At 69.5% G+C, this 81,308-nt stretch carries 74 protein-coding genes, 1 rRNA gene and 3 pseudogenes (1 of these 78 only partly in view); 59 read left to right on the top strand and 19 right to left on the bottom strand.

Annotated elements, in window-relative coordinates:
• From rrf to ACFRAQ_RS28235, 3 genes and pseudogenes are all read left to right on the top strand, one after another.
• Positions 1 to 91: ribosomal RNA gene (gene rrf / locus ACFRAQ_RS28245) — 5S ribosomal RNA — on the top strand; the annotation flags it as partial.
• Positions 92 to 1,196: 1,105 nt separating this feature from the next.
• A pseudogene (locus tag ACFRAQ_RS28240) lies at positions 1,197 to 2,150 on the top strand (hypothetical protein); the annotation flags it as partial.
• 263 nt (positions 2,151 to 2,413) lie between these two features.
• A complete protein-coding gene (locus ACFRAQ_RS28235) occupies positions 2,414 to 3,307 on the top strand; it encodes an HAD-IIA family hydrolase (RefSeq protein WP_379104929.1) in 894 nt (297 codons plus the stop codon).
• Between the two features lie 26 nt (positions 3,308 to 3,333).
• Here ACFRAQ_RS28235 and ACFRAQ_RS28230 read toward each other — a convergent pair.
• A pseudogene (locus tag ACFRAQ_RS28230) lies at positions 3,334 to 3,648 on the bottom strand (SAM-dependent methyltransferase); the annotation flags it as partial.
• Positions 3,649 to 3,844: 196 nt separating this feature from the next.
• On the opposite strand from ACFRAQ_RS28230, the gene ACFRAQ_RS28225 reads away from it, so the two are divergent.
• The 4 genes from ACFRAQ_RS28225 to recN are packed head-to-tail and all read left to right on the top strand — an operon-like array spanning position 3,845 to position 7,715.
• On the top strand, positions 3,845 to 4,102 hold the full coding sequence (locus tag ACFRAQ_RS28225; RefSeq protein ID WP_357095750.1) for a hypothetical protein: 258 nt from the start codon (positions 3,845 to 3,847) through the stop codon (positions 4,100 to 4,102).
• 1 nt (position 4,103) lies between these two features.
• Entirely contained in the window at positions 4,104 to 4,994 is an 891-nt protein-coding gene (locus ACFRAQ_RS28220) for a TlyA family RNA methyltransferase (RefSeq protein ID WP_379104927.1), read from the top strand.
• Positions 4,991 to 5,956, top strand: a complete 966-nt coding sequence (locus ACFRAQ_RS28215; RefSeq protein ID WP_379104925.1) for an NAD kinase — start codon at positions 4,991 to 4,993, stop codon at positions 5,954 to 5,956. Before ACFRAQ_RS28220 ends, ACFRAQ_RS28215 begins: the two co-directional genes overlap by 4 nt.
• Positions 5,934 to 7,715, top strand: a complete 1,782-nt coding sequence (recN, locus tag ACFRAQ_RS28210; protein ID WP_379104923.1) for a DNA repair protein RecN — start codon at positions 5,934 to 5,936, stop codon at positions 7,713 to 7,715. Before ACFRAQ_RS28215 ends, recN begins: the two co-directional genes overlap by 23 nt.
• A 74-nt stretch (positions 7,716 to 7,789) precedes the next feature.
• On the opposite strand, the gene ACFRAQ_RS28205 is transcribed toward recN, so the two are convergent.
• Complete coding sequence (locus ACFRAQ_RS28205; RefSeq protein ID WP_357287026.1) at positions 7,790 to 8,209, bottom strand: SRPBCC family protein; 420 nt, start codon at positions 8,207 to 8,209, stop codon at positions 7,790 to 7,792.
• A gap of 182 nt (positions 8,210 to 8,391) precedes the next feature.
• Here ACFRAQ_RS28205 and steA point away from each other — a divergent pair, with 182 nt between their 5' ends.
• From steA to der, 11 genes are all read left to right on the top strand, one after another.
• Complete coding sequence (gene steA, locus ACFRAQ_RS28200) at positions 8,392 to 9,603, top strand: putative cytokinetic ring protein SteA (RefSeq protein ID WP_379104921.1); 1,212 nt, start codon at positions 8,392 to 8,394, stop codon at positions 9,601 to 9,603.
• 8 nt (positions 9,604 to 9,611) lie between these two features.
• Positions 9,612 to 10,535 (top strand): copper transporter, encoded by a 924-nt coding sequence (locus ACFRAQ_RS28195; RefSeq protein ID WP_379104919.1) that lies wholly within the window; start codon positions 9,612 to 9,614, stop codon positions 10,533 to 10,535.
• A gap of 132 nt (positions 10,536 to 10,667) precedes the next feature.
• The gene (locus tag ACFRAQ_RS28190) at positions 10,668 to 12,395 is read left to right on the top strand and encodes a CTP synthase (protein WP_379104917.1); all 1,728 of its coding nucleotides are present in this window, start codon (positions 10,668 to 10,670) and stop codon (positions 12,393 to 12,395) included.
• A gap of 202 nt (positions 12,396 to 12,597) precedes the next feature.
• Positions 12,598 to 13,251, top strand: coding sequence for an NUDIX domain-containing protein (locus tag ACFRAQ_RS28185; protein ID WP_379104915.1), 654 nt, complete (start codon positions 12,598 to 12,600; stop codon positions 13,249 to 13,251).
• Positions 13,252 to 13,330: 79 nt separating this feature from the next.
• Positions 13,331 to 14,251, top strand: a complete 921-nt coding sequence (gene xerD, locus ACFRAQ_RS28180) for a site-specific tyrosine recombinase XerD (RefSeq protein ID WP_357287039.1) — start codon at positions 13,331 to 13,333, stop codon at positions 14,249 to 14,251.
• A gap of 519 nt (positions 14,252 to 14,770) precedes the next feature.
• The gene (locus ACFRAQ_RS28175) at positions 14,771 to 15,667 is read left to right on the top strand and encodes a ParA family protein (RefSeq protein ID WP_379104972.1); all 897 of its coding nucleotides are present in this window, start codon (positions 14,771 to 14,773) and stop codon (positions 15,665 to 15,667) included.
• A gap of 278 nt (positions 15,668 to 15,945) precedes the next feature.
• On the top strand, positions 15,946 to 16,803 hold the full coding sequence (locus tag ACFRAQ_RS28170; RefSeq protein WP_379104970.1) for a segregation and condensation protein A: 858 nt from the start codon (positions 15,946 to 15,948) through the stop codon (positions 16,801 to 16,803).
• A gap of 518 nt (positions 16,804 to 17,321) precedes the next feature.
• A complete protein-coding gene (scpB, locus tag ACFRAQ_RS28165) occupies positions 17,322 to 17,942 on the top strand; it encodes an SMC-Scp complex subunit ScpB (protein WP_357287243.1) in 621 nt (206 codons plus the stop codon).
• A 12-nt stretch (positions 17,943 to 17,954) separates the two neighbouring features.
• Entirely contained in the window at positions 17,955 to 19,466 is a 1,512-nt protein-coding gene (locus ACFRAQ_RS28160) for a pseudouridine synthase (RefSeq protein WP_379104913.1), read from the top strand.
• A gap of 5 nt (positions 19,467 to 19,471) precedes the next feature.
• The gene (cmk, locus tag ACFRAQ_RS28155; protein WP_379104911.1) at positions 19,472 to 20,200 is read left to right on the top strand and encodes a (d)CMP kinase; all 729 of its coding nucleotides are present in this window, start codon (positions 19,472 to 19,474) and stop codon (positions 20,198 to 20,200) included.
• The gene (gene der, locus ACFRAQ_RS28150) at positions 20,197 to 21,612 is read left to right on the top strand and encodes a ribosome biogenesis GTPase Der (protein ID WP_379104909.1); all 1,416 of its coding nucleotides are present in this window, start codon (positions 20,197 to 20,199) and stop codon (positions 21,610 to 21,612) included. Before cmk ends, der begins: the two co-directional genes overlap by 4 nt.
• A 63-nt stretch (positions 21,613 to 21,675) precedes the next feature.
• Here der and ACFRAQ_RS28145 read toward each other — a convergent pair whose 3' ends face one another.
• Both ACFRAQ_RS28145 and ACFRAQ_RS28140 read right to left on the bottom strand, forming a co-directional pair.
• Positions 21,676 to 22,428, bottom strand: coding sequence for an SDR family NAD(P)-dependent oxidoreductase (locus ACFRAQ_RS28145; RefSeq protein WP_379104907.1), 753 nt, complete (start codon positions 22,426 to 22,428; stop codon positions 21,676 to 21,678).
• Positions 22,429 to 22,536: 108 nt separating this feature from the next.
• Complete coding sequence (locus ACFRAQ_RS28140; protein WP_379104905.1) at positions 22,537 to 23,160, bottom strand: hypothetical protein; 624 nt, start codon at positions 23,158 to 23,160, stop codon at positions 22,537 to 22,539.
• 299 nt (positions 23,161 to 23,459) lie between these two features.
• On the opposite strand from ACFRAQ_RS28140, the gene ACFRAQ_RS28135 reads away from it, so the two are divergent.
• Complete coding sequence (locus tag ACFRAQ_RS28135; RefSeq protein ID WP_379104903.1) at positions 23,460 to 25,712, top strand: bifunctional serine/threonine-protein kinase/ABC transporter substrate-binding protein; 2,253 nt, start codon at positions 23,460 to 23,462, stop codon at positions 25,710 to 25,712.
• On the opposite strand, the gene ACFRAQ_RS28130 is transcribed toward ACFRAQ_RS28135, so the two are convergent.
• Both ACFRAQ_RS28130 and ACFRAQ_RS28125 read right to left on the bottom strand, forming a co-directional pair.
• Positions 25,709 to 27,013: a hypothetical protein gene (locus tag ACFRAQ_RS28130; RefSeq protein WP_379104900.1), complete on the bottom strand. Its 1,305-nt coding sequence runs from the start codon at positions 27,011 to 27,013 to the stop codon at positions 25,709 to 25,711. The two genes, ACFRAQ_RS28135 and ACFRAQ_RS28130, sit on opposite strands and share 4 nt — an antisense overlap.
• 86 nt (positions 27,014 to 27,099) lie before the next feature.
• Positions 27,100 to 27,987, bottom strand: coding sequence for a LysR family transcriptional regulator (locus ACFRAQ_RS28125; RefSeq protein WP_357287061.1), 888 nt, complete (start codon positions 27,985 to 27,987; stop codon positions 27,100 to 27,102).
• A 116-nt stretch (positions 27,988 to 28,103) separates the two neighbouring features.
• Between ACFRAQ_RS28125 and ACFRAQ_RS28120 the strand changes: the two genes are divergently transcribed.
• Positions 28,104 to 29,591 carry an MFS transporter gene (locus ACFRAQ_RS28120; RefSeq protein ID WP_379104897.1) on the top strand — a complete coding sequence of 496 codons (1,488 nt, stop codon included), beginning with the start codon at positions 28,104 to 28,106 and terminating at the stop codon, positions 29,589 to 29,591.
• Here the strand turns inward: ACFRAQ_RS28120 and ACFRAQ_RS28115 are convergent.
• Complete coding sequence (locus ACFRAQ_RS28115; protein ID WP_379104895.1) at positions 29,562 to 30,509, bottom strand: alpha/beta hydrolase family esterase; 948 nt, start codon at positions 30,507 to 30,509, stop codon at positions 29,562 to 29,564. The genes ACFRAQ_RS28120 and ACFRAQ_RS28115 overlap by 30 nt on opposite strands.
• Before the next feature lie 118 nt (positions 30,510 to 30,627).
• Positions 30,628 to 31,353, bottom strand: coding sequence for a TetR/AcrR family transcriptional regulator (locus tag ACFRAQ_RS28110; RefSeq protein WP_379104893.1), 726 nt, complete (start codon positions 31,351 to 31,353; stop codon positions 30,628 to 30,630).
• Positions 31,354 to 31,469: 116 nt separating this feature from the next.
• On the opposite strand from ACFRAQ_RS28110, the gene ACFRAQ_RS28105 reads away from it, so the two are divergent.
• The 6 genes from ACFRAQ_RS28105 (at position 31,470) to ACFRAQ_RS28080 (ending at position 37,503) form a co-directional block, all read left to right on the top strand.
• Positions 31,470 to 32,420 carry an ATP-binding cassette domain-containing protein gene (locus tag ACFRAQ_RS28105; RefSeq protein WP_379104891.1) on the top strand — a complete coding sequence of 317 codons (951 nt, stop codon included), beginning with the start codon at positions 31,470 to 31,472 and terminating at the stop codon, positions 32,418 to 32,420.
• A complete protein-coding gene (locus ACFRAQ_RS28100) occupies positions 32,420 to 33,187 on the top strand; it encodes an ABC transporter permease (RefSeq protein ID WP_379104888.1) in 768 nt (255 codons plus the stop codon). The genes ACFRAQ_RS28105 and ACFRAQ_RS28100 overlap by 1 nt, the downstream gene beginning before the upstream one ends.
• Before the next feature lie 354 nt (positions 33,188 to 33,541).
• Entirely contained in the window at positions 33,542 to 34,390 is an 849-nt protein-coding gene (locus ACFRAQ_RS28095) for a lysophospholipid acyltransferase family protein (protein ID WP_379104885.1), read from the top strand.
• A 263-nt stretch (positions 34,391 to 34,653) separates the two neighbouring features.
• A complete protein-coding gene (locus ACFRAQ_RS28090; protein WP_379104882.1) occupies positions 34,654 to 35,223 on the top strand; it encodes a hypothetical protein in 570 nt (189 codons plus the stop codon).
• A gap of 238 nt (positions 35,224 to 35,461) precedes the next feature.
• Entirely contained in the window at positions 35,462 to 36,565 is a 1,104-nt protein-coding gene (locus tag ACFRAQ_RS28085) for a PrsW family glutamic-type intramembrane protease (protein ID WP_379104880.1), read from the top strand.
• A gap of 59 nt (positions 36,566 to 36,624) precedes the next feature.
• Positions 36,625 to 37,503, top strand: coding sequence for a GNAT family N-acetyltransferase (locus ACFRAQ_RS28080; protein WP_379104878.1), 879 nt, complete (start codon positions 36,625 to 36,627; stop codon positions 37,501 to 37,503).
• A gap of 92 nt (positions 37,504 to 37,595) precedes the next feature.
• On the opposite strand, the gene ACFRAQ_RS28075 is transcribed toward ACFRAQ_RS28080, so the two are convergent.
• Positions 37,596 to 38,609 carry an alpha/beta hydrolase gene (locus ACFRAQ_RS28075; protein WP_379104876.1) on the bottom strand — a complete coding sequence of 338 codons (1,014 nt, stop codon included), beginning with the start codon at positions 38,607 to 38,609 and terminating at the stop codon, positions 37,596 to 37,598.
• 197 nt (positions 38,610 to 38,806) lie between these two features.
• On the opposite strand from ACFRAQ_RS28075, the gene ACFRAQ_RS28070 reads away from it, so the two are divergent.
• Genes ACFRAQ_RS28070 through ACFRAQ_RS28060 form a run of 3 tightly spaced genes read left to right on the top strand, consistent with a single transcriptional unit; the run spans position 38,807 to position 42,100 of the window.
• Positions 38,807 to 39,256: a helix-turn-helix transcriptional regulator gene (locus ACFRAQ_RS28070; protein WP_357287092.1), complete on the top strand. Its 450-nt coding sequence runs from the start codon at positions 38,807 to 38,809 to the stop codon at positions 39,254 to 39,256.
• A 5-nt stretch (positions 39,257 to 39,261) separates the two neighbouring features.
• The gene (locus ACFRAQ_RS28065) at positions 39,262 to 39,675 is read left to right on the top strand and encodes a VOC family protein (protein ID WP_357287094.1); all 414 of its coding nucleotides are present in this window, start codon (positions 39,262 to 39,264) and stop codon (positions 39,673 to 39,675) included.
• A gap of 43 nt (positions 39,676 to 39,718) precedes the next feature.
• Complete coding sequence (locus ACFRAQ_RS28060) at positions 39,719 to 42,100, top strand: ATP-binding cassette domain-containing protein (RefSeq protein WP_379104872.1); 2,382 nt, start codon at positions 39,719 to 39,721, stop codon at positions 42,098 to 42,100.
• Here the strand turns inward: ACFRAQ_RS28060 and trpS are convergent.
• Entirely contained in the window at positions 42,097 to 43,149 is a 1,053-nt protein-coding gene (gene trpS, locus ACFRAQ_RS28055) for a tryptophan--tRNA ligase (RefSeq protein ID WP_379104870.1), read from the bottom strand. The genes ACFRAQ_RS28060 and trpS overlap by 4 nt on opposite strands.
• A gap of 538 nt (positions 43,150 to 43,687) precedes the next feature.
• Here trpS and ACFRAQ_RS28050 point away from each other — a divergent pair.
• On the top strand, positions 43,688 to 43,918 hold the full coding sequence (locus ACFRAQ_RS28050; protein WP_379104868.1) for a hypothetical protein: 231 nt from the start codon (positions 43,688 to 43,690) through the stop codon (positions 43,916 to 43,918).
• Here the strand turns inward: ACFRAQ_RS28050 and ACFRAQ_RS28045 are convergent.
• Positions 43,908 to 44,929 (bottom strand): annotated as a pseudogene (locus ACFRAQ_RS28045) (DUF3556 domain-containing protein). The gene ACFRAQ_RS28050 and the pseudogene ACFRAQ_RS28045 sit on opposite strands and share 11 nt — an antisense overlap.
• Positions 44,930 to 45,120: 191 nt before the next feature.
• Here ACFRAQ_RS28045 and ACFRAQ_RS28040 point away from each other — a divergent pair.
• The 5 genes from ACFRAQ_RS28040 to ACFRAQ_RS28020 all read left to right on the top strand — a co-directional run bounded on the left by ACFRAQ_RS28040 (position 45,121) and on the right by ACFRAQ_RS28020 (position 50,125).
• Positions 45,121 to 46,401, top strand: coding sequence for a PucR family transcriptional regulator (locus ACFRAQ_RS28040; RefSeq protein WP_379104866.1), 1,281 nt, complete (start codon positions 45,121 to 45,123; stop codon positions 46,399 to 46,401).
• Between the two features lie 159 nt (positions 46,402 to 46,560).
• On the top strand, positions 46,561 to 48,252 hold the full coding sequence (locus tag ACFRAQ_RS28035) for a PHA/PHB synthase family protein (protein WP_379104864.1): 1,692 nt from the start codon (positions 46,561 to 46,563) through the stop codon (positions 48,250 to 48,252).
• Between the two features lie 45 nt (positions 48,253 to 48,297).
• Positions 48,298 to 48,750, top strand: a complete 453-nt coding sequence (locus ACFRAQ_RS28030) for a MaoC family dehydratase (RefSeq protein ID WP_379104862.1) — start codon at positions 48,298 to 48,300, stop codon at positions 48,748 to 48,750.
• On the top strand, positions 48,747 to 49,568 hold the full coding sequence (locus ACFRAQ_RS28025; RefSeq protein ID WP_379104859.1) for an alpha/beta fold hydrolase: 822 nt from the start codon (positions 48,747 to 48,749) through the stop codon (positions 49,566 to 49,568). Before ACFRAQ_RS28030 ends, ACFRAQ_RS28025 begins: the two co-directional genes overlap by 4 nt.
• A 77-nt stretch (positions 49,569 to 49,645) precedes the next feature.
• On the top strand, positions 49,646 to 50,125 hold the full coding sequence (locus tag ACFRAQ_RS28020; RefSeq protein WP_379104857.1) for a response regulator transcription factor: 480 nt from the start codon (positions 49,646 to 49,648) through the stop codon (positions 50,123 to 50,125).
• A 28-nt stretch (positions 50,126 to 50,153) separates the two neighbouring features.
• Here ACFRAQ_RS28020 and ACFRAQ_RS28015 read toward each other — a convergent pair whose 3' ends face one another.
• On the bottom strand, positions 50,154 to 50,525 hold the full coding sequence (locus ACFRAQ_RS28015) for a nuclear transport factor 2 family protein (RefSeq protein ID WP_379104855.1): 372 nt from the start codon (positions 50,523 to 50,525) through the stop codon (positions 50,154 to 50,156).
• Between ACFRAQ_RS28015 and ACFRAQ_RS28010 the strand changes: the two genes are divergently transcribed.
• The 3 genes from ACFRAQ_RS28010 to ACFRAQ_RS28000 all read left to right on the top strand — a co-directional run bounded on the left by ACFRAQ_RS28010 (position 50,500) and on the right by ACFRAQ_RS28000 (position 52,741).
• A complete protein-coding gene (locus tag ACFRAQ_RS28010; RefSeq protein WP_379104853.1) occupies positions 50,500 to 50,871 on the top strand; it encodes a hypothetical protein in 372 nt (123 codons plus the stop codon). The two genes, ACFRAQ_RS28015 and ACFRAQ_RS28010, sit on opposite strands and share 26 nt — an antisense overlap.
• Before the next feature lie 225 nt (positions 50,872 to 51,096).
• Positions 51,097 to 51,792 carry an alpha/beta hydrolase gene (locus ACFRAQ_RS28005; RefSeq protein ID WP_379104851.1) on the top strand — a complete coding sequence of 232 codons (696 nt, stop codon included), beginning with the start codon at positions 51,097 to 51,099 and terminating at the stop codon, positions 51,790 to 51,792.
• 76 nt (positions 51,793 to 51,868) lie between these two features.
• Positions 51,869 to 52,741: a class II glutamine amidotransferase gene (locus tag ACFRAQ_RS28000; RefSeq protein WP_379104848.1), complete on the top strand. Its 873-nt coding sequence runs from the start codon at positions 51,869 to 51,871 to the stop codon at positions 52,739 to 52,741.
• A gap of 29 nt (positions 52,742 to 52,770) precedes the next feature.
• Here the strand turns inward: ACFRAQ_RS28000 and ACFRAQ_RS27995 are convergent, their stop codons facing one another.
• Entirely contained in the window at positions 52,771 to 53,130 is a 360-nt protein-coding gene (locus ACFRAQ_RS27995; protein ID WP_379104846.1) for a hypothetical protein, read from the bottom strand.
• A gap of 52 nt (positions 53,131 to 53,182) precedes the next feature.
• The gene (locus ACFRAQ_RS27990) at positions 53,183 to 54,094 is read right to left on the bottom strand and encodes a cupin domain-containing protein (RefSeq protein WP_379104844.1); all 912 of its coding nucleotides are present in this window, start codon (positions 54,092 to 54,094) and stop codon (positions 53,183 to 53,185) included.
• A gap of 82 nt (positions 54,095 to 54,176) precedes the next feature.
• Between ACFRAQ_RS27990 and ACFRAQ_RS27985 the strand changes: the two genes are divergently transcribed.
• Both ACFRAQ_RS27985 and car read left to right on the top strand, forming a co-directional pair.
• Positions 54,177 to 54,875, top strand: coding sequence for an alpha/beta hydrolase (locus ACFRAQ_RS27985; RefSeq protein WP_379104842.1), 699 nt, complete (start codon positions 54,177 to 54,179; stop codon positions 54,873 to 54,875).
• A 174-nt stretch (positions 54,876 to 55,049) separates the two neighbouring features.
• A complete protein-coding gene (car, locus tag ACFRAQ_RS27980) occupies positions 55,050 to 58,580 on the top strand; it encodes a carboxylic acid reductase (RefSeq protein WP_379104840.1) in 3,531 nt (1,176 codons plus the stop codon).
• A 7-nt stretch (positions 58,581 to 58,587) separates the two neighbouring features.
• Here car and ACFRAQ_RS27975 read toward each other — a convergent pair whose 3' ends face one another.
• Positions 58,588 to 59,232, bottom strand: coding sequence for a TetR family transcriptional regulator (locus ACFRAQ_RS27975; protein ID WP_379104837.1), 645 nt, complete (start codon positions 59,230 to 59,232; stop codon positions 58,588 to 58,590).
• A 116-nt stretch (positions 59,233 to 59,348) separates the two neighbouring features.
• Here ACFRAQ_RS27975 and ACFRAQ_RS27970 point away from each other — a divergent pair, with 116 nt between their 5' ends.
• Positions 59,349 to 60,530, top strand: a complete 1,182-nt coding sequence (locus tag ACFRAQ_RS27970; protein ID WP_379104835.1) for a lipase family protein — start codon at positions 59,349 to 59,351, stop codon at positions 60,528 to 60,530.
• A gap of 97 nt (positions 60,531 to 60,627) precedes the next feature.
• Here ACFRAQ_RS27970 and ACFRAQ_RS27965 read toward each other — a convergent pair whose 3' ends face one another.
• Both ACFRAQ_RS27965 and ACFRAQ_RS27960 read right to left on the bottom strand, forming a co-directional pair.
• A complete protein-coding gene (locus ACFRAQ_RS27965; RefSeq protein ID WP_379104833.1) occupies positions 60,628 to 61,410 on the bottom strand; it encodes a VOC family protein in 783 nt (260 codons plus the stop codon).
• 98 nt (positions 61,411 to 61,508) lie between these two features.
• On the bottom strand, positions 61,509 to 63,296 hold the full coding sequence (locus ACFRAQ_RS27960; RefSeq protein ID WP_379104831.1) for an ABC transporter ATP-binding protein: 1,788 nt from the start codon (positions 63,294 to 63,296) through the stop codon (positions 61,509 to 61,511).
• Positions 63,297 to 63,380: 84 nt separating this feature from the next.
• On the opposite strand from ACFRAQ_RS27960, the gene ACFRAQ_RS27955 reads away from it, so the two are divergent.
• The 11 genes from ACFRAQ_RS27955 (at position 63,381) to thpD (ending at position 72,793) form a co-directional block, all read left to right on the top strand.
• Positions 63,381 to 63,863, top strand: a complete 483-nt coding sequence (locus ACFRAQ_RS27955) for a MarR family winged helix-turn-helix transcriptional regulator (protein ID WP_379104829.1) — start codon at positions 63,381 to 63,383, stop codon at positions 63,861 to 63,863.
• 64 nt (positions 63,864 to 63,927) lie between these two features.
• Positions 63,928 to 64,572 (top strand): pentapeptide repeat-containing protein, encoded by a 645-nt coding sequence (locus ACFRAQ_RS27950; protein WP_379104827.1) that lies wholly within the window; start codon positions 63,928 to 63,930, stop codon positions 64,570 to 64,572.
• A 41-nt stretch (positions 64,573 to 64,613) separates the two neighbouring features.
• Complete coding sequence (locus ACFRAQ_RS27945; protein WP_379104824.1) at positions 64,614 to 66,866, top strand: molybdopterin-dependent oxidoreductase; 2,253 nt, start codon at positions 64,614 to 64,616, stop codon at positions 66,864 to 66,866.
• A complete protein-coding gene (locus ACFRAQ_RS27940) occupies positions 66,863 to 67,366 on the top strand; it encodes a helix-turn-helix domain-containing protein (protein WP_357095641.1) in 504 nt (167 codons plus the stop codon). Before ACFRAQ_RS27945 ends, ACFRAQ_RS27940 begins: the two co-directional genes overlap by 4 nt.
• Before the next feature lie 28 nt (positions 67,367 to 67,394).
• Complete coding sequence (locus tag ACFRAQ_RS27935) at positions 67,395 to 67,937, top strand: YaeQ family protein (RefSeq protein ID WP_357287133.1); 543 nt, start codon at positions 67,395 to 67,397, stop codon at positions 67,935 to 67,937.
• Complete coding sequence (locus ACFRAQ_RS27930) at positions 67,937 to 68,623, top strand: L,D-transpeptidase (protein WP_379104819.1); 687 nt, start codon at positions 67,937 to 67,939, stop codon at positions 68,621 to 68,623. The genes ACFRAQ_RS27935 and ACFRAQ_RS27930 overlap by 1 nt, the downstream gene beginning before the upstream one ends.
• Positions 68,624 to 68,874: 251 nt before the next feature.
• Positions 68,875 to 69,600: a response regulator transcription factor gene (locus ACFRAQ_RS27925; protein WP_379104817.1), complete on the top strand. Its 726-nt coding sequence runs from the start codon at positions 68,875 to 68,877 to the stop codon at positions 69,598 to 69,600.
• Positions 69,601 to 69,694: 94 nt separating this feature from the next.
• Positions 69,695 to 70,231: a diaminobutyrate acetyltransferase gene (gene ectA / locus ACFRAQ_RS27920; RefSeq protein ID WP_379104814.1), complete on the top strand. Its 537-nt coding sequence runs from the start codon at positions 69,695 to 69,697 to the stop codon at positions 70,229 to 70,231.
• Positions 70,228 to 71,508, top strand: a complete 1,281-nt coding sequence (ectB, locus tag ACFRAQ_RS27915; protein ID WP_379104811.1) for a diaminobutyrate--2-oxoglutarate transaminase — start codon at positions 70,228 to 70,230, stop codon at positions 71,506 to 71,508. Before ectA ends, ectB begins: the two co-directional genes overlap by 4 nt.
• A gap of 1 nt (position 71,509) precedes the next feature.
• Positions 71,510 to 71,899, top strand: coding sequence for an ectoine synthase (locus tag ACFRAQ_RS27910; RefSeq protein ID WP_379104808.1), 390 nt, complete (start codon positions 71,510 to 71,512; stop codon positions 71,897 to 71,899).
• A gap of 9 nt (positions 71,900 to 71,908) precedes the next feature.
• Complete coding sequence (gene thpD, locus ACFRAQ_RS27905) at positions 71,909 to 72,793, top strand: ectoine hydroxylase (protein WP_379104805.1); 885 nt, start codon at positions 71,909 to 71,911, stop codon at positions 72,791 to 72,793.
• A 6-nt stretch (positions 72,794 to 72,799) separates the two neighbouring features.
• Here thpD and ACFRAQ_RS27900 read toward each other — a convergent pair whose 3' ends face one another.
• Positions 72,800 to 73,744, bottom strand: coding sequence for an oxygenase MpaB family protein (locus tag ACFRAQ_RS27900; protein WP_379104803.1), 945 nt, complete (start codon positions 73,742 to 73,744; stop codon positions 72,800 to 72,802).
• A gap of 136 nt (positions 73,745 to 73,880) precedes the next feature.
• Between ACFRAQ_RS27900 and ACFRAQ_RS27895 the strand changes: the two genes are divergently transcribed.
• From ACFRAQ_RS27895 to ACFRAQ_RS27870, 6 genes are all read left to right on the top strand, one after another.
• Entirely contained in the window at positions 73,881 to 74,540 is a 660-nt protein-coding gene (locus tag ACFRAQ_RS27895; RefSeq protein ID WP_379104800.1) for a TetR/AcrR family transcriptional regulator, read from the top strand.
• 114 nt (positions 74,541 to 74,654) lie between these two features.
• A complete protein-coding gene (locus ACFRAQ_RS27890; protein WP_379104796.1) occupies positions 74,655 to 76,070 on the top strand; it encodes a cytochrome P450 in 1,416 nt (471 codons plus the stop codon).
• Entirely contained in the window at positions 76,067 to 76,969 is a 903-nt protein-coding gene (locus tag ACFRAQ_RS27885) for an alpha/beta fold hydrolase (RefSeq protein ID WP_379104793.1), read from the top strand. Before ACFRAQ_RS27890 ends, ACFRAQ_RS27885 begins: the two co-directional genes overlap by 4 nt.
• Positions 76,953 to 77,810: an SDR family NAD(P)-dependent oxidoreductase gene (locus ACFRAQ_RS27880; RefSeq protein WP_379104790.1), complete on the top strand. Its 858-nt coding sequence runs from the start codon at positions 76,953 to 76,955 to the stop codon at positions 77,808 to 77,810. The genes ACFRAQ_RS27885 and ACFRAQ_RS27880 overlap by 17 nt, the downstream gene beginning before the upstream one ends.
• Complete coding sequence (locus tag ACFRAQ_RS27875) at positions 77,807 to 79,300, top strand: flavin-containing monooxygenase (protein ID WP_379104787.1); 1,494 nt, start codon at positions 77,807 to 77,809, stop codon at positions 79,298 to 79,300. Before ACFRAQ_RS27880 ends, ACFRAQ_RS27875 begins: the two co-directional genes overlap by 4 nt.
• 78 nt (positions 79,301 to 79,378) lie before the next feature.
• Positions 79,379 to 79,996 (top strand): TetR/AcrR family transcriptional regulator, encoded by a 618-nt coding sequence (locus ACFRAQ_RS27870; protein ID WP_357287162.1) that lies wholly within the window; start codon positions 79,379 to 79,381, stop codon positions 79,994 to 79,996.
• Positions 79,997 to 80,017: 21 nt separating this feature from the next.
• On the opposite strand, the gene ACFRAQ_RS27865 is transcribed toward ACFRAQ_RS27870, so the two are convergent.
• Positions 80,018 to 80,602, bottom strand: coding sequence for a helix-turn-helix domain-containing protein (locus tag ACFRAQ_RS27865; protein WP_379104784.1), 585 nt, complete (start codon positions 80,600 to 80,602; stop codon positions 80,018 to 80,020).
• A gap of 82 nt (positions 80,603 to 80,684) precedes the next feature.
• On the opposite strand from ACFRAQ_RS27865, the gene ACFRAQ_RS27860 reads away from it, so the two are divergent.
• A protein-coding gene (locus tag ACFRAQ_RS27860) for an NAD(P)/FAD-dependent oxidoreductase (RefSeq protein WP_379104782.1) crosses the window boundary here: on the top strand, positions 80,685 to 81,308 show its 5' portion. The gene runs 342 nt beyond the window's last position; 624 of the gene's 966 nt are visible here — the first part of the coding sequence; the start codon lies at positions 80,685 to 80,687; its stop codon lies beyond the right edge, outside the window.

Below are 81,308 nucleotides of genomic sequence, written 5' to 3'. Positions count from 1 at the left end.
GCCCGGTCCCATTCCGAACCCGGAAGCTAAGGCCACCTGCGCCGATGGTACTGCACTCGACAGGGTGTGGGAGAGTAGGACACCGCCGGAACATCCTTCGCGATAAGGGGACCCTCTTGGGTCCCCTTATCGGCGTTTAAGCACCCGGTGCTGCGTTGACGCTCGAGGCAGCGTGATTGAATTTGGGGTAGGTGGATCGCCCACCCGCCCTCCTCACGCGCTCTCCAGCGCCGTGGCCGGGTACCGCAGGCTACAAAGTACAGAGAGGGATCACCGTGGCGGAGCAGAACGACGGCCGCAAACCCTTCCGCCGCAATGACGGTGGATCCGGACAGGGCGGCTACGGTCGACGCGAGGACGGCGGACGCCGGGACCAGGGCCGGCCGTCGTACGGCGGTGGTCCGCGTCGCGAGGGCGGCGGCGGCCGCGAAGGCGGCTTCAACCGCGGTGGTGGCGGCGGCTTCAACCGCGGCAAGGACAATGAGCGCGGCGGTTTCAACCGCTCCGAGGGCGACCGCGATCGCGGCGGCTATCGGGGCGAGGGCCGGACCGGCTCCGATCGTGACGGCGGGAGCCGGGGCGGTTACAGCCGCGGCGATCGCGACGCTGGATTCAACCGGGACCGCGGCGACCGCCGCGAGGGCGGTTTCAACCGCGGTGGGGAGCGCCGTGAGGGCGGCTTCGATCGCGGTGGCGAACGCCGTGAAGGCGGGTTCAACCGTGGCGGTGGTGACCGTCGCGAAGGTGGCTTCAACCGTGGTGGCGGCAGTGCTCGTCGCGAGGGCGGCTTCGATCGCGGTGGGGAGCGCCGTGAAGGCGGGTTCAACCGCGGCGGAGATCGTCGTGAAGGCGGTTTCGATCGCGGTGGTGACCGTCGTGAGGGCGGTTTCAACCGCGGCGGGGAGCGCCGCGAGGGTGGATTCAGCCGTGGCGGTGGTGATCGTCGCGAAGGTGGCTTCAACCGTGGTGGCGGTGATCGTCGCGAGGGCGGTTTCAACCGTGGTGGCAGTGATCGTCGCGAGGGCGGTTTCAATCGCGGTGGCGAGCGCCGTGAGGGCGGGTTCAGCCGTGGTGGCGGTGACCGTCGTGAGGGCGGTTTCGATCGCGGTGGGGAGCGCCGCGAGGGTGGATTCAACCGTGGTGGTGACCGTCGTGAGGGCGGCTTCAACCGCGGCGAGCGCCGTGAAGGCGGATTCGACCGGGGTCGTGGGGATCGTCGCGAGGGCGGGTTCAGCCGCGGCGGTGAGAACCGTGGTGGCGGACGGGGATTCGATCGCGATCGTGGTCCGCGCGAGGAGAAGAGGAGCTTCGCGCGCGACGACGTCGACGCGACCGGTGGTGAGACCGCCCGCGAGGACAAGGATTTCGAGCAGGCCGGAAACGGTTCGGGCGAGCGGTCGTTCGATCGCGGTGCGGACCGTCGCCGGGGCGGCGAAGGCGCGCGGGCCGGTGGCGGCCGGCCGGGCGAGCGGCGGTCGGGTCGTCCCGACGAGCCGGGCCTGCCGGACGACGTGCAGCCCTCCGATCTCGAGCCGGCGGTGCGGCGCGATCTGCTGAGCCTGGACAAGAGCAATGCCGAGACGGTGGCCCGGCACTTGGTGATGGTGGCGCAGTTGCTGGACGAGGATCCGGAGCTGGCGCTCGAGCATGCGCGGGCGGCCCGGCAGCGGGCCGGCCGGATCGCCGTGGTGCGCGAGACCGCCGGTGTCGCGGCCTATCACGCGGGTGAGTGGGCCGAGGCGCTGTCGGAGCTGCGGACCGCGCGGCGCATGTCGGGTGGTTCCGGCCTGCTGGCCGTCATGGCGGATTGCGAACGGGGCCTGGGCCGTCCAGAGCGCGCCATCGAGCTGGGCCGCAGTGATGAGGCCCGCGCCCTGCAGGGCGACGAGGCGACCGAGCTGCGCATCGTGGTGGCGGGCGCGCGTATGGACCTGGGTCAGTTCGACCAGGCCGTGGTGACGCTGCAGACCGCGGAGCTGGATCCGGCGCGCTCGGGTTCGGCCGCCGCGCGGCTGTTCTACGCCTACGCCGAGGCGCTGCTGGCCGCCGGTCGCGAGGACGAGTCGCTGACCTGGTTCATGAACGCGGCGTCCGCGGACCACGACGGCGAGACCGACGCCGAGGAACGCGCCGCCGAACTCTCCGGCGAGGGTGACGCCGACGGCGCGGACTGGACCGCGGCCTTCGACGAGGATGACGAAGACACCGAAGACGAAGACGGCGAAGACGCCGAGGACGAATCGGATTCGGCTGCGGCGGAGCGGGATTCCGAAGACGATGGACCGGAGAAGTCGGCGAAACCCGCCGAGGGCTCCGAGAACTAGGACCGGCAAGTGAATTCGACCGTGCGGCAGCGCCACAGCGCAGCCGCACGGTCGTTTCTGTTTCTGTGCACAGTGAGAGGGACGGCGTAATGCGATTGCGGGACCGGTTCGAGGCCTTGCTACTGGATCTGGACGGGACGCTGTTCCGCGGCCACGAGCGGATTCCCGGTGCGCCGGAAGCGCTCTCGGCGGGTGCGCCCGCGCAGCGGCTGATGTATGTCACCAACAATGCGAGCCGTTCGGCGGACGCGGTGGCGCTGCATCTGCGCGAACTGGGTTTCGACGCGCACGAGGACGAGGTGGTGACCAGCGCGCAGGCGGCCGCGCGGCTGCTGACGCAGCGGATCCCGCCGGGGTCCACCGTGCTCGTGGTCGGCACCGACGACCTGATGTCGGAGGTGGAGAACGTGGGCCTGCAGGCGATCCGTCGCTTCGACGGCGCGCTGCCGAGCGCGGTGGTGCAGGGCCATTCGCCGCAGACCGGCTGGCCGGATCTGGCCGAGGCCGCCTACGCGCTGCGGCAGGGCGCACTGTGGGTGGCCGCCAATACCGATGCCACGCTGCCCACCGAACGCGGTCTCGCGCCGGGCAACGGGTCCATGGTGGCGGCGTTGCGGCACGCGTCGGGACTGGAGCCGATCGTGGCCGGCAAACCGTACGCGCCGTTGATGGAGGACGCGCTGGAACGCGCGGGCACCCGTGACGCGCTGGTGGTCGGCGACCGCCTCGACACCGATATCGACGGCGCGCACACCACCGGGCTGGAGTCGTTCATGGTTCTCACGGGCGTGAGCACGCTGGAGGATCTGCGCACCCAGCCCGCCGATCGCATGCCGACCTATATCGCCGAATCCCTGGATGCCCTGAACCATCCGGTGGCCGACCTCGACCCGGTGGTGCCGGGGGAGGGCGATATCGCCGAGGCGATCGCCGACTGTCTGGCCAAGGCGCCCGGCCGCGCGATCACCGTTCGCTCCATCTAGCACGCCGCGAGGTATCAAGCCTCACACGGCAGGGGCGGTGCGTCCGGTCGGCGACCACCGCCGCGCGGATGCAGCAGCCCGGCTCGCCCGGGCCAGGTCCGGCGGCCCCGATTCGGTGGCGACCATGGTCGGCGGGAAGGCGGCGGCCTCGGGGAGCACCCAGCCGCCGCCGGTCCGGATATCCAGGGCGGCCCGCGCGGCCGCCAGTCGCGTTGCCTGTTGCCGCCGGTATCCCAGGAAGGCCGCTGTTCGGTGGCGCGCCCGTTGAGCCAGGAGAAATCTCACCCGCCCACCGGGGCCGCGTCGGCCTCGGCGATCAGTTCCTCGAAGTCGCTGTCCATTTGCCTTGTCCTGTCAGCAGCACCCGATGGTGGTCGGCGCGGCCGCCCCGGTCGGCGGTCGGATCGGGATGCGGCGGGGTACGTGTGTTCGAATGCGGGTTCGGGTAGCGTTATCGCCACGATGACTATGCCCATGCCTCGACCGCAGATTCCCGTGCCGGGACAACATCCCGGCACGCCTGGAGCGCACCCCGGCATGCCGGGTCCCCGCCCGGGCGCGCCGCTGCCGGGACAGCATCTGGCGGGCGCGAATCAGGAGTTCGCCGACCCGGATCGGGTCCGGACCGAGGTGGACGCGCTGCTGGCCGAATTGTCGGCGGGCGCGCCGAATCCGGGCTTCCCGGGCGCGCCGAGCGTGCACTCGGAGGGTACCGACATCGTGCGGCGGGCCAAGATTCTGGAGCAGGCGCACGAGGTGCTGGTGCAGGCGCTGGCCACGGTGGACAAGATCTGAGGTGGCCAGGCGCGCGCGGGTGGACGCGGAACTGGTTCGCCGCGGATTGGCGCGGTCGCGGGAACACGCGGTCGAGCTGATCAACGCGGGCCGCGTCCTGATCAATGGGTCGGTCGCCACCAAACCGGCGACCGGAGTCGAAACGAGCACCCCCCTGCTGGTGCGGGAGCAGCCCGACGAGGTGCAGTGGGCCTCGCGGGGTGCGCACAAATTGCTGGGCGCGCTCGAGGCGTTCGAGCCGCAGGGCGTGTCGGTGGACGGCAAGCGCTGTCTGGACGCGGGCGCGTCCACGGGTGGTTTCACCGATGTGCTGCTGTCGAAGGGCGCGAAAGAGGTGGTGGCCGCCGATGTCGGCTACGGCCAGCTGATCTGGCGGCTGCAGAATGACGACCGCGTCCTGGTGCACGATCGCACCAATGTGCGGGCGCTGACTCCCGAACTCATCGGCGGCACCGTCGATCTGGTGGTCGCGGACCTGTCGTTCATCTCCCTGGGGCTGGTGCTGCCCGCGTTGGCCGCCTGCTGCGCGCCGGGCGCGGATCTGCTGCCGATGGTGAAGCCGCAGTTCGAGGTGGGCAAGGAGCGGGTGGGTTCCGGTGGCGTGGTGCGGGATCCGGCGTTGCGCGCCGAGGTGGTGCGCGAAGTCGCCGCCGCGGCAGCGGCTCTCGGGCTGCGCACGCGCGGCGTGACGGCCAGCCCGCTGCCCGGTCCGTCCGGGAACGTCGAGTATTTCCTGTGGCTGCGCAAGGAGTCCGCGCCGGTCGGGCCGGATGCGGCCGAACCGGTGGCGACCGGCGACGCCGCGGGCGTCGGTGCGGCCGCCTACGATGCTGACGAGGCGGCGCGTGTGGCGGCGCTGATCGAGCGTGCGGTGCAGGAGGGTCCACAGTGAACGCGGCGAGCCCGGCCAGGGAAGTGCTGCTGGTCGCACATCCGGGACGCCCGGAGATCACCGATACCGCGCATCGGGTCGCGAAGATCCTGTGCGGGGCCGGGATCGGGCTGCGGGTGCTCGAGGACGAGGCCTACAGCACCCGCTTCGACCTCGACGACGACGGCACCTCCAACGGCTACCCGATGCGGGTGATGACGCACGATCTGGTCGCCGCGGTCGGCACCGAGATGGTGCTCGCGCTCGGCGGTGACGGCACGTTCCTGCGCGCGGCCGAACTCGCGCGCGCCGCGTCGGTGCCCGTGCTCGGAATCAACCTGGGCCGCATCGGCTTTCTCACCGAAGCCGAGGCCGAACACCTCGACGAGGCGCTCTCGCAGGTGGTGCGGCGCGACTACACCGTCGAGGAACGGATGACCATCGACGTCTCCGTGCGCGTCGACGACACGATCGTGGAACGCGGCTGGGCGCTGAACGAGGCCAGCATCGAGAACGCGGCCCGCATGGGCGTGCTCGAAGTGGTGCTCGAGGTCGACGGCCGCCCGGTGTCGGCGTTCGGTTGCGACGGTGTGCTCATCGCCACGCCGACCGGGTCCACCGCCTACGCCTTCTCGGCGGGCGGTCCGGTGGTGTGGCCGGAACTCGAAGCGCTGCTGGTGATTCCCTCCAATGCCCACGCCCTGTTCGCGCGACCCCTGGTGACCAGCCCGGATTCGCTGATCGCGGTGGAAACGGTGGCGACCGGACACGACGCGATTGTTTTTCTCGACGGCCGACGCACCCTCGCATTGCCGCGGGGCGGCCGGGTCGAGACGGTCCGCGGGACCGAACCGGTGCGGTGGGTTCGGCTCGATTCCGCGCCGTTCGCCGATCGGATGGTGCGCAAATTCCAGTTGCCCGTGACAGGCTGGAGAGGCCGACAGCGGACGGAGAGCACGAGTGCTGACAGAGATCAGGATTGACGGGCTGGGCGTAATTTCCACCGCCACCGCACAATTCCACGAAGGTCTGACCGTTTTGACGGGTGAGACCGGTGCGGGCAAGACGATGGTGGTGACGAGCCTGCATTTGCTCAGCGGCGCCCGCGCCGACGCGGGCCGCGTGCGCCTGGGCGCGTCGCGAGCCGTGGTGGAGGGGCGTTTCACCGTCGACGAGGTGCACGACGGCGCAGTCGGCGAGGTGGAGGAGGTGCTGGAATCCACCGGGGCCGAACGCGATGACGATGGCAGCATCATCGCCGTCCGCACCGTCGGCAGCGACGGCCGCTCCCGCGCCCACCTGGGCGGCCGGTCCGTCCCCGCCTCGGTGCTCTCGGATTTCACCGGTCCGCTGCTGACCGTGCACGGCCAGAACGACCAGCTGCGGCTGCAGCGCCCGGACCAGCAGTTGCACGCGCTGGACCAGTTCGCCTCCGATGCGGTGGCCCCGCTGCTGGCCAAGTATCAGAAGGCGCGAAAGGCCTGGCTGGACAAGCGCAATCAGCTGCTGGAACGCACCGCGCGCAGCCGGGAGCTCGCGCTGGAAGCCGATCATCTGACCCAGTCGCTGGCCGAGATCGACGCCATCGCACCCGAACCCGGCGAGGACGAGCATCTCGTCGGCGAGGTGCGGCGGCTCTCGGATCTGGACTCGCTGCGCGAGGCCGGGTCCATCGCCCACGACGCGCTGGCCGGTCCGGCGGATTCGCCGGGCGAGGCGGCGGGCGCGCTGGATCTGCTCGGCACCGCCCGCGCGCGCATCGAATCCTCCGACGACCCGAAGCTGACGGCGCTGGCTCCCCGTCTGGGCGAGGCGATTTCGGTGGTGGTGGACCTGACCACCGAGCTCAGCTCCTATCTCTCGGATCTGCCGTCGGATCCGGGCGCGCTGGAGTCCATGCTGACCCGGCAGGCCGAGCTCAAGACGCTGACCCGCAAGTACGCGCCCGATATCGACGGCGTCATCAAGTGGGCCGACGAGGCGCGCACCCGGCTGTCCTCGCTGGACGTGTCCGAGGAAGCCCTGGCCGCGCTGGCCGCCGATGTCGAGACCGCCGCCGAGAAGGTGCGCGAGACCGCCCGCAAGCTGACCGCCGCGCGCGGCAAGGCCGCCGGCAAGCTGGCCAGCGCGGTGAGCACCGAACTGGGCGGCCTCGCCATGGGCCGCGCGCGGCTCGAGGTCGGCGTCGGTCCGATCCTGGCGGGCGTGCAGGATTCGGCGCCGCTGGTCATCGACGGTCAGGAACTGCACGCCGGATCGACCGGTGTCGACGAGGTGGAGTTCCGGCTGGCCGCGCACTCCGGTGCGCATCCGCTGCCGTTGAGCCGCAGCGCTTCCGGCGGTGAGCTCTCACGCATCATGCTGGCGCTGGAAGTGGTGCTGGCCAGTTCCGAGCACGGCACCACCATGGTGTTCGACGAGGTCGACGCCGGTGTGGGTGGTCGCGCGGCGGTCGAGATCGGTCGTCGCCTGGCGCGTCTGGCGCGCACCCATCAGGTCATCGTCGTGACTCACCTACCGCAGGTGGCGGCCTTCGCCGACACCCACCTGGTGGTCGACAAACTCGATGACGGCCAGGCCGTGAAGTCGGGGGTGAAGGCGCTGACCCAGGACGAACGGGTCGTGGAGCTGGCTCGCATGCTGGCGGGCATGGGCGACACCGAGACCGGTCGCGCGCACGCGTGGGAGCTGCTCACCACCGCGCACTCCGAGAAGGTCGGCGCGGCCGCCTCCGGCGAATAACGCCTCCCCGAACAGAAAACCGGCCGAGACCCGAGCGGGTCCGGCCGGTTTTTCGTGCGTTCGTCGCGCCGGTCCTACTTCACGGCCTTGCGCACGCCGCCGATGAGGGCGTTGGTGAGGGCGCGCAGGCCGGGCTCGAGGATCTGGGCCGGAAGCGGGAGGCTCGGCTCGGATTCCATGGTGTAGACGACCCGGGTGCCGCCGGGAGCGTCGGAGAAGGCGATGGTGCCGACGTGCCGCTTGACCGGAGCGCCCGCGATGACGCGGTAAACCATGCGCTCACCGGGGACGAGCTCGGTGGTCTCCTCGGTCGGGCCGATGCCGGCGATGCCGAGCTGGTACTGGGCGCCGACGCCGGACGGGCTGCCGATGCCCGGCTTCTTCAGCGAGATCTTGATGGGCAGAAAGGGATTGAGGCTGTCGCGCTCGGAGAAGAGTTTGTACACGACGTCGCGGGGGGCGGGAATGACGGTGTCGACCGTGGTGCTGGCCATGACGGCATTGTCTCCTTTCGTGCCGGTGCTCGGAGCATATCCTTACCGGCCGGTAAGAAGATAGCCACGAACCGGACAACCTGCGACCGCCGGGACTCGAGCAACATTTCGGCGATCAAATGGTGATGCTGACCGGCGCGCCTCCACCATGGGTTGAGAGTTTGGGGTGATCATCGGTCGCTATGAAGATGATGGGCCTGCTGTCGCGCAATACCGAAACGCTGCCGGGTCTGACCGGGATGGCCCGGGTGGACCGTAATACCAGGCGTTTGCTGCAGCGCGTGGGCCCGGGGGATGTGGTCGTCCTCGACGAGTGCGACCTCGACCGGCTCACCGCCGACCGCCTGGTCGAGGCCCAGGTCGCGGTGGTAGTCAATGCCTCACCCTCGATCTCCGGGAGATACCCGAACCTGGGACCGGAAGTGCTGGTGGCCAACGGCATTCAGTTGCTGGACGCGGTCAGCTCGGACGTGTTCAAGAAGATCAAGGACGGCACCAAGGTGCGCGTCGAGGGCGGAGTGGTCTACGCCGACAAGCTCGCCAAGAAGGAGCCCGAGGCCCTCGTGGAGGGCATCGAACTCACCGAGGCGACCATCGCCGAGCGCATGATCGAGGCTCGAAACGGGCTCGCCGACCACCTGGAAGCCTTCTCCGGCAACACCATAGAGTTCATTCGCACCGAGTCCTCCTTGCTCATCGACGGCATCGGCGTGCCCGATGTCGAGGTCGAGATGAAGAAGCGGCATGTCGTGGTGGTGGCCGACGGTCCCGAGCACATCGAGGACCTCAAGCGCATCAAGCCGTTCATCAAGGAGTACGCCCCGATCCTGATCGGCGTGGGCCGCGGCGCGGACACCCTGACCCGCCACGGGTATCGCCCCGACCTGATCGTCGGCGATCCGGAGGAGATCACCGCCACCACGCTCAAGTCCGGCGCGGAGGTGATCCTGCCCGCCGACACCGACGGCCACGCCAAGGGGCTCGAGCGCATCCAGGATCTGGGCATCGGCGCGACCACCTTCCCGTCCTCGGGCGCGCCCTCGGATCTGGCGCTGCTGCTGGCCGACCACCACGGCGCGTCGCTGATCGTGACCGTCGGCGCGGCGGCCTCGCTGGACGACTTCTTCGACCGGGGCCGCCGCGACTCCAATCCGGCGACCTTCCTGACCCGTCTCAAGATGGGCACCAAGCTCATGGACGCCAAGGCCGTGGCCTCGCTGTACCGGCACCGGGGTTCCGGCTGGGCGATCGCGCTGGTGGTGCTGGCCGCGCTGGTGGCCCTGGTGGTCGCGGTGCTGGCCACGCACATGGGCGCGGAAGCGGTGACCTGGATTTCCGACACCTGGGATCGCGGATGGCACTGGGTGGAGCGGCTATTGGACCGGCAGAGGTAGAGGACCGAATGATTTCTTTTCGCCACCACGCGATTTCGATCGCCGCGGTATTCCTGGCCCTGGCGGTGGGCGTGGTGCTGGGCACCCGGGCGCAAGGCAACGGGTTGTTCTCCGGCACGGGCGAGCGGCAGCAGGTCGGCGACCTGCGAGCCGAGAACGGACGGCTGACCGAACAGGTGAAGGCGGCCGACGCCTTCCTGTCCGGCGCGTCCGGCAAGCTGCTGACCGGGGCTCTGGCCAAACGGTCGGTTCTGATCTTCACCACGCCCGACGCGGACAGCGGCGATGTCGACGCGGTCAGCGCGGCGCTCACCACCGCCGGGGCCGCGGTCACCGGGCGGGTCGGCCTCTCCGGCGCGTTCACCGACTCCTCCGAGGGCGATCGGCTGCGCACCGCGCTGGTGAACATGGTGCCCGCGGGCGCGCAGCTCAAAGTCGACGCCGTCGACCAGGGCAGCCTCGCGGGCGATCTGCTCGGGCAGGTGCTGCTGGTCGATCCGGGCAGCGGGCAGCCGCGCGGCACCCAGCAGGAGCGCGGCCTCGCCCTGGAGACGCTGCGCGGCGGCGGCTTCCTGACCCCCGCCGGGGACGTGCAGCCCGCCCAGCTGGCCGTGGTGGTCACCGGGGACGGCGCGCGGGCCGAGGAGAACAACCGGGGCACCATCATCGCCCGATTCGCGGGCGGGCTGCGGTCCCACGGCGCCGGTGTGGTGCTGGCGGGTCGCTACGGAGCCGCCGACGGGCCGGGCGCGATCGCGGTGGCCCGTTCCGAGCTCGGGCTGGCTGCCGTCACCACCGTCGACAACGCCGATCGCGAGATCGGGCGGATCACCACCGTGCTCGGGCTCACCGAGCAGCTGAACGGCGGTACCGGTCGTTACGGCACGGGTGCGAAGGCGACCTCGCTCACAGTCGCCGCCATGCCGCATTGACCGCGGTGAACACAAAGCCAACGCCGAGCACCGGAAAGGTTGCCCGCGACACGCGGAACCGAGTCGGTCGCGGGCAGCCGAACACGCGTGGCATGCGATCAGCCTCCGCAATCCGTGTTACCGTGAAGACCCGTGGGTAATTCACGGATTCCGGCGCGCGCGGCCACGAAACACATCTTCGTCAGCGGCGGTGTCGCCTCTTCACTCGGTAAGGGTTTGACCGCCTCCAGCCTCGGTCAGCTGCTGACGTCGCGCGGTCTGCGCGTCACGATGCAGAAGCTGGATCCGTACCTGAACGTCGATCCCGGCACCATGAACCCCTTCCAGCACGGTGAGGTGTTCGTGACCGAGGACGGCGCGGAGACGGACCTCGACGTCGGCCACTACGAACGGTTCCTGGACCGCGATCTGTCCGGGGACGCCAATGTCACCACCGGCCAGGTGTACTCGAAGGTGATCGCCAAGGAGCGTCGCGGCGAGTACCTCGGCGACACCGTGCAGGTGATCCCGCACATCACCGACGAGATCAAGAGCCGCATCCTCGCGATGACCGGTCCCGATCTGCACGGGCAGGCGCCCGATGTGGTGATCACCGAAATCGGTGGCACCGTCGGCGATATCGAGTCGCAGCCGTTCCTCGAGGCGGCGCGCCAGATCCGCCACGAGGTGGGTCGCGACAACTGCTTCTTCCTGCACGTCACGCTGGTGCCCTACCTGGGCCCGTCGGGCGAGCTCAAGACCAAGCCGACCCAGCACTCGGTGGCGGCGCTGCGCAATATCGGTATCCAGCCCGACGCGCTGATCCTGCGCTGCGACCGCGATGTGCCGCAGCCGCTGAAGAACAAGATCGCGCTCATGTGCGACGTGGATGTGGACGCCTGCATCTCGACGCCGGACGCGCCGTCGATCTACGACATTCCGAAGGTGCTGCACCGGGAGGGCTTGGACGCGTACGTGGTCCGCAAGCTCGGGCTGCCCTTCCGCGACGTGGACTGGACGGTCTGGGGCGATCTGCTGGACCGCGTGCACAACCCGCGCGAAGAGGTCACCGTCGCGCTGGTCGGCAAGTACGTGGACCTGCCCGACGCCTACCTGTCGGTCACCGAGGCGCTGCGCGCGGGCGGTTTCGCCGCACGGGCCAAGGTCAACATCCGCTGGGTGCAGTCCGACGAGTGCGAGACCGAAGCCGGTGCGCGCTCGCACCTGGCCGACGTCGACGGCATCCTGATCCCCGGCGGCTTCGGCATCCGCGGCATCGAGGGCAAGGTGGGCGCCATCCGTTTCGCCCGCGAGCACAAGATTCCGCTGCTGGGCCTGTGCCTGGGCCTGCAGTGCGTGGTCATCGAGGCGGCGCGCTCGGTGGGCATGAAGGACGCCAACTCGGCGGAGTTCGAGCCCGACACCAAGTTCCCGGTCATCTCGACCATGGCCGATCAGGAGCAGATCGTGGCCGGCGAGGCCGACCTGGGCGGCACCATGCGGCTCGGCGCGTATCCGGCTGTGCTGCAGAAGGATTCGCTGGTCGCGCAGGCCTACGGTGAGACCGAGGTCTCCGAGCGGCACCGCCACCGCTACGAGGTCAACAACACCTACCGCGACAAGATCGCCAAGAGCGGCCTGAAGTTCAGCGGCACCTCCCCGAACGGCCACCTGGTCGAGTTCGTGGAATACCCGCAGAACCAGCACCCGTTCCTGGTCGCCACCCAGGCGCACCCGGAGCTCAAGTCCCGCCCGACCCGCCCGCACCCGCTGTTCGCGGCGCTCATCTCGGCGGCGCTGGAGTACAAGGCCGCCGAACGCCTCCCGGTCGAGATCCCGGCCGAGGCCACCGCGCCGGAAGGCGAGAAGGTCTCCAAGTAGCCCGCCACCGAGGGTGAAACCCGAAACCGCCCGAGCGCCCTGAGCGCCGGGCGGTTTCGCGTTTCGAGCCCCTGGCTCCACCGGGGGTGCCGCCCGCGCCTCGCGTTCGGCGTACCGGCGTGCCCGTGGCGTGCGCCACGGTCCCGCCGCCGGAGGGTCCGGTGTGTCCTGGCGGCACGGTGATTCGCGCTACGGTTCTCGGATGACGTCCTCCGGTCCGGTTCCCGGTTCACACGAATTCGATGTTCTGTCCAGTCGCACCGTGTACTCGGGGGCGATTGTCGCGCTACGGCTGGACCAGGTGGTCATGCCCGGCGGGAAGGTGGCCGAGCGGGAGGTGATCGAGCACCACGCGGCGGTCGCGGTGGCGGCGCTCGACGAGGACGAGAATCTGGTGCTGATCAATCAGTATCGGCATCCGATCGGGCGGCGGTTGCTGGAATTGCCCGCCGGGTTGCTGGACAAGCAGGGGGAGGATCCGCTGGAGGCGGCCAAGCGGGAGCTGGCCGAGGAGACGGGGCTGGCGGCGCGGGAGTGGGCGGTGCTGGTGGATGTGGCGCTGTCGCCGGGGTTCACCGATGAGGCGCTGCGGGTGTATCTCGCCACCGGGCTATACGAAACCGACCGGCCCGACCCGGAAATGGAGGAGGCCGACCTCCAATTGCTGCGGATGCCCTTGGCGGAGGCGGTGCAGGCCGCGCTGGCGGGGGAGATCACCAATGCCACCGCGGTCGCCGGAGTCACCGCGCTGATGACGGCCCGGGCCACCGGGGCCGTGCTGCGCCCCGCGGACGCGCCGTGGCCCGGCCTGCCGACCGCCTTCCTGGACCGTAAGGCGCGGGGGCACGCCGAGTAGATCCCGATTGGGAAACTTGTTCTGTTTGCCAGGGTTTGGCCGGGGGAGTTCGTCGGTGGCTGCTGCAATGATGTGACCCGTGCTGAAGCGGCAGATCGACGCGTACCTCGACCATCTGGCGGTCGAGCGCGGCGCCGCGCGCAATACGCTCAGCGCCTACCGCCGCGATCTGGGGCGATACCGGCACTTCCTGTCCGAGCGCGGGGTGGAAACGCTTGCGCGCGTGGCCGAATCGGACATTGCCGACTACATGGTGTCGTTGCGGTCCGGCGACGCCGAGCATCCCGCGCTGGCGGCGTCCTCGGCGTCGCGGGCGCTGGTCGCGGTGCGCGGGCTGCACCGGTTCGCGACGGCGGAGGGGATCACCGACGCGGATGTGGCCCATCCGGTGAAACCGCCGACGCCCGCCCGCAGGCTGCCGAAAGCCCTTCCTTACGACCAGATCTCGCGGCTGCTCGACGCGGCCGGCGGCGACATCGCCGACGGCCCGCGCGGGCTGCGGGACCGGGCCCTGCTGGAATTGCTGTACTCCACGGGCGCGCGCATCTCCGAAATCGTCGGCCTGGACGTGGACGACATCGACACCGCCGAGCGCGCGGTCGTACTGCGCGGCAAGGGCGGCAAGCAGCGCATGGTCCCGATCGGCCGGCCCGCCCTGGCCGCCCTGGACAACTACCTGGTCCGCGGCCGCCCCGATCTCTCCGCGCGGGGCCGCGGCAACAGTGCCCTGTTCCTCAACCATCGCGGCGGCCGGCTGTCCCGCCAGACCGCTTGGCAGGTCCTGCAATCCGCGGCCGAACGCGCGGGCATCGCGGCGCAGGTGTCGCCGCACACCCTGCGCCACTCGTTCGCGACCCACCTGCTCGACGGCGGCGCGGATGTCCGGGTCGTGCAGGAACTGCTGGGCCACGCCTCGGTGACCACCACGCAGATCTACACCCTGGTCACGGTCGGCACGCTGCACGAGGTCTGGGCGACCGCGCACCCGCGCGCCCGGTGAGAGTGCCGTGGCGTCCCGAATGGCGCGGGTCTCGAAAAGCATTGTCGCCCCGAGGCTCTCCCACCCGGTCTGCGGTCCGCGGGCGTGGCGCGCACGGGATGTCACTGGAGGAACGCCCACGGGCGCCTGTGAGAGCGCGTTGTCCGCAACCGGACTCCGCCGACCGGGCTCGCGGCGCAGTTGCGCCATACCCGTATCCTCCAATTCCGCCGATTCCGGTTTATCCGGTGCTTCGGGCGCGGAACATGACCCTGAACCCGTAACCTGCTGTGCCACAGTGCAACGAGACGTCCAGGACCGGTCCTCGGCCCGGCTCGGGCGTCTGTACCGGGTCTGAAGTGCAGGTTTAGGGTGCGTGTCCGAACGTTGGTCTCGCGCGAACAGGCGGTAGCGTCTAGGAGGAAACCCGATCGCACACGCGGCCGGGTGCGTCGTCCATTCCAGGCCGGTGGGCGGGGCAAGGGCAGGAACGTCGAAGGAGCAGCGGACGTGACGACTACCGGTGGTGCGGGCCAGCGGATCGAAACCGCCGCGCAAACACTGTGGGAGGCACCCGATGTGGTGTCCGACGGCAAAGAGGTCGGTCCCACCGGACGCCCGCTGCGCGAGATTCCCGAACCGCCCGAACCGGACCACACCGGCCCCGCGCTGATCGTCGCCATGTGCAATCAGAAAGGCGGGGTCGGCAAGACCACCTCGACCATCAATCTCGGTGCGGCGCTGGCGGAATACGGGCGCAAGGTGCTGCTGGTGGACCTGGATCCGCAGGGCGCGCTGTCGGCGGGACTCGGTGTGGCGCATCACGATCTGAACGTGACCGTGCACAACCTGCTCGTCGGCCCCGGCAAGGTGAATCCCGACGACGTGCTGATGAACACCAAGGTCGACGGCATGGATCTGCTGCCCAGCAATATCGACCTCTCGGCCGCGGAGATCCAGCTCGTCAACGAGGTCGGCCGCGAGCAGACCCTGGGGCGCGCCCTGGCGCCGCTGCGCGACCGCTACGACTACATCCTCATCGACTGCCAGCCGTCGCTGGGCCTGCTCACCGTGAACGCCCTGGCCTGTGCCGACGGCGTCATCATCCCGATGGAATGCGAGTACTTCTCGCTGCGCGGACTGGCCCTGCTCAACGACACCGTGGAGAAGGTGCGGGACCGGCTGAACCCGGAGCTGACCCTGTACGGCATCGTGGTCACCATGTTCGATGCCCGCCTATTGCATTCGCGCCAGGTCATGACGCGCGTGGTCGAGGTGTTCGGCGACCTCGTGTACGACACCGTGATCTCGCGGACCGTCCGCTTCCCCGACGCCAGCGTCGCGGGTGAGCCCATCACCACGTGGGCGCCGAAATCCGGTGGCGCGGAAGCCTATCGGGCAATGGCCCGGGAAGTCATCCAGCGGTCGGGCCGTTGAGCGATCCTCTCGACTCGGCGTCCGGCCACGACCTCGCGGACGCGGATTCCAGCATGCCCGGGGATGGGTCGCCGGTAGTGAGCGACATCGTCGGCGCTGGTGAGGACGTTGCCGGTGCGGACATCGGCGATGCGGATGTGGCCGGGCAGGACCCGGCCGGTGTCGTCGCGGACATCGCCGGGGCCGGTGCGGACGAGAACGCCGACAGCGCGACCGCGCCGGGTTCGTCGGTGGTGTCCGATATCGCAGGGTCCGGCGCTGTGGCGAAGCCCCCCGCGATGGACGCTGCTGTGGCATCCGAAAGTTCGGACAATGCGGGCAAATTCCATCTGAAGCTGGCCAACTTCGAGGGCCCCTTCGACCTGCTGCTGCAACTGATCAGTTCGCGACGCCTCGACGTCACCGAGATCGCGCTGCACAAGGTGACCGACGAGTTCATCGCCCACACCAAGGCACTCACCTCCCGCTTGTCCGAGGTGAAGGGCCTGCGGGCGGACAAGGTCCTGGACCAGACCACCGAATTCCTGCTCATCGCCGCCACCCTGCTCGATCTGAAGGCGGCCCGGCTGCTGCCCTCGGGCGAGGTGTCCGACGAGGAAGACCTGGAGTTGCTGGAGGCGCGCGACCTGCTCTTCGCCCGGCTGCTGCAGTACCGCGCGTTCAAGCAGGTCGCGGAACTGCTGGGCGAGCTGGAGGCGGCGGCGCTGCAACGGTATCCGCGCGCGGTGTCGCTCGAGGAGCGGTATCTGGCGCTGTTGCCCGAGGTTACGCTGGGGGTGGACGCCGCGGGATTCGCGGAGGTCGCGGCCACCGTGTTCCGGCCGCGTCCGCGACCGCGGGTGGGGCTGGATCACATCCACGCCCACGCCATCTCGATCGCCGAGCAGGCCGCGCTCGTGCTGGAGATGCTCAAGAACGCGGGCGCGGGTGGCTGGACGACCTTCCATGAACTCTGCGCCGACTGCGAGCTGCCGATCCAGATCGTGGCCCGCTTCCTCGCGCTGCTCGAGCTCTACCGCGGCAAGACCATCGAGTTCGACCAGCCCGACCCGCTGGGCCCGCTGTCCGTCAGTTGGATCGGCGAGCTCGAGGACCAACCCGCCCAACCGGTGACGATTGAAGAGGACTACGGGTGACCGAGGTGCACACCATGGATGACGACGCGCAGGACCAGCCCGCCGGCAGCCAGCCCGCACCCCGGCCGACTCTGGCCGAGCAGATCATCGCCGAAGCGGCCGCGGCCGCCAAGGCCCGCGCGGCGGCCGGACCGGACGCGACCGAGTCCGCGGCCGCCGCCGAGCCCACGCCCGAGGTCGCCGAGCCCGGCGATGGAAGCGTCGAGGCAACCGCCGACGGTGCCGAGGCCCTGGCGGAGCCTGTGGTGCCCGCTGACGAAGCTCTTCCGCTCGAGGTTGCTACCGAGAGCCCGGAGTCCGATGCCGAAATCTCCGGGCGGGCGGCCGACATCACACCGGGCGAGGCCGAAATCACAGCGCTCCGGGACGAGGTCACATCGGCAGCGAACGAAGTCACAGTGCCCGATGCCGAAACGCCCGATGCCGAAGCGGCTCAGGCCGACGCTGCGGACACGGGGGCAGTCGCCGCGCCGCCCGCTCTCGCGGTCGATCCGCAGGAGTTCGACGACGAGGACGAGCTGTCGGAGGCGGAGTTCCGGTCCGCGCTGGAGGCCATGTTGCTGGTGGTCGACGCGCCCGCGCCGACGGAACTGCTGGCCTCGGCATTGCGGGATCACCCGGTCCGGGTGGAGGCGGCGCTGCGGGAGATGTCGGCGGAGTTGACCGCGCGGCGCAGTGGCATGGATCTCAGGTTCGTCGGCGACGGCTGGCGGTACTACACGCGGACGGAATTCGCTCCCTATGTGGAACGTATGCTGTTGGACGGCGCACGATCGAAACTGACTCGCGCGGCTTTGGAAACCATGGCGGTGATCGCGTACCGTCAACCGGTTACCCGAGCACGCGTGAGCGCGGTGCGCGGCGTGAACGTGGATGGCGTGATCAGGACCCTGCTGGCGCGGGGGCTGATCGCGGAGGCCGGAGCGGACCCGGAGACCAACGGCACTCTGTACATCACCACCGAGCTGTTCCTGGAACGGATCGGGCTTGCGTCACTGGCGGATCTGCCGCCGTTGGCCCCGCTGCTCCCGGGCGTCGACCTGATCGACGAGATCAACGAGAGCTTGGAGACCGACCCCCGGTACACCAGGCTGAAGAAACCGGCCGAGGCGGATATCGACCTCGGCACCGAAGACTGAAATTAGGACAACGTGAATACACCCGCTCGCCGAGATGGCACACCGGATCGTAGGAAACGTGGCAGCGAACCGCCCCGTGGCGGTTCCCGCGCCGCCCGAGGCCGGACCGGAGACGACCGGTCCGCTGCCGGCGGCAATTCTTATGGCGGAGCCCGTGGCGGCTCCACGTCGCGCGGCTCGCGCGGCGACTCGCCCTCCTGGGGCGGCAATTCCCGCGGTGACTCCCGCGGCGGCTCGGGTTCGTACGGCCGGGACTCGGATCGTTCGCGCGGTGGCGCGGGGTCCTCTGGCCGTGACTCGGACCGTTCGCGTGGCGGCTCGGGTTCGTACGGCCGGGATTCCGACCGTTCGCGTGGCGGCTCGGGTTCGTTCGGTCGTGACTCGGACCGTTCGCGCGGTGGCGCGGGTTCGTACGGCCGGGATTCCGACCGTTCGCGCGGTGGCGCCGGTTCGTACGGCCGGGATTCCGACCGTTCGCGTGGCGGTTCCGCTCCCCGCGGCGAAAGCCAGTGGGGCGCAAGCGGTTCCCGTGGCGGCGCGCCCGCTCGCGGCGGCTCGGGGTCCGGCTTCGGCGGTCAGGGCGGTAACTCCGCGCGCGGCAACCAGTCTCGCGGTATCGGCGGCGGTCGCCCGCTGGCCCCGCACACCTCGCCGAACACCACCGGCAAGAAGAAGACCGCCAAGCCGGAGCGCAAGATCGTCGCGCCCGTGCTGATCAGCAATGCCAAGCCCGCCCGGCACCAGCACGTGGACTTCGAGGAGCGGGCTCCGAAGAAGCTGCCGTGGGGTGAGGGTGAGCGCCTGCAGAAGGTCCTGGCCAAGGCCGGTGTGGCCTCGCGTCGCGTGGCCGAGGACATGATCGACGCCGGTCGTATCGAGGTGGACGGCAAGATCGTGCGTGAGCAGGGTCTGCGCATCGATCCCGAGACCGCGGTGGTCCGGGTCGACGGCGTGCGCGTGGTCATCCGCTCCGAGCAGGTGTACCTGGCGCTGAACAAGCCCAAGGGCTGGCAGTCGACCATGTCCGACGAGATGGGCCGCCCGTGTGTGGGCGATATCGTGGCCGAGCGGATCGCCGCCGGTCAGCGCCTGTTCCACGTCGGCCGCCTGGACGCCGACACCGAGGGCCTGCTGCTGCTCACCAATGACGGTGATCTGGCGCATCGGCTCATGCACCCCTCCTTCGAGGTGTCCAAGACCTACCTGGCCACCGTGAACGGCGAGGTCCGCAATCGTGAGGTCGGCAAGCAGCTCAAGGACGGCGTCGAGCTCGAGGACGGGCCCGCGTCGGTGGACAAGTTCCAGGTGCTCGAGGTCGGCAACGGCAAGTCGCTGGTGAAGGTGGTGCTGCACGAGGGTCGCAAGCACATCGTGCGCCGCCTGCTGGACGCCGTCGGGCATCCGGTGACCGCGCTGGTGCGCACGCACGTCGGGCCGATCGCGCTCGGTGATCAGCGGCCGGGCACGCTGCGCGTGCTGGGCCGGGACGAGGTCGGGAAGCTCTACGAGGCGGTGTCGTTGTGAACGGTGTGGGATCTCTGATCGATGCGGCCGGCGCCCTGACCGGTTCGGCGAAGCTGGTCGTGGCCATGGACGGCCCGTCGGGCACCGGCAAGTCGAGCGTGTCGCGCATGCTGGCGACCCGGCTCGAGGCCAGCTACCTCGACACCGGCGCCATGTACCGGGTGGCGACGCTGCGCGTGCTGCGCAGCGGCGTGGACCTGGACGACGCGGCCGCCATCGCCGTCGCGGTGAAGGAACTGCCGCTGACCATCGGCACCGATCCGAGCCGGGAGGTCATCCTGCTCGACGGTGAGGACGTCTCCGGTGAGATCCGCGGCAACGCGGTCACCCAGGCGGTGTCCGCGGTGTCGGCGGTGCCCGAGGTGCGCGAGCAGCTGGTCGCGCTGCAGCGGGAGCTGTCGGCGGCGGCGGGCCGAATCGTGGTGGAGGGCCGGGACATCGGCACCACCGTGCTGCCAGCGGCGGATGTGAAGATCTATCTGACCGCGTCGGCCGAGGCCCGCGCGCAGCGCCGCAACGCGCAGAACATCGCCGAGGGGCGGGGTGACGATTTCGCGGGTGTGCTGGCCGATGTGCAGCGCCGCGACACCCTGGACTCGACGCGCAAGGTGTCGCCGCTGCGTCCCGCCGAGGACGCGGAACTGGTCGACACCAGCGATTTGAACAGGGACGAGGTCATCGACGAGCTGTATCGCGTGGTGGCCGCACGTATTTCGGCGGGAGGCTCGCAGTGACGCAGGACACCTTCGCCGGCGATGGGATCTGGTCGGACGAATCCGACTGGGATATCGCCGAATTCGAGGGCGAGCAGGACGCCGAGCACATTCCGCTGCCGACGGTGGCCATCGTCGGCCGCCCCAATGTCGGCAAGTCGACGCTGGTCAACCGGATTCTAGGCCGCCGCGAGGCGGTCGTGGAGGACATTCCGGGCGTGACCCGCGACCGGATCTCCTACGAGGCCACCTGGGCCGGTCGCCGTTTCCTGGTGCAGGACACCGGCGGCTGGTCGCCCGACGCCAAGGGGCTGCAGCAGTCGGTGGCCCGGCAGGCCGAGGTCGCCATGAACACCGCCGACGCGATCGTCGTGGTGGTGGATGTGACCACGGGCGCCACCTCCGCCGACGAGGCGGTGGCGAAGACGCTGCGGCGCAGCAAGACTCCGGTCATCCTGGTCGCCAACAAGGTCGACAACCAGAAGCTGGAGGCCGACGCGGCCGAGCTGTGGTCGATGGGTCTGGGCGAGCCGCACATGATCTCGGCCGCGCACGGTCGCGGTACCGGTGATCTGCTGGACGAGATTCTGGCGAAGCTGCCCGAGACTCCCCGCGAGGGCACGGGTCTCAGCGGCGGTCCGCGCCGCGTGGCGCTGGTCGGCAAGCCGAACGTGGGCAAGTCGTCGCTGCTGAACAAGCTGGTCGGTGAGGAACGGTCGGTCGTCCACAATGTCGCCGGCACCACCGTCGACCCGGTCGACTCGCTGGTCGAATTGGGCGGCAAGCCTTGGCGTTTCGTGGATACCGCGGGATTGCGGCGCAAGGTGAGCAATGCCTCGGGGCATGAGTTCTACGCCTCGCTGCGCACCAAGGGCGCGATCGAGGCCGCCGAGGTGGCGGTCATGCTGATCGACGCCTCCGAGCCGGTCACCGAGCAGGACCTGCGGGTGATCTCCATGGTGGCCGAGACCGGCCGCGCCCTGGTGATCGCCTACAACAAGTGGGATCTGGTCGACGAGGATCGGCGCGAGATGCTCGAGCGCGAGATCGACCGCGAGATGGTCCAGGTCCGCTGGGCCCAGCGCGTCAACATCTCCGCGCACACCGGCCGTGCGGTCCAGAAGCTGGTTCCGGCCATGGAGACCGCGCTGGAGTCGTGGGACAAGCGCATTTCCACCGGCCGCCTGAACAACTGGCTCAAGGAGGTCATCGCCGCCACGCCGCCGCCGATGCGCGGCGGCCGCCTCCCGCGAGTCCTGTTCGCCACCCAGGCGTCCACCCGGCCGCCGACGTTCGTGCTCTTCACCACCGGCTTCCTCGAGGCGGGCTACCGCCGCTTCATCGAGCGGAAGCTGCGCGAGGAGTTCAACTTCGACGGTTCTCCGGTCCGGGTCAATGTGCGTGTCCGCGAGAAGCGCGACCGCAAGAAGTAACCCGACCCACCTCGGCATCGGCCCGGGCGACGGCATCTGCGTCGCCCGGGCCGATTCGTCTGCCTAGAGAGCCATCTTGCCGTTGTCGACGGTGTAGACGGCGCCGTGCACGGCGGAGGCTTCGTCGGAGCAGAGGAAGCTGATGATGTTGGCGACCTGCTCGGGTTCCATGAGGCCGCGGGGGCTGGCGGTCTTCAGGATGAGCCGGTAGTCGGGGTCTTCGGGGAAGGTGAAGTTCTCGAGCATCGGCGTGGTCATGCCGCCCGGGCAGACGGCGTTGACGCGGATGCCGGCGCCATCGAACTCCAGGGCCATGGCCCGGGTGAGGCCGATGAGGCCGTGCTTGGCGGCGCAGTAGCCCGCCGAGTAGGCCTGGCCCTCCACGCCCGCGATCGAGGCCACGTTGACGATGCAGCCGGTGCGTTCGAGCAGGTGGGGGAGGGCGGCGCGGGAGAGGAAGAAGGGCGCGCTGAGGTTGACGGCGAGGTCGTGCTGCCATTCCTCGTCGGTGACCTGACCGGTGTGGCGCATGGTGTGCGCGCCCGCGGCGTTGACCAGGATGTCGAGCCCGCCGAAGCGGTCGACGCAGGCCCGCACCACCTGATCGGCCGCCGCCGGATCGGCGAGATCGGCGGCGTGCCAGGCGGTGTCGGGTCCGTCGAAGGTGTCCTTCAGCCGCGCCTCGTCGCGGCCGGCTCCCAGCACGCGAGCCCCGCCCGCGATCAGCTGCCGCGCCACCGCCCGGCCCAGGCCGGAGGAGGCTCCGGTCACCACCGCGACCTTGCCGTCGAATCGACCGCCGCCATTGCCCGACATACCCGTCTCCCATCGATCGCCGGGTGGCCGGAAGCCGCCGCCCGCTGAAACGGGTTCTAAATTAGCCGGGTGGCGCGGCCGGGGCGACCGCGCCATCCGGGTTGCGGGTCAGACCAGTTCGGGGACGCGGAGGTGAGCGAGGGCCAGTTCGAACTCGGCGACCTCGGTGACGGCGATGCCGGCCTGGGCGGCGGCCCTGGCCCGCATGTCCGCGGCTTCCTGGGCGGTTCGGGCCAGGGCCTCGGCGCTGTCGAAGGTGGCGCAGGAGACGCCACGCCCGGCGGAGCGATCGACCATCAGGCTGACGCTGCAGAAGCCGTCCATCTGCTCCATGGCGGGCATGGCCATCGAGCGGAAGACGTTGATCGCCGAATCGATGCGATCGGCGTCGGCCCGGGTCCAGGTCACGCGGGCGCACGCGCCCTCGTCCGCGTGGTGCAGGCGATGCAGGGCGGCGATCTCCCACTCCTCGATGAGCGGGCCGTCACCGCCGAAGATGTCCCGGGCGCGGTTGCGCAGTTGGCGCACCCGGCTGGCGCTGTCGTGCATCGCGTTCTCGGACTCCCACGCGGTGGTGACGATGCAGCGGCCGGATTCCCGGTCCACCAGCAGCGACAGACCCACCCAACCGGGCATACCGCCCAACTCGGACATCACTTCATCGCGCATGAATGCAATCCCGGCATCGATAGAGGACAGCTGCGCCTGAATCGTGTTAGAGCGTGCGTACACCTTCGATCCACCTCCTCTGTTGCGGGGGCGACGCCCGGGGTGACGCCGCCGACGCCTCTCAGCCTGCTCCAGCCCGTTCGCCGTGGCAATACCGGGGCATACCTGGAGCAAACCGGACAGGATGAGCGGCCCGCGCGCCGGGTCGGCGCTCGCGAGGCGCCGGACGGTCGACTAGCCGCGGCCCGCGGGCGATGGCCGAACCCGCGCGGGGCGGCGGGCGAGCCCGTGTCGAGGAGCTGAGACGGCGGGTCCGAGCGGGTAAGGTTCGTGGGAATGTGCGGGGTGCGAAGGGCCGAATTGTGCGTGCGGGTACGGAATTCGCGGGGTATCTGATCGAGCGGAAGCTCGGCGGGGGCGGGATGGGGGAGGTCTTTCTCGCCCGGCATCCGCGGCTGCCCCGGCTGGTGGCGATCAAGGTGCTGGCGCGGGAGCTGGTGACCCAGCTCGAGACCCGGTCCCGGTTCGAGCGGGAAGCCGAACTCGTTGCGCGGCTGGATCATCCGAACATCGTGGGTGTGCACGATCGGGGCGTCTCGGGCGGGCGGCTGTGGATCGCCATGCAGTACGTGGACGGCGGCGACGCCTCCGCGCTCGACCCGTTCACCCTGCCCGCCGCCGAGGCCGTGCGGATCGTCGGGGAGACGGCCAAGGCGTTGGACTACGCGCATTCGATGGGCGTGATCCACCGGGACGTGAAGCCCGCCAATATCCTGCTCGGTCGTGACGCCGGCGGGCAGGAACGTCGAATTCTGCTGACCGACTTCGGAATCGGGCGGTTGCGCGACGATTCCGCGCAGATCACCCGCACCGGGACACTGGCCGCGACCATCACCTATGCCTCGCCGGAGCAACTGTCGGGGGCCGCGCTGGATCAGCGCTCGGATCAGTATTCGCTGGCCTGCACCCTGTTTCGGCTGTTCACGGGGTCCACGCCGTATCAGGCCGAGACGGCGGCCGCGGTGGTCGCGGGGCACCTGCAGCATCCGGTGCCGAAGGTGACCGATCGGCGGCCGGAGCTGCCCGCGGCACTGGACGCGGTGTTCGCGCGGGGCCTGGCCAAGCGGCCGGAGGATCGGTTCGACACCTGCCGGGACTTCGCCGAGGCTGCGGCGCGGGCGCTTTCGGGCGCCTCGGAGTCGACCGTGCCGCCGCTGACTGCGGCCGGGACGCCGCGGCCGGCGGCGGCGACGATCGGGTCGACGGGCGTCACCGCCGCGACCGTCACCGTGTCACACGGCCGCACCGTGCTCGACGACCCGGGACTGCGGCCGGAGCCGGTGACGGCCGCCCGGGTGCGGTCCGGTCGCCGGCTGGCGGCGGGAGTCGGCGCGCTGGTGGTCGCCGTCGCGGCAGCGGCGGGAATCATCTGGGCGGCACAGGGTTCCGGACCGTCCGGCCTCGCCAGTCCGGTGAGCGTGACCGGTCCCTACCCGGCCACGTACCCGGGTTTCGTGCCGCTGACCCAGATCGACGGGCTCGGCGCCAAGGTGGTCGCGCCGGCGTCGGTGGCCGACCCCGCCAATGACGGCCGCCTGCCGTGCGACCCGGCGACCATCGCGGCGGCGCTCCCGCTGACCGGCTCGGACGCCGCGCTCGGCCGCACCGTGCTGGGCGCGGTGCGGCTGGCCGTCGATCAGTTCGTGAAGGGCGGAAACCCGCAGGGCGGCAACAAGGTCTGCCCGATCACGGTGCGCGAGTTCGATACCGCCGGGGATCAGGGGAAGGCGGCGCGGGTCGCCGAGCAGATCGCCGCCGACGACTCGGTGGTGGCGGTGATCGGTCCGGCGCTGTCGAAGGAGGTCATGGCCGCCGGGAAGACCTTCGACGCGGCCGGGCTGCCGTTCCTCACCCCGGTCGCGACGAATCCGCTGCTGGCGCAGTCGGGGTGGAGCGGTTTCTTCCGCGGCCTGGCCAATGACAATGCCGAGGGCCCGGCGTTGGGTCGATACCTCACCAATACCGCCCGGTTCTCGCGGGTCTGCGTGGTCCGGGACAGCGGAGGCGGTTTCGGGGTGTCGCTGGCGGGTGCGGTGGTGGAGGGCCTCGGTCCGGCTTCGGTGCCGGCGTGCGAGGTCAGCGTCGATCTCGGCGGCGATACCGGGCAGGCCGTGTCGGCCATCGCCGCCGTGAACCCGGACGCGGTGTTCTACGCGGGCTATCCGGCAGCCGCCGCGACCCTGCTGGCGAAGCTTCGGAAAGCCGATGTCACAGCCACTTTCGTACTCGGCGACGGCAGCTACGACCCCGCGTTCAAGTCCGCCGCGGGGTCGGCGGCCACCGGTACCCTGGTGGCGTGTCAGTGCGGGCCCGCCACCCAGCGCTTCCTCGACGAGTATCGCGACGCCACCGGGACCGCCGCGAACCCGTACGCCGTCGAGGCCTACGACCTCACCGCGATCGTGCTGCGGGGCATCGTGTCCGGGCACGGCGGCCGCACCGCATTGCGTGACTACCTGCACGGCTATCACGGCGACGGCCTCGCCCACACGTATGCCTGGTCCACCGGCGGTGAGCCGTCCGAGCCGCGGATCTGGCTGTACCGGGTCGCCTAGTCCGTTCGCTCGGATTCGGGGGCACGGGGTTTCGGCTGCGACGGCTCGTCGCGTTCCGGCCGCAGGCGGCGCAGCACCAGCATGGCCGCCAGGCATCCGGCGCCCAGGCCGATGGCCGTCCACGCCGCGCGGTCCCCGGCCGTGCTGACGCGGTCGGGCAGGGACGGCAGCGCGTCGCAGCCCCGGTATTGCAGGGTGAGCGCCGCGGTCGGGACCAGCACGACGCCCAGTGCCAGGACCGTGCTCGCGGCCAGGCGGGTGGTGACCGCGCCGAAGCTGTACCCGGCCAGTCCCGCGTAGAGGCACCCGCCGAGCAGCGCGGCCCACGAATCATGGTGCTGCGCGCCGGAAGCCAGCAGCGCGAAGACCGACAGCCCGACGCTCGCCGCGGCGGCGGCCACCGGCTGCGGGCGGGGGAGCAGAACGCCGGCGAACAGTCCGAGCGCCAGGATCGCGAGCACCGGCGCGAGTTTCCAATGGGCGTGGACGGTCGCGAGGGCGCCGCCGGTCGCGGTGAGCGACACCGCGAGCAGCGTGAGGGTGCCGTCGCGGCCCGGCAGGAGCAGGGCCGCGATCAGGGCGGCAGCGACGACCGCGACGAGCCACGCGGTGATGGCGATCCAGCTGTGGGTGCCCGGGGTGAGGCGTTCGGAGGCCACCGCGATGGTCGTGATCACCACCGCCGCGGCCACGATCGGCGCGAACGGCAGCTGCACCGACGTCGGATGCGTGGTGCTGGTCCGCCCGCAGACCACCGCGCACACCGCGAGCAGCACCGCCGCCAGCACTGCCAGCCAGTCCGGCGGCAGATCCACGAAGGCGCGTTCGAGCACCGACAGGTTCCCGTTCTCGGCGGCGATGGTCTCGATGTGGCGTCCGAGCAGGACACCGGTGAGCCCGCCGAGCAGGTAGCCGACAGCGGGCGGCCGGTACCGCAGTGCGGCCGCCCCGGCCGCGCCGAGCAGCACGCCGCCGGCGAGCGAGTCGAGGAAATTGGCGGTGGCCAGGGTGGCGGAGGTGGAGGCGACCAGCAGATGGTCGGTGGCGAGGACCAGCGCCGCGCACGCGCCGGTGGCCCACGCGGTCCGGTTGCCGAGCATGCGCACGAGCACCGCGGCCACCACGGCGAACACCGCGCCGGTGGCGGTGGCCCGGGGCACGGTGATGGTCAGCAGTGTCATCTGCATGGCGGACGAGTCGGTGCCGCACCCGGCGTCGTAGGGCACGATCAAGGCCATGCCCGCGACCGCGGCGGCGATGCCTCCGCCCAGTGTGTCGAGGGCCGCGCGATAGCGCTGCACGGGCGGCTCCCTGGAGTCGAAGCGACAGAACAGTTACCGTTCGGCAACGGTAACAGTGCGCGGGCTCGCCGGGACAGTGCGCGGGCTCAGCGGGCGGGGCGGCGAGCCGCCCGGTCCACCGCGAAATCGCGGAACCGGCGTACCGCCTCCGACGGTGTCGCGGTCGCCGACCAGATCAGCCCCACATCGCGCGACGCCCCCGCGTCGGCGAGCGGGACCACCGCCAGGTCCGGCGGCGGCGGTTCCTCGGCGGGCACCAGCGCCACCCCGAGCCCGGCCGCGACCAGTCCGTGCACCGTCACCAGGTCACTGGCCTCGAAGGCGATGCGCGGCCGGATCCCGGCCGCCGCGCACAGGTCGTCGAAGATGCGCCGCATCCCGAATCCCGGATGCATGGTGATGAATTCGGCGTCGGCCAGCTCGCTCAGCCGGGTCCGGCGCTGCCCGGCCAGCCGATGATCGGCCGGAACCGCCAGCACCAGCGGCTGATTCAGCAGCATGTGCCACCCGATGCCGGGCTCGCTGGGCCGCGGCGACACCAACGCCAGATCGGCCTCCCCGTCGAGGACCTGGCGCGTGATCGCCTCGGCCGCGCCCTGGAACAGCCCGAAGTCGACCCGTCCGGCCCCGCGCCGGAATTCCGCGATCAATTCCGGCGCCAGCCGGCTGCCGAAGGAATGCAGGAACGACAGCCGCACCACCCCCTTGGCCGGATTGACCCGGTCGGCGACCGCCTGCTCCCCGGCCCGCAGTTCCGCGCGGGCGCGGCGCGCGTGCTCGTAGTACAGGCGGCCGTACTCGTTGAGCCGGATGCGCTTTCCGTGCCGATCGAACAGGGGAGCGCCCAGCCGCCGCTCCAACCGGGCGAGCATCCGCGACAGCGTCGGCTGGGCGAGATGCAATCGGTCGGCCGCCGCGCTCACATTCTCGGTTTCGGCGAGTGTCGTGAACCACTCCAGATCCGCGCCGAGCACACCGCCTCCTCGCTATATACCGCAATGGCATGAGCCTGACGACAATCATGCATTTCCGATCTAAGTGCCGGTCACGCACCCTGGATCTCGTACCCGATCCATCCTGGGAGGACCCGATGACCAGTGCTGATCAGCGGTTGAGCACGCGAGGGCCGATCGGTGCGCCCACCGGACCGGCGATCGACGCGCCGAAAGATCCGGAGCTCACCGCACCGCGTGCGTTCGCTGAGCCGGACGCGCGACTCGCCACGACGGAACGCGCGGGACCGGCCGCGCCCCCGGCGTCCCATGATCGCCCATCGGTCCGGCACGCGACGGACGACACGGACTCGGCCGGACGGGTGGCCGTGGCGGACCGGGCCGAGGCGGATGGGTCCGCCGAGTTCACCGGAGCTCACGAAAAGCGCGTCACCGTAGCGCTTTTCGCCGCCGGACTGACCACCTTCGCGGCCATGTACTCCACACAGTCGCTGCTGCCGAGCCTGTCGGCGGCGTTCGGGGTGCCGCCCGCGCACGCGGCGCTGGCGGTGTCGCTGACCACGGGATTCCTTGCGCTGGCGATCATTCCGGTGGGTGTGCTGTCGGCGCGGATCGGCCGCACCCGGGTGCTGATCGGGTCGGCGGTGGCGGCCGCGGCGCTCGGGTTGCTGCTGCCGTTGTGCCCGACGATGGACACGCTGCTGGCGGTGCGAGCGGTGCAGGGTGTCGCGCTGGCCGGGGTGCCCGCGGTGGCGATGGCGTATCTGGCCGAGGAGGTCGGCGCGAGCGGGCTGGGTTCGGCGATGGGGGTGTACATCGCGGGGACGAGCATCGGCGGGTTGTCGGGACGCTTGATCCCGTCGCTCACCCTCGGGCTGACGTCGTGGCGGTGGGCGGAGTTGACGGTGTCGCTGGCCGTGGCGGCGGGCGCGGTGTGGTTCGCGCGGACGCTGCCCGCCTCCCGCGGATTCGCCGCGCGCCCGGCCGGTTTCGGGACACTGCTCGGCGATCTCGCCCGGCAGGTGCGCGCTCCGCGCCCGGCCGCGCTGTTCGGGCTCGCCTTCCTGCTCATGGGCAGTTTCGTGTCGATCTACAACTACCTCGGCTACCGGCTGACCCACCGCCCGTTCGGCCTGTCCGAGGCGGTGGTCGGACTGGTGTTCGTGCTGTACCTCGCGGGCACGGCGGCGTCGGCCTACGCGGGCCGGCTCGCCGATCGCCGTGGCCACCACCGGATCCTGGTGGTGTCCCTGGCGCTGATGGCGGTCGGCCTGGCGGTGACCATCCCGGATCACCTGAGCACGGTGCTGATCGGCATCCTGCTGCTCACCACGGGATTCTTCGGCGCGCACACCGCGGCCAGCGCCTGGGTCGGCGCGCTGGCCGAGAACCGCGGCGCCGCATCGTCTCTCTACATGTTCGCGTACTACCTGGGCAGTGCGGTGGTCGGCAGCGCCGCGGGGATCGCCTACGCGGCGGGCGGCTGGATCGGCCTGGTGGCCTGTGTGGCAGTGCTTTTCGCGGTCGCCGCGCTGCTCACCGCCACGCTGTCGCCCCGGAGCCCCGAGCGTGCCGGAACTCCGGAGCCGCGACTGTCAGGGCAGCGGGTTGGCGTTCAGCAGTGACCACATGCGGTTGTTGACGTCGGTCGCGGCCGCCGAGCCCGGGGTGGGCCACAGGTGGGCCTTCGTCGCGTCATCGGTGGTGTGGTACAGCCGGTACAGCATCTGGGTGCCCGACGCGCACGAGTAGCGCTCGCCCTTCACCACCGCGGTGCCGGTCTCCGAGGCCGGGGTGGCTCCGCAACTGTCCTTGGTGCGCCACAGGTCTCGATGCTGCTCGGCGACGATCTGCCACACGATGGGGTCGTTGTCGTTGAGCATCACGCCGAACGACAGCTTGCGGGTGGTCGGGCAGTCGTTGGCGTCCCACGCGCCGCTCGGCCCGGCCCACACCGCGGCCGAGGCGACCAGATCCGAGGCGGAGCACGCCATCCGGGAGGTCATCTGCCCGCCGTTGGAGTGTCCGATGAAATGCACGCGCTTGGGGTTCACGCAGTAGTCGTTGCCGATGGCGTGGACCAGGCTGCGCAGGAACGGAACGTCGTTGGCGGGGTTGGAGGCGCTGAACTCCCAGGCCCATTTGTCCGCGGCGCCGTCGTTCTTGCCGCCCTGGGGGTAGGCGACGATGAACTTCTTGCTCTGCGCGACCGCGGTCCAGCCGGTGGCGGTTTCGAAGTGCGTCGGGTTGTCCTGGCCGCCGTGCAGCGCGACCACCAGCGGCGCGGCGCCGCTCAGCCCGGACGGCACGAACAGCCGGAAGGGACGGTTGACCCCGTTCTTGTCGGGCAGGGTCAGCGCGAGGGTGCCGCCGGTGGCCGCGCTCGAGCATCCGGCGGGCGAGGGCGGCAGGGGGGCGTCGCAGGTCAGACCGCACGGGGGCAGGCCGACCGCGTTCGCGGGGGCGGCCGCGACACCGGTCATCGAGAGTGCGAACAGTGCTCCGACCGCGGCCATCGCCAGCGCTCTGAATCTGAGCCTCACTGTAATCACCTGTCTGTCAAGCAGTTTCGTGGGGACTGTAGCGACAAGAGATCTTTTCGGTCAGGCTCTCGGGCTGATATAGCTGGAATCTGCTAGGGCGCGGACGCGGGTCGATGGCCTACCGTGCGCCGGTGTTCGCGTCGATGAAGGTCTGGTAGCCGTCCAGCAGCCGGTCCAGCGCGAACCCGAAATCGGCTTCCTCCCAGTGCATGTCGTCGCTGTCGAAGGCGCGATTGGTGAGCGCGCTGGTGACGGCGGGGAAGCGGTCCGGGTCGAGGACGGCGGTGAGGATGCCGGTGTAGTCCTGCTTCTCGGTCTGGCGGATGGCATCGCGCAGGAACCGGGTGCGGCCGATCACGTAGATCGAAAGATTCACCAGTAGTTGAAGTTTGAGCGTCTCGGGGATGTCGACCTCGGCGAGGGCTGTCATGCCGGTCTCCAGCCAGGCCATATTGTTCGGGCCGAGCGGGGGAGTGGTCGTCGGGATGTCGAGCCACCAGTCGTGGGCGCGGATGGCGTGGAATTCGGCCCAGGCCCAGGCTTCCAGTCCGGCGCGCCAGCCGGCGGGCAGTTCCGGGGTGTGGTCGAAGATGCGGTCGTACAGCAGCACCACGAGGGTGTCCTTGCTGTCGACGTAGCGGTACAGCGACATGGTGGTGAAGCCGAGCTCCTTGGCGACCCGCGCCATGGACAGCGCCGCGTAACCCTCGGTGTCGGCGATGGTCATGGCCGTGTCGAGGATCTGCTCGAGGCTCATGCCGCGCCGAGGGCCGCGGCTGCCCGCCTCGTCCAGATCCCAGAGCAGTTTCACCGACTTGGGCAGGGCTTGCGGCTCGGGCGTCATCGGAGCTCCTGTCGTGGTGTCGGTTTCCATCTTGCGTTCCATCTTGCGGCATCAAAGAAACTGTGTAGCCTATAAACAGAGTATATGGCATACACAGTTTCTGAACGGAGCTCTCCATGACCACATCCGGAACGGGGCCCGCCATCGAGGTGAGCGGTCTCGTCAAAGCCTTCGGCGACCAGCCGGTACTGCGCGGCATCGACGTCACCGTGCCCGCCGGGACGGTGTTCTCCCTGCTCGGCCCCAACGGTGCGGGCAAGACCACCATGGTCCGCATCCTCACCACCCTCGAACGCGCCGATGGGGGAGACCTGCGGGTCGGCGGCCACGACCCCGTGCGCGAGGCCGGCGCCGTGCGCGCGGCCATCGGCGTCACCGGGCAGTTCGCGGCGGTCGACGAGATCCTCACCGGCTCGGAGAACCTGCGCCTCATGGGCCGGCTGCTGCACCTCGGATCACGCGAGACCGCCCGGCGCGCAGCGCGATTGCTGGAGCAGTTCGAGCTCACCGAGGCCGCCGGGAAGCGCGCGGGCTCGTACTCCGGCGGTATGCGCCGCCGCCTCGACATCGCCATGAGCCTGATGGGGCAGCCCCGCATCGTCTTCCTCGACGAGCCCACCACCGGACTGGACCCGCGCAGCCGCCGCGAACTGTGGCGGGTGATCCGCGGCCTGGTGGCCGACGGCGTCACCATCTTCCTCACCACCCAGTACCTGGAGGAGGCCGACCAGTTGGCCGACCGCATCGCGGTGCTCGACGGCGGCCGCATCGTGGCCGAGGGACGCGCCGAGGAGTTGAAGCGCCTGGTGCCCGGCGGGCACCTGCGGCTCGGCTTCGCCGACGAGCACGGGCTGGCGGCGGCCGCGCGAGCGCTGCCGGTGGCCGAGATCGACGGCGAGGAGCTGGCATTGCGGGTGCCCTCGGACGGCAGTGTCGGCGATATCCGCTCGTTGCTCGACCATTTCGACGATCACGCCGTGGCCATCGACCACTTGTCCATTCACACCCCCGATCTCGACGACGTCTTCTTTGCCCTCACCGGCAATACCGTGAAAGGCGCTGCGTAATGCGTACTCTCGTGCACTCCGCCCAGGACTCCGTGACCATGGTCGGCCGCAATCTGCGCCACACCCTGCGCAGTCCGGACATCATGATCATGACCATCGCGGTGCCGGTCAGCATTCTGCTGATGTTCGTGTACGTATTCGGCGGCGCGATGAATGTCGGCGGCTCCTATATCGACTACGTCGTGCCCGGAATCATTCTGCTGTGCGCGGGATTCGGCTCGGGCGCGACCGCGGTGGCGGTGGCCACCGATACCCACACCGGCATCGTGGACCGGTTCCGCGCGATGGCCGTCTCCCGCAACTCGGTGCTGACCGGGCATGTGCTGGAGAGTGTGCTGCGCAATCTGCTCACCAGTTCGCTGGTGGTGCTGGTGGCCGTGGCGCTCGGCTTCCGGCCGACCGCGGACCCGCTGCGCTGGCTGGCCGTGGCGGGCGTGCTGGCCTGCTTCGTGGTGGCGCTGTCCTGGATCGCGGCCGCGCTGGGGCTGCTGGCCTCGAATCCCGAGGCGGCCAACGGTTTCATGTTTTTCTTCATGTTCCTGCCCTACGTGAGCAGTGCGTTCGTGCCGACCCGGACCCTGCCGAGCTGGCTGCGCGGTTTCGCGGCGCACCAACCGGTCACCTCCGTCACCGAGACCGTGCGCGGTCTGTTGATGGGTTCTCCGGTGGGGGATTCCGCGCCGACCGCGCTGGCGTGGTGCGCGGGTCTGGCCCTGGCGGGCTACCTCGCGGCGGGCGCGCTGTCCCGTCGTCGGACGGTCTCCTGAGATAATGTATACGCCGATATGCGCATCTACGCATGGCATCTCGGGTGAGTCATCTTAAGGCGAGTGCGGTGTGCGGAACCGGGGCAGTGAGATGAATGTTGGGTTTCGCACACTTCCTAACAAGCAAACGCTTGGGTTGATAACGTCGATGGTGCAGGAGGACGGTGACGGGCATCTGTCGCAACGCAGCGACGTCCGTACGCTGAACCGGACCGCGCATGCGCGGCCGTCGGAGCTAATCAATGGGGATCTGACCCGGGGGCAATTCAATTCGGCTCGACGTTGTTTCAAATGCGTCGTGCGATGTCGTTGCGTGCTGCCCGTCCCCGGCAAAGCAATCGACAGGAATGGCTGATGACCGAGAACAAGGTAATCCCCGACCCGAACCACCCGCTGCTGCCGCTCGCGCGGGCCTACACCGACTACTTCACTCCCACCGTGGTCGGTGTGGAGAATCTGCCGACTTCCGGCCCGGCGCTGGTGATCGGCAACCACTCGTCCATCTACTGGGCCCCGGAGGTGTGGATCACCTTCATGGCCATGCTGGAGCACCGCCCCGACGAGCCCAGCTACGGCGTCGCCCACGACATCCTGCTGCGCGCACCGGTTCTCGGTGACAGCCTGCGCCAGTTCGGTGTCATCGCGGCCTCGAAGGAATCCGCCGCCAAGGGGCTCAAGGACGGCGGCGCGGTCATGGTCTACCCCGGCGGCGACTGGGAGGCGTGCCGCCCGTGGACCGATCGCGGCAAGATCGACTTCGCCGATCGCAAGGGCTTCATCCGGCTCGCACTGGAATCGGGGGTTCCGGTGATTCCCGCGGTCGCCAACGGCGGCCACGACTCGATCTTCGTGCTCAGCCGCGGCGAGCGCACCGCCAAGCTGCTGCAGCTCGACAAGCTGGTGCGCGCCAAGGTGTTTCCGTACACCCTGGGCCTGCCCTTCGGGATCGCCCCGATCCTGCCGCAGCTGCCGCTGCCGGCCTCGGTGACGGTGAGTTTCCTGCCCGCCCTGGACTGGTCCACCGAGCCCGGCGACCCGGACGACACCGCCCTGGTCGACGACTACTACACCCGCACGGTCTCGACCATGCAGACCGAGCTGGACCGGCTGCGCGCCGAGACCCCGAACCCGGTGGTCGCGGGCCTCAAGAAGCACGCGGCGGGCCTGCCCGGACCGCTGAAGGGTCTCGCCGACCTGCTGTGAGGACGCGGATTCGCTATAGGGGGACAGCGGATTTCGCCGGATGAGCCATCGAGGATGCCGCACGCGGGCCGGAGCCGCGGACGGCATCCTCGTTCCGTATCCGGCCCCGATGTTCTTCCGGCGCTGCGGACACGCTCCGGCCGCCCGATATGGTTAACTCGCGGCAAGCGCCCGGACGGCGACTGCCCGGGCCTGGAGCCGGGCGTCCGGAACGCATCCACCGTCCCCGGACGTTGCCTCAGGGAGCCGAGAGGGTGGAAGACATGGCGCGCCTTGTGCATTCGGTCGGCCCCGCGCTGGCGGCGGTGGGGGCGCTCGCGGTGGCGCTGGTGGTGCCGCCCCTGCTGTCGGACGCCGTCCCGGCCCGCGTGACCGACCTGGCCGAGGGGACCGGCATCACGCTGACCGCCTCCGGCATCGGCGCGGTGCACGGCGGCGACGATCCCGCCAACGCCGTCTTCTTCCGGGTGCCCGAGCCGATGCGGCGGCAGGCGACCGGCGACCAATCGGTCGTGATCCTGAAATCCGAGGACGGCGAGCGGCGGCTGTCGGTGTCGGTGACCGACGGCATCACCGATTTCGCCACCGCGGCACCCCGCATGCTCCTGCCCCTGCGCGCGGCGGGCGTCGCCGCGCGCTTCGACGGGGGAGTCGTCGACGAAGGCGAATTCCACGGCCTCACCTGCGAATTGCCCGACAAACCGGGCGGCGTGTGCGCGGTGGCCGCGAGCGGCGATGTGGGGGTCACCCTGCTGGCCACCGGCCCCACGCGAGAAGCGAGTCTGCAGCTGATCGCCGAGGTACTCGGCTCGAGCAAGGCGGTGGAGGCGTGAGCCGCGAGCTGCGTGGCGGGATGGATGAGGTCCCCACCCCCGCGGGTGGGTTCAGGACGCGGGCCAGGCGGTCGGGTGATTCGATCCGGCTCAGGCGCGGCGTGCGGGACAAGATGGCGTGCGGCCCGTCGCGGGCCGGAAACGGTAGCGCCGGTAAGCGTTCCGTGCACAGCGGTCACCGTGCGTGGCGGGTGGGCGAGCCGGTTGGCGAGTTCGCTCGGCGGGAACGGGGTGCCGCATGAGTTGGTTCCAGCCGCGTTCGGCGTTGTTCTGGGTCTACTGTCTGGCGGTCGTGGTTGGGCCGTTGCTGTTCCTGATGCAGGCGGCGGGGCAGGTGTGGTTCGCGGGGGCGGCGTCGCTGGCGGCGCTGCCGATCACGGTGCTCACCCTGCTGGTGATCGGGCGGATCCTGTTCGCGCTGGACCCTTTCCGGGCGCGGCGGCAGCTGATGGCCCCCTTGGTGATGGGCGCGATCTGGGGTGCGACGGTGTGGACCGGGCTGGCCATGTGGGCCAATGATCATCTGAGCCGGGCGGTCACGAATCTGTTCGGGGACCGGTTCGCGATCAGCTGGAGTGCCGCGATCACCGCGCCGATCGACGAGGAGTACATCAAGGCGATCGGCATCGCCGTGGTGGCGTTGCTGTTCCGGTCGCGGCTGACCCGGCCCATGCACGGGCTGCTGCTGGGCGCGGCGGTCGGGCTGGGCGCGCAGATCGCGGAGGACTGCCTCTACAGCACGCAGACCGCGCTGTCGTCGCCGCAGACGCCGGTGGCGGATGTGCTGCTGGTGGCGGTGCTGCGGCTGGTCACCGCGCTCACCTCGCACTGGGCCATGTCGGCGCTGGCCGGGGTCGGGATCGTGGTGGCGCTGGTCCGTACGGACCGGTCGTGGCTGTGGCGGTTCGGGGTATTCGCCCTGTTCTACGGGCTGGCGTTCACCATGCACGTGCTGTTCGACGCCCCGCGCCCGCCGGGCCCGCCCTTGGTCTCGACCTATCTGCCGATCCTGATCGATCTGGTCATCTTCGCCCTCGCGTACGCCTGGGTGCTGGCGAGCGAGCGGCGCTGGTTTCGCGAGCTCATCGCCCGCCCGGCGGCGCGCGCCATCGGGTCGGAGGCTGCGCTGGCCCCGCTGCTCACCTACCATCGCCGCCGCGAAGCCCGTGCGGCGCTGCGGCATTCGGCCGGCTGGACGCGCCAGCGGGCGCTGGCCTACGAACGTGATCTGGTGGATCGCGTCACCGATCTGGATACCTCTGGGCAATCCCGGTTGACGGGTGGTGCCGGCCCCGGATCGGGCGGGCTCCCGGAAGATCGGGTGGTCCGCTACCGCTGGTAGGTGATTTAACGCGTGCCGGTGACCTGCGCCGAGATAACTGGACGCTAGCGTGGGTCATTATGAGTGAGGGTCAGACGCCGCCCGCCGACCTCGCGCGTCGGCCGGTGGACGAGTTGCTGGAGCGTCGTCAGCAAGCGCTGTGCAACTACCTCGACGCGAGTGCCGACATCGCCGGTACCCGGATTCGCGCGAACTTGAACGGCTGGCAGAAGTGGCTGGGCAAGCTGCCCGGTTCGCCGATCGCGCGGGCCACCGCGCGCCGTGACGCACTGAAACGGGATCTGGCCGTGCACGGCGTCGGCGCGGACGATCACCGCTGGGGCGTGCTGTCGGGCGGATTCGTGCGCAGTCTCGGCGCGCCGCTGTGCCTCGAGGACACCCTCGCCGAACTGACCGAACGCTACAGCGCCGAGCACCCGCACTGGACGCGCCGCCTGGAGGCGCTGGCCCGCGCGACCGGTGAGGCTCGCCCGATGGCCGCGGTGGGCGATCGCGCCGTGGTCGCCGACCTCACCGAGGATCTGCTCGCCATCACCCGCTCCGCCCCCGATGAGGCCGCGCGGCAACGGCTTTCCGATCATCTGCCCGGCGTCCTGCGGCCGGTGCCGTCCGACATCGAGTCGCTGCGTCGCGACGACAAGCTCGCCGAGGTGGTCTTCGACATCTACGCCGACACCATCAAGCTCGACAACATCACGGTGAACCCGGAGCTGCGCGGCTCCGGCCTGGGCACCGCGATCCTGCAGCACCTGTGCCGGGCCGCGGATGCCCATCACCTGTGCATCGTCGGCCAGCTGGTCCCGACCTTCCGCGACGACGACTCCGCCGTGCCGGTGCTGGCGAAATGGTGCCGCCACCACGGGTTCTCGGTCAACGAACGGCTGGGCGGCCGCATCGTCCGCACGCCGATGAGCGTCCCGGGCGCCGCGGCGATGTAGTCCGCGGGCGGGAACGTGGTCCGGACGGCCCCCGAAACGCCGAACGCCGCACACCGATCGATGGTGTGCGGCGTTTCGCGTGCGAACGTGGGTCAGATGCCCATGCCCGAGGCCAGCATCGGCCACGAGTCGTGCAGGGCCTCTTCCCAGTACGGCCAGTAGTGGGTGCCGACCGGGTCGTAGCGGAAGGTGCCCGGGATCTGCAGCGAGTCGAGCTTGCTCTGCAGGTTGTGGGTGCAGGCGTTGACCGCGCCCTCGATGATCATGCCCAGCGCCAGGTTCACGTCACCCTGCACGCCCGGGGCGGACTTGGTGTAGAACTCGACGTCGCGCATGAGCGGGATGCCGCTGCCGCTGGAGACGTAGAGCTGGGTGCCGCGCAGCTTCTCGGCATTGATGACCGGGTCGTTGGCGGCCCACAGCGGGCTGTCGGCCGGGCCGTACATATTGGCGGTGTTGCCGCCCGCCCAGGTCTCGACGGCCAGCTTCACGAACTGGCGGCCCATCGGGTCGGCGATCTGCGCGCACCCGCTGTAGGCGGCCACGGACTTGAACAGGCCCGGCTTGGCCTCGGCCAGCTGCAGCACCGAGGTGCCGGAGGTGGACAGGCCCGCGAGGGAGTTCAGGCCGGTGGAGCCGAGGGTGGCGTCCAGCAGCGGCGGCAGTTCCTGGGTGAAGAACGTCGTCCACTTGTTGATGCCCAGCTGCGGGTCGGTCTGGATCCAGTCGGCGTAGTAGCTGCCGCGGCCGCCGATCGGCTGGATGACATTGACCTGCTTGTCGGACAGGAAGCCCAGCGCGTTGGTCTGCGCGGACCAGCTGGCGGTGCCCTCGCCGGCGTCGAGGCCGTTGAGCAGGTACAGGTTGGGGGCGGGCTGGGATTCGTCTACCGGACGCTGCACGTCGACGGTGATGTCCCTGCCCATGGCCGCCGAGTAGACCTTCAGATGCCAGGTGCGGCCCTCCTTGGTCACCGAGGAGACCGAGGAGGCCTTGTCCTGGTCGGCAGATCCGGTGCCGGCGGCCAGGGCCACGGACAGGACGGCGGTGAGGGCGACCGCGGCGGTGCGCAGGGCGGTCCGGTTACGTAGTGCAGAGAGCTTCATCGAAGAGCTGATCCCAGTTCTCGGGCCGTGCACGGCCGCATGTAGATCGGTGCCGGGTCCCGGATGTCCCGGTTTCCCCGCACGCTATGTCTTGTGTCAAGGCAAAACTGTTACCTGACAAATCGTCCAGGCGGTAGTCCCCAATCCGCCGGGCACGTCGTCACGGGGCTGTCGGCCCAGCGTGCGACCATCGAGGGGTGACGAGCAAACCCGACGAGGAACAGCGCCTACGGGACCTGGCGCGCCTGCGGCGGGTGCGGGACCGGATCGATCGCGAGTACGCGCGGCCGTTGGACGTGGAGGCGCTGGCGCGGGACGCGCACATCTCGGCCGGGCACCTGAGCCGGCAGTTCCGGGCGGCCTACGGCGAGTCGGTGTACGCGTATCTGATGACGCGGCGCATCGAGCGGGCCATGGCGCTGTTGCGGCGCGGGGATCTGAGCGTCACCGAAATCTGTTTCGCGGTGGGCTGTTCGTCGCTGGGCACGTTCAGCACCCGGTTCACCGAACTGGTCGGTGTGCCGCCGAGCGTGTACAAGCAGCAGATGGCCGACGCGCCCGAAGGCATGCCGTCGTGCGTGGAGAAACAGGTGACTCGACCGATCAGGAATCGAGAAGCCCAGGCAAGCGGCTCGCAACTAGCCTGATCGACATGGACATCACCATTCTCTCGAGCTTCCTCCCGCACAATGACGCGGACGCGGCGCTCGCGTTCTACCGCGACGCGCTCGGCTTCGAGCTGCGCAAGGATGTCGGCTACAACGGCCTGCGCTGGCTCACCGTGGGCCCGCCCGACCAGCCCGGAACCTCGATCGTGCTGCACCCGCCCGCCGTCGATCCGGGCATCACCGAGGACGAGCGCAAGCTCATCGTCGAGATGATGGCCAAGGGCACCTACGGCAGCGTCCTGCTGGCGTCCAAGGACGTGGACGCGGCCTTCGAGCGGTTGCAGGCGAACGACGCGGTCGAGATCGTCCAGGAGCCGACCGACCAGCCCTACGGCGTGCGCGACTTCGCCGTGCGCGACCCCGCGGGCAATATGGTCCGTATCCAGCAGGTGCCCTAACCGCTTTTCCGCCCGACCGGTCCGCCCTCAGATGGAGACACGCATGGCCCCGAGCAAGTCCACGAAGAACGCCCTGCCCGCCGCCGACGCCCACGATCTGATCCGGGTGGTCGGCGCCCGGGTGAACAACCTCAAGGACGTCTCCGTCGACCTGCCCAAGCGGCGGCTCACCGTGTTCACGGGCGTGTCCGGTTCGGGCAAGAGCTCGCTGGTCTTCGACACCATCGCCGCGGAGTCGCAGCGGTTGATCAACGAGACCTACAGCGCGTTCGTGCAGGGCTTCATGCCGAGCCTGGCCCGCCCGGACGTGGACGTACTGGAGGGCCTGACCACCGCGATCAGCGTCGACCAGCAGCGCATGGGCGGCGATCCGCGCTCCACCGTCGGCACCGCCACCGACGCCATGGCCATGCTGCGCATTCTGTTCAGCCGCCTGGGGCAGCCGCATATCGGCTCGCCGCAGGCGTTCTCGTTCAATGTCGCCTCGATCAGCGGCGCGGGCGCGGTGACCGTGGAGAAGGGCGGCAAGCAGGTCAAGGAGCGGCGCACCTTCTCGGTGACCGGCGGTATGTGCCCGCGCTGTGAGGGCCGCGGTTCGGTCAACGACATCGATCTGACCCAGCTCTACGACGACTCGAAGTCGTTGCGGGAGGGGCCGTTCACGATTCCGGGCTACAGCATGGACGGCTGGTTCGGGCGCATCTTCATGGGCAGCGGATTCTTCGATCCGGACAAGCCGATCAAGAAGTACAACAAGCGTGAGATCGCGGATCTGCTGTACAAGGAACCGACCAAGATCAAGGTCGAGGGCATCAACCTGACCTACGAGGGGCTGATCCCCAAGATCCGGAAGTCGATGCTGTCCAAGGACATCGACTCGCTGCAGCCGCACATCCGCGCCTTCGTCGAGCGCGCGGTCACCTTCCAGATCTGCCCCGACTGCCACGGCACCCGGCTCAGCGAGCTGGCCCGCTCCTCGAAGATCGACAAGATCAGCATCGCCGACGCGTGCGCCATGCAGGTCAGCGATCTGGCCGACTGGGTGCGCGGGCTCCGCGATCCGGGCGTCGCGCCGCTGCTCGAGGCGTTGCGGCAGGTGCTGGACTCGCTGGTGGAGATCGGACTGGGCTACCTGAGCCTGGACCGCGCCTCGGGCACGCTGTCGGGCGGAGAGGCCCAGCGCGTCAAGATGATCCGCCATCTCGGGTCCGCGCTCACCGACGTCACCTACGTGTTCGACGAGCCGACCGTGGGCCTGCACCCGCACGACATCCAGCGCATGAACGATCTGCTGCTGCGCCTGCGCGACAAGGGCAATACCGTGCTGGTGGTCGAGCACAAGCCGGAGACCATCGCCATCGCCGACCACGTCGTCGACATCGGCCCGGCCGCGGGTTCCGGCGGCGGCACCATCTGCTTCGAGGGCACCGTCGACGGACTGCGCGCCAGTGGCACCATCACCGGCCGCCACTTCGACGACCGCGCCGCGCTCAAGGATTCGGTGCGCGAGTCCGCGGGGGCGTTGAAGATTCGCGGCGCGACCGCCAACAACCTGCGGAAGGTCGACGTCGATATCCCACTCGGCGTGCTGGTGGTCATCACCGGTGTCGCGGGCTCGGGCAAGAGCTCGCTGGTGCACGGCTCGATCCCGGCCGGGGCGGGCGTGGTGTCGGTCGATCAGGGCGCGATCAAGGGGTCGCGGCGCAGCAACCCGGCCACCTACACCGGCCTGCTCGAACCGATCCGCAAGGCTTTCGCCAAGGCCAACGGCGTGAAACCCGCACTGTTCAGCGCGAATTCGGAGGGCGCGTGCCCGACCTGCAACGGCGCGGGCGTGATCTACAGCGACCTGGCCATCATGGCCGGGGTCGCCACCGTGTGCGAGGAGTGCGAGGGCAAGCGCTTCCAGGCGGCCGTGCTCGAATACAAGCTGGGCGGCCGTGACATCAGCGAGGTGCTGGCCATGCCGGTCGCCGAGGCCCTGGGCTTCTTCGCCGAGGGTGAGGCGAAAATCCCTGCTGCCCACAAGATCCTGGAACACCTCAACGAGGTCGGGCTGGGCTACGTGAGCCTGGGCCAGCCGCTGACCACGCTCTCCGGCGGTGAGCGGCAGCGCCTGAAGCTGGCCACCCACATGGGCGAGAAGGGCGGCGTCTACGTCCTCGACGAGCCAACCACCGGTCTGCACCTGGCCGATGTGGAGAACCTGCTCGGATTGCTGGACCGTCTGGTCGATTCCGGGAAGACGGTGATCGTGATCGAGCATCACCAGGCCGTCATGGCGCACGCCGACTGGATCATCGACCTGGGTCCGGGCGCGGGCCACGACGGTGGCAGCATCGTCTTCGAGGGCACGCCCGCGGACCTGGTGGCCGCGCGGTCCACCCTGACCGGCGAGCACCTGGCCGCGTACATCGGCTCCTAGTACACCGTCCCCATCGCCGCGCGCACCTCGTCGAGGGTGCGTTCGGCGATCTCGCTGGCGCGCCGATTGCCCTCGCGGACAAGGCCGATCGCGAAATCCGGGTCGGCGGCCAGTTCCTCGCGGCGGGCGCGGTGGGCGGCGAAGAAGTCGTTGACGGCGTCGGTGGCGAGCTTCTTGAGCGCCGAGCCGCCGCCGTCGCCGAGCTTGTCGGCCAGGGTCACCTCGTCGCTGCCCAGGCACAGGGCCGCGGTGGTGAGCAGCGCGGACACGCCGGGGCGGGTGTCGGGATCGAAGGTGATGCGGCGGTCGGCGTCGGTGGGGGCGCGGCGGATGAGCGCCGCGGTCTCGTCGGCGGTCATGGACAGCGAGATGGCGTTGCCGTAGCTCTTGCTCATCTTGCGCCCGTCCAGGCCGGGGATCTCCGGGGTGGAGGTGAGCAGCGCCCGCGGTTCCGGGAACACCTGGCCGAAGCGCTCATTGAAACGACGCGCAATGACCCGGGTGAGCTCCAGGTGCGGCAGTTGATCCTTGCCGACCGGCACCAGATCGCCCTTGCAGAACAGGATGTCGGCGGCCTGGTGCACCGGGTAGGTGAGCATCAACCCGCTCAGCGCCCGTCCCGACGCCGCGAGTTCGGTCTTCACCGTCGGATTGCGGTGCAACTCGGCCTCGGTGACCAGACTCAGGAACGGCAGCATCAGCTGGTTGAGGGCCGGCACCGCGGAATGGGTGAACACCGTGGCCCGGCTGGTGTCGATCCCGGCGGCCGCGTAGTCCAGCACCGCGTTCACCACGTTCTCGCGCACCTGGCCCAGGGTGTCGCGGTCGGTGATGACCTGGTAGTCGGCCAGGATCACCCACAGGTCCACGCCCAGCCCCTGCAGGCGCACCCGCTCCCGGATGGTGCCGAAGTAGTGGCCCAGATGCAGTCTGCCCGTGGGCCGTTCACCGGTGAGGACGCGAAAGCGGCCGGGCTGCGCGGCCACCTCGGCGGCCAGGTCGTCACTACGCTCGCGGGCGGCGACGAAAGAATCCGACAAGGTGGTCACCGTACAACTCCTGAAAGTTCATGGAGGGCTGCACGAGCAGGATGTTCCGGTCGGGAAACACGGGCCGCGTACAGCCCGTGGACATGGTTCAGCGGGCCGCTACTGCGACCAGCGCCATGCCTGCCGGATGTGAATCACTTGTCCACCATAACAAGTTGTGACGACAGGTTTTAGTTAGTCGGTCAAGCCGTGGTGGACCCCAGTGGAGCGCGACTGAAGTGGCGGTTGCCGCTCGTCTGGTGGCTGGCATCCTCTAGGCGGCCTCGACCACGCACTCGAGTGCGGTCCTGGCTGACCAAGAATGCCGGCCGGACCGACTAATCGGGCCATCCGGAAATGCTCTCGGCAACAGCGAGATACCAAGGGGAGCAGGGTCAATCCTGACCTTGCGTACCCGACAGAAGGGTGGAGGGTGGACCTCCCCAAGAACAACATCGCGCTGGTCGGATCGTATCGCTTCTTTCCGAGCTCAAAGAGGACGGAACTATAGCGTCCCAGTTCGACTGCACGATCGTGCCCCTGGCTGCGCGGCCACGGCGTGGACGCCTTCCTCGACACCCATGGCAACGGCTATGTCGATCTGCGCTGGTCCGGCGTTGTGCCCCAGCGGATCGACATCATTGCCGACTATCAGGTCGCCGCGAAGTATGGGTTCTGGACCGACGGCGGTGCGGAGGCCGGGCAGGGCGCGGAGATCCTCGGCGAGCTGGCCGGGTTGATCGCCGAGGGCTCGCTCGAGGTCCCGATCGCGAACGTGCTCACGACCTGACGGTGCGCGAAAGATAGTCCAGGGCCCGCGCGGCCGCGTTGGTCCCGCACATGCCGTGCGCGCCCGGGCCGGGCGGGGTAGCGGCCGAGCAGAGGAACATGGCCGGCGCCCCGATCGAATAGGGAGACAGGGTGATTCGGGGGCCGAAGACCAGCTGACGGATGTCTTTGCTCCGGTCATGATGTCGCCGCCGGTGAAATTGGGGTTGTGGGCGGCGATCTCGGCGGGGTCGCGGACGGTGTGGCCGACGATGCGTTCCCGGAATCCGGGTGCGAACTGTTCGATGCGGGCGATGATCGCCTCGGTGGCGTCGCCCGCAAAGCCGTGGGGGACACGGGCGTAGGCCCAGAGCGGGTGGATGTCGCCCACCGACCGCTGCGGGTCGGCCAGGTATTGCTGGCCCACCAGGACGAACGGCCGCTGCGGGAGTCGGCCGGCGTGGATGTCGCGTTCGGCGGCGGCGAGTTCGGGGTAGGGGCCACCGAGGTGCACGGTTCCCGCGCGGCGAGCGTCGGGATTGGTCCACGGCACTCCCTCGGCGACCGCGAAGTCGCCGGGCGCGAGATCGAACAACGTCACGTCCGCGACCGGCAACTGCGAGTGCGCGGTGATCCGGGCGCCGGTGTCGATCTTCCCGCCGAGATCGGTGAGCAGCGCGGCCAGCGCCCGGGTGATCGACTGCGATCCACCGGCCGCGACTACCCAGCCGTGCCGGTGGCCGGCGGTCAGGATGCCCAGGCCGATCGCGGAGGTCTGATAGACGATGGGCTGATCCCACCACTGGCTCACATGCCAGAAGGCGGGCAGGTGGGAGGTGGTGGTGGTGGCGATGACACCCCCGAGGGTGTACAGCACGATCAGCTCGAGGATGTAGATCGTGTGCACCATGCGCGGTGAGCCGAAGCCGTGTTCGGCCCAGTTGACGGCGAGGATCCGCATGCGCTCCATGAGCGGCAGTCGCAGGAAGGTCTCCGGCTCGACCGCGGGCAGATCGGGTTTCGTGAAGCCCATGACGGTTCTCCTGACTCCAGTCGGGTGGGGGTTCAGCGACGATGGCGACGAAGGTAGAAACCAGTGGTCCCCGTGCCACCGTCGTGCGTGAACGAAGTTCGGGTCCGCGCTTGTCGCCGGAGGACAAGAACGGTGTGCCGAAACTCGGCAAACCACCCGCGACCACCCGTGCCGGAACTACCGTGGGAAGGGTGACGGCCGCGCGGCGCGGCGAGCAGGCCGCGGCAGACCGCTATGTGGAATCGATAGCCGCCCGGATGAACGCCAGGGTGACGCAGTTGAGCGCGGCCATTCGCGAGGCCCTCGAAGAGGACATCACCGCCCTGCGCGGTGACACCCGCACCGCCGAACTGCTCGGCGCGAGCGTCGAAGCCAATGTCGACACCGTGCTGCACGCGCTGCGCCACGACATCCCGGTGGACGGCATCCAGGCCCCCGCCGCCGTCGTCGAATACGCCAGACGTCTTGCCCAGCAAGGTGTTCCGGCCCATGCCCTGGTGCGCGCCTACCGGCTCGGGCAGCGTCGCCTGACCGAGTTGGTCTACGTCGAACTCCACGAGATGGCCATTCCGCCCGACGACCGGATCGCCGCCATCGAACGCATCACCGCCACTATGTTCGACTACATCGACCGCATCACCGAGCAGGTCATCGTCATCTACGACGACGAGCGCGAACGCTGGCTCGAAACCCGCAACAGCTTGCGCGCCCTGCGCGTGCGCGAACTGCTCGACAGCCGCAAACCCCTGGATCTCGACGCCACGTCGACCGCTATCCACTACCCCTTGCGCTGGCATCATGTCGCCCTGGTCCTGTGGTATCCCGATGCCGAGGACGACCACATCCCGCGCCTGCAGCAGTTCGTCCGCGAGCTCGCCCGAGACCTCGCCACCGACGCGTCGCCACTGTTCGTCGCCGCGGATCCGACCTGTGCGTGGGCCTGGCTGCCCTATCGGGGAACCCCGCCCGATCCGGCAGCCCATCTGCGGACCGGTACGGGGGCCGGGGCGGATGCGCCCGGGATCGCGATCGGCTCGGCCGCGTCCGGGGTGGCGGGCTTCCGGGCGTCACATCGGCAGGCCGAGGCGGCCCACGCGGTGGCGCTCGCGCGCGGGACGGCGAATCCGATTGTGGCCGCATCGGATCCGGGGTTGTTGACGGTGGCGCTGCTGGGCGGGGATCTGGCCGCGACCCGCGAGTGGGTACGGGAGGTGCTGGGGGAGCTGGCCTGTGACACCGACAGCGATCAACGGCTGCGGGAGACGCTGCGCGTATTCCTGGGCAGTGGTTCGAGTTTCAAGGCGGCGGCCGGGGAATTGGACTTGCACTTCAACTCGGTGAAGTACCGGGTCGGGCGGGCCATCGCGCGCCGCGGCAGGCCGATCGCGGGGGACCGCATCGACGTCGAACTCGCGCTGCTGGTGTGCCATTGGTACGGGCCCGCCGTGCTGTGGCCCGATCGACCGGAGTGACCCCGGTCGCCCGGATTCCCGGTGCGGCCCATCGGCGCAGAGAGATCGGTCACCCCAGCGGAGACAATGACCGGCCGGTTCTTCGTTTCGCCGAGACAATGGCACGCCGCGTTCTCACGCCTATCTTTTCGCCATGAACTCGAACATGGGAGTGAGAACATGGTGACCGATACCGCGCACGCCGAAGAACTGGCCGCACCGCTGGATCTGCTGCTGACCAGTTCGGCCATCGGCATGGGGCGACGCATGATGCCCAACGACTCCTGGAGCCGGATGGCCGTGCACCTGGCCCGCCGGCCGAGGGTGGTCGGCAAGCGAGCCTCCGCCCTGGGCCGGGAACTGGTCCAGATCGCGCGCGGCCGCTCCGAGCGGGTTCCGGCCCGATCCGACAAACGCTTCGCCGATCCGGCCTGGCAGGACAACCCGATCCTCGAGCGCGCCATGCAGGCGTACCTGGCGGCCGGCGACGCCGCCGAGACCCTGCTCGACGACGCCGACCTCGACTGGCGCGACGAACTGTGCATGCGGTTCGTCGTCGACAACGCCGTCGAAGCGCTCGCACCGAGCAACAATCCGCTGCTCAACCCGCTGGGCTGGAAGGCGCTCGTCGACACCGGCGGACTCAGTGCGGTCCGCGGACTGCGGCATTTTCTCGGCGACATGACCAGCGCGCCACGCATTCCCGCCATGGTGGCCTCGGACGCGTTCACCGTCGGCGAGAACCTCGCCGTCACACCGGGATCGGTGGTGTTGCGCACCGACGTCTTCGAACTCATCCAGTACACGCCGACGACCGAGCAGGTGCGCACGGTGCCGCTGCTCATGGTGCCGCCGGTGATCAACAAGTTCTACATCATGGATATCGCGCCCGGGCGCAGCATGATCGAATACTTCCTCTCGCAGGGACAACAGGTCTACGCCATCTCGTGGCGCAATCCCGATGCGCGGCAACGCGACTGGGATCTCGACACCTACGGCCAGGCCATCCTCGACGCGCTCACCGCGGTGGAGAGCGTCACCGGCTCCGAGCGGACGCATCTGCAAGCCTCGTGCTCGGGCGGGATCCTCGCGGCCATGACCGCCGCCCACCTCGCCGAGATCGGGCAGGAGGATCGACTGGCGAGCCTCACGCTCATGGTGACGGTGCTCGACCAGTCCCACGCGGGCTTCGCCGCGGCCGCCCTCGACGAGGAGACCGCGCACCTGGCCATCGCCGCGTCGGCCCGCAAGGGATACCTCGACGGTGCGGCGCTGGCGGAGATGTTCGCCTGGCTGCGGCCCAACGACCTGGTGTGGCGGTACTGGGTGAACAACTATCTGCAGGGCCGCGACCCCGCGCCCTTCGACGTGCTGTCCTGGAACGCCGACACCACCCGCATGACCGCCGCCCTGCACCGCGACATGGTCCTGCTGGGTCTGCGCAACGGGCTCACCGTCCCGAACTCGGTGAGCCTGCTCGGCACCCCGGTCGATCTGTCCCGGGTGACCATGGACAGCTACGTGGTCGCCGGACTGACCGACCACATCTCGCCGTGGCAGGCCTGCTACCGCAGCGCCCGGCTGCTGGGCAGCAAAGACCCGCGATTCGTGCTCTCCACCAGCGGACACATCGCGGCGCTGGTCAATCCGCCCGGAAACCCCAAGGCCGTCTACCGGATCGGCGCCCCCGACGACACCGACCCGGGCCGGTGGGTGGATTCGGCCGACCAACGGCAGGGCTCGTGGTGGCCCGACTTCACCGACTGGCTCGCCGACCGCAGCGGCCCACTGCGCGACGCACCGGCCGCGCTCGGCTCGGCCGAACTGCCCCCGCTGGCGCCCGCGCCCGGCCGATACGTGCTCACCCACTGACCCGCGCGCCCATCCGGCACGCGTGCATCCACCGAAAGGACCGCTATGACAACCCGACTCGACGCACCCGCCGACCTCATCGGCCTGACCGGGCAGCAGCTCGGCATCACCGACTGGACCGAGATCACCCAGGAACAGGTGGACCTGTTCGCCGACGCCACCGACGACCACCAATGGATCCACACCGATCCCCGGCGCGCGGCCACCGGACCGTTCGGCGGCACCATCGCCCACGGCTACCTCACCCTCTCGCTCGCGCCGGTAGCCATCGCCGATGTGCTCCAGATCGGTGAGCTGACCGCGGCCCTCAACTACGGGCTGAACAAGGTGCGCTTCCCGGCACCCGTCCCCGTGGGGTCGAAGATCCGGGCGGTCGTGACCGTGAACGGTGCACAGCAGAAGAACTCCGGGGTCGAAGCCGTCTTCGGCCTCACCTACGAGATCGAGGGCGGCAGCCGCCCGGCCTGTGTCGCCGACGTGGTCGTGCTGTACCCGTGAGCGCGTCGTTGCCCGCCGACGGAGTCGAGCAGCGGCTGATATCCGTACTGGGGCAGCAGATCCGGGTCGACGTGCGCTGGGGGAGCGGGGTGCCGCTGGTGGTGTGCAACGGGATCGGCGCCGCCCTCGAGGTGCTCGACCCGCTGGTGTCCGCTCTGGATCCGGACACCACCGTGGTGCGGTTCGATGTCCCCGGCACCGGCGGCTCACCCAATTCGCCGCTCCCGTACGGTTTTCCGTACCTCGCCGCGGTGCTGCGCGGGGTGCTGGGAAAGATGGGCGTGCGCGGACAGGTCGATGTGCTCGGCCTGTCCTGGGGCGGTGCGCTGGCCCAGCAGTTCGCCTTCCAGTACCCACTGCGCTGCCGTCGCCTGATCCTGGTGTCCACCGGTACCGGCGTGCTCATGGTGCCTGGGCGGCCGCGCGTCCTGCGGAGAATGCTCACCCCGCGCCGGTTTCTCGATCACCGCTACGCGTCCCGGATCGCGGGCGAGCTCTACGGCGGCAGCGTCCGCCGCGACCCCGCCGTCGTCGAGCGGCTCTTCGACCGGCAGCTGATGGCCGGCTCGCGTGTCGGGTATCTGCATCAGCTGCTGGCCGGTTCGGCCTGGACGAGCCTGTTCGCCCTCCCGCTCATCCGCCAGCGCACCCTGATCGTGGCAGGCACCGACGACCCCGTCATCCCCGTCGCCAATGCCCGTCTCATGGCCCATCTCCTGCCTCACTCGACCGTGCACCTGCACCCGGGCGGGCACATCGATCTCATCGTCGACGCGCCCACGCTCGCCGCGGTGATCGAGCGTTTCCGTCGTGCCTAGCGGTTGGTTACACGGATTCGTATGCCGACGTGCACCGAGGTTCCGAGGGGCGGAGACCCGTCAATGAAGGACCCACCGTGAGTCAATCACCTTGTTCTGAAACAGAAGTCACGTTGCCGCGGATCGCTGCGGCCGAGCCCAGCAGGATCCTTGTTGTAGAAAGCAACCCGGCGACCGCGGAGATCGAGGTACTGGTGCTGGCCAATGCCGGCCATGAAGTGGTTTCCGTGAGCAACGTTCAGCGTGCTCTCGCCGTCGCTCGGCGATGGAACCCAGACCTGGTGCTGGTCGAGCTCATCCTGCCGGACCTGCCAGGCACGCATCTGTGTCGGCAGCTTCGGAACCGTTCGCCGATTCCCATCATCGCGACGTCGCTCGATGGCAATCCCGACGCCATCGGTGACGCTTTCGCGGCCGGTGCATGTGACTACCTGCCCAAGCCGTTGAGAAGTAGTGAACTGCTCGACCGCATCAATCTCCGTCTCGCTGCTGAGCAGGCCGCTAGAGGCGCATACCAATTCGGCCGTGCGCAAGGACCCACTGGCTCCGCCTCCTGACGGCTGTGCGGGCCCCCGTGCCGAGCCGTCAGAGCGGCGGCCGGATCTCGGTGACGATGGTGTAGAGCTCGGCGATGCGGCCGTCTTCGACCCGTGCGATGTCCATCCCGCTGACCATTGGAGGCCGGTCGGGCGGCCCGTAATGGAAGCCGAGGTGACCGATGTCGTCGAGCCCGGACGCCGGGCCCGCGGGCCAGAAGACCCAGTCGGGGTTGTCCGTCAGCATCTCGGCGGCCCTACGCTCGAACTCGGTGCGTCCCTGATTGATCCGGTCCGGTTCATGCCACACCACATCGCGGGTGTAGGTCTCGGCGATCACGGCGGCCCGGCGATCGGGGTCGGGTTCGTTGAAGACATCGAGCAGGTTGCGCCGCATGAGCTCGGCGGGCGAACTGGTCATGGCGAATCCTTTCCGATCCCGATTGGGACACCGAGCCGAGCTCGCCGTCCGCCCTGAGGGCCGCGGCATAGGCGGCGTCGACCATTTCGTTGCTGTCGCAGACGATTCCGAGGTAGAGGCCCGTCTCGCCGGACTCGCGCTGTCGCAGCCAAATGCTCGAGCCGACCTGTACGCCGGAGAGGTAGTCGGCGTCGCCGATGCCGAACAGGTCGGGCAGATTCTCCGGCCCGGAGTACGCGTTGTAGTTGCCGAAAGCACGCCAGCCCGCCGGGGCGAGAGCCTCGAGATAGAAGGCCAGCGCCTGCTCGATATCGGTGACGGAGATGTAGACGTGGTCGATCACTGAACATCCTCTTTCCACGCGAAGGCGGTGGCCTGGTCGAACTCGTCGAAGGTTCGTGCGGGGCGGCCGGTGATCTGCTCGACCTGAGGCCAGGTATCACCGGAATATGTGAGGGATTGGACGGTCTATTCTGTCCCAGGATGGTGTTGCGGAATGTAAGCGAGTCTGTACCGGCCGGGTAGGTCGCTCACGGCTGACCAAGGCTGGCCTTCGTCCAAGGAGCAGCGCATGTCATCGCAGACCAAGCCGAGCATCGTGTTCGCCCATGGGCTATGGGCCGACGGATCATGCTTCAGCAAGCTCATTCCCTCGCTGCAGGCGGAGGGGCACGAGGTGTTCGCCTCGCAGCACGGCCTCAATTCGCTCGAGAGCGACGTCGCATGCGTCAACTTCACGATCGACCATGTACCCGGCCCGGTCGTGCTCGTCGGCCATTCCTACGGCGGAACCCTGGTCACCAAGGCGGGCATGCACGACCGCGTCCGCGCGCTGGTATTCATCGCGGCGCTCGCCCCCGACGAGAACGAGACGTCCCAGGACCAGCAGAACCAGTTCGCCCGCACCCCACTGTTCGACCACATCGAAATCGGCGGCGGGCGCATCTGGCTGAAGCCCTCGGGCGTCCCGCACTTCTGCGGCGACCTACCCGAGGCCGAGCAGAGGCTCGTCCTCGCCACCGGGGCCGTGCCGGACGCCGACCTGTTCAACCAGCAGGTACCGGGTACAGCCTGGAAGACCAAGCCGAGCTGGTACATCGTCGCCAACAACGACCGCACCGTGAATCCCGAACTGGAACGCGCCGCGGCCAAGCGCATGGGTGCCAAGACCTACGACATCGACAGCAGTCACGTCCCGATGCTGTCGCATCCCGAGTTCGTCCTCGACGTCATCCGCGACGCCGCGGCGTCCATTCAGAGCGAGTAGCCGAGCCGGAGACCGACGCTCCCGCACATGGCGGCATGCTCGGGCGCGTCTTCGCCTCTCGTGAGAGGAGTTGGTTATGTGCCGCCTGTTCGGACTCTCGGCCGCGCCGCAGCGGGTGCGCGCCACCTTCTGGTTGCTGAACGCGCCCGACAGCCTGTCCCAGCAAAGTCACCGCGAACCTGACGGCGTCGGCCTGGGCACCTTCACCGCGGCGGGTGCGCCGCTGGTGGCGAAGCAGCCGATCGCCGCCTATACGGACCGGCTCTTCGCGCAGGAGGCCCGCGCATGCGAATCCGAAACCTTCGTCGCGCATGTTCGCTTCGCCTCCACGGGCGGGCTGAAGACGCGCAATACCCACCCGTTCGAGCAGCACGGGCGCCTGTTCGCGCACAACGGGGTGCTGGAGGGGCTCGACGAGCTGGATCACGAACTCGGTGACTATCGCCGACTGGTCCACGGCGACACCGACTCCGAGCGCTTCTTCGCCCTGATCACGGCCCGGATCGATCATCATGCGGGCGATGTCACCGCGGGCATCACCGACGCGGTCGGCTGGATCGCCGACCGGCTGCCGCTCTACGCACTCAACCTGATACTCACCACCGCGACCGAGCTGTGGGCCCTGCGCTATCCCGACACCCACGACCTGTATGTCCTCGAGCGCGCCGCCGGTGGCGCACGGGGCGATCGGCGGCTCGACCACGCGAGTCACCGTCATCGGGGCATTCGCGCCAGCAGTGGCGTGCTGACCGACTATCCTGCTGTCGTCATCGCCACCGAACGCATGGACGACGACCCCGGATGGCGGCTCCTCGCCTCCGGCGAACTGCTCCATGTCACCGGGCATCTGCACGTGCGGTCCAGCATTGTTCGGGATTCCCCGCCCCGCCACCTGCTTTCGCTCGCCGACCTGGACGAGACCGCCGCCGCCTCCCAGACCGCACACTGACGATCGCCGCTGCGGCATGGTCCGGTCGGTCACTCCGGTCGCGAGGCCCGGGCCAGATCGACAGTGGCCGTACGCAAGTCGGCGATGCTGTCGACGGGCGTGAGATAGTAGATGCGGGTGACCGCGATGCCGCGCGGGGTGGTGACCCGCAGGTCGAGGCCGAAGCGGTCGGGCGAATATCGTCCACCACAACCGATTTCACCAAGGACCTGCGCCGGTCGCCGGTTTCGTCGGACAGAGGCTACGTGCGCTGCGCAATTGGTTGCCGACATCTCGACGACGGCGACGTAGCCACTTCCCGTGGACCAGCCGCGCTTCCGGTGACAACTGCGAACCAACAATCGGTGACGACCATGGTTGCACATGCGGGTGATGGCCCAGGTCGGCACAAAGCGGTGGTGACAACTGAGACCTGTCGCCACAAGTGGGGCGCGCCGCGGGTCAGGGGCGGGCCGGGGTGTCGCCCTTGCGGTAGCGCAGCGGCGGGGTGTCGTAGCGGCGGCGGAACGCGCGGCTGAAGGCGGCCTCGGAGTCGTAGCCGACCTGGTGGGCGACGGCCGCGATGGGAATCGTGGTGGTGCGCAACAGGGTGGCGGCACGCGCCAGGCGGCGGTCGGCCAGATAGGCGGCGGGCGCGCGGCCCAGCCGTCGGGTGAAGCGGTCGGTGAAGGTGGTGCGCGACATGGACGCCAGCGCCGCCAGATCCGAGACCGTCCACGGTGCCGCGGGTGCGCGGTGCACGGCGGTGAGGACGGGGGCGAGTGCCGGATCGAGGGCGGCGGTCAGCCATCCGGGGGCGGCGGTGTCGGTGGACCAGGCGCGCAGCGCGTGGATGAACAGCAGGTCGAGGATGCGCGAGATCATGGCGGCCGCGCCCGGACGCGGATCGGTGACCTCGACCATCAGCAGATTCAGGCTCAACGGCAGCCAATCGCGGGCGCGGCCGGCGGCATCGATGTGGATCGCGGGGGCGAGCACGGAAAGCAGTGGGGCGGCCTGGGGTTCGTCGACCAGGAACGACCCGGTGACCCAGCGGGTGTCGGCGGTCAGCGGCGTCACGGTGTGGCTGTCGCCGCGGGCCAGCACCACCATGTCGCCGGAATGCGCTGTGGTGAGCCCGGATTCGCCGTCCACGCGGATCTCGACGGCGCCCTGCTCGACGATGTGGAGCACCCGTTTCCCGGCCGGAACCCGCACCGGAGCATCGGAGTCGGCGGTGTGCCGGGCGACGGTCTCGCCGCGCAGCCGCACCGTCTCCAGGATCTCCGACAGGGCGTCCAGCCCCGCCAGTTCCGCCGGGTCCGGCAAGGCGGCATCCGGTGATTCGGCAAAGTTTTGCGGTGTTTCCGTCATGGTCTTTGCTCCATCATCCGAATAGCGTAGATCTCGCAACCCGGGAAGCACACGAAATCAGTACTTCGAGAGGAGATACGCCATGGCGGACAAACCTGCGATCGTTCTGGTACACGGATTCTGGGGTGGTGCGGCGCACTGGGCCAAGGTCATCGTGGAATTGCGGCGGCGCGGCTACGAGTCGCTGTACGCGGTGGAGAACCCGCTCACCGGGCTGGCCGACGATGCCGCCCGGACCCAGAAGATGGTGCGCCAGATCGCCGGGCCGGTCCTGCTGGTGGGTCATTCATACGGTGGGGCGGTCATCACCGAGGCCGGTGATCTGCCCAATGTCGAGGGCCTGGTCTACGTCGCGGCCTTCGCGCCGGACGCGGGGGAGAGCCCCGGTCAGATCACCGAGCAGCTGCCCCCGGCGGCGGTCGCGGCCATCGCGCCGGATTCGGACGGCTACCTGTGGATCGCGCAGGACAAATTCCACGACAGTTTCTGTCAGGACCTGACCGAGGACGAGGCCCTGGTCATGGCCGTCACCCAGAAGGCTCCGGTGGGTTCGGCCTTCGGCGACCCGGTCACCGCCCCGGCGTGGAAGGCCAAGCCGACCTGGTATCAGGTGTCCACCGAGGACCGCATGATCAACCCGGACAACGAGCGGCGCATGGCCGAGCGCATGGGTCCACGCCGCATCGTGGAGTTGCCCGCGAGCCACGCCTCGCTGGCCTCGCAGCCGGGCGCGATCGCGGATCTGATCGATGCCGCCGTGGCGGATCTGGGCTACAGCTAGCCCCCAACTGACGCGCGGTGCATTCTGTTGTTCGGGGATGCACCGCGGAGTCTTGACTTTCCTGCTCCGCGCCCGCATCGTAAGGATACTTAGCGAAGCTAAGTGATTGGGAGAAATCCCGGCGCCCGAACCGGATTCGGGGCGTGCGGTCACGGGAGATCCAGGGAGGCAGTGATGGTCGAGGACGTCGCGCGTGCGGAGCTGACCCAGCGATTGGCGGATCGGCTCGCCCGCGCCGAGGCCGCCCGGCGCTTCGAGGCGCTGCTGGTCGACGATCAGGTCCGCGCGCTGGTGCCCTCGCCCGAGATCGCGGCCGCGGCCCAGCGGCCCGGACTGGCGATGGCCGAGGTCGTGGCGATCCTCATGGACGGGTACGCCGACCGTCCGGCCATCGCCGAGCGGGCCGGTGAGATCGTCGCCGGCCCGGATGGCCGGCGCACCCGGCGGCTGCTGCCCGAGTATCACGCCATCACCTACCGCGAATTGTGGTCGCGCGCGGGCGCACTCGCCGCCGCCTGGCACGCGGACACACGGAATCCCTTGCGCCCCGGCGATTTTCTGTGCTCGCTGGGCCTGGTCAGCGGCGACCTCACCGCGGTCGAGCTGGCGACCGTCCGGCTCGGCCTGGTGAGTGTGCCGTTGCAGGCGAATGCCCCGGCCGCGCAATGGCATTCGATCATTACCGAGACCGGTGCCCGGGCGTTGGCGGTGAGCCTGGAACTACTCATTCCCGCCCTCGACTGCGTCCTCGACGGCACCCCGGTGGAATCGCTGGTGGTCTTCGACTTCGATCCCGGCGACGACGGCCAGGCCGAGACCTATGCCGCCGCGCGCCGCCGCATCGCGGAGTCGGGCGCCGCGCTCACGCTGGAAACCCTTGCCGCCGTGACCGATCGGGGCCGCGACCTGCCGCCGGTCCCGCCCTACGTGCCGGCCGACCCCGACGAGCCTGCGCTGCTCATCTACACCTCCGGCAGCACCGGCACCCCCAAGGGCGCGATCTACACCCACCGCCTGGTGACCGGAATGTGGCAGGGCCCGGCTCAGATCCCGGTCCCGGTGCTGAACTTCTGCTACATGCCGATGAGCCACGTCGCCGGGCGCATGGTGGTGAACGGCACCTTCTCCCGCGGCGGCACCGCCTACTGCACCGCCTCGGGCGACATGTCGACCCTGTTCGATGATTTCCGGCTGGCCCAGCCCACCGAGGCGTTCTTCGTGCCGCGCGTGTGCGAGATGGTGTTCCAGCGCTACCAGAGCGAATCGCAGCGCCGCCTGGCCGCGGGCGCGTCCGCCGAGGAGGCCGCGGCCGCCGCGAAAACCGCGTTGCGGCAGGACTTCCTGGGTGAGCGCCTGGCCCGCGTCATGGTCGGCAGCGCGCCCATCTCCGCGGAGATGAAGGAGTTCATGAACGCGGTGCTCGATCAGCCGCTCATCGACGGCTACGGCTCCACCGAGGCGGGCGGCGGCCTGCTCATCGACAACGAGATCCGCCGGCCCCCGGTGCTCGACTACAAGCTCGCCGACGTGCCCGAACTCGGCTACTTCGCCACCGACAAGCCGTATCCGCGCGGCGAGTTCCTGGTGAAGTCGATCCTGCAGGTCCCCGGCTATTTCAAGCGGCCCGAGCTGACCGCGGAGATGTTCGACGAGGACGGCTTCTACCGCACCGGCGACATCGTCGCCGAGGTCAGCCCCGACCACCTGGTGTACGTCGACCGGCGCAACAATGTGCTCAAGCTGTCGCAGGGCGAGTTCGTGACGGTGGCCAAGCTGGAGGCGGTCTACGCCACCAGCCCGCTCATCGCCCAGATCTTCGTACACGGCTCCAGCGAACGCTCGCATCTGCTGGCCGTCATCGTGCCCACCGACGCGGCCCGCGCGCTCGAGCCCGCCGAACGGACCGCCGCCATCGCTGAGTCGCTGCGGCAGCTGGCCAAGGACGCCGACCTGGAGTCCTACGAGATCCCGCGCGAGTTCCTGCTCGAATCCGAGCCCTTCACCCAGGACAACGGGCTGCTGTCGGGGATCGGAAAACTGTTGCGGCCCAAGCTGCGAGAACGCTACGGCGACCGGCTCGAGGAGCTCTACCGGGCCCAGGCCCGGCGGCAGGAGGACGAGCTGGCCGCGCTGCGCGTCGCGGCCACCGACCGGCCGGTGCTCGAGACGGTGCGCAAGGCGGCGTGCGCGATCCTGGGCGGCGGTGAGCCCGCGGCGGACGAGCACTTCACCGATCTGGGCGGCGATTCGCTGTCGGCGCTGTCGTATTCGACGCTGCTGCGGGACATCTTCGGCATCGAGGTGCCGGTGGGCGTCATCGTCAGTCCCGCCAACGACTTCACCGGGCTGGCCGCGTACATCGAGGCCGCGCGCGCCGGTGACATCCGCCCGACCGCGGCGACGGTGCACGGCGGCACCGAGATCCGCGCCGCGGACCTCACCCTGGACAAGTTCCTCGACGCGCCGACCCTGGCGGCCGCCCCCGATCTGCGGCTCGCCCCGCAGCCGCCGCGCACAGTGCTGCTCACCGGCGCCAACGGCTACCTGGGCCGGTTCCTGTGCCTGGAATGGCTGGAGCGCCTGGATGATTCGGATGGCACCCTGATCTGCGTGATCCGCGGCCGCGACGCCGAGTCCGCGCGGGCGCGGCTCGACGAGGTGTTCGACAGCGGTGATCCGGCGCTGCTCGCGCGCTACCGGGAGCTCGCCGCGCGCCGCCTGCGCGTGCTGGCCGGTGACCTCGCCGACCCGTATTTCGGCCTGGATCACCAGGTGTGGCAGGACCTGGCCGCCACCGTCGATCTGATCGTGCACCCCGCCGCCCTGGTCAATCACGTGCTGCCCTACGACCAGCTGTTCGCCCCCAATGTGGTGGGCACCGCCGAGGTGATCCGGCTGGCCCTGACCACGGTCCGCAAGCCGGTGACGTACCTGTCCACGGTCGCGGTGGCCGCGCAGATCGATCCCGCGGTCTTCACCGAGGACGGCGACATCCGCGAGATCAGCCCCGTGCGTTCCCTCGACGACGGTTACGCCAACGGCTACGGCAACAGCAAGTGGGCCGGTGAGGTCCTGCTGCGCGAGGCCCACGAGCTGTGCGGGCTGCCGGTGGCGGTGTTCCGCTCCGACATGATCCTGGCGCACACCACCTTCGCCGGTCAGCTGAACCTGCCCGACATGTTCACCCGCCTGCTGCTCAGCGTGCTCGCCACCGGCCTGGCCCCGAAGTCGTTCTACGCCTTGGACGCTCGCGGCGAACGGCAGCGCGCCCACTACGACGGCCTGCCCGCCGACTTCACCGCCGCCGCCATCACCGCTCTCGGCGCCCGCGTCACCGCGGGTTTCGACAGCTACGACGTGCTCAACCCGCACGACGACGGCATCTCCCTCGACGAATTCGTCGACTGGCTCATCGAGTCCGGCCATCCCATCGACCGCATCGACTCGCACCACGACTGGTTCACCCGCTTCGAGACCGCCCTGCGCGCGCTCCCGGAGAAACAACGCTCCTACTCGTTGCTCCCGCTGCTGCACGCCTACCGCCACCCCGCGCCGCCGATCCCCGGCGCGGCGCTCCCAGCCAAGCGCTTCCAGACCGCGGTGCAACAGGCGAAACTCGGCCCGACCGGCGATATCCCGCATCTGGGCCGGTCGCTCATCGACAAGTACGCGGCCGATCTGAGGCTGCGCGGACTGCTGCGCTGAGCGGCGGCTACCGCCCGGATCCGCGTGTCGCCGCGGGGATCTCGAGCCCGTGCTGGATCGCGGCGACGGCGTCGTCGAGGATTTCGTAGAGGCTGCGCAGTGACGGGTCCGCGCCGGCCACCCAATGGTCGAGCCCGACGCCGAAGGCCGCGAAGCAGGTCGCGGCGGCCAGTTTCGCCCGCAGGTCGTCGGCGCTGAGCCCGGCCCGGCGGGCGAAACTGCGAGCCAGGGCGTCGCGGCGGCCGAAGGCCCCGGTGAAATTCTCCTGGCGCAGTTGCGGATTGGCGATCAGCACCAGTCGCGCCCGCCGGGCCGTGTCGGCCTGGCGGCGGCGCAGGTCGAGTTCGGCGTCGTCGAGCAGGAAGTCACGCAGCGCCGCGCGCAACGCGACGAATACCGCCTCACCGGGCGGACGGCGGTCCAGGGCTGCCAGCAGGTAGGACATGACGTCCTCCTCGTGGCTGAAGACCACGGCCGTCTTGGCGGGGAAGTGGCGGTGGAAGGTGCGCCGCGAGACCTGCGCGGCGTCGGCGATCTCCTGCACGGTGGTCGCCTCGAAGCCACGCCGCTCGAACAGCAGCAGCGCGGCGTCGATCAGCTCGCGCCGTACCCTGGCCTTCTCGCGTTCCCGCATCCCGGTGGCTGCCGTCATCCCGACCTTTCGTGCCGTGTCACCCCCTGGTGTCTCAAAGTGACACTTCTCAGGATAGTCTCGCGGAAGTGTCTCACTGTGACACCGGAGCGAGACGAGTACGAGAGGACTCCTCGATGACGCGATGTGCCTGGCCCCGCCGCGGTGGCGCCATGATCACCCTGCGCGGTGGCGCCATGATCACCCTGGTTTCGGCGGCCGTGCTGGCCGCCGGGCCGTTCGCCGCCACCGCCGTGGCCGCCCCGCCGGCTCAGGCCGAGAGCACGTCCCCGGGCGCGGTCGTCGCGAATGCGGAGCTGCCGCAGCACCTGTGGCTCGACGGCACCGGATCGGCCCGCAAACTCACCTACTGGACTCGCGATTCCGCCGATCAGCCGGCGCTGTCCACCGGCGTCGTGTTCACCCCGGCGGGCACCCCGCCGCCCGGCGGCTGGCCGGTGCTGTCGTGGGAGCACGGCACGGTCGGCATCGGCGACGACTGCGCGCCCTCGGTGACCGGTCGCTCCGAGCGCGACAACGGCTTCCTGGCCACCTGGCTGCGGCAGGGCTACGCCATCGTCGCGACCGACTACATCGGGCTGGGCACCCCCGGCGTGCACGCCTACCTCGACGGCCGCGCCGAGGCGCACGCCGCCATCGACATGGTGCGCGCCGCCCGTGCCGTGGACCGGTCGCTGGCCTCGAAGTGGGTCGCGATCGGTCAGTCGCAGGGCGGCGGGGCCGCGGTGTTCACCGCCTCGCTCGCGACTCGCTATGCGCCCGAACTGGATTACCGCGGCGCGGTGGCCACCGGCCCGGCCTCCAATATCGTCGACGCGGCCACGCTGATCGGCCCGGGCACGACCGTCGGGTCCCCGCACATCACCGCCTACGCCACCTACGTCCTCAACGGCCTGAAGGCGGCCCGCCCGGACTTCGACCTGGACAGCTACCTCAGCCCGGAAGGCAAGGACCTGGTCGAGGACGCCAAGACGTTGTGCTTCACGCCGCTGGCCGAACGCGCCGACGGACTGACGCTGGGGCGGCTGCTGTCGCGTCCGCTGGCCCAGGGCGATTTCGTGCCCACCGCGCGCTCGGTCATGGATGTGCCCCTGACCGGGTACGACCGGCCGCTGTTCATCGGCCAGGGCACTAACGACACCGACGTTCCCGCGCCGCTGACCGCCAAGCTGGTCGCCGACATGGCGCTGGCGGGCACCTTCCCCGAGGTGCACGTCTACGCGGGCAAGGACCACAGTGGCGCGATGCTGGCCTCGCTGGCCGACAGCGTGCCCTTCGTGGCCCGGCTCTTCGCCTGACGCGAACCGCTCCGAGTACGCGAGAGGCCGAGTGGCGCACTGCCACTCGGCCCTCGTGCTTGGCTGCGCGTCAGCCGCTGGTGACGGTGGTGTCGCGTCAGCCGCTGGTGACGGTGGTGTCGATGAGGCCGAACACCTCACCCTGCGGTCCGGACACGATGCCCATGCGTCCGAAGGGACTGTCCGAGGGACCCATGAGGACGGTCGCGCCCAGCGAGTTCGCCTTGTTCAGCGCGGCGTCGGCGCCCGCGACCTGGAACCAGGTCAGCCAGTAGTTGGGTGCGCCGGCGGGCTGGCCGCTGCTGTCGGCCATTCCGCCCATCGGCCGTCCGTCCGGACCGGCGAAAGTGGAGTACGGCATCTGCTCGTTGCCGATCTCGTCGAAGGACCAGCCGAAGACGGAGTTGTAGAAGTCCTGTGACGGCTTGTAGCCGGTGGTCTGCAGGTCGTTCCAGCAGTACGCGCCGGGCTCGTTGTAGATCTGGGCGCCGGTGTGCGCCTTGGCTTCCCAGACGCCGAACACCGCGCCCGCGGTGTCGGCGGCGATGAACATGCGCCCGACGTCCATGACGTCGAAGGGCGGCATGAAGACCGCGCCGCCGGCCTGGGTCACCGCGCCCGCGATCTTGTCGGCGCTGTCGGCGGCGAAGTAGGTGGTCCACACCGAGGGCATGGGGTCGGGGCCCATCTTGGGTCCGATGCCGGCGGCGGGTTTGCCGTCGAGCATGGCCATCAGATAGCCGCCGGCCTCGGGCGGGCTGTCGAGGACTTCCCAGCCGAGCAGCTGGGAGTAGAAGTCCCGCGCGGCGGCGGGATCGTCGACCGAGCAGTCGACCCAACACGGAGTTCCTTGCGGCCAAACCTTGTCTGTCGTGGGCATCCGGATCCTCCCGATAACGGTCGGTGGCGGCCGGCCGCTGCGGTCGGCCGGACCCAGAATACCGATTGGTCCGCCGTGAGCGGTGCGATCCGTCCAGGTCAGACGTCCAACGACCCGACCACGTCGTCGAAGGTGTCGCGGGCCAGCAGCTCCGCGTAGAACCCATTGCGCTCGACCAGTTCCCGATGCGTCCCGCGCTCCACCACACGGCCGCGGTCGAGCACCACGATCTGATCGGCGTCGCGGATGGTCGACAATCGGTGCGCGATCGTAATGGTGGTCCGATTCGCCGACAGCGTGTCGATGGCGGCCTGCACCTCCCGCTCGGTGCGGGTGTCCAGTGCGCTGGTCGCCTCGTCGAGCACCATGATCGGCGCATTGCGCAGGATCGCCCGCGCCACCGCCAGCCGCTGCTTCTCGCCGCCGGAAAACCGGTAGCCCCGCTCGCCGACCAGGGTGTCGTAGCCGTCGGGCAGGCTCATGATGTGGTCGTGGATCTGCGCCGCGCGCGCCGCGGCATGCAGTTCGGCCTCGGTGGCATCGGGTTTGGCGAAGCGCAGGTTGTCGGCGACCGAGGAGTGGAACAGGTAGGTCTCCTGCGACACCACGCCCACCGCCGCGGACAGGTCGGCGAACGACAGGTCCCGCACATCGACCCCGTCGACGGTGACCCGTCCGGCCGTCACGTCGTAGAGCCGCGCCACCAGATAGCCGAGAGTCGTCTTGCCCGAACCGGTTTCGCCGACGATGGCCAGGCTGGTCCCGGCGGGCACGTCGATATCGATGTCGCTGAGCACGTCCCGGTCCGCGTCGTAGGCGAAGCCGACCCGGTCGAACCGCACCGCACCGGTCACCCGCTCGGGCAACGGGGTGGGTCGCACGGGCTCCTCGATATCGGGTCGCAGATCCAGGTATTCGAAGATGCGCCCGAACAGCGCCAGGGAGCTCTGGATGTCCACACCGGTCGACAGCAGCATCACCGACGGCCGCAGCAGGCCGCTCTGCAGGGTCGTGAACGCGACCAGGGTGCCGATCGACACCAGCGGGTGTCCCGAGGCGACGGTCATGCCCGCCGCCCAGTAGACCACCGCGGGCATGGCCGCCATCACGATGGAGATGGTGGACTGCCGCCACCGCCCGGCCATGCTGGCGCGGATCTCGAGATCCACCAGCCCGCGCGATTCCCGGGTGAAGTCCTCGACCAGGGCGGGGGAGCGGCCCATGGTGCGCGCCAGCAGGATTCCGCTCACCGACAGCGATTCCTCCACGATCGCCGACATGCCCGCCAGCTTGCGCTGCTTCTCCCCGGTGATGCGCCGGCGCTCGGAGCCGACCCGGCGGCTGATCCACACGAACAGCGGCAGCATGGTCAGCGAGACCAGGGTGAGCCGCCAGTCGAGCGCGAACATGGCGATGACCGCCGCGACGACGGAGGTGAAGTTGGAGACCAGGGAGGTGAGCGTCGAGGTGACGGTGGACTGCATGCCGCCGATGTCGTTGGCGATGCGCGACTGCACCTCGCCGGTGCGGGTGGCGGTGAAGAACGACAGCGGCATGGATTGCAGCCGCGCGTAGACCGCCGAGCGCAGATCGTGCATGACGTCTTGGCCGACGCCGGTGGAGATGTAGGCCTGCAGCACGCCGAACACGCTGTTCAACGCGGCCACGGCGATCATGCCCGCGGCCAGCAGGGTGAGCAGGCCGGTGCGGCCGCCGGGCAGGGCATCGTCGATGATGCCGCGCAGCAGGAACGGGGAGGCCAGACCGGCCAGCGAGGCCAGGCCGACCAGGGCCGCGACCAGGGCCAGGCGTCCCCGATTGGGGTGGAAGAGCCGGACGATCCGGCGAAGTTCTGTTTCCGAAGTCTGATTCGCTTTCGAAGTCACAGCGCCTCCTTTCGCGGGGAGTCACACGCTGTAACTGAGTCTGACTCATTATTGTTCCGAGGACAATGAGTTATGCTCTGAATCATGTCGAGCACGCCCGCGGGCCAGCCGCGCGCCACCGGGGAACCCCGCGAGGACGACCTCGCCGACCTGTTCCTGCGCGCGACCAAACGCCTGCACCGCACCCAGGCCACGCGACTGTCCCCGCTCGGCCTGACCCCGGCCCAGGCCCGCGCGCTGCGCATCATCGGCCGCGCCGCCGAGCACGGGGACGAACCGCTGCGCATGTCCGCGCTGGCCGAACACCTGGGCATCGTGCCGCGCTCGGCCACCACTGTGGTCGACGCGCTGGTGGCCGCGGGTCTGGTTGCCCGCGAAGCGGATCCGGCCAATCGCCGCGCCACCCTGGTGACCCCGACCGCCGCCGGTCGCGACGCGCTCGACCGCATGTTCGCGGCTCGGCGCGACGCCGCCGAGGAGATGTTCGCCGCCCTCACCGCGGAACAGCGCTATACCCTGCGCGATCTGCTCGCCGCACTGACCTCCGGCGAATCCGCGCCGCGCTGACGGGCATACAGTCGGGCGTGTTCGCCGATCCGAGCTCGTCATCTCCCCAGCAAGGAGCCCGATAATGCCGCGTGAGCTGGCAGACCTGCCCTTCGCCCGTTTCCTGGAACCGCAGGACGCGCTGCGCGACGAAGGCGCGTACGACTGCGCGCATTTCGACGGCCTGTCCCTGGACGACCCACAGCTGCGCGGGGTCACCTTCACCGAGTGCGCCATCTCGGCCACCACCGTGAACGGCGGCTTCTTCCGGTATTCGCGCTTCAACGACGTCTGGCTGGGCAGCACCCGCTGGATCCGCACCGACCTGTCCGAAACCAATTGGATGGACGTGGAATTCGTGATGGCCGCGCTGTCGGGGGTGGAGGCGTTCGGTTCGGTGCTGCGCCGGGTGAGCTTCCACAACTGCAAGTTCGATTCGGTGAACCTGCGCGGCGCGACCCTCACCGATGTCTCGTTCGTGGACTGCGTGCTGCGCGATGTGGACATCAGCGAGGCCAAGGTGACCTCGGTGAGCTTCCCGGGCTCGGAGATCTCCGGGTTGTCGCTGCGCAACGCGAAGCTGAAGAAGGTAGATCTGCGCCAGGCCCGGTCGATCGGCGTATCCAGCGGTGTCGAGTCGCTGTCGGGCGCGCTGGTCACCAACACTCAGCTGCTCGAGCTGGCCCCGGTGTTCGCGCACGCGTTCGGGATCGTGGTCAAGGATCTCTGAGTTAGTAGCGCTAGTGAACTGACTCGAGTTACGCTGCTCACATGACGGAGTGGCGGCCCACGGCCTGCATCCTGTGCGAGTGCAACTGCGGCATCCAGGTGCTGCTCGGCCCGGACGGCCGGTCCTTCGAGAAGATCCGCGGTGACAAGCTGCATCCCGCCTCGGAGGGCTACACCTGTAACAAGGCCCTGCAGCTGGACCGCTACCAGAACGGGCGCACCGGCCGCCTGACCTCGCCGCTGCGCCGCCGCGCCGACGGCGGCTTCGAGGAAATCGATTGGGACACCGCGATTTCCGAGATCTCGGCCCGGCTGCTCGAGATCGGCCACCACTTCGGCGGGGAGTCGATCTTCTACTACGGCGGCGGCGGTCAGGGCAATCACCTGGGCGGCGCGTACGCCCCGGCGACCATGGCCGCCTTCGGCATGAAGTACCGCTCCAGCGCGCTGGCGCAGGAGAAGACCGGCGACTTCTGGGTGGGCGCGCGCATGACGGGCTACCCGATGCGCGCCGATGTCGAGCACGCCGAGGTGGCGTTCTTCATCGGCAAGAATCCCTATCAGTCGCACGGCTTCCCGCGAGCGCGCACGGTGCTCAAGGAGATCGCCAAGGATCCCGCCCGGTCCATGATCGTGCTGGATCCGGTCCGCACCGAGACCGCGGAACTGGCCGATTTCCACCTGCAGCTCAAGCCCGGCACCGACGTGTACCTGCTCACGGCCATGGCCGCGATCCTGGTGCGCGACAACCTCCTCGACGGCGAGTGGCTGGCCGCCCACACCACCGGACTCGACGCCGTCCTCGAGGTGCTGCGGGCGGTGCCGATCGAGAAGTACTGCGCCATCGCCGATGTCGACCCGGAGCTGGTGACCGCGGCGACGCACCGGCTGGCGGCGGCCGAATCCGTGGCGGCGCTCGAGGATCTCGGCGTGCAGATGAACCGGTACTCGACCGTGGTCAGTTATGTCGAGAAGCTGGTCTGGCTGCTCACCGGCAATGTCGGAAAGCCCGGCACCCAATACGCTTTCACCGGACTGAGCAATCTCGGCCACGACCGCGGCCACCCGGCCGGCGAGGGCCCGAAGAGCCCGGTGGCGGGCGCGCAGATCGTGAGCGGGCTGGTGCCGTGCAATGTGATCAGCGAGGAGATCCTCACCGACCACCCCGCCCGCTACCGGGCCATGGTCATCGAGAGCGCCAATCCCGCGCACTCCCTGGCCGATTCGGCCCGCATGCGCGAGGCGCTGCGGGCGCTGGAACTGGTGGTCGTCATCGACGTCGCCATGACCGAGACCGCCCGCGAGGCCGACTACGTACTGCCCGCGCCCACCCAGTTCGAGAAGTTCGAGGCCACCTTCTTCAACTTCGACTTCCCGCGCAATATCTTCCACCTGCGCCACCCCGTGCTGCCCGCCCCCGCGGGCGTGCTACCCGAACCCGAGATCCACGCCCGCCTGGTCGAGGCCGCGGGCGTGCTGGGCGAGGCCGATTACGCGCCGCTGCGGGCCGCGCTGGCCCAGGGCCGGGAGGCCTTCGCCATGGCCTTCCTGGGCATTCTGGGCGATCCGGCCCGCTCGAAACTGGCTCCCGTGCTGCTGTACCGGACGCTGGGGGAGACCCTGCCCGATGGCGCGGCGTCGGCGGCGTTGTTGTGGGCGGCCGCCTACAACATGGTCCGCAAGTTCCCGGCCAGCGTCGAGCGTGCCGGGTACGGCACCGGCTTGGAGGCGGGGGAGCGGCTGTTCGAGGCGATCCTGACGGGCAAGCACGGCATCGTGATCTCCGAGGACGATTACGAGGAGACCTGGAACCGGGTGCGCGACAAGGTGATCCGGCTGGAGGTACCCGAGCTGCTGGAGGTGGTCGCGACCCTGCCCGAGCCCGCCGCCGACGACCTCGCGGCCTGGCCGTTCGTTCTCTCCGCCGGGGAGCGGCGGGCCTTCACCGCCAACACCATCTTCCGGGACCCGGCCTGGCGCAAGCGCGATGCGGCCGGAACCCTGCGCATCAGCACCGGCGACGCCGAACGGCTCGGGCTCACCGCCGGGGACCTGGTGCAGGTCACCACCCGCCGCGGCACCGCGCGCGTGCCCGTCGAACCCACCGACCGGATGCGCTCGGGCCACCTGTCGCTGCCCAACGGTTTCGGGCTCTCGGTCGCCGGCGCCGACGGCACCCCGGTCACCACCGGGACCGCGCCCAACGAGCTGACCTCGGTCGAGGATCGCGACGAATGGGTCGGCACCCCCTGGCACAAGTACGTTCCCGCCCGCCTGGATACCGTGACCACATGAAACGTACGAGTTTCGCGAACTGGCCGTGCACCGTCGCCCGCACCGTCGACCTGCTGGGCGACTGGTGGACGCCGCTGATCCTGCGCGAAGCTTTCTACGGCGCCAAGCGTTTCGACGATTTCGAATCCACCCTCGGGCTCAGCCGCAATGTCCTCACCCAGCGGCTGACCCGCCTGGTGGAGGCGGGCCTGCTCGACAAGGTCCCCTACCAGGATCGTCCGGTGCGCCACGAGTACCGGCTCACCACCCAGGGCCGCGACTTCTTTCCGGTGATCGCGGCCATGATGGCCTGGGGCGACCGCTATCTGGCCCCCGAATCCGGGGAGCCGGTGCTGCTGCACCACACCGCCTGCGACCACGACACCCACGCCGAGGTGGTGTGCGCGCACTGCCGCGAGCCGCTGCGCCATGAGGACATCTCCGCCCGGCTGGGCCCGGGCTTCCCGGCGCGGCTGCGCGACGCGGCCCTGGCGACGGGCCGGTTCGCCGACGAGCCCTGAACCAGGGGTGTTCTAAGCTGCAAGCACTATGGCCCTGAACGCGACTCTCCATACCTTCGCCGTGCAACTGTCCGACATCGACCGGGGGGTGTACGAGGAGTTGGATCTGCGGGTCGCCCAGCATCCTTCGGAGACGGCCGAATACATGCTGACCCGGGTGCTGGCCTACTGCCTCGAGTACGAGGAGGGCATCGCGTTCAGTGTCGGCGGCGTCTCCTCCACCGATGAACCGCCGGTGATGATCCGCGATCTCACCACCCGCATGACCGCCTGGATCGATGTGGGCGCACCCGACGCCGCCCGCATCCACCGGGGCAGCAAACTGGCCGACCGCGTGGTCATCTACACCCACCGGGATCCGGTCAAGGTGCTGGCGCAGCTCCCGGCCAAGCGGATTCACCACGCCTCGGAGATTCGCGTCTACTCGTTCGACCCCACCTTCATCGAGGACGCGACCCCGTTCCTGCAGCGCCGCAACGCGCTCACGCTCTCGATCACCGACCGGCACCTGTATCTGGAGCTGAACGGCAACACGCTGTCGACCGACATCGAAGAGCACCGCCTGTCCTGATGGCCGCCTCCCGTCGACGCCTGCTCAGCGCGGCCGCGGTCACCGCGGCCCTGCTGACCGTGGCGGTCGGCTGCGGCCGGCGGCACTCCGAGACCGACGATCAACCCGATTACCGCGGCCCGGCCGGGCAGGTCATCACCGTGATCTCCGATTCGGCCGACGCGACGACGGCCACCCTCAGCGCGTGGGATCGGGTTGGGGCGCAGTGGGTTCGGGCGATCGGACCGCTGCGGGCCGATGTCGGCGCGCAGGGCATCGGCCCCGCCAGCGAATCGGCGACCCGCTCACCCGCCGGAATCTGGTCGCTGACAGAGGCTTTCGGCATCGCCGCCGACAATGGCACGCGGCTGCCGTACCGGCGGGTGACGACCTCGGACTGGTGGGTGTCGGACACCGCGTCGCGGTTCTACAACACGCATCACAGTTGCGCGCCCGGTAGCTGTCCGTTCGACGAATCGGCCGGTGAGGATCTGGGGAGCGCGGGCCCGGCCTACGATCACGCCGTCGTCATCGACTACAACCGCGCCCCCGTCGTCGCGGGGGCCGGATCGGCCTATTTCCTGCACGTCGGCGACGGCCACCCGACCGCGGGCTGCGTCGCGGTTCCCGCCGCCGACCTGGACCGACTCATGCGCTGGCTGGATCCGGCGCGCGGGCCGGTCATCTATATCGCCGTCCGGGAATAGGCCCCGAAAACCACGATTTCGCATTCGAAACACCTTGTGCCTGTTCTCACAATGTCGCACATGCGACCTGCGGGTTACCGGACCGAGTGAATAGCCGCGCCTTCCTCCGGAGTCGCATGAAAAGCATGTTTGACGTGTGGCAATTCCATCATTGCGCGCCAGCAATCGCGTGCACACCGCAAAAGCCAGCATGTTTCGGGCAACTAAGGTTCGGGTATTCGACTTTGTCGAACGCGAAAAGGAATTGAAACATGGGTGCGAGCCTGATGATCGTGGGGGACGACTACGGGGTCCGCGGCGCCTTGCGGGCGGCGATGGAAGAGGAAGGATACGAGGTCGCCGAGGCGGGCGCGGGTGAGGCCGCGCTGGAACAGCTGCGTGTGAACGGCGCGCCGGACGTGATGGTCGTGGACCTCCTGTCCGGTGAAATGGACGCCTTCACCTGTATTCGTGAGGTCCGGCGCGCGCACGAGGTCCCGATCATGGTGGTCAGCGCCAGCAACGACACCCATGACGTGGTCGCCGCCCTGGAGGCGGGGGCCGACGACTTCGTCACGAAGCCGTTCGAGATCAAGGAGATCAGCGCGCGCATGCGGGCGCTGAGGCGGCGCCCGCACCTGGGCGGGCTGCCCGACGAATCGGTGACCGAACCACTCACCGAGATCGTGCTCGACCCCGACGAGGCTGCGCCGCTGGTGCTTTCGCCCGAGGGTGGCGCGGTGCGGCGGGGCGAGGATCAGATTCCGTTGACCATCACCGAATTCCGGCTGCTGTGTGAGCTGGCCGCGAATCCGGGCCGCGTGCTCACCCGCACCCTGCTCCTCGAAAGGGCCTGGGACGAAGGCTTCTTCGGCGACGAACGACTCGTCGACGTCCATGTGCGGCGCTTGCGCACGAAGATCGAGGTCGATCCCTCCGATCCCCGCATCGTGGTGACGGTGCGGGGGCTCGGCTACCGCCTCGACATGCCCCGCTGAGCCCCGCGCCCCGGGCGGAGTCATCGGATCGTCATGAGATCGCAATGAGTTCGCATGGAAGACCTCAACGTTGCTTGGTCAGGCTGGGATGGTCATGCAGATCCCAATCAGCAAATTTGACGCGATATCCCAGCAAACCATCCAGATCCGGGAACCCGAGCTCGCCGACGGCGCGCACATGTGGCAGATCGCCGAGAACTCCCGGGTACTCGACACCAACTCCAGCTACGCCTATCTGCTGTGGTGCCGCGATTTCCCGGCCACCTCGATGGTCGCCGAGATCGACGGCGAGGTAGCCGGTTTCGTCATCGGCTACACCCGGCCGGCGTGGCCCAACGTCCTGTTCGTCTGGCAGGTGGCCGTGGACCAGCCGCACCGCGGGCACGGACTCGGTGTGGACATGCTCGACGCGCTGCTGGAACGCACCACCGCGTACGGCATCACCCAGCTCGAAACCACCATCTCGCCGGACAATCCGGCGTCGGTGGCCATGTTCGCCGCCCTGGCCCGCCGCCGGGGCGCGGCTCTGACCCGCACGACCTTGTTCTCGGCGGATCAATTCCCCGGCGGGCATCAGCCGGAGGATCTCTACCGCATCGCACCGGTGACCACTCAGGAGGAACCGCGATGATCACCACCACCCCCGACCTGTCCGTGTTCGCGGATCTGGAATCGAATGTGCGCGGCTACTGCCGCTCCTGGCCGACGGTGTTCGACACCGCCTCGGGAGCCTGGCTGCGCGACGAGACCGGCCGCGAATACCTGGACTTCTTCGCCGGCGCGGGCGCGCTCAACTACGGCCACAACAACCCGGTGCTCAAGCAGTCGCTGCTCGACTACATCGCGGGCGACGGCCTGACCCACGGCCTGGACATGTCCACCGTCGCCAAACGCGAACTGCTGGAATCGCTGCGCGAGCGCATCCTGCGGCCGCGCGGCCTGGACTACAAGGTGCAGTTCCCCGGACCCACCGGTGCCAACGCGGTCGAGGCGGCGCTCAAACTGGCCCGCAAGGTGACCGGCCGCACCGAGATCCTCAACTTCACCAACGCTTTTCACGGCATGACGCTGGGCGCGCTCTCGGTCACCGGCAATGCCGCCAAACGGGCGGGCGCGGGCGTGCCGTTGCAGCACGCCACCTCGATGCCCTTCGACGGCTACCTGTCCGGCGCCGAGGGCGACTCCTTCGAATGGATGGAGCGGGTCCTCGACGACGCCTCCTCCGGCCTGGACAGTCCGGCCGCCGTCATCGTCGAGACCGTGCAGGGCGAGGGCGGGGTCAATATCGCCAGCGTGGAATGGCTGCGCAAGCTGGCCGGATTGTGCTCCGCGCGCGAGATTCTGCTGATCGTGGACGACGTGCAGATGGGCTGCGGCCGCACCGGCCCGTTCTTCTCCTTCGAGAGCGCCGGCATCACACCGGATATCGTCACCCTGTCCAAGTCGATCGGCGGCTACGGCCTGCCGATGGCGCTGGTGTTGTTCAAACCCGAACTGGACCAGTGGAAGCCGGGCGAGCACAACGGCACCTTCCGCGGCAACAACCCGGCCTTCGTGACCGCCCGCACCGCCATCGAGCACTACTGGTCCGACGACGGCCTGGAGTCGGCCACCCGGGCCAAGGGCGCGCGCATCGATCGCGCCCTGACCGGCATGGCCGCGGCCTTCGACGGCGTGAGCGCCCGCGGGCGCGGGCTGGTGCACGGCCTGGTCTTCGACGACGCCTCCCAGGCGGAGAAGGTGTGCGCCGCCGCCTTCCAGCGCGGACTGCTGGTCGAGACCTCCGGCGCCGAGGACGAGGTGGTGAAACTGCTTCCGCCGCTGACCATTTCCGAGTACGAGCTCGACCACGGACTGGAACTGCTGGCCTCCTCGCTGGACGTCGTCGGCAGCGGACGGGGTCGCTGACATGATCGTGCGCACCACCGCCGAGATCACCGGCACCGACCGCGATGTCGCGGGTCCGGGCTGGCGCAGCAAGCGGATCGTGCTGGGCGGCGACCGGGTCGGGTTCTCGTTCCACGAGACCACCATCGACGCCGAGTCCGTCCACGAATTCCACTATCAGAATCACGTCGAGGCCGTCTGGCTGGTCGAGGGCGACGGCACCCTGGTCGATCTCGACCATGGCCTCACCTACGAGCTGGGCCCCGGCTCCATGTATCTGCTCGACGGCCATGAACGCCATCGCCTGTTCGCCCGCACCCGGATGCGCATGCTGTGCGTGTTCAATCCGCCGGTGACCGGGCAGGAGGTTCACGACGAGAACGGTGTCTACCCGCTGGTCGCCGTCGACTAGGAGATTCGAATGACCTTGTCCGACTACGGATTGATCGACCGCTACCGCACCCGCACGGTCGCCGGGACGCCGCCCATCGAGCGCGACGACCCGACGGTCTGGGGCCCGATCGACTCCCACGGCCTGGCCGAGTTCGACGACAACGGCTACGCCGTGCTGGACCTGCTGCTCGACCCGGACGAGGTGCGGGCGGTGGCGACCGAGATGCAGCGCCTGACCTGCGATCCCGAGCTGCTGCTCGACGAGCGCGTGATCATCGAGCGGGCCTCGCATCGGGTGCGCTCGGTCTTCGACGTGCATCGGTTCAGCCCGATGATCGGGGAGCTGGTGCGCCAGGACCGGATCGCGGGTCTGGCCCGCCAGATCCTCGGCTCGGATGTCTACCTGCACCAGGCCCGGGTGAACTACATGCCCGGGTTCACCGGCGCCGGGTTCTACTGGCACTCCGACTTCGAGACCTGGCACGCCGAGGACGGTATGCCCGCCCCGCGCGCGGTGAGCCTGTCGATCGCCCTGACCGACAACTACCCGTTCAACGGCAGCCTGATGGTCATGCCCGGCTCGCACCGCACCTTCGTGCCGTGTCAGGGCGAGACGCCCACCGACCATCACCGGGTGTCGTTGCGGGAACAGCAGATCGGCGTTCCCTCTCAGGAGGCGCTCACCGACCTGGCGGGCAAGCACGGCATCACCCAGTTCACCGGTCCGGCGGGCTCGGCGCTGCTGTTCGACTCGAACCTGATGCACGGGTCCTCGGGCAACATCACGCCGTTCCCGCGCTCGAATCTGTTCCTGGTGTTCAACAGCGTCGAGAACACTCTGCGCGACCCGTATTCCGCACCGAGTCCGCGGCCGGAGTACCTGGCCGCCCGCGACTTCACACCGCTGATCTGAGCCGGATCAGCTTGCGGCGGTGACGGTCCGATGCCCGCGCGTCCCGTAGAGGCGGCGGGCATCGGCCGGGGTCACCGTCTCCAGCCGCGCGGGCAGCTCGCCCTTGATGTGCTGTTCGAGGATCTGCCCGGCCATCGGCGCGATGATCGGCGCGGCCATGATCAGGCCCTTCTTGTCGAAAAGGGTGAACAGCCACACCAGGATCCGGCCCGCCGGGCGCACCATGAGATCCACGAGGCCGGGCCGGTCGAACTGGCCCAGCTTGCGCTGCCACTTCGGCAGGGTCGCGATGGAGGCGAACGACAGGAGCCGCGCGCCCATCGCGTAGGTCCAGCCCGCGCCGTTCTTGGGCGAGGTGAACAGCAGCTGCCGCATACCGTCCTGGGCGGCCTCCGACGTGCACAGGCGCGCACGGACATCCGCGTAGTACTGGCGCACGCCCTCGCGGGTGATCGGCACGTCCTCGGGCTTGCAGGTCTGCAGCTCGGCGGCGATGCGGCACTCACGCCAGTACTGCGCCTCCTCCTCGGGAGTCAGTCCGGGCCCGAACATCTCGTAGGCCTTGAGCACCGACTGCCAGCCGGTGATGTGGATCCACAGCTGGGTCTCGGGGGAGTTGGCGCTGTAGCGCTGGCCGCTGATCGGCTCGATGCCGGTGTTCTTCGCGTGCACCGTCATCAGATGCTCGGAGGCCTGGATGGCGGTGCGGGAATCGCCGATGGCCACGATCAGGAAGTAGGCGAAGGTGGCGTCGAGGCGGTCGCGGGGCTCGGAGTAGATCTTGCCGGTGTCGGCGACGGCCGCGGTCAGGAACGGATCGAAGTGCTCGAGGGTGACCGCGCGCTGGAATCCGATGACGGCGGTGGGGGAGGTCCATACCTTCCAGCTCGGGGAATCCGGGCCGAAGAAGCCGTAGTCGTCGCGGCGGAGGGTGGTCGGATCGAAGGTCACTGGGGGCTCCTCTACAGGTTCGATCCCATGGAATACAACGCCACCGTAGCAATTGCGTGGAATGAATACAACGGTGGCGTAGCTTTACCCTGGGTGGGCGCGTGACCTCGCGATCCGGGATGACAGAATGGGGCCGATGACGGTGGAGGCAGGGGATGAGGGCATGACGGCCGACCGGCCGCGCCGGCGCTACGCGCCCCGGCTGCCACCCAAGGAACGTCGCGCGCAATTGCTCGACGCCGCCTTCGCGGTCCTGGAGAAGGCCGAACTCCACGAGCTCGGCATGGAGGCCGTCGCCGCCGAGGCCGGTGTGGGAAAACCCGTGCTGTACACCGTCTTCAAGACCCGTGCCGAACTCGTCGCCGCCCTGCTGGAACGCGAACGCGAACGCGCCCTCGAGCAGGTCGCCGACACCCTGCCCACCGACCTGCTCGGCGCGGATCCGGTGGTCGCGGCCTCCGCCTCGGTCCGCGCGTTCGTCGATGTGGCCCTGGACAATCCGACCCGGTGGCGGCTGCTGCTCTCGGGTCCCGGCAATGCCCCCGACGAATACCGCGAGGCCATCCGCAGCTCCCGCGCGGGCATCTTCGACCAGGCCGAGGCGCTGGTCCGCATGGGCCTCATCACCGATTCCCGCTGGGCCGGAATCGATTCCGGCCTGCTCACCAACTCGCTGCTGACCATCGCCGAGATGCTGGGCCGGATGGCGGTCAGCGAACCGGATGTATACCCCCGTGAACGCATCGAGGGATTCGTCCAGGCCATCGTCGCGCTGCTCGTCGGCACCGGCCGGTAAGCGAAAAACGCCACCCCATCGCCTCTGACGTCGCGAAAGTGACCCTTGCCACACCCTGGTACACCGGCGTACCGTCGCGCTGGTACGCAGAGGTACCACGCTGGGAGATGGCGCATGACCACAGTGACACTGCCCGACGGACCGACGACGCCGGGCTTCGTGCAGGGCATCGAGATTCTGGCCGGGCGCACCCGCGCCTGGCGGCGGCTGCATCAGCGCTACGGGTCGGCGTTCGTGGTGTCGATGCCGCGTTTCGGGCCCACCGTCGTGCTCTCCGACCCCGCCGAAGTGAAGGCGCTGTTCACCACCCACACCGATCTGGTCGACAACCTCGACATCAACCTCGGTCAATTCCTGGGCCCCGGTTCGCTGTTCGCGCGACGCGGTGAGGAGCACCGCAAGGAGCGCAAACTGCTCACCCCGCCCTTCCACGGGCGGCGGCTGGCGGTCTACGAATCGCTGATCGAGGAGGAGGCCGTCCGCGAGATGGCCACCTGGCCGTCGGGGCGCGAATTCGCGACCATGGATTCGATGATGCGCATCACGCTCAATGTGATCCTGCGCGCCGTATTCGGTGCGGAGGGAGCGGAATTCGAGCAACTGCGCGAGGTGATCCCGAAACTGGTGCTGGTCGCCTCCGCGCTGGCGGCGCTGCCGGTGCCGCCCGGATTGTTCGGGCGCTTCGGGCCGTGGGCGCGGTTCCAGGCCCACCGCGCGAGCTACGACGAGATCGTGGGGCGGCTCATCCGCCGCGCCGCCGCCGACCCGAACCTGGCCGACCGTGACGACGTGCTGGCCATGCTGCTGCAGGCCCGCTACGACGACGGCTCGGCCATGACGCAGAGCGAGATCGCCGACGAGCTGCTCACCCTGCTCACCGCGGGCCACGAGACCACCGCCACCTCGCTGGCCTGGACCGTCGAACGGCTGCGCCGGCATCCGCACATCCTGGCGCGCCTGGTCGAGGAGACCGACGCGGGCGGCTCCGCGCTGCGCGAGGCGACGCTGCTCGAGGTCCAGCGGGTGCGCCCGGTCATCGACGCCACCGCCCGCAAGGTGCGGGTGGACGATTTCCGGCTGGGCCGCTGGACGCTGCCGCGCGGCCAGCACGTCCTGGTCAGCATCCGGCTCATGCACGACAATCCGGAATTGTTCACCAACCCACGCGATTTCGACCCGGACCGGTTCGTCGACGCGCGGCCGGGGACGTTCAACTGGATTCCGTTCGGCGGCGGCGCGCGCCGCTGCATCGGGGCCGCGTTCGCGACCATGGAGATGAACGTGGTGCTGCGGGTGCTGCTGCGTGACTTCACCCTCGCGCCCACCGACGCGCCCGACGAGCGCACCCATTTCCGTGGCGTCGCACTGGCTCCCGCGAAGAAGGGGCGCGCGGTCGTGTACCGCAGGGCGCCGCGGCCGGCCGCTGGCGTGGAGTCCGGCGACACCGGCGCGGTGCCGGTCGAATCCAGTACTGTCACAAACGAATCCCCCGCCACCCTGGACGCGCGCGGCGAGCAGGTGACCGCATGAGCGAGCGGGTCGCCGAGGTCGGGCGGGGCATCACCCTCACCTATGAGCGGCAGGGCGCGGGCGTGCCGCTGCTGCTCATCGCCGGACTCGGGCAGCAGAAGCACGAATGGCACGACGGTCTGGTCGCGCAGCTGGTGGTCCGCGGCTACGACGTGGTGCGATTCGACAATCGCGACGTCGGCACCTCCACCCACGCCGGGTTCCGGCCGCCGGGCGGACTCGCCATGGCCCGCAAGCGCTGGGACGCACAGCAATACGATCTCGGGGACATGGCCGCCGACACCGCCGGCCTGCTCGACATCCTCGGCTGGCGGTCGGCGCACCTGGTCGGCATGTCGATGGGCGGGATGATCGCCCAGACCGTGGCGGCCCGCCATCCCGAGCGGGTGTCCTCGCTGACGTCGATCTTCTCCACCACGGGTGCGCCGCGCGTGGGGCGGCCCGCGCCGTCGACCTGGATTCGCATGTTCGCCAGGCCCGCTCGCACGCGGGAGGAGCATGTCGAGGCGGCGGTGCGCATGTACCGGCACATCGGGTCGGCCGGATATCCCCTCGACGAGCCGCGCATCCGCGCCACGGCGGGCCTCACCTGGGATCGCGATCCGCGCCCGGCGGCGGGCGTGGGCCGTCAGCTCGCCGGAATCCTCAAGTCCGGGGACCGGACTCGCGAGGTGCGGACCATCACCGCGCCCACACTGGTGGTGCACGGCGACCGCGACCAGATGGTGAACCCCACCGGCGGCGCGGTGACCGCCGCCGCGATCGCGGGCGCGCGCCTGCACACCGTGCCGGGCATGGGCCACGATCTGCCGGTCGCGCTCTGGCCCACCTTCGCCGACCTCATCGACACCCACATCCGCACCGTCGAATTCAGGAGTTCCGATGCCCCGATCCTCTAGGCCGCTGTCCGGTCACCCGGTCATGATCACCGGCGCGGCCTCGGGAATCGGGCGGGGACTGGCCCACCTGCTGTCCCGCCGTGGGTCGCCGGTCGCCATCGCCGACATCGACGCCGACGGGTTGAAGCAGACCGCGGCCGGACTGAACGGGCCGGTGCTGACCCGGGTGCTGGACGTACGCGACGCCGCCGACCAGCTGGCCTTCGCCGAGGAAGTGAAGGCGTGGCTGACCGCACCCCTGGCCGCGGTCTTCAATAATGCCGGTGTGGCCGTGTCCTCCTCGGTGCTCGACACCGTGCCCGAGGACGACGAATGGCTGCGGCAGATCAACTTCGACGGCGTCGTGAACGGGACCCGGGCCTTCCTGCCGATCCTGGTCGAACAGGGCAGCGGCGCGATCGTCAACACCTCCAGCGTGTTCGGACTGGCGGGCATGCCGTACCAGAGCGCCTACTGCGCGGCGAAATTCGCGGTGCGCGGATTCACCGACGCGCTGCGGCAGGAACTGCGTGGGACCGGCGTCTCGGCGGTGACCGTGCACCCCGGCGGCATTCGCACCAATATCGCCCGCAACGGACGCGTCCGCCAGGACCCGGAGGGCCGGGGCCGCAGCCACGAGCAGATGGCCGCCGAATTCGAGGCCATGACCATGACCAGCCCGGAGAAAGCGGCCGAGATCATCTGCCGCGGAGTCGAACGCGGCAAGGCGCGCATCCTCGTCGGACCCGACGCGTATCTGTTCGACACCCTCACCCGGGTGACCCCGACGCACTACTTCGACGTGCTGTCGGTCGTGATGGGCCTGGCGCGGACGCGGGCCGCGAAGGGAGCGGGACGATGACCGAACACGTGGACGTACTGATCGTCGGGGCCGGACTGTCGGGCATCGGGGCGGCGCATCATCTCCAGGACGCGTTCCCGGATCGCAGCTACGCCATCCTCGAGGCCCGCGAGGCCATGGGCGGGACCTGGGACCTGTTCCGCTATCCGGGCGTGCGGTCGGACTCCGACATGCACACCCTCGGGTACCGGTTCCGCCCGTGGGTGGCGGCCGAGGCCATCGCCGACGGGCCCGCCATCCTGTCCTACATTCGCGACACCGCCGCCGAGGCGGGCATCGACCAGCGAATCCGCTACGGGCACAGCGTGACCGGGGCCTCCTGGGACTCGGAAGAAGCGCGCTGGACCGTCGGATACCAGCACGACGGCAGGGCCTCGACCATCACCTGCGACTTCCTCTACCTGTGCAGCGGCTACTACCGCTACGACGAGGGCTACGTCCCGGAGTTCGCCGGTCTGGCCGACTTCCGCGGACAGGTCGTGCATCCGCAGCACTGGCCCGCCGAACTCGACTACGCCGGAAGGCGGGTCGTGGTGATCGGCAGCGGAGCGACCGCGGTGACGCTGGTGCCCGCCATGGCCGAGACCGCGGCGCACGTCACCATGTTGCAGCGCTCGCCCACCTACATCATGTCCGCGCCGACCGTCGACGCCGTCGCCACCACGCTGCGGCGATGGCTGGGGGAGCGGCGCGCCTACGCCGTCACCCGCTGGAAGAACGTGGCCATCGGCACCGTCATCTATCAGCTCAGCCAGCGGCGACCGGCCATGATGCGCAAGTTCTTCCGGAGCCTCACCATCAAGCAGCTGCCCGACGGCTACGACGTCGACACGCATTTCAATCCCAGCTACAACCCGTGGGATCAGCGGCTGTGCCTGGTGCCCGACGGGGATCTGTTCCGTTCCATCAGCGCCGGACGCGCCTCGGTGGCCACCGACCGCATCGAGCGATTCACCGCGGACGGCATCCGCCTCGAGTCCGGGACCGAACTGCCCGCCGACATCGTGGTGACCGCGACCGGACTGGATCTGCTGGCGCTGGGCGGCATCGCGCTCACCGTCGACGGCCGCGAGATCGCGGCGTCCGACACCATGGCCTACAAGGGCATGATGCTCAGCGGCGTCCCGAATTTCGCCTTCACCATCGGCTACACCAACGCCTCCTGGACGCTCAAGGCCGACCTGGTCGCCGAATTCGTCTGCCGGTTGCTGCGGCACCTCGACGAGCACGGGTACAGCCAGGCCACGCCGTGGCCGGACCCGGCGGTGTCCACCACGCCGCTGCTCGACTTCCAGGCGGGCTACGTGCTGCGGTCGATGGACCGCTTCCCCAAGGCCGGATCGCGCCCGCCCTGGCGGCTGGGCATGAACTACGCGCAGGACGTGATCACCTTGCGGCACGGGCGAATCGAGGACGGCACCATCCGCTTCGGCCGCCGCTCGGTGCGGGCCGCGAGCGCCGATCGCGGGCCCGAACCGGTGACCGCCTGACCTCGGTGACCAGCGCCGCGGCGAACACACCGGCCGCCGCGGCGCCCACCGAGATCCGGGCAAACTACGCTGATGCTCGTGACCCGCGCCGACCCCGCCACCAGCGCCGACACCGCCGCCGAGTCCGGCTTCCGGCGTCGGCTGCTCGATGCCATGGCCGACGCGATCCGCGAGCGCGGCTACCGCGACACCACGGTCGCCGATATCGTGCGCCTGGCCAAGACCTCGCGACGCACCTTCTACGAGCATTTCGACGACAAGCAGGACTGCTTCGTGGCGCTGCTGACCGAACGCAACAACGACACCATCGCGCAGATCTACGCCGCCGTGGACGTGGCCGCGCCGTGGGACACCCAGATCCATCAGGCGATCGAGGCGTGGATCGGGGCCTCGCGCGAGGACACCCCGATCACGCTGGCCTGGATCCGTGACATCCCGGCGCTGGGGGAGCGGGCCCGGGACCTGCAGCGCGACGCCGCGGACGCGTTCATCACGCTGATCCAAACCCTGGCCGGCACAACGGAATTCCAGGGCGCGGGCCTGCACCCGCCGACCCGCCGGATGGCGACAATCCTCTACGGCGGCTTCCGTGAGCTCATCGCCTCCACGGTGGAGGACGGGCGCGACATCACCGAGATCATTCCGGTGGCGGTGGAAACCGCGCTGGCGCTGATCGGTCCGCGCTACCCGGCCTGATCGGGGTGCTGCCCAGCGTGATCAGTCCTTGCGGGGCCGGGCGCGGAAGTGGGCGCGCTCGCCCTGTTTGCCGAACAGGCTGAGGAATTCGACCGGCTGATCGTCGGCCGCGCCGAACCAGTGTGGCTCGCGGGTATCGAATTCGGCGGCCTCGCCGGGTTGCAGGATCAGGTCGTGCGCGCCGAGGATCATCCGCAACCGGCCGTTGAGGACGTACAGCCATTCGTAGCCCTCATGGGTCTGCGGATTCGGTTCGGTGCGACCGATTTTCGGGTCCATGATGATTTTGAACGCCTGAATGCCGCCCGCCCGCCGGGTCAACGGCAGCATCTGCATCCCGCCGCGCGTGATGGGCCGCAGGTGGACCCGCGGATCCCCGGTGTCGGGCGCGTTCACCAGCTCGTCGAGGGTGACGCCGTGGGCGCGCGCCAGCGGCAGCAGTTGCTCCAGGGTGGGCCGTCGCGCCCCGGATTCCAGCCGCGACAGTGTGCTCACCGAGATCCCCGTCTCCGTGGACAGCTCGGCCAGTGTGGTTTCCCGTTGTTTGCGCAGCTCACGGAGTCGTAGGCCCACCCCTTCCAGGGCTGCGTCGATATCCTCGGTCATGACCCCAGTTTGCCACATCGGCAAAGAACGTTGCCGATATGCCCGCGCGGTCCGCATGGTCGTAGGCAGGAGGTGGTCATCAATGACCGATCAGCTGAACGACAGCTACGACGTGGTGGTGGTGGGCGGCGGACCCGCGGGCCTGAACGGAGCCCTCATGCTCGCCCGGGCCCGCCGCACGGTGGCGGTGATCGACGCGGGCGCCCCGCGCAACGCCCCCGCCGACCGGGTGCACGGCCTGTTCGCCCGCGAGGGCGTCCCGCCCGCCGAACTACTGGCCCGGGGCCGCGAGGAGGTCCGCGACTACGGCGGCCGCATCGTCTCCGGTGAGGTGACCGGAATCCGCAGGGACGGTGACGATTTCGTCGTCACCCTCGCCGACGCCCGCACCGTCCGGGCCCGCCGTCTGCTCGTCACCACCGGCCTGGTCGACGAACTCCCCGCCATTCCGGGCCTGCGCGACCGCTGGGGCCACGACGTCATCCACTGCCCCTACTGCCACGGCTGGGAGGTCCGCGACCGTCCCATCGGCGTTCTGGGCCTGGGCCCCATGGCCATCCACCTGTCCCTGCTCTTCCGCCAGTGGAGCGACGACATCGTCTACTTCGCCCACACCAACACCCCGCCCACCGAGGAGGAATCGGAACAACTGGCCGCCCGGGGAATCCGCGTCGTCACCGGCGAAATCGCGTCGGTCGAAGTCAGC

It is taken from the genome of Nocardia sp. NPDC056611 (genome assembly GCF_042792755.1).
In the GTDB taxonomy this organism is placed as follows: Bacteria; Actinomycetota; Actinomycetes; order Mycobacteriales; family Mycobacteriaceae; genus Nocardia.
The sequence above is the reverse complement of the archived record's forward strand: the minus strand, read 5'-3'. Positions and strand labels throughout refer to the sequence as shown.

Excerpts from the sequence above, each read along its gene's own strand:
- ACFRAQ_RS28235 (WP_379104929.1), top strand. The coding sequence starts at position 2,414 with ATGCGATTGCGGGACCGGTTCGAGGCCTTGCTACTGGATCTGGACGGG.
- ACFRAQ_RS28225 (WP_357095750.1), top strand. The coding sequence starts at position 3,845 with ATGCCGGGTCCCCGCCCGGGCGCGCCGCTGCCGGGACAGCATCTGGCG.
- ACFRAQ_RS28205 (WP_357287026.1), bottom strand. The coding sequence starts at position 8,209 with ATGGCCAGCACCACGGTCGACACCGTCATTCCCGCCCCCCGCGACGTC.
- steA (WP_379104921.1), top strand. The coding sequence starts at position 8,392 with ATGAAGATGATGGGCCTGCTGTCGCGCAATACCGAAACGCTGCCGGGT.
- ACFRAQ_RS28195 (WP_379104919.1), top strand. The coding sequence starts at position 9,612 with ATGATTTCTTTTCGCCACCACGCGATTTCGATCGCCGCGGTATTCCTG.
- ACFRAQ_RS28185 (WP_379104915.1), top strand. The coding sequence starts at position 12,598 with ATGACGTCCTCCGGTCCGGTTCCCGGTTCACACGAATTCGATGTTCTG.
- ACFRAQ_RS28170 (WP_379104970.1), top strand. The coding sequence starts at position 15,946 with ATGGACGCTGCTGTGGCATCCGAAAGTTCGGACAATGCGGGCAAATTC.
- ACFRAQ_RS28145 (WP_379104907.1), bottom strand. The coding sequence starts at position 22,428 with ATGTCGGGCAATGGCGGCGGTCGATTCGACGGCAAGGTCGCGGTGGTG.
- ACFRAQ_RS28120 (WP_379104897.1), top strand. The coding sequence starts at position 28,104 with ATGACCAGTGCTGATCAGCGGTTGAGCACGCGAGGGCCGATCGGTGCG.
- ACFRAQ_RS28110 (WP_379104893.1), bottom strand. The coding sequence starts at position 31,353 with ATGACGCCCGAGCCGCAAGCCCTGCCCAAGTCGGTGAAACTGCTCTGG.
- ACFRAQ_RS28105 (WP_379104891.1), top strand. The coding sequence starts at position 31,470 with ATGACCACATCCGGAACGGGGCCCGCCATCGAGGTGAGCGGTCTCGTC.
- ACFRAQ_RS28100 (WP_379104888.1), top strand. The coding sequence starts at position 32,420 with ATGCGTACTCTCGTGCACTCCGCCCAGGACTCCGTGACCATGGTCGGC.
- ACFRAQ_RS28095 (WP_379104885.1), top strand. The coding sequence starts at position 33,542 with ATGACCGAGAACAAGGTAATCCCCGACCCGAACCACCCGCTGCTGCCG.
- ACFRAQ_RS28090 (WP_379104882.1), top strand. The coding sequence starts at position 34,654 with ATGGCGCGCCTTGTGCATTCGGTCGGCCCCGCGCTGGCGGCGGTGGGG.
- ACFRAQ_RS28085 (WP_379104880.1), top strand. The coding sequence starts at position 35,462 with ATGAGTTGGTTCCAGCCGCGTTCGGCGTTGTTCTGGGTCTACTGTCTG.
- ACFRAQ_RS28080 (WP_379104878.1), top strand. The coding sequence starts at position 36,625 with ATGAGTGAGGGTCAGACGCCGCCCGCCGACCTCGCGCGTCGGCCGGTG.
- ACFRAQ_RS28075 (WP_379104876.1), bottom strand. The coding sequence starts at position 38,609 with ATGAAGCTCTCTGCACTACGTAACCGGACCGCCCTGCGCACCGCCGCG.
- ACFRAQ_RS28065 (WP_357287094.1), top strand. The coding sequence starts at position 39,262 with ATGGACATCACCATTCTCTCGAGCTTCCTCCCGCACAATGACGCGGAC.
- ACFRAQ_RS28060 (WP_379104872.1), top strand. The coding sequence starts at position 39,719 with ATGGCCCCGAGCAAGTCCACGAAGAACGCCCTGCCCGCCGCCGACGCC.
- ACFRAQ_RS28035 (WP_379104864.1), top strand. The coding sequence starts at position 46,561 with ATGGTGACCGATACCGCGCACGCCGAAGAACTGGCCGCACCGCTGGAT.
- ACFRAQ_RS28030 (WP_379104862.1), top strand. The coding sequence starts at position 48,298 with ATGACAACCCGACTCGACGCACCCGCCGACCTCATCGGCCTGACCGGG.
- ACFRAQ_RS28010 (WP_379104853.1), top strand. The coding sequence starts at position 50,500 with ATGAGCTCGGCGGGCGAACTGGTCATGGCGAATCCTTTCCGATCCCGA.
- ACFRAQ_RS28015 (WP_379104855.1), bottom strand. The coding sequence starts at position 50,525 with ATGACCAGTTCGCCCGCCGAGCTCATGCGGCGCAACCTGCTCGATGTC.
- ACFRAQ_RS28005 (WP_379104851.1), top strand. The coding sequence starts at position 51,097 with ATGTCATCGCAGACCAAGCCGAGCATCGTGTTCGCCCATGGGCTATGG.
- ACFRAQ_RS28000 (WP_379104848.1), top strand. The coding sequence starts at position 51,869 with ATGTGCCGCCTGTTCGGACTCTCGGCCGCGCCGCAGCGGGTGCGCGCC.
- ACFRAQ_RS27990 (WP_379104844.1), bottom strand. The coding sequence starts at position 54,094 with ATGACGGAAACACCGCAAAACTTTGCCGAATCACCGGATGCCGCCTTG.
- ACFRAQ_RS27985 (WP_379104842.1), top strand. The coding sequence starts at position 54,177 with ATGGCGGACAAACCTGCGATCGTTCTGGTACACGGATTCTGGGGTGGT.
- car (WP_379104840.1), top strand. The coding sequence starts at position 55,050 with ATGGTCGAGGACGTCGCGCGTGCGGAGCTGACCCAGCGATTGGCGGAT.
- ACFRAQ_RS27975 (WP_379104837.1), bottom strand. The coding sequence starts at position 59,232 with ATGACGGCAGCCACCGGGATGCGGGAACGCGAGAAGGCCAGGGTACGG.
- ACFRAQ_RS27970 (WP_379104835.1), top strand. The coding sequence starts at position 59,349 with ATGACGCGATGTGCCTGGCCCCGCCGCGGTGGCGCCATGATCACCCTG.
- ACFRAQ_RS27965 (WP_379104833.1), bottom strand. The coding sequence starts at position 61,410 with ATGCCCACGACAGACAAGGTTTGGCCGCAAGGAACTCCGTGTTGGGTC.
- ACFRAQ_RS27955 (WP_379104829.1), top strand. The coding sequence starts at position 63,381 with ATGTCGAGCACGCCCGCGGGCCAGCCGCGCGCCACCGGGGAACCCCGC.
- ACFRAQ_RS27950 (WP_379104827.1), top strand. The coding sequence starts at position 63,928 with ATGCCGCGTGAGCTGGCAGACCTGCCCTTCGCCCGTTTCCTGGAACCG.
- ACFRAQ_RS27945 (WP_379104824.1), top strand. The coding sequence starts at position 64,614 with ATGACGGAGTGGCGGCCCACGGCCTGCATCCTGTGCGAGTGCAACTGC.
- ACFRAQ_RS27940 (WP_357095641.1), top strand. The coding sequence starts at position 66,863 with ATGAAACGTACGAGTTTCGCGAACTGGCCGTGCACCGTCGCCCGCACC.
- ACFRAQ_RS27935 (WP_357287133.1), top strand. The coding sequence starts at position 67,395 with ATGGCCCTGAACGCGACTCTCCATACCTTCGCCGTGCAACTGTCCGAC.
- ACFRAQ_RS27930 (WP_379104819.1), top strand. The coding sequence starts at position 67,937 with ATGGCCGCCTCCCGTCGACGCCTGCTCAGCGCGGCCGCGGTCACCGCG.
- ACFRAQ_RS27925 (WP_379104817.1), top strand. The coding sequence starts at position 68,875 with ATGGGTGCGAGCCTGATGATCGTGGGGGACGACTACGGGGTCCGCGGC.
- ectA (WP_379104814.1), top strand. The coding sequence starts at position 69,695 with ATGCAGATCCCAATCAGCAAATTTGACGCGATATCCCAGCAAACCATC.
- ectB (WP_379104811.1), top strand. The coding sequence starts at position 70,228 with ATGATCACCACCACCCCCGACCTGTCCGTGTTCGCGGATCTGGAATCG.
- ACFRAQ_RS27910 (WP_379104808.1), top strand. The coding sequence starts at position 71,510 with ATGATCGTGCGCACCACCGCCGAGATCACCGGCACCGACCGCGATGTC.
- thpD (WP_379104805.1), top strand. The coding sequence starts at position 71,909 with ATGACCTTGTCCGACTACGGATTGATCGACCGCTACCGCACCCGCACG.
- ACFRAQ_RS27895 (WP_379104800.1), top strand. The coding sequence starts at position 73,881 with ATGACGGTGGAGGCAGGGGATGAGGGCATGACGGCCGACCGGCCGCGC.
- ACFRAQ_RS27890 (WP_379104796.1), top strand. The coding sequence starts at position 74,655 with ATGACCACAGTGACACTGCCCGACGGACCGACGACGCCGGGCTTCGTG.
- ACFRAQ_RS27885 (WP_379104793.1), top strand. The coding sequence starts at position 76,067 with ATGAGCGAGCGGGTCGCCGAGGTCGGGCGGGGCATCACCCTCACCTAT.
- ACFRAQ_RS27880 (WP_379104790.1), top strand. The coding sequence starts at position 76,953 with ATGCCCCGATCCTCTAGGCCGCTGTCCGGTCACCCGGTCATGATCACC.
- ACFRAQ_RS27875 (WP_379104787.1), top strand. The coding sequence starts at position 77,807 with ATGACCGAACACGTGGACGTACTGATCGTCGGGGCCGGACTGTCGGGC.
- ACFRAQ_RS27865 (WP_379104784.1), bottom strand. The coding sequence starts at position 80,602 with ATGACCGAGGATATCGACGCAGCCCTGGAAGGGGTGGGCCTACGACTC.